This window comes from Chromatiales bacterium 21-64-14, assembly GCA_002255365.1.
GTDB lineage: Bacteria > Pseudomonadota > Gammaproteobacteria > 21-64-14 > 21-64-14 > 21-64-14.
This window is the reverse complement of sequence record NCBI01000001.1, coordinates 171818-287160: the sequence shown is the minus strand read 5'-3', so window position 1 is coordinate 287160 and position 115343 is coordinate 171818. Positions and strand designations below refer to the sequence as shown.

Sequence of the window (115343 nt, the reverse complement as noted above, 5' to 3'; positions counted from 1 at the left end):
GCCTTCCGGGGGTCGGCCGGAAGACCGCGGAGCGGTTGATCATGGAAATGAAGGACCGGCTCGCGACTTGGCATGTCCCGCTGAGCGCCGCGGGCGAGGAGGCACGATCCGCCACTGGCGCGGGAGTTGCCGCGCCAGCGGCGGAGGCGGTGAGCGCCCTGGTGACCCTGGGCTACAAGCCCCAGGAGGCGAGCCGCATGGTACGCGAGTTGAACACGGCCGATCTGGCCAGCGAAGAGATCATCCGTCGCGCCTTGCAGGCGGCGGCCAAATGAGCCGGGGAGATTCGGTGTGCCGGGACATCGCGGAGCCGTTGGTCGATGAGTAAAGGCGGGAGCCGTTGCGCCCTGCTCGTGTGGGGCTGGATCTGGCTGGCGGGGCCGAGCCAGGCGGCTACCTATCCGTTGCCGCCGCCGGGTGATTCAGTGATCGGCCGGTTGCAGTGGGTTGCGGCCCGGCACGAAGATACCCTGCTGGACATTGCGCGCCGCTTCGACCTTGGTTACGACGAATTGCGTTTGGCGAACCCCGGTGTTGACCCATGGCTGCCGGGGGCCGGGACGCGGGTGCTGTTGCCGACGCGCTATGTTTTGCCGCCGGGTCCACGTCGGGGGATCGTCCTCAATGTCCCGGAGATGCGCCTCTATTACTATCCGCCGGTGCGCCGCGGTGGTTCGGCGGTGGTCATCACCTATCCGGTGGGTATCGGGCGGGACGGATGGCAGACCCCCGTGGGGTTGACGCGGGTGGTGGATAAGATCCGCCACCCGGCTTGGTATCCGCCCGCCTCCATTCGCAAAGAGCATGCCGAGAACGGCACCCCTCTGCCGAGGTATGTTCCTCCCGGGCCGGACAATCCGCTGGGCCAGTTCGCCCTGCAACTGGGGGTGCCCGGCTATCTGATCCATGGTACCGATCATCCCTATGGGGTTGGGATGCAGGTGAGCCACGGTTGTGTGCGGCTCTATCCGGAGGACATCCAGTCGCTGTTCAACGGTGTGCCGGTGGGTACTCCGGTCCGCTTGGTCCACGAGCTCTACAAGGTCGGGTGGCAAGGGGGGCGGCTGTATCTCGAGGCGCACCCGCCCGTGACACCACAGGGCAAGGCGGCGGTTCGAGACCTCACGCCGGCGGTGCGGTTGGTGGTCGATGCCACCCGCGGGCACCCGGGTTACGCGGTGGACTGGGCGCGGATGCAACACCTGATCCTGGAACCCGAGGGGATCCCGGTGCCAGTGGGGATACACGATCCGGGCATCGCGGAGACGCGGGCCGCGGCGCTCCCGCTCGCGGCGGGTGATACATCGTCCGCGACCGCCGTACCCGTGGCGCTGGAAAAAGATCGCCCCGCGGGTGCGGGGCGATAGAACACTGGATGCCTGATCGTCGCGGAACGCGACGCGGGCGGTTACTTGTACATTGACTTCTTGAACATCCGGTTGATCTTCTCGTTGGTGTCTGCAATCGCCTTCTTGTTCGCTTCCGACTGCTGCAGCGCCTCGTCGGCCTTCTGATTGGCTTGGTCCGCCGAGCTCTTGGCGGCCTGGGCCGTGCTCTGGGCATCCTGGGCTGTACCCTTCACCGCGTTCAGCTGATCGGTAGTGGCACAGCCGCCGGCAAGCCCTATGACCAGCGCCAGGGCAGCGAGTTTGGCTGGAGTCCCCAACAAATTACGCATGACGGTATCTCCTTCTGGGGGGGTGGGGGGGTAGTACGGATACAACGGGGCGCAGTATACCGGATTTCGAGGCCCGGTTCTCAAGGTGTTTCGGTGGCGATTCCCCGGGTGGCTCAGCGCACTACCACCGTTGTCCCGATGTGGACCCAAGGGGACAGCGTGTCGATCTGGCGGTTGGTCAGGGCAATGCACCCGCGGGTCCAATTGAGATGCCGATGGATCCAGGGATTGGCGTCGCCGAGTCCGTGGATGCCCAGGTCGCCACCCAGCGGGGTATCCTGGGGGGGGTGGTCCTGGTCGCGCACACCGCGCAGGATCCGGCGCAGGGTGTCCGGGCCGATCAAGTTGTGGTCGAAGGCGCGCCATGCGTAGGTCGGATTGGGATAATCGAGGCCGAAGAACCGATGGAACGGGCTGTGGTTGTTGATCCAGGCGATATGGAAGGTGCCCAGGGGGGTGGCATCGTCGTCCCGCACACGCAGCCGGGTTACGCCGCCGCGCCCGATGGCGATATCGCCGAAACGGACCCTGACCCGTCCATCCTGGATCACGGATAGGGTGGCGGAATGGGTGTCCACCAGCAACCACGGCTGACCCTGAGCCCGGAGCTGTACCGGGCCCGCTATGGCCACGAGCAGAAGACACAACCGCAACAGCTTCATTCGACGGGGGTTCCTTCGATAGTTGGGACATGCCCGGTACGGCGCAGATAGCGGCCGGGGCGACCTTATGCAATAGGGTAAAACGAGAACCAAGTCACGTAAACGGGTCGCGTTTCCGAGGCATAAACTGACCGGGCCCGATCCGTCGCCGCGGTTTTGTCCGGTCGACAGTCCGTAGTGTAGAGTCCACCCCGGCGGGCCCCGTGATTTTTGTCCGTCCAGGGTATCATAGGCGCAGCGCGGGATACGGGTGAGGCCGATGATCGAATCCGACCGATTGGTAAATCCCCGCACCACCGGGGATGAGGAGGCGGTGGAGCGCAGCGTGCGGCCCCGGACCCTCGGTGAATACATGGGGCAGGCCCCGGTGCGTGAACAGATGGAGATCTTCATCCGCGCCGCACGGGAGCGCGGCGAGGCCCTGGATCATGTGCTGATCTTCGGTCCGCCCGGTCTCGGCAAGACCACCCTTGCCCATGTGATCGCCAACGAACTGGGGGCAGGTCTGCGGCATACCTCCGGACCGGTTCTGGAGCGGCCCGGCGATTTGGCGGCGCTGCTGACCAACCTGGAGCCCCGGGATGTGCTGTTCGTGGATGAGATCCACCGCCTGAGCCCGGTGGTGGAGGAGATCCTCTATCCGGCGATGGAGGATTACCAGTTGGACATCCTCATCGGCGAAGGGCCGGCGGCGCGATCCATCAAGCTTGATCTGCCGCCGTTCACCCTGGTCGGGGCGACCACCCGGGCCGGGTTGTTGACCTCCCCGCTGCGGGATCGCTTTGGTATCGTGCAGCGGCTGGAGTTCTACAGCACCGAGGAACTCACGGCGATCATAGCGCGTTCCGGGACTATTCTCGGGGTTGAGATCGCGGCCGACGGCGCGGCGGAGATCGCGCGCCGCGCCCGAGGTACGCCGCGGATCGCCAACCGGCTGTTGCGCCGGGTCCGTGACTACGCCCAGGTCAAGGCCGATGGGCGCATCAGCGCCGCGGTGGCCGCCCAGGCGATGGAGATGCTGAAGGTGGATATCAACGGGTTCGACGTGATGGATCGTAAGCTGCTGCGTACCGTGATCGACAAATTCGATGGCGGTCCGGTCGGAGTCGACAACCTGGCGGCCGCCATCGGCGAGGAGCGGGACACCATCGAGGATGTGGTCGAACCGTTCCTGATTCAGCAGGGCTACATGATGCGCACTTCGCGCGGGCGGGTCGCTACCCGCAGCGCCTACCTGCACTTCGGGATCACGCCCCCGGCGCAGGTGCTCGCGGCCCGCCCGGACGCGATGGACTTGTTCGCGGACGCTACGGACGAAGCACAGGACTGAACGCAGGCACGCCCCCGCGTGAGCCGGACCGGCTGGGGCAGCATCGGGTTGGTGGCAAGTCCAAGCGCAGGGAGCGGATGTGGTGTTGGTCTATCCTCCAAAATCGTTTCTGAAGCTGATCCTGATCGGCTTCGTGTTCATCACCCTCCCGCTGATTATCGCCTTGGTCTTGGCGGCTATCGACGTGGAGAAGCTTGCGGACCAAAGTCAACACGCGATCTACCAAGCGGTACGGATCACTCAGTACAGCCGTGCGCTGGTGGAGCAGATCCCAGAGATGGAACGCAGTGCGCGCCAGTCCATGGTGTTGGACGACCCGACACTTTTCAAGGGCTATGCCGAACGCCACAAGAAGTTTCAGGAGACCGCCCGGAGCCTGGCCCAGCTACCGTTGGGCGACCCCCAGAAGGCGCAACTCTCCGCCCTGATGGTCCGGGAGAGTCGCCTCTTTTCCGGTATCCAGACCCACGCATTCCGGAACCAGGGCAGTGAGAGCCAGGTGGCCGGCGAATTCACCGCGCTGGCGGATCTCGCGCGGACCATTCTGCTGGAAAGCAGCCGGTTGATCGACCATGAGGTCGATATTCTGCAACGTGAGGCGACGCAGGCTAGGGGTTTGTTTCTGTGGGCCGCCGTGGCTTTCGTTCCTGCGGCGGTGATCTTTGCGGTGGTATTTGCAATCCTGATCTCAAAGCCGATCCGCCAGATCGATCAAGCGATCCGGCGGCTGGGAGACGGGGAGTTCGGAGTGGCCGTGGAGGTTGGAGGTCCGCAGGATCTTCGCTACCTGGGCCAACGTCTGGATTGGCTGCGCGAGCGCTTGGTGGAGCTGGAAGGAGAGAAAAACCGATTTGTCCGCAACGTGTCCCACGAACTCAAGACGCCGCTGACCGCGATCCGTGAGAGCGCGGAGCTGCTGAATGACGAGGTGGTCGGGGAGCTCAACGGTGCACAGCGGGACATCATAGGGATACTGCGTGACAACAGCCTATCCCTGCAGCGCTTGATTGAGAGCCTGCTCACCTTTGGTCTTGTGCACCTGCGCCAGCCAGCCTTGAGCCTGCGGCCTGTGGACCTGCCCCGGATCATCGGTCAGGTGGCCAATAACCACAAGCCGGCCATGCTCGCAAAGGCCATCCGTTTAGTGACGGAGCTCGACACGGTTCAGGTGCAGGGCGATGAAGACAAGCTGCGAACCATCGTTGACAATGTAGTGTCGAACGCGGTCAAGTACTCACCCGCCGAAGGTGTGATTCATATAGGCTTGACCTGCTCCGGAGACGCGGCGGTTCTGGATGTCATCGACGGTGGGCCCGGGGTCGAGCCGGGAGACTGGACGCGGGTATTCGATGCGTTCTACCAGGGGCGCGCTGCCCATGATGGGCGTATCAAGGGTACCGGGCTGGGCCTGGCGATCGCGCGGGAGTGCGTCATGGCCCATGGTGGAGCGATCCACTTGGTGGAGTGCCCCGCGGGGGGCGCGCACTTTCGCGTGACGATTCCCATATGTCAGAAACAGGATGCAGCATGAGGCACAGTGTCGTTGGGCTGTTACTTCTGGCGGCGGTGTGCGGCCCACTGATCGGTGGTTGCAGCGCGATCGGTGGTCTGTACGGTCACGGGACCGGTTCCGCGTGGGCCGCGATCCCGGGCACCAGCGACCGAGGCGCCGACTCGGTGGCGGAGCTGCTGGCCTATGTCGAGGAATTGCAGCAGATGTCCCCTCAGCAACTCGATGTGGAATTTCACAGCGCCAAGGAACGCTTTGTCCGCACGCCGGATGGATCGAGCCGGCTTCGTCTGGTGGTCCTGTTGACCTTGCCCGATGCCCCGTTCCATGATGATGATCGTGCGATCGGCTTACTGAACGGGTACCTGGATGCGCCTGCGGGGGAACCGGCGGCGATGCGGAACTTCGCCGCTTTCCTGCGGCGTATGATCAAGCGGCACCAGGCGGAGGCGGCGAACCTCAGCGCGGAACAACAGCGCAGCGACCTTCTTCAGCGGAAGATAGATGAAATCAAGAGTATCGAAAAGAGTATCAATGACCGTGGCAAACCGTCGGTTCCGGAGTTGAAATGACTACTGAGGGCGCCAGGATACTGGTGGTGGACGACGATGCCGATCTTCTGCGCCTGTTGTCGATCCGGCTGCAGTCGGTGGGTTATCAGGTGACGATCGCGGAGAGCGCGGAGCAGGCCCTGGCGTCCCTCGAGGTGGCTCGGCCGCAGGTGGTCATCACCGATCTGAGGATGGACGGGATGGACGGGCTCGCACTGTTCGACGCGGTCCACGGCAAGAACCCCGCGCTGCCCGTTATTATCCTGACGGCCCACGGGTCGATTCCCGAGGCGGTAGCGGCCCCAAGGCGCTCGAGTTGTCCGGCTACGGCGGAATGGGCGTGGAAGGCGCAGCGGATAACGCCTGGCGCCGAGCCATCATAACCCGCAGCCCGCTGGTGGAGGATCTGCTGACGCAGGCCCGCATGGTCGCGGACAGCGACGCCAGTGTGTGCATCTACGGTGATAGCGGGACTGGAAAAGAGTTGTTGGCGCGTGCGATCCACGGCGCGAGCCCGCGCCGTTCAATGCCGTTCGTAGCCGTCAACTGCAGTGCGATCCCGGATACCTTGCTCGAATCCGAACTCTTTGGGCACGCCAAGGGTGCCTTCACCGGCGCGACCCGCGATCACCAAGGCTTGTTCAAAGCCGCACATCGGGGCACCCTGCTGCTGGACGAAATCGGCGACATGCCCTTGGCCTTGCAGGCTAAGCTGCTGCGGGTGTTGCAGGAGCGACAGGTGCGCCCGGTAGGATCCACCGAGACGATTCCGGTGGATGTGCGGGTGATTTCCGCGACGCACCGGGATCTGCGCAAGGAGATGGCTGAGTGCAACTTCCGCGAGGATCTCTATTACCGATTGAACGTCGTCTCCCTGGAGATCCCCCCTCTCGCCGCGCGGCGCGAGGATATCCCGCTGCTCGCCGCACATTTTCTCAAGACGCTTTCCGAGAAATACAAGAAAAAGGCCCACAGTTTCTCACCGGAGGCGATCGAAACCCTGGTGGCGGCCCCCTGGCCGGGCAACGTCCGTCAGTTGTTGAATGTGGTGGAACAGTGCGTCGCCCTGTCCGCGACCCCGGTGATCTCGGCGCCCTTGGTCCAGAAGGCCTTGCGGGAGGATCCCACCGAACTGCCCTCGTTTGTGGATGCCCGTAACCAGTTCGAACGCGAATACCTCGCACGGTTGCTTAAGATCACCAGCGGGAACGTGAGCCAGGCGGCACGGCTGGCCCGTCGTAACCGCACCGAGTTCTATCGGCTCCTGCATCGCCACCGGCTGGATCCTGCGGAGTTCAAACCCGCCCGTTGATCGCCCCGATTTTGTCGCCCATAGGCGACGGATAAACATCATGGTTTTCAATGGACTAAACCTTAAAGCTCGCTTACCTGTCGGGTTGAAGCGACGATTACGGGCCGGATGGGCCCCCGATTATGTAGGTACTTCACTGATTATGCTTAGGTTATTTCTCCTGGTACAAACCTTGCTTTGACCCTTCCGTGACGCGGCCCTATGCCGCGCATGGCCCCCGGGAGACCGGGGTCGCTGAGCGGTTCTTCCGTAGCGTCCTCAGGAGTAAGCCACGATGAAATGGGGAATGTGGGTTGTATTGCCGATGGTGTTGGGTGCCGGTTCGGCGCTGGCTGTTCAGCCGGTGCCAGCATCGGGAACTTACGCGGATTCCACCCTGGAGCAGCCGTCCCAGGCTCAGGATCCCCAAGATCAGGTGGCACCCCAAGAGCAGACAGCTCCCGAAGCTGGGCACGGAGCCGAGCAGGAGCCCGATCAATCTGGGCCGGTGAGCACAGGCGACGGGGACGGCGAAGGACAGGAATAAATCCGGGCCACTCGGAATGGAATCCGGATCGACAGGGACGTACAGGTCCCGCCCGCGGCGCGCGGCAGCCGCCGCGGGTGGGATGGTCCAGGGCATGTCTCCGCAACTGAGGAGCGTTATGAAATGGCAATTAAACGGGCAGTAGCCGTAGCGATGATATCCGTTCTCCCCTTGGTCCTATCCGGATGTGGGGACCACGGCGGCAGTGGGTCGACCGCGCCGGAAGAAGGTTCCGCTGGCGGCGCGCCCTCCAGCGATGCACCCGCGGCACGGACTCAGGTGCCCGCAACGCTGCCGAGTCTTCCCCCGCAGCAGCCGGGTTCCGGCGCCACGCCGGCGCCCACCAGCCCTCAAGCTCAGCCCGGCTCCTCGCCAGCCAACAATCCTTAGTGGCGGTTTCGTGACGCGACCGGGCTCGGGCGCCACCCCGGTCAGGCGCGTCCCGGGACGCGGATCCTGCGGTGCACAGCCCCAGGCGGGTGAGACGTGGTCATCTCCGTGCGGTCCAGCCCGTGATAGCACAGGAATCCCTTGCCGGCAGTGCCCTGGAGCCGTACAGTAAGCGGTGTTTTATGGCCGTCCTGTCGACTCACTCCTAGCCGTGCGTGACACTGAACTGTCCAGTTCCGCGAGCATGTTCGTCTGGCCGGTGCGGGTCTACTACGAAGATACCGACGCTGGTGGTGTCGTATACTACGCCAACTATCTGAAGTTTCTGGAGCGGGCGCGCACGGAGTGGCTACGCAGCCTTGGGTTCGAGCAGGATAGGCTCAGAGAGCAGGAAGGAATCATCTTCGCGGTGCGCTCCATCCAAGTGGAATTTCACAAGCCGGCTCGTTTCAACGAGCGTCTCGGCGTGACGGTGCAGCCGCTACGGTGCAAGCCCGCCAGTATCCTGCTGGCACAGAGTGTGCTGCAGGGTGCGGCGCAACGCCTGTTGTGCCGTGGCACCGTCAAGATCGCATGTCTGAACGCTGATTCCTTCATTCCCCGCGCGCTACCGCGTCGTTTGGTTGCGGAGATTCCCAGTGACTAGCGATCTTTCCATCTTCCATCTGGTAATGGGTGCAAGCCTGTTGGTGAAGGCGGTACTCCTGGCGCTGCTGTTGGCCTCGATGTTTTCCTGGACCGTGATCCTGCAGAAACGCAAGATCCTGAAACGCGCTCGGGTGGCCGCGGACGCGTTCGAAGATCGATTCTGGTCCGGCAGCGACCTGGGCGCGATCTACCAGCAACTCGGGCGCCGCAGCCACGAACTTACCGGTATGGAGCGCATATTTGAGGCCGGTTTCAAGGAATTTGTCCGGCTGCGCAAACAGGCGGGGGCGGAATCGCGCGCAGTAGTGGAGGGCGCCCAGCGCGCCATGCGCGTAGTCCTGTCCCGCGAGGTGGATGAACTGGAAACGCACCTCCCGTTCCTCGCGACCGTGGGTTCCACCAGTCCCTATGTCGGGTTGTTCGGCACGGTCTGGGGTATTATGAACTCCTTCCAGGCCCTGGGCGGGGTTCAGCAGGCCACCATTGCCCATGTGGCCCCTGGCATCTCCGAGGCCCTGGTGGCGACCGCCATGGGCCTGTTCGCCGCCATCCCTGCGGTGATCGCCTACAACCGTTATTCCACCGCGTTGGATCGGCTGGTCAACCGCTACGACAACTTCATGGAAGAGTTCTCCACCATACTCCAGCGCCATGCACTGAGCCCGCGCCCCGAGGTGCCGGCCCGCGCCCCGGGCATTACCCAGGCGGCGGAACAGGCGTAGGGAAACCCGTTGCCCGAAGGGCCCGATTGCCGATGACCCAATCCCACAGGCGGCGTAGAAGGTTGATGTCCGACATCAACGTCGTGCCGTATATCGACGTGATGCTGGTGCTGCTGGTGATCTTCATGATCACCGCACCGCTGCTCACCCAAGGGGTGAAGGTCGACCTGCCCCAGGCGGCCGCACAGGCCTTGCCCCCCGACGCGAAGGAACCCCTGGTGGTGACGGTGGACGCACAGGGGCAGTACTTTCTGAACGTCGGCGATTATCCGGATAAGCCGGTCACGGTGGAGACCCTGGTCAACCGGGTCGCTGCGGTCCTCAAGTTCCGTCCCGGCACGAAGGTGATGATGCGTGCCGACGCGCACGTGGACTACGGCAAGGTGGTTACCGCCATGGCCCTTCTACAGGACGCGGGGGTCCCCAGTGTCGGGCTGGTGACCGAGCCGCCCCCCGCGCGCTGAGCATGTGGCAGGCGCTGCGCAAAGATCCTGGTTCGCTGGTGGGTGCCGTGTTGATCCACGGACTCCTGCTCGGGCTGCTGGTCGTCAGTCTGCAGCACGTCGCCCGGATTCAGCCGGCGGGTACCGTGGGGCCGAAAGTGATCCAGGCCGTCGCGGTGGATTCCGCTACGGTCAACCGGGAAGTCGAACGCCTGCAGAAGGCCGACAAGGCAAAGGCCGCCCAACGTCAGCGGCTGGAGGCCGAGGCGCGCGCGCTTAAGAAGCAGCGCGACGCGGAAGCCCGGCGGGTCGAGGCCTTGAAGCACCAGCGTGCGGTCGAGGAACGGCAACGCAAGGCGGACGCCGCCAAGCTCAAGATTCAGCAGCAGGCCGAGGCGCAGCGGCTGGCGAAGCTCAAGCAGCAGGCCCTCGAGTTGCAGAAAAAGAAGGAACAGGAGCAGCAACGCTTGGCGCAGCTCCAAGCTCAGCGCAAGAAACAGGAAGCGGAGAAACAGCGTGCCGCCGCTGAGGCCCGTAAGCGTCAGCAGGCAGCCGAGAAGGCGTTGCAAGCCCAAGTAGCCGCGGAACAGCACCAAGTCCAAGCGGCACAGGCGCGCCAGGTGCAGAGCACGGTCGACCACTATGTGCAGATCATCCAGAATCAGGTGGAACGTAACTGGCTACGCCCCCCGGGCTCCGCGTCGGGTTTGTCCTGTACCGTGGAGGTTCAGTTGATCCCGAGTGGCGACGTGGTGGGCGTGCGGATCGCGCAGAGTAGCGGCGACCCGGTGTTCGACCGCTCCGTGGAGACCGCGGTACGCAAGGCGTCGCCGCTGCCCTTGCCGCCCGATTCCACACTCTTCAACCAATTTCGGGATCTGACTTTTGTATTCAGCCCGGAACAGCAGGGAGCCGCGCCTTGACCTCACTGTCTCGTGTCCTTTCGGCGGCGCTGCTGCTGATGTGTGCGCTTCCGGCCTGGGGTGGGCTTACGATCCAGATCACCCGCGGGGCCCAAGGGGCGGTTCCCATCGCTGTGGTCCCGTTTGCCTGGAGCGGCACGGCACCCGCACCGCCTCAGGACATCAGCGCGATCGTCAGCGCGGATCTGGCCCGCAGCGGCCGCTTCGAGCCTTTGGCCAGCGCGAATCTGATCGCCCACCCCACTACGCCATCCCAGGTCAACCTGCAAAGCTGGCGGGTGCTCGGGGTGAACAACCTTGTGATCGGGCAGGTGCAGGCGCTCGCCAACGGTCAGTTCCAGGTGGAGTTCTATCTCTACGACGTGTATCAGTCCCAGCCCCAGTCCCAACTGCTGGGGCAGCGTTTCACGGTAAGCGCCGCCAAGTTGCGCGATACCGCTCACCATATCAGCGACCTGATCTACCAACAGTTGACCGGCGAGCGTGGTGCCTTCGACACCCGGATCGCCTATGTCACCGTATCCGGGCCCCTCAAGTCCCGGCAATACGCACTGCAGGTGGCGGACTCCGACGGCTACAATGCGCGGACCATACTGCGTTCGTCCCAACCGCTGATGTCCCCCGCCTGGTCGCCGGACGGGACCCACCTTGCGTATGTATCGTTCGAGAGCGGGCGGCCGCAGATCTTCAGCCAGGATTTGGCCACCGGCGCGCGGCGGGTGCTTACGTCCTTCTCGGGGATCAATGGGGCGCCCGCCTGGTCCCCGGACGGGCGCCAGCTTGCGGTCACCCTGTCCCGCAACGGCAACCCCGACATCTACGTGTTGGACCTGGCCTCCGGCCGGGTGCGGCGCGTCACGCACAATCCCGCGATCGATACCGAGGCTGCCTGGTCACCCGACGGACGCGAGCTGGTGTTTACCTCGGATCGCGGCGGTTCCCCGCAGATCTACCGGATTCCGGCGCAGGGGGGCGAGGCCCGCCGGGTTACCTTTGAGGGCAACTACAACGCGCGTGCATCTTTCTCGCCGGATGGCACACGCATCGCTATGGTGCACCGCGAGCAGGGCAAGTACCGGATCGCGGTGCTCGATCTGAAGACGGGTGTGCTCCAGGTGGTGAGCGATGGGAGCATGGATGAGTCCCCTAGTTTCGCCCCCAACGGGCGTATGATTCTGTACTCGACGGAGTATCATAATCGGCGGGTCTTGGCGACGGTTACCGTCGACGGCCATGCAGGTCAGCGGTTGGTGTCCCAGGAGGGCGACGTTCAGGAGCCGGCATGGGCTCCGTATGCTGCCCGTTAGTACCGGTGGGAGGCGGAGGGGGCCCGATCCCGACCGAGGCATGTGTATTTCGATTCTGTTTTTGAGCATCCAAACTTAGGAGAAGGGTAATGCGCAAGACGATGACGACGCTGCTGATGGGGGTAGTGGCCGCCGTGTTTCTGACCGCCTGCGCGAGCACGGGTGGTTCTGGAGGCCAGGAAGGAGCGGGTGCGGCGGGTGGTGCGGGCGGCGCTGCAAGTGGCGCGGAGGCGTATCCCGCGGGCGGCTCCGGCGGTGTGCAGGGTCAGGGTCTGGCGGGGCAGGCCGGACTGATGGCCAAGCGCACCATATATTTCGCTTTCGACAAGAGCACTGTAAAGCCAGAATACCGGGATATCATCGCGGCCCATGCGGCTTACCTGTCGGCCCACCCGAAGCTCACGGTGACCCTGGAGGGTAACACCGACGAGCGGGGCAGCCGCGAATATAATATTGGTCTGGGCGAGCGCCGCGCTGAAGCGGTGAAGCAGATGCTGCTGGTGCAAGGGGTCGCGGCCAACCAGGTCCACACCATCAGCTATGGAGAGGAACGCCCGGTATGCACCGCCCATGACGAGTCCTGCTGGCGATTGAACCGCCGGGTGGACATCGTTTATTCGGGGCAGTGATCTCATGCCCGGACGGATCCCGCGACGCTTGGGGATAGTCACAGCGGCGCTGGGCATCGCGGTGGTCACGGGGTTCGGCTCCGTGGCCACCGCCCAGTCCCAGAATCAACTGTCCCTGGGACAGCGGGTACAACGTTTGGAGCGGATCGTCAACGGCCCGGGCTTGGTCGATCTATTGAGCCAGGTCCAGACGCTGCAGCAACAGGTGCAGCAGATCAACGGACGTCAGGAGGAACTGGGCCACCAGTTGGATGATCTGCAACGGCGCCAGCGGGACCTCTACTTGGACATCGACCGGCGCCTGCGGCAGCTCGAGGTGAAGGCCGGAGTGGTGGCGCCGGGGTCGACCCTGGTACCGGGCCCGGGCACGGCGTCCGGCGCCGCCGTCGGTGCTGCGGGAGCTGCGGGAGCTGCCGGTGCCGTGGGTGCCGTGGGTGCCACTGGTGCCACTGGTGCCACTGGTGCTGTGGGTGCTACGGGCGCCACAGGTACTGCGTCGGGCACGACCTCTGTGCCCGGCACCGCGGCGGCGGCCCCCCAGGCGACGAGCGCTGTCAGCGCCGGCTCCGATGGTGTGGCGACACTACAGATGCAGTCCCAGTATGAGAACGCCCTCGCGCTGCTGCGGGAGGGGAAATACCCGGAGGCGGACCAGGCGTTCCGCGCGTTTCTGGCCGCCCATCCGGATAGCAGTTACGCCGACAACGCCGAGTACTGGTTGGGGGAGGCGAACTACGTCCGGGGTCGTTACGATCCCGCATTACAGGCGTTCCGCAAGGTGGCGCAGCGGTATCCCAAGAGCCCCAAGGTTCCCGATGCGCTGCTCAAGGTCGGCTACATCCAGTACGACCTCAAGCAGTGGAAGGAAGCGCGGGAAGTATTGACCGGGATACGGAGCCGCTACCCGGATAGCACCGCGGCGCGTCTCGCCGGACAGCGGCTGGAACGAATGCGCCAGGAGGGGCATTGAGCGACGCCACTACCGGGGCGGGGCTGAAACCGGTAGTGTAGGAGTTCGCCATGGCGGCTGAGGTCCTCGAACGGGGTGCGGCGCGCACCGCGCCGGGCCTGCGCATCACTGAAATCTTCTTCTCCCTCCAGGGGGAAACACGCACCGTGGGTTGGCCCACTGTGTTTGTCCGCTTGACAGGTTGCCCCCTGCGTTGCCACTACTGTGACACCGCCTATGCCTTCCGTGGCGGACGTTGGATGGCGCTGGAGGGGGTACTCCAGGAGGTGGCCGGCTACCGCCCGCGTTACGTGACGGTGACCGGGGGGGAACCCCTGGCGCAACGCGCCTGCCGGCCGCTGCTGGAGGGTTTGTGCGATGCGGGTTACGAAGTCTCTCTGGAGACCAGTGGGGCGTTGCCGGTGACGTCCCTGGATCCGCGCGTCGTCAAGGTATTGGATCTCAAGACCCCGGGCTCCGGCGAATGTCACCGTAACCGCTATGCCAATCTGACGCTCCTCACAGAGCAGGACCACGTGAAGTTCGTGCTCTGCGACCGGGGGGACTACGAATGGGCACGGGGGCAGGTGGAGTATCATCGCCTCGCGGGGCGTTGCGAGGTGCTGTTTTCTCCCAGCCACGGCGCATTGGCCCCGGGCCTGCTGGCAGACTGGATCCTGGCGGACCGGCTGCCGGTCCGTCTCCAGATCCAACTCCATAAATACCTCTGGGGAGACGTGCCGGGCCGGTAACCGGCCACCTGGCCGCCACGCGTGAAACACTACACCACCATGTCGGAGTGGCCATGACCGTTGCGCGTGGGGATTCATCGTCAGGGGGCGGGCGTCCGGCGGTGGTGCTGCTGTCAGGGGGTCTGGATTCCGCCACGACCTTGGCCCTCGCCCGCGAGCAGGGCTACTCGTGCCATGCCCTGAGCCTGGATTATGGCCAGCGTCAGGTGGCGGAACTGGAGGCGGCGCAGCGGGTGGCTCACTCCCTGGGGGCCACCAGCCACAAGGTCATCCGGATCGATCTGGGAGCGATCGGGGGGTCGGCGCTGACGGATCCCGGGATCCCAGTTCCCGAATCCCCCGGAGAAGGGATCCCGGTCACTTACGTTCCGGCCCGCAATACGATTTTTCTGGCCCTTGCCCTGGGGTGGGCGGAGGTCCTGGGGGGCTTGGACCTGTTCATCGGGGTCAACGCGGTGGACTATTCCGGCTATCCGGACTGTCGACCGGAGTACATCGCGGCCTTCGAGGCCCTGGCCCGGCTCGCCACTCGTGCCGGTGTCGAAGGCGGCCAGTTTCGGGTCCGTGCGCCCCTGATTCAGTGGTCCAAGGCAGAGATCATCCGTGCGGGGTTGCGCCTTGGGGTGGACTACGGGCTCACGGTCTCCTGCTATTCTGCTGATACCCAGGGCCGTGCCTGTGGTGTCTGCGACGCCTGCCGATTCCGGGCCACAGGCTTTCGGGCCGCCGGAGTGCCGGACCCCACCCCATACCAGAGCCGCTGAAGCGGGGCCTAGCCGCTGGAACCGGCGGATTCCACCGGGGGTTCGGTGGATTCCGGCTCCCGCACGGCGTGGATCCTGACCCCCACGGGCCCGGGTATCGTTGGATAGGCTGGGGCACGACCGGGCCGACCTTGAGTCCGTGGACGGATGTGCGGGAACGGGCGGGAAATAATCGCCCCCCCAATAGCGTCCTTAAGGTGCGTCGGGTTCCACAATTCACCCCAGGTTGCCGCCAGGAGACACCATGGACCACCTTTCCATTACACATCAGGTATTGCTCGCCGTTTTTCTGATCGCCGCGGTGATGGGTGCGGTGGCCTACAAGACCAATTTCTGCACCATGGGCGCGGTTTCCGACTGGGTCAACATGAACGACCGGGGGCGTCTGGGCGCGTGGCTGTTCGCCATCGTGCTCGCGATTGTCGGGGTGCTGATCCTGGAAGGCGTCGGGGTCGCCAAGTTCAATTCCACCCTGCCGCCTTACCGCACCGCGAACTTCGCAGTCCTGCGCTACATAGTTGGCGGCTTCTTGTTCGGCATCGGGATGACCCTGGGCAGCGGGTGCAGCTTCCGCACCATGGTGCGCGCCGGGGCCGGCAACGTGAAATCCGTGATGGTGCTCGTGATGATCGGCATCTTTTCCTATCTGATGACCCAGACCGTGTTCTATGAAAAGCTTTTCTACGGCTGGGTGAGCGCTACCACCGTGGATCTGGCGGCACGGGGAATCCCGAACCAGGATCTCGGGCAGATCGTGGGGGGCGTATTGAGGGTAGGGCACGGGGGCGCGCTGGAGACTTGGATTGGGGCACTGGTGGCCCTCGTGCTGCTGGTGGTGATATTGCGCTGGGCGGATTTTCGCAGCCGCTTCGACAACATCCTCAGCGGTGCGGTCGTGGGCTTGGGGGTGGTGGCTGCATGGTATGTCACCGCCGGGCCTATGGGCCGCGCTTGGCAGGACGCCGTGGCGTTCATGGACATGCCGCCCAAGGGCGTAGGTGCACAATCTTTCACCTTTGTGAATCCCACCGGCGAAACTCTGGCCTATCTGATGCATCCGGGGAATACTCGACTGGTCACTTTCGGTGTGATCGCCCTGGCGGGGGTGGTGGCCGGATCGCTGGTCTATTCAGTGGTCACCCGGAAGTTCCGCCTGGAGTGGTTCCACTCGGTAACTGACTTTGTCCGTCACATGATCGGCGGGGCGCTGATGGGGATCGGTGGCGTGCTCGGCATGGGGTGCACCATTGGCCAGGGCGTTACCGGCGTATCCACCCTCGCGCTGGGGTCGATCCTGGCTTTCCTGTCGATTATTTTTGGCAGCGCGCTGACCATGAAGGTCGAGTACTACCGTTTGGTCTACGAGCAGGAGGCCAGCTTCCTGGCGGCGCTGCTGAGTTCGCTGGTGGACCTGCGCCTGCTGCCCCGTAGTTTGCGCCGGCTGGAAGCGATTTGAGGCCCCATCCGCTTCGCTGCCGGTGATCCGCCGGCAGCGGCCTCGAACCTGACCGCGCCCCACGGTCCGTTGGACCATGGGGCGGTTTTACCCCCGCCGTTTACCTCAACCGGTAGGCCTCCTCCCATTCATGCGGGCATTTGATCCCGGTGCTGGCGCACCGAGGTCTGCATTCAGGAAATTACCAGCCCGGCCGATACATCGCGTTGACGGGATGTTGTGTCCGTTGCGCCCGGTTGGGGACCCCACGCAAGTGGCCACGGCGCTGGTCCATGGACGGTTCCATACACACGACCGCAGCTATACAGGTGGTCCATGGATCCACAAGCCCTGGCCCTGGCGCACCGGGTCATCTGGATCGGCTTCGTGCTGGCCACGGTGTTTGGGGCCGTGGCAGCACGCACTGATTTCTGCGCCCTCGGTGCGGTCTACGACGCCCTGAAGCTCAAGCGTTGGGGGCGCATGCGCGCCTATTTTCTGGCCATCGCTATCGCGGTGATCGGCGCCAACCTCCTGGACCTTTCCGGCACTGTGGACTTGGCACGCTCGATCTACCCGGTGGCCCAACTGCACTGGTTGTCTAACCTGGTAGGAGGCCTGCTGTTCGGGATCGGGATGGTCTACGCGATGGGTTGCGCCCACCGCAGCCTGGTACGCGTGGGAGGCGGTAGCCTGCGGGCCCTGGTGATCCTCCTGGTCATGGGCATCTCCGGGTACATGACGCTGCGGGGTTTGTTCGGACAATGGCGTGTGAGCTACCTGGACCCGGTGTCCATTGACCTCACTCAGTATGGAATCGGAGGCCAGGATCTAGCCTCCCTGTTTGCCGGGACCCTCGGTTTTGACCACTATCAGCTGCAGGCGTTGTTCACCGTGATCGTTGCGGGGGGCTTCCTCTTCTTTGTCTTCCGGGACCGGAATTTCGTTCGGGATTCCAGGAATATGCTCGGGGGTGTCGGCGTGGGCCTGCTGGTGGTGGCGGCCTGGTACGTGACCGGCCACTTGGCCTTCTATAATGATGGCCTGGAGACGCATTACCTGACCGGCGGCGCTGGGCACCCGGGTTCCTACACGTTTGTGGCGCCGGTCGCCCGTACCCTGGAATGGCTGATGCTCTATACCGACGCGTCCATGAAGATCAGCTTCGGCATCGTGAGTGCGCTGGGGGTGGTGTTCGGTTCGTTTCTGTGGTCCCAGTACTCCCGGACCTTCCGCTGGGAAGGGTTCAGGAGTGTGGCAGATCTTCGCAACGCCCTGCTGGCCGGTGTATTCATGGGCTTCGGAGGCGTGACAGGTATGGGCTGCACCATCGGCCAGGGGATCACCGGCGTTTCTACACTGGCCGTGGGATCCATGATCACCTTGGCCGGCATCCTGCTGGGCGCGGTCCTGATGTACCGGGTGCCCGTGTGGTGGGCCGTATACCGGATGAACCGTGAAGACCTTTGGGAGGACGTACTCACCCTGATGAAGCGGTGAACGGCGCCAGGCACCGCGGCGGTGTCCGGGGCCCAGGAACCGGCATTGCCCCCGGCGGAAGGTCGGTGAGAAACACTACACTGGACGCCAGCACCGCCCGCGGCCGCACTCCAGCCCATCGCCAGGGTCGGACGCCCGGTCCGGAGGTAGGTCTTCCCTAGGCCCGGCCGCCCCCCGGTGGACGGTGTGCGTCCCAAACGTCCGGGCGCTTGCCATTGCCTCCTGGAACCGTATCATGGCACCCTCTTCGTTAGCGGGCCGTTAGCTCAGCTGGTAGAGCACCGGACTTTTAATCCGTGTGTCGCAGGTTCGAACCCTGCACGGCCCACCAGTTTCCGGTCACTGCGGTTGCCTTGGGTTTACGTCGCGTATCCGTGGTTGCCGGTGATGTTTTTCAGCTTGGGTTGATCCACTCCCTTCACGTCGATGACTTTCTGGTCCTTCATGTACTCGCTTACCACTTCCCAGATCGCCTGACCCTCCAGCGGCCGGGTGACGTTGGCCCACCCGGCGACGCTGTATTTGCGATGGGCATCGATGGGTTTCCCGTCCAGTTCCATGTCGGAAATCCGGTGCCCGATGTCGGCCGTGGGGTCCATCGTATAGTGCATGCCTCCGACCCGGATCATGTCGCCGCCCTGTTGGTAATATGGATCCCGGTTGAAGAGATTGTCGGCGATGTCCTCAAGGATCCCCTTGATCTGAGTGCCAGTGAAAAGATTGCGTGTCACCACTGGATAGGTGATCGCCGTCTGTGACAACAGCTGTTCCATGGTGACGGTCTCCCCTGGCAGGACCGAAATTCCCCAACGGAAGCCTGGGGAGAACGCGATCTGCGTCGATTTTACGGTCCGCAGCGCGTCACAGATGACCTGGTCGAAGGTTCCGTTGAAGTTGCCGCGCCGGTAGAGGAGATCGTGGGTCGTGGCCAGGGGCTCGTTCAGCTTGGCCTCGTAGGGGGCGCGTACCTTCTCGATGTAGGCACTCATCGCGGGGTCCGCGGGCAACAGGTTGGAAAACACCGGTAGGAGCTTGAACTGGTACCCCTGCACCCGGCCATTGCGCACATCCAGATCGAGCACGCCCAGGAATTTCCCGTTGGAACCGGCGTTGATCACCAGGGTTTTCCCACCCGCGTTTCCGACCTCCACCGCCCGTGGCACCGCATCGTGGGTGTGCCCGCCCATGATGGCGTCGATGCCGCGGATCCGGCTCGCCAGTTTGAGGTCCACGTCCATGCCGTTGTGGGACAGCAGAATGACCGCTTGTGCCCCTTTCCCACGCGCTTGGTTGACCATCTTTTGCATCCGGTCTTCGCGGATGCCAAAACGCCAGTCCGGGATCATGTAGCGCGGGTTGGCGATTGGCGTGAAGGGGAAAGCCTGGCCGATGATCGCTACCGGCACGCCATTCATTTCCCGGATGATGTAGGGCTCGAACACCGCATCGCCCCACTGGTTGTCTACGATGTTTTGGGCCAAGAAGTGGATCTTACCCTTCAGCTGCTTGTCCACGATCTCCTTGACCCGGTCGGCGCCGTAGGTGAATTCCCAGTGGCCGGTCGTAACATCCACGCCGAGTTGGAGCTGTGCGCCCACCATGTCCTGCCCGCGGGTCCATAGCGAGGTGGCGGACCCTTGCCACGTGTCACCGCCGTCCAACAACAGCGCCCCGGGGCGTTGGGCGCGCAAACGCTTGACGAGGGTTGCCAGATGGGCAAACCCGCCCAGGGCGCCGTACTTGTGGGCTGCCGCTACGAAATCCAGATAGGTGTAGGCATGGGCGTTACGGGACCCGGACGGTACCCCGTAGTATTTGAGGAACCACTCGCCGACCAGGTGTGGGGGGTGGTTCTTCATGGTACCCACACCGAGATTGACGTTGGGTTCACGGAAATACACCGGTAGCAACTGGGCGTGACAGTCGGTGAAGTGCAGCACTGACACGTTTCCGAACGGACGGAGTTCGTAGGGATCCGTGGGATCCTTGGAGAGCAGTCCACCTGGTCGGCCGGGACTTCCGCAACCACTCAGAGGTATGCCCGCGGCGCTCGCGATGGCCAGCAGCCGCAGAAACTCTCGGCGTGACAGATGCATGGTGGGTCTCCCGGTGTTGGGTTTTGAACCGCGGGTGCTTGGGCCCCGCGGCGTGAATTCAGCCGAAGTAGACGCCTGACTGGGTGGAATTCTTCCCTATCTATAGTGGCCGTAGGCAATGCAACTAGGCCAGGCAGGGACCCGGCCCGCCGCAGCGGGCCGGGTTCGACTAGGCAGGGCCTACGGTCTGGCACCAGGGCCTGCGATCGGCAGGCCGTTGCTCAAGTAAGTCAGAAAGTATTCCAGATCGCGGTATTCCCGGCTTTGCAAGGGAAACGGCTTGGCCCGAACCTGCTTGTTGCATCCGACGAATCGCCGTTGCAGCGTGCCCATGTCGCCCCACTTAGTGCGGTAGGTCGGCCAATGAGTGGCCTGACCCAGCGCGGGACTCAGGACATTGGTGCGCAACCTTCTCCCAGCGTTCTCCACATGGCAGCCCGCGCAACTGAAGTTCAGCTGGCCGCGGCGCGCATAGTAGAATTCCTTGCCGCGCTCGTAGGCCGCCAGGGCCCGGGGGTCATCGCTCGGCACAGTGATGTGCACCTTCTTACCCTTGCTCGTCTCTTCCAGGTACGTGAGGATGTAGGCGAGGTCCCCTTTGCCGTAGGCCAGGGGCTTCTCTCCGTTGGCCTCCCGGCACCAGTTCAGCACCAGGGCGAGGGTAACCACCTCGCCACGCGCGCGGTCCCAGCGTGGGTAGTGGTTCGCGATCCCGATACCCCGGTTAGGCAGGCACTGGGCATAGGTTTTCCCGTTCTTGAAAGGCGTGTTGAACAGCTGCTTTCCTTGCTGGATGTACGGCAAATATGGTGGAAAGACCTTGATCTGCTCCCAGTTCTCCCGGAGGGTCGGGTCGATGGCATAGGTGCCGTTGTCGTAGTCGGAGAGCTTCAGGCCGGGGAACCGTTGCTGAAAGAATTCCACCAACGCCTTGCGGTCATGTTCCGGACCGGCCTGGGCCAGTGCCGGCACCGCTCCCAACACTGCCAAGACGGCGACCAGTGCCAGCCGTGTCACAAAGCCGCCGGATACGGATGTTGTCACCTGCTGCATCATAGGCCCCCAGTTGCTAATCCTTCGGTCCGAAATTCTGGATCGTGTTCTGCAGCGTGTCGCTCTCGCCCTTGTTGTCGACCCAGCTGATCTTCAGGGTATCCTGCGGTTTCACTCCCTTGATATTGAATGAGAGGTACGGGTTCTTCGCAATGGCGATGCTCCAGTCGGCGGTCAGCACCGTCTTGCCGTTGATATCACAGGTCACCGTCTTGATGAAATGCGCCGGGATTATTTTCCCGGTTGCCTTGTTCTTTACCAGACCCGTATCCATGGGGTGACGGATCAGCATGCGGACGACCGTCTTGTCCCCTTCGCTATTCGTTCTAACCATAATCGTTCCCATCTCTGGATTCCTCTATAGTATGTTCAGTATGTTCGCGTTTCGATGTCGGGCCGTGGCTGATGACGATCAGCCGCCGCAGCCCCCGATGGTGACCTTGACCTGCTTCTTGTGGCTGTATAGCTTGCCGTTCGCCTTGACCACGGCAATCACGTCGGCGGTCTTTCCCATCTTGAGGCGCATGGCGATGTCCGGCTCCACGTTTTCACTGAACGTGTACGTGGCGCTGAGAGGATGGGGATTCTTGGACGCCAATACGCTGATGGATTGCACACCGGTGAGCGTCGTGGAGACCTTTACGGGGACCGACGCGCCGTTGTCGGCGATGGTCGGCGCCTCGATGGTGACGTTGCTGCTCGTGGCAGGCGTCGCGCCACCGAACAGGGACTTCATCGCCACGCCCACGGTGTCGGCGTCGAAGGCCGAAGCGGGCCAAGCCGCCGCCAGGACCATGCGCGGGACCATGGTACCGGCGCATGCGGCGGCGCCCGCCGTCAACACACCCCTCAGGAAGACTCTGCGTTTCATGCTATTCACGTTCGTGTTACCTCCAAGTTTAAAGGTGTTGATTCGAAATCCCCTTTACAAAGACTGAATGAAGGCCGCAACCTCGTCGATTTCTTTGCCGGTTAGGATCTTGTTACGGCCGAAGGGGGGCATGACGGTGGTTGGGTGGTTGACGGTCGCATCCCAGATCTGCGCACGCAATTTTGCGATGTCCGGATAGCGCTGCTTCATATTGACCAGTGGTGGTCCGATGTTGCCCGGATACTCGCCGCCCGCGATGACGTGACAGGCCAGGCAGTTACCCTTCTGACGGTCGAAGGCGAGCTTCTTGCCCGCGGCGATCATGGCACTTTCCCGGGTCCCGGCGCCGTAGGCCGTCGGCGGGGCGAGCCCGAGTACGAGTCCACTGGCCAGCACGGCTGCGAAACCCGCCACTGCGATCCATGGGGTGTTGCCCGCCCGTTGTGTCATACCCATGATGGTCATGCGTTTTTTGTCTCCATGCGGTTGCGAACACAGCTATCCGCCCGCCCGGCACCGGCGTGGGCGGTACCCGGGCGCGGAAAAGCCAGTTACCTATACCTTGATGTAGATCCAGCCTTCCTGGAGGCGGGACACGATCTCCTGCACCGCGGTGGGTCCGACCCGCGTATCGGGAATGAGATGCACGGGAGCCCCGCGCATACGGGTCAGGCGATCAATGGTATTGCGGCAGGCGAGGAAGGAAAGATTAGGATATTTTCGCATGAGTTCCTCCACCTGCGCCTTGAAAGGCGACATGTCCGCGCGCAGCAGGTTGACGCCACCGGCGTTGGTGACCACTTCCACCTGGAGCCGGTTGCGCGGATACAGGTTCATCAGTTCCTGGACATCGTTGAGGGCCAGTTGCATGCGGCGCGGATCCGATGACGCGATGTGGAGCAGGATCCTGTGCATGCCGGTCCCGGCAAGGGACTTTTGTCCCACGCGGGACGCCATGAACGCGCCGTTACCGTTCGCCAGCCGCCCGAGGAACGCCTGGTCGCCGGAAACCGCATGCGGCGTCGTATGCAGCGCCCAGCCCAATAGCCCACCCAGTACCACAAGAAAGCCTGCCGCAACGCCCCGCACCAGAGGGTGCGATCTGCGTGTCGCGGCCTGCAAGTGCTTCGGCTTTGCCGGATCCCGATAGGCGTGTTGGACCATCGCACGCAGCCGGCTCAACTCGCAGATCCGTTCGGTCACGGACCGGTGCCGGTTCATTGCGTCGAATACCTCGCCGCGCTCTTCAGGATCGAGTTGATCGTCCATGAACGCGTTGAGGGTGTCGTCCGATAGGGCTTGGGCATCCAAGTCGATCGTTGAACTCATGGCACGCTCCTTAGCTTGGCGCGCGGGGCTTGTTCTGTTTCCGAAGGCGCCAAGTCCAGCAGATACTGTTTGAGGGCCCGCCGGGCCCGGGACAGTCGGCTCATGACCGTCCCGATGGGAATCTCGAGGATTTGCGCCACCTCGATATAGGAAAATCCTTCCAGGTCCACCAGCGTCAGGACCTGGCGCTGTGCCAGGGGCAGTTCCGCGACTGCTTGGCGCACCCGGGTGACCACCTCGTGCTGGCCGTGTTCGTGCTCCGGGGTGACATCGTGGAAGTACACGATGTCGTCCACGTCCACCGTGGCGCGGGAACGCCGGAAATGATCCCGCCAGCAGTTTGCGAGGATGCTGAACAGCCACGTGTTCATGGCCTTGGGGTCGCGTAATTGGCCGCTGTTTTTCAAGGCCTTGGCCAGGGTCTCCTGGACCAGGTCGTCGGAGAGGTGGGGATCGTGGCTCCAGGCATAGGCCAAGCGGTACAGCCGGTCCCGGCTCGATTCCAACTGGGAGCGGAATTCCCGCGAATGGCAGAGCAGCGTGAGCAGGTTCATTATGGTTTGTAGCCTCCTTCCTCTCCCTGAAAGACGCGCCGCCTTGCGGGCTTATTCCGCGTCTGTTACTGCCGATCCTAGCGAATTTCGTGCCAACCTGACACCTTTCGTAAAATTAGAAAATGCTAAAATATTAATATATTGAATGTTCGGTATTTTTTCGTGCGGAATGAAATAAATTCTGTTGTCGACCCGTCTTTTCAGCTCCGAGGACAGTTGACTTGAAGGAATCCCGAATCCGGGCGGTCGGGGGCGGGGCGGGGGTTCCCACCGTCCTTGGCAGGGTGGGTGCAACGTAAAAAATGGGTAGCGATCGACCGGGTAATCACGGCGTTCAGCCGAACCAAGTGGAGGAAGCGATGCGTAAACCTTATTTTCTTGCGGTAATGTGGGCGGCGGCCCTGGCGATGGTGCTGGGCTCGCCGGTCGGGATGGCGGATGCCAAGCCCTTCGCGCGGGCCAAGATCGCGCTGCAGTTGAGCAATGGTGGTGGCCCGGCGCAGACCCTGGTACTCAATGTGGCCCACAACCTGGTCAAACACTACGGTGCGGATCAGGTGGCCATCGAGATCGTCGCCTTTGGGCCAGGGCTGCGCTTGCTGCTGGCCAACAACGTCAACAAGGGCCGGATCGCCGGGCTCGCGGCGGATGGCGTGCGCTTCAGCGCGTGTGACAACACCTATGCGAAATTCACCAAGACCCTGGGGTATGCGCCCAAGCTCAATCCCCATGCGGTGCATGTCTCGGCGGGGGTGGTACGGCTCTACGAGCTGGCGCACGAGGGCTACACCATCATCAAGCCGTGATAGGGGCCGCGGGTTTTCTGAGTAAAGTGATCACAATTGGGGGTCTTTAAGGACCCGGTCCGCATAAACACGATACGAAGTTGAGGAGGCGAAAAACATGAAACGGAAGATGCGTCGCATCACGGTTGCGCTGGCCCTGGCCGGGGCCACGTCGCTGAGCCTGCCAGCCCACGCGAGCAACTGGCTTATGTTGCAGGGCACGCAGCCGCCGGGGGTTACGGCGCGCGCGCAGTTCTGGGGGTTTGTCCAGCCCGGTTACGGTTGGACTGGAGGGCGCGAGTTGTCCGGTCTCAAGGGCGCCGTGGCGGGGCTGAACGGGACGCGCCCGAACTTCAACAACATCGGGCCTGACCAGACTTCCAGCAATACTTTCTATATCCGCCGCGCGCGGATCGGGGTGCGTGGCTCGGCGACTCCGCTGAGCAACGACATCGACTACTTCTTCCTCGCGGAATTCGGCGACAACGCGTTGTCCGCAACCCGGGGTTACCATCCGGTGATCACCGACGCCTCCGTGACCTTCAATCAGCTGGACAAATTCGTGCGCTTCCGCTTGGGGTTGTTCAAGATCCCGGGCGACGCGGAAGAGGGGCTGATGGGCATTCCCAATCTGCCCTACGTGAACTTCACCAACGTCACCAACCAGCTCTTATTGGAGCGGTTCGTGAGCGCAGACACGGTTACAGGAACCTGTTGGAATAGTGCGGTGGGCGGGCCAGGAGCCTGTGGCCCGGGGGGTAACGGTGCCCCGGTGGCGACCGACGGCGTCTATTCGAACGTCAACGGCCTCGGCGCGTTCCGCGACACCGGCCTGATGGCATTCAACGCGTTCCGCTTCGGGCCCTGGGAATACACCTACGGCGTGATGGTCAGCAACGGTGCCCAGATCGACCGGCAGGACAGCAACAACAACAAGGATGTCAATGGGCGCCTGCAGGTCTCCTACGTTTTTGGGGACAGCAAGGGGCCACATCGCAGTGACGTGAGTGGCTGGGTCTGGTACCAGAACGGAGACCGCGACTTCAACGGGCAGTCCTACCACCGCACCCGCGAGGGCTTCGGCGGGATGGTTCGCACCGGCTTCATGCGGCCCGGGGCGATTCGTGCGAGTGCCGAATACATGTTCGGCAAGGGCATGATCTACGCCGGCTCGCCGTTCACCAGCCTCAACGGGGTGAAGCAACCGGCGACGATGTTCCCGGGCTTCAACAACGGAGGCCGGGGCTTCTACGGCGAGGGTGCGGTGTTCGTCACGCGTAATATTCAGCTCGAGGGTCGTTACGATCAGTACGATCGGCTCTTCAACGATCCGATCAACGAGCGCATGTTCCGCACCTGGACGTTCGGGCTCCAGTACTTCATCAATCCCAAGACGCGGGTGACCTTCAACTACGCCATCAACACGCTGTCGGTGCAGAATCCGGGCGCCTTCCCCACGACCGGCCCGGGACCGGCGCAGTTGAGCAACGCCGAGGCGATAGCCCATTCGTTCGATAACCGCCTGGACCTGCAGGTCACCCTCATTTTCTGAGGGACCGGCGGTCCGGCGCCACTCCCGCCGAGTTTATCGGCGGGAGGTACGATCCAGCCGCCGGCGATCTTCGGATCGGCGGCGGCCGGAGCCCAGGAGGGCATGGATGCCCATTGTGCCCCCCCATTTGGCGGGGCGTGTTTGTGAAACTTCGTACGACTCCTCCTTCTTCGGGGCGCCTCTGGTGCCCCTTTTTTTCGCCACGGCCAGTGGGCTCACCGCTTTTTGTCTTTTGCCTCCTGCTTCAGCTGCACGAGACGGGCCTGAATACGCTGGATCTGGAACGGACCGGTGGCCGCCTCCAGGGCTTGGCCGAGCTGTTGGATGGCGGGTTGCACCTGGCCGTTCAGGTAATAGAACTGGGCCTGAAATTCGTGGGATTCGCTGATGAACCCGCCCTGGTTCGCGGCCCGCGCCAGGAGGCTGTAGAGCATCGGGTCCGGCTGTCCGTTGCGCAAATAGGCCAGCAGCAGGTCGCGGGCCTGGCGGGCCTGCCCTCCCTGAAGCAGGGCATTGCCGTACTCGATGGTGAGGGGGTAGTAGTCGGGGTATAGCCGGGCGGCGTAGGCGTAGGTCTTCAGAGCCGCTTGGGTGTGGTCGCCGGCGAGTTGTGTCTTGCCCTTGGCCATGAGCAATTCGACCCGGTCCGGATCCTCACGCAACAGGGCGTCTAATTCCCGGACCGCGGCGTCGTAGTGCCCGGCCCGTTGCAGGGCGATCGCATGTCCGTAGTGCGCCGCTTCGGCCATCTCATACTGACCCGCCGCGATACGGCGCCGAAAGCGCCGTGCGGTCTCCCAGGGGTCCTGGGAGACCAGGGCCTCCAGACGGGCCCGCGCCAGGTAGTACACCAGGCGATTGCGGTAGCGGTGGGGCGGATACTGGGCGGCGCGCGCACGGGCGTCCGCGATCCGGTCCACGGTGACCGGGTGATCGAGGAGAAACGGCGGGAGCTGCGGGCCCTGATAGCGGGTTGCTTGGGCCAGACGCCGGAAGAAGTCCCCCATTGCGGACGGGTCGAATCCGGAGCGCGCCAGGATTCCGATGCCGATGCGATCCGCCTCCTCTTCATCGGCCCGGGTGAAGTTGATCTGGTGCTGGATTGCGCCGGCCTGGGAGGCCGCGATGGCGGCGGTGCCCATCTCCGGATTCTGGGTGGCGAGCAGGATCGCTGCCAGCAGGGCGGCGGCGGTCGGGATACTGAGCCGCCGCGCGTCCGCCAGCCCCCGCGCCATGTGATGTTGGGTGATGTGGGCGATCTCGTGGGACAGTACCGAGGCGAGTTCGCTCTCCGACTGCGTCGTGAGCAACAACCCGCTGTCGACGCCGATGAATCCGCCGGGCACGGCGAAGGCATTGATAACCGGGTCGTCGATCAGGAAGAACGTAAACGGTTGTCCGGCGTCGTCGCTGTTGGACACCAACCGGGCGCCCAGGGAGTTGAGGTATTCGTTGAGCAGCGGGTCGTCCATGATAGGCAGCTGCTGGCGTGCCTGGCGCATGAACTCCTGGCCTAGTTCACGCTCCTGGTGGGGGGTGATGGCAGTGGCGGAGGGGTCTCCCATGTCGGGCAGGTCGGTGCCGGCCACCGCGGTCAGTGTCCAGAGCATGGCGAGGAGGCCGGTCAGGAGCCGGCACGCCGGCACGGATGACCTCATGATCTTTGACCCTCATCGGCATCGCGGGCGGGCACCCGCCCGCGCTCCGGATCGGAGCGGCCGGGCGTGCTTTGGCGTCCGGCCGACATATAGCGGGTATATCGTCTAAGATGCCGCCGGCTTGCGGTTGTTCAGCACTGCCCCGCGCGCGCTGACGACGCAACGGGCCGGTTGTCCGAGGGCGGCTTATTTGCCGGAAGCGGGCGAGGACGAATACAGCGTCAGGGACGAGCGGTCCTTCCAGGCCCGCTCGTCCAGCAAGGCGGCCGGAACCGCAAAGCGCTGGGATTTGGGGACCGGTGTGGTCCGAACGATTTTGACCACATTAGCGTAGGGGATTTTGTGCAGGGATCCGTCCCGATCCGTCATTCGCGCCACCATGAACTCCGCATAGAGCCGGTATATGTAGAAATTCGCGGGCCGAAGCCTGCCGGTCTCCGGGTCGCGCACGGTCAATGCATAGCGGGTATCCACGGCAAAGTCTTTTTTTTCCAAACCACACCTCCTTTAAGGTATTTCTAAGGTAAGGCGGTCGGGCGCCCGAAACGTGTCGGACCGATGCATGGGTGAATAGCACATTTGGGCAAGACTGAGCAACAAGGGCGCGCGGCCTAGGCGGGGTTCCCTTGCCAATATTTAGCAATATTTAATATACTAATGCATTGGCGCTGGCAAGGGGCGCGGGCGGTACCGGAGAGATGATGGCAGCACACGACACTTCAGTCCCAGGCGCGATATTGCGTTCTCGGGTTGCTTCGCCTATAAAGTTGCAGGTTGAAGGGGGTCTGGTAACCCGTGACTCCTGAACAAGGTTTCACCTCCAACGGAGACGAGCCATGGCCGGTTTTGATCAGGAGCTGGATGCGACGGGCCTACAGTGTCCACTGCCGATCCTGCGGGCGAAGAAGGCATTGTCAGGGATGCAAAGTGGGCAAGTCCTGCACATCCGCGCCACGGATCCCGGCACCCTCAAGGATTTTGAGGCCTTCGCCCAGCAGACCGGGAACGAGTTGCTGGAATCCCGGGAAGACGGTGGCCAGTACCGGTTCCTGATCAAGAAATCGTGAATCGCCCCCGCGCCTGGTGGGGCATGTGCTGGCCTGTCCCGGCTGGCGTGGCCTTGTGCGAATAGGATCACTACGGCATAATAGTTGACAACTAAACTCGGGTATTGGCCCGACAGGCTCGCGAATCGCTCCCCTTAGCCGTGGGGCGACCCCTGCGGGCCGTGGCGCAAAGGCGAGGTCAGTCCATGGCAAGCTACGCGGAAATGCAGCAGATCTTCGACGATATCCGCAGCGACTTTCGTTATGACCATGAGTTGAACGGCTGTCTGAACTGCGGTATCTGCACGGCGACATGTCCCTCGGCGCATTTCTATGACTACAGCCCGCGCGAGATCGTGCAGCTGCTGTGGACCGAGAATGTCGAGCAGGTCTATGACGTCATGCAGGAGAAGATCTGGGCATGCGCTCAGTGTATGACCTGCGCCGCGCGCTGTCCGTTCAAGAATTCCCCGGGCGGGCTGGTGGCGATCATGCGCGAAGTGGCGATCAAGCATGGCATGCAGTCGGCCAAGGACGTACTGCGTCCGTTCGGCCGGGTCATGCTCAAGCTCATCACCACGGGTAACCAGCTCTCGCCGGACATGATCCAGCCCGACCACTTTCCGGACTGGGGTCCGAACATCCAGAAGGTCGAAGGTGACCTCAAGATCTTACGCAAGGCGATCCCGGTGAAAACCCTGCAGACCGTGGACACCGCGTGGGAGGTTTCGCTCAAGACCTCCGTGGAGATGTACACCATCTGGGAAATGACCGGTGTCCTGAAGTCCCTGGAGATGATGGACGAGAACCTCTTCGACGTCATCGAGGACTTCATCGACGAGAAGAAGGAAGACTACGAGGACTGGCTTGAGGAGCAGGGTGACGACTAACGGCGTGCCGGGTGACCGGCAACGACAGGGTTTGAGCGGTCGGAACCGCGCAAACGGGTATACGGGTATATGAGTGCGATAGCGGGTCGGCAGCCCGCGGCCACTGGGATTATTTCCGAATGGCCGAGCGCGCGCGGCGGATCCCGCGAAATTCCTTCAGGAGGTGCATGATGAAACCCACCGATAACACGCCTGGCAATCACAACATGACCGCAGACGGTGCGGGTCCCGGGGCCATGAAACCCGGCTTTCACAACACCGATGGTCAGGGCATCGCGGGTCACGGCTCCTTCTTCCAGCAGGCGGACCTGTCTCGTGAGGAGGCGGTAAAGGCCACCGACTGGGTCCGCAAGCACGTCGATCGCCGCACGGTGGATCTCGGCGACCGGATGGATGACATTCGCGAGCACATGTGGGAGTTGGAGCGCGAGGGTGAAATCATCGTCCATCGCATCACCGATGTGCATAAGCCGGCCACCGTCAAGACGCTGTTCGGCTGGGAGAAGAAGATCCCGACCAATCAGCTCTGGCATCACAAGTCCTGTGGGCAGTGCGGCAATATCCCCGGATATCCAACCTCGTTGCTTTGGGTCATGAACAACCTGGGGATGGTGCCCGGCAAGGATTATTTGGACGAGACCGACCAGACTTCCTGCACCGCCTGGAACTACCACGGTTCTGGCATCGGCAATGTGGAATCCCTGGCCGCTGTGTTTCTGCGCAACTTCCATCAGGCCTATGTTTCCGGCAAGCAGCACGGCTTCGAGGCCGGCCACTTCTTTCCGCTGGTCCATTGCGGCACTTCGTTCGGAAACTACAAGGAAATCCGTAAATACCTGATCGAATCCGCGGAACTGCGCGAGAAGGTCAAAAAGATCCTCGGTAAACTTGGCCGCCTGGTCGATGGGAAGCTGGTCATCCCGGAGGAGATCGTGCATTACTCCGAGTGGGTGCATGTGATGCGCAACCGCATCGCGTCCGAGTTGCAGAAAATCGATGTCTCCAACATCCGGACCACGACCCACGTGGCGTGTCACTACTACAAGATGGTGCATGAAGACGCGGTCTACGACCCTGACGTGCTGGGGGGCAATCGCACCGCGATTATCACTTCCCTTTCTCAGGCACTCGGCGCCCAGGTGATCGACTATTCCACCTGGTACGACTGCTGTGGCTTCGGGTTCCGGCACATCATCTCCGAGCGTGAGTTCACCCGTTCCTTCACCATGGACCGCAAGATCAAGGTCGCCAGGCAAGAGGCGAACGCGGACGTCTTGTTGGCCAATGACACGGGTTGCGTGACCACCATGGACAAGAACCAGTGGATCGGGAAGTCCCACGAGCAGAACTACTCCGTCCCGATCATGGCGGATATCCAGTTCGCAGCCCTGGCTTGTGGCGCCGATCCGTTCAAGATCGTGCAGCTGCAGTGGCACGCCTCGCCTTGCGAAGATCTGGTGGAGAAGATGGGCATCAGCTGGGATTCCGCCAAGGCGCGCTTTCAGGAGTATCTCAAGGAAGTCGAGCAGGGCAACATCGACTATCTGTACAACCCCGAACTGGCGTACGGAGGCGCGAAATAATGCAAGGCTCGGATACCGGAACCGTACTCGTCGTAGGTGCCGGCCCCGCGGGTCTGTCCGCGGCGGCCAGCGTGGCCGCCGCGGGTCATCAGGCGGTGGTGGTTGAGAAGGAGGACGTGCTCGGTGGCGCGCCCATCCTGTCGGGCTACGCGAAGCTGGTGCCGTCCGGCGAATGGGCCAAGGACGCCATCGGCCGCATGGTTACCCGGGTCGAGCAGGACCCGGGCGTCACCGTGTTCAAAGGGGCCAAGGTATCCAGGTTGGAAGGCGAGGCAGGCAACTTCACGGCGACGCTCAGCAACGGCGAGCAGGTCAACGCGGGGTCCGTGATCCTGACCACGGGATTCACTCATTTCGACAGCATCAACAAGCCGGAATGGGGTTTCGGGACCTACGAGGACGTGGTGACTACCACGCAGATGGAACAGATGGTCGGTGGCGGCAAGATCTTCTGCCCCTCGGACGGGCGCGTGCCGGAACGGGTGGCGATCCTGTTGTGCGTGGGCTCCCGCGACCGTCAGATCGGTCGCGAGTGGTGTTCGAAGATCTGCTGTACCGTGTCCGCAAATTTGGCGATGGAGATCAAAGAACTGTCTCCGACCACGGATGTGTTCATCTACTACATGGACATCCGCACCTACGGCCTCTACGAGGACAAGTTCTATTGGAAGTCCCAGGAGGAATTCAAGACGAAGTACGTTAAGGCGCGTATCGCCGAGGTGACCGCCTCCGGGGATGGCCGCCTGCTGGTCAAGGGCGAGGATACCCTGGTCAAACGGCCTATCGTAATCCCCTTCGATCTGGTGGTGCATGCAATCGGCATGGATCCGAACGAAGACAACGGCGAGATCTCCAAGGTATTCGGCATCGGTCTCGAGAAACACGGGTTTGTCGAGCGCGCCGAGTTCTATACCAACACCTGCGGGACCACCCGTCGCGGCATCTATGCTGCGGGCTCCTGCTACGGTCCGGAGACCATCGATGACTCCATTTCCCAAGGACATGCTGCCGCGATGCGCTCGGTAGCCGACCTCCATGCTCTGGTTCGGAAGAAAGCCGGCTGAAGCCGGTAACGCTGTCCGGGATCTGATTCAGCCGGCCAAGATGGCCGTCGAGTTGGACCGCAAGATCTGTTCCCGGAAGCTGGCGCAGCTTCAGGAGGAGATCGCGGCGCAGGCGCAGAGTGCCGAATCCACGGATGATCGGGATCCGGGCTTGGCCCCGTTTGTCGAGTCGCTGAGCCGCAAACACGAATTGTTCGAGCGTGTGTTGGCAGAGACGGCGCTGGACGCCCTGGATGATGCGGCGTTCGCGGCCCTGCTGGAGACGGTCTTCACGGCGCGGCGCCGCTTGCCGCCGGCGCTGGTCGGTTTCGAGCATGATCGCCTGCTGTCGGCGATCCGAGATCTGCTCTATGGCGCAGGGCCGCTGGTGGAGCGCATGCAGGCCTTTGTGGACGCGCTGCCGGCCGACAGCGGGAAGGCGCGCCGCGCCGCGTGGGATCTGGGTGCCGAGATGTTGCATTTCCGCGACCCGGAGCGATACCCGCTGATGGCCCGGTGGGTTTGGGACTTGAGCACTATGTCCGGCGGGTTGCGGGAGTTCATACGCGGCAATGATACGATGCGCGATATCCCGCTGGACGCGCGGCCCGAGACCTTTGAGGGCGCACGGCTCCAGCTCGCGGAATTTCTGGCGGAGGAAGGCTTTTATCGGGATGTGCCGTACCTCGTGGATCTGTTGCTGGCCAAGGCCTACGCGGACTACGTACAGCAGATGGCGAAGGGTGTCGGCGTATTCGCCGCGGAACTCGGGGCGCGGAACGATCCCATGGAATTCGTGACCAAGATGCTGGGGATTGATCCGCACCGTCGTCGCGGGCAATCCAGGATCAGGGTGCCCACGGTGCATTGACCGTGGCCCGCGGCCGGTGTGGTGGCGGGTGACGGATCCTTCGACGGAGAAGAACATGGCAATTCACGAGAAGTCGCTGATCGAGTCCGACCGGATCATGGAGCACGAGTCGCTCGTGGTCGATGGGGTGGACGTTTCGGGGCATTGGAACACCATGATCAAGCCCCGGTATATAGCCGACTACGATGATGACTTCGAGAAAATCATACAAAGCTACGGCGGCGGAGAGAACGTGCACCGCTGCTGGCAGTGCGGCTCGTGCACCAATTCGTGCACCGTCTACGCGCTAAATACGGATTTCAACCCTCGGTATTGGATCTACCTGACGCGCCTCGGGCTCAAGGAAGAGCTGATCAAGGACAAGGACATCATCTGGCAATGTGTCTCCTGCAACAAATGCACGAGCATCTGTCCGAAGGATGTGCGGCCAGAGGGCGTCATGAAGGCGCTGGCCCATTGGCTAGAAGATGAGGGACATACTGAAACCAGCCCCTCGCATGTCTTCGACGATGAGTTCTGGGCGCAGGTTGAAAAGACCGGGCGTATCGAAGACGCACACGTCATCATGAATTTCTTCAAAAAGACCAAGCAGCCGCTGCTCCAGCCGTGGCTGACAGCCTTTACGACTCGCATGATCAAACATCTCCCGTTCGCACACCTGATCCGCATGGGCCTGAATTTCGTGTTTACCCCCAGAACCAAGTCTTGGGGGCGGACCGGCAAGGTTCTGCGCGACTACGTCGAAGGGGAGAAGGTGGCCGCTCGCCAACGCAGACAGCAGATCAAGGAGGCGGCATAAAATGGCTAAGGTCGCATATTACCCCGGTTGCGCCCTGGAAGGTTCAGGGGGGCCGTATGACCGTTCCACGCGGGCGCTGGTCAAGGCCCTGGGCCTGGAGATGGTCAACCTCCGGGACTACAGTTGCTGTGGCGCGATGGAGGTCAAGAACGTCCATCCGATGTTGCAGACCTACCTGTCGGCCCGGAACCTGGCCATCGCCAGTGAGCAGATGGGATTGGACGCCGTGATGGCGCCTTGCAACGGGTGTTACCACAACCTCAAAAAGGCGGAGTTCGAACTTGCAACGTCCGACAAGGCCATGCAGACCGTACAGGAGCTGGCCCAGAAGGCCGATGACCCGGTGTACAAGGGCGATGTCCGCACCCTGCACCTGCTCGAGTGGCTGATGGAGGAACTCGGCCCCGAGGGGATCAAGCAGCGGCTCACCAAGAGCCTGAACGGCATCAAGATCGCGAATTATTACGGTTGCATGTACACGCGCCCGCGCCAGATCTTTCCGGAAAAGGATCAGGGACCGGGGTCGGAATCCAGCTATCAGCCGCACTTCATGGACGATCTGCTCGCCGCGTCCGGCGCGGTGAACGTGGACTACCCGTTGAAGACCGCATGTTGTGGGGGCGCCCACACCTTGTCTGACGCCGATACCTCGACACAGCTGGTACTCAACCTCCTGCAGTCCGCCGAGGATTCCGGCGCCGAGGTCATTGCCACTGAGTGCCCAACCTGCCACTCGGGTCTGGAGATGCACCAGGTGCGGGCGGAGAAGGAGTTCGGCATCAAGACGCAGGTGAAGGTGCTGTATTTCACGCAGTTGCTGGGCCTTGCCATGGGGCTCTCGCCAAGAAAACTCGGCATCCACGAGAACGTCAGTGACTCCATCGATTTCCTGAAGGAGAAGGGAATTATCGGATGAAACGCGGTCCGCAGTCCGGGCGTCGCTTCAATCCCCGGCCGCGATTTCCACGGCGTGGCGCACAATAGCGCCATGGACTGTAACGGCTGCGAGTTTCACCCCGAGCTCTACTATGACGGCGAGTTCCAGATTTGGGTGCGCCGCGAGTCGGATGGGACGCTGACGATCGGTATGACGGACCTGTCCCAGGCCATCGCGGGGAAGATTCTGCATCTGCGGGTGCGGCGCCCCGGGACCAAACGCCCCACCGGAAAACCGGTTGCAACTGTGGAGAGTGGCAAATGGGCGGGTCCGATCCCTAATCTCTTCGATTGCGTGATTGTGGCGGGTAATCAGATGGCCCTCGACAATCCCGCGTTGCTTAATCAGGATCCCTACAATGCCTGGGTCGCGCGCGTGATGCCCGCCTACGGAACCGATGCGGCGCTCGCGTCTTTCCTCACTGGGGATTCCGCCCGGGAAGGTTACTGCGCACGGGCGCGCCGGGAGGACATCCACTGTCGCTAACCGGCACCCGGTGTCGCCCGCCGTGGCATACCGGTCCTTAGGCGGGATTCAGACCGAGTCATGACCATGGAAAACAACCAGTATATCGCGGACGACGGCGACAAGGTCGTGGTCATCATCATGACTAGCGGCCCGAGTTCCCCGCAACGTTGCGCCACGCCGTTTTACCTGGGCTCCCTTCTGGCCGCCATGGACGCGGAGGTTCATGTCTTCTTCACCATGGAGGGGGTCCGACTGATGGAGAAAGGTGTCGGTGAGCAGTTGGCGGCGATGGAGGGGGGCAAGCGGATCATCGATTTCGTGCGTGATGCCAAGCGGGCCGGGGTCAAGCTCCATGTTTGCCAACCCGCGCTGCCGGGGTATAAAATCGACGAAAATCTCGACTTGATCGACGAAGTGGACTACATTTCCAAGGCGAGTACCCTCGCGGACCTGATTCTGTCGTGTGACAAGGTGTTTTCCTTTTAAGACGAACTTTGTGTCGCGCTGCTCCGGCTGGGGCTGCTTTTTCCGGACTGCAATCCTTTTAGGAGGCGAAGATGGGTACCGTGCGTGGGTGTAACTTTCCAGAAGACCTGTACTACAACGTCGAAAACAATGTGTGGGGTCGTCTTGAAGGCGACGGAATGGTGACCATTGGGTTGACCGCCTACGCTGCGTCCCTGGCGGGGCAGATCGTTTCCTATACCCCCAAGAAGGTGGGGAAAGAGGTGAAAAAGGACAAGTCCTGTGCCACCGTTGAATCCGGGAAATGGGTGGGACCTGCGAAGATGCCGGTGACGGGCGAGGTGGTGGCCACCAACGACGCGGTTGCCGCAAAGCCCGGCCTGATCAACGAAGATCCGTACGGCGGCGGTTGGCTCGTGAAAATCAAGCCGAGCGACTGGGCGGGCGAATCGGGCGACCTGAAGACTGGCGCCGACGCCTTGGCGGCGTTTGAAGCCAAGATGGAGTCCGAGGGGTTCGGCGGCTGCTGACCGCCGCGCCGGACAGCAGGACCTCATGGGCAGCCGGGCGCACCTGCGGTGCGCTCTGACGAGAGGCCGTGGACATGACCGACTGGCACGAGACGGTGCGGCGCGTGGAGGCCTTGGAAGATCTGCCGCTGGATCATGAATTGATCCAGCACATGCAGGATTTTCATGGATCGAACGCCCATCGCGGCGGAACCGTCCATTTCTATACGCCGACGTTCAAGAGCTTCCAGACCACCGAACTCTCGGGTTGCGGTAAGAGCGCTTGGCCTGCCATCTCCATTACCGGCGGGGACTGCAAGCTGCAGTGCGACCACTGCAAGGCGAAGATCCTTGATCCGATGATACCTGCGCGCACGCCCGATGCCTTGTGGCGGACCGTCAACGAACTGATCGCGGACGGTGCGCGAGGCATGCTCCTCACGGGTGGTTCCAATCATCGCAACGAAGTGGAATACGGAGACTATTATCCGACGATCCGCAGGATAAAGGACGAATTCCCGGGTTTCAAGATCGCGCTTCATACCGCGCTGGTGGACGAGGACATCGCCCTGTGCATGGAGCAGTCTGGCATCGATGCCGCTATGATGGACGTGATCGGCGCGCAGGAGACCATTACCAACGTCTATCATCTGCGCCGTTCGGTGGACGACTTCGAGCGCACCCTGGAGACACTCGTGGCCAGCCGGATGAAGGTGGTGCCACACATCGTGATCGGGCTCCATTACGGGAAACTCCTGGGTGAATGGAACGCCCTCGAGATGGTCAAACGCCACTTGCCGGATGCGCTCGTACTCGTGGTGGTCATGCCCTTCTACGCCCCCGTGAAACGACCTTTTGTGACCCCGGATGGGCATGACGTCGGCCGTTTCTTCCTGGATGCCCGCCGCACCTTGCCCGAGCTTTCTCTGCTGTTGGGTTGTGCGCGTCCGCCGGGAGTCACCAAGGTCCAGATCGATACTTATGCGGTGTTGGCAGGTCTCGACGGGATCGCGCATCCGTCGGATGGCAGCGTGGAGCTGGCGGCGCGTCTCGAGCGCCGCGTTCGGGTCACCCCGGCGTGCTGTTCCATCGTCGTGGGCGACGAGGTGATGGCCCTGGATGAGTCCAACCCGGGGCTGGAAGTGGATCTGGAGACGATCCTGGCTCAGGAGCGGACCCGACGCCGAGCGGCATCGGGTCTTGGTGGCATCCCGGTGGTTGCCAGGGCCACGGACGCAGGCGGGTCCTGCCGCCCATGAACGCCCGTTCCGCCGCGGTCTGGCGGGTGATCGACACCGGGCTGCGCAGTCCCGCGGAAAACATCAGTCTCAATCGCGCCTTGCTCGAATCCCATCAGGCCCGGCACAGCCCTCATACACTGCGCTTTTTGCGTTTTACCCCCGCCGCTCTGGTCGGCTTCCATCAGAGTGTCCGGCAGGAGTTGCGCGAAGACTATTGTCGCCAGAACGGTATCGCCGTCCAGCGCCGGATCACGGGCGGGGGGGCCATCTATTTCGATGAGACGCAGATAGGTTGGGAGCTGTATCTGGACAAGCGGGCGGTGGGTTCGGCGGACATGCAGTCGATCGCGGGCCGGATCTGCGAGGCGGCCGCACGGGGTATCAGCCGGCTGGGCGTGGACGCGCGTTTTCGGCCGCGCAACGATATCGAAGTGGGTGGACGCAAGGTATCTGGTACCGGCGGAGCCTTCGACGGGGACTCTCTGCTGTATCAGGGGACCCTGCTCATTGATTTCGATGTGGAACGGATGTTGCGGGTATTACGCATCCCGGCGGAGAAGCTTTCGGACAAGGCGGTACGCTCCGCGCGTGAGCGCGTGGCGAACCTGAAGGAACTGCTCGGAAACGCGCCGCCACTGGATGAGGTGCAGCGCTGCATGGTCGATGCATTCGCCGAGGAGTTTGGGATATCCTTCGAGCCGGCGGCGGAGCTCAGCGCTTGCGAGCAGGAGAAATACCTTGAGGCGCTAGCGGAGATCGACACGCCGGAGTGGGTCTATCAGCACGATCGGCCGGTCTCCGAGCTTCCGATTCGGGAAGGAATCTACCGGTGTCGGGGCGGACTGCTGCGCGCTTCGGTACGCATCGATGTCGGTCGCGGACGGATCAAAGAGGTATGGTTGACCGGCGATTTCTTCGTCAGTCCACGGCGGATGGTACCGGATCTGGAAGCGGCACTGCGGGACATTCCTGTGGCGCAGTTGCCGGAACGGGTGAGCGCATTCTTTGCCCGGCATCCAGTGGAGATGCTGAGCCTGGATCCGGAGGATTTTACAGCGGTGATCACCAGTGCGCTGGACACGGAACCCGTGGCCGAGACCACGCCTGCCGGTTAGTAGCGAGGACGGCCGCTGGGTCGTGATGATGCGAGGTTGCGGCGGCCTATGGAAACGGTGGACGTACTGGTGGTGGGTCTGGGCCCCGCGGGCGGCAGCGCCGCCCGGTGTGCCGCTGCCCGCGGATTGCGTGTGCTGGGCGTGGAACGTAATCGGCGGATCGGTGTACCGGTACAGTGCGCGGAATTCATTCCGGCGCCCATGGCCCGGTATGCGTCCGCCGCGGGTGTGCGGGTTCAGTCCATCACAGGCATGAAGAGCGCCCTTCCGTCCGGGGCCCGGCTGGCAACGGCGTTCCCGGGCATCATGATTGACCGCGCCCGCTTTGACCAGTCTATCGCGCAGCGTGCCCGGGAGGCAGGAGCGGTACTTTGGGAAGCAACCCGGCTCGTCGGACTTGACCCCACGCAACGCTTGGCGCGGTTGCAGCGTAATGGGTTGGAGGTCGAGGTCCGGTACCGGCTGCTGGTCGCGGCCGACGGCCCCCACTCCACGGTGGGCCGCAATCTCGGTCTACCGGCCTTGGAGGTGGTGCATACGCGCCAGTACACCGTCCCCCTCCGAGGCCCGTACGCCGACACCGATATCTGGCTTTCGGACGCATACCCCGGGGGCTACGGCTGGTTGTTCCCGAAAGGCGCGGTGGCGAACCTGGGACTCGGCGCCGATCGGGCGTTGGCAGACGCGGATCTCAAGACACCGTTGGATCGACTCCACCGGCAGTTGGTCGACACCGGAATCGTCGGCCCGATGGTACTCCAACGCACCGGCGGCGCGATCCCGGTGGGCGGCTTGCGCCGGCGTCTGGTGGAGGGTAGGGTGGTGTTCGTCGGCGATGCCGCGGGGCTCACTCACCCCATTTCAGGCGCGGGAATCGCCGCCGCGGTAGTCTCCGGAGAGCGCGCCGGGGAAGCCGCCGCAGCATGCCTGGGCGCGGACTCCTTCGGCGCCCTTGCCGATTTCGAAGAAGACGTCCGGGATCAGTACGAAGGCACCATCTGCCGGGCTTTGGAGCGGCGTGCGTTCCTAAACCGGCACTGGCATACGCCGGCGGCCCACGATGACCATGTGCTGCGCCGCGGATGGATCGCGTTTGACGAGTATTTTGCGGAGCAGGTTGCCGGTGTCACATGATAGCCAGTGGCCCGACACTCAATCAGGAGGATCGATATGAGCGCCAGCGCTGATACGGTAGTTGCACCGCTGCAATTTTACCGGCCCAACTACCACGTCAAGACGCCGGAGATGCGCTCGCCGGAGTATGTGCAGCTCTCTACGGCGGCGGCTATTACCATTGGCTTGGTCCCAGGCACTATGCATCGGACTGCCTGTACCCATTGCCTCAATCTGCTGGTGACCTATCCGGAGGGCTGCCGGGCGAATTGCAGCTATTGCGGCTTGGCGCGCCATCGGGAGGAATCCCGCGATTACGCAGACCGTAATTTTATACGCGTAGATTGGCCCACAGCGCGTTACGATGAGATCATCGAGCGTGTCCGTCGTGACGACGACCGGGGCCAGTTTGAACGCATGTGCATTTCAATGATTACCCACCCGAATTCAGATTACGATACCTTGGTCCTGCTCAAGCGCTGGGTGCGCGAGGTGCCGCGGATCCCAGTGTCCATACTTTCCAACCCGACCACGATGAAGTATGAGGATCTCAAGACCCTACATCAGGAAGGCGCCGATATCTTCACCGTGGCATTGGATGCTGCGACGCCCGCGATCTTCGAGCGGACCCGCGGCAAGACGGTGGACAGTCCACACACCTGGAAGAAGTACTGGCAGGCTATCGAGTGGGCCGCGGAGATCTTCGGACCCGAGAAGTTCGGGATCCATCTAATTGGGGGTATGGGCGAGACCGAAGAGGAAATCCTCCAGGTGGTCCAGCGGATCCGGGATATGGGCGGACACAACCACATGTTCGGATTTTTCCCGGAGCAGGGCTCCATGATGGAGGACTGGGATCCGGTTCCCAGGGACCAGTGGCGCAGGGTTCAATTGGCCCGATTCATCATCGACTATGCCGGTGGCCGGATCGGCGATATGCGTTTCAACGAAGCGGGTCAAGTCGTGGATTTTGGCCTTGATAGCGCGGAACTGGACTCCCTTATCGCCTCCGGCAAGCCGTTCCAGACCTCTGGTTGTCCCGGTAAGTCCGACGAGGAAGTCTCCGCTTGCAACCGCCCTTACGGTGACTCCAGCCCCAGTGATATCCGCTCCTTCCCGTTCGCGTTGGATGGCCATGACGTGGAGATCGTACGGCGCCAGATGCAGGGAATAGCGGTGGGCACCCTGGGCCCGGACACCGACTAGAGCCTATCGCAAAATGCATCTCCGTCGGCCCTGCGACGTTGCGGTTTCCCGGGGCCGGGCTGGGCAGTAGTTCCCGGAGATTGCGTACGCAACGGAGTTCAGGCGCTCTCGCGTCGCCTAGGCTTGCACGGAGTTGTCTGGGGCTACGCGCCGGGGTAGGATGGCGTTCCTGATCGTCGCCCCGGTCGAGTGTAAACGCGCAAACAGGCATCCGCCGGCGGTTGACCTACGAATAAGACTATGTGCGTGCGCATCTGAATGACGAACTGCCCGCCGATCCGCTCGGTCCTCGCTTGGCTCTCGGGCTCCCTACTGTTCCCACTGCTGCTCACCGGTTGTTCCATGGGTCAGATCGTGGCGCGTGGCGCCGAGCCGATCCTGGCGGGAGGTCTAGCCTCCATGTACCAGGAAACCGATCTGCAACTTGCCCGGGACGCCATGCCTGCGCAGCTCAAACTCATGGAGGCGCTACTCCATGAAGACCCCAGGAACCGGAAGCTGCTGCTCTATACCGCGCAGGGTTTCTATGGCTATGCCTTCGGCTTCGTGGAGGATCAGAATCCGCGGCGAGCATCCGGGCTCTACCATCGCTGTTTCCGCTACGCGCTCACGGCCCTGCGCGGGGAAGGGCTCGGCCTGGATCCGCAACGGGCGCAGCAGCAAACGGTCGCGGCCGCCGTTGCGCGCTTGGGCCCCTCCGCGGTGCCGGCGCTGTTCTGGACCGCCTCGTGTTGGGCGAAGTGGATCGATATGAACCGGGATCGTCCGGCGCGGGTTGCGGAGTTGGGCCGCGTCGTGGTCCTGATGCGCAGGGTGCGGGAGCTCGACGAGGGATTTTTTTATGGCGGTGCGGACCTGTTCTTCGGCGTCTATTATAGCAGTCGACCGCCGATGCTGGGCGGGGACTACGCAAAGGCTCGGGAGTATTTCGCGCGGGCCAACAAGATCTCCGGCGGAAGTTTCTATCTGACGGATGTCCTATATGCTCAGTACTTGGCGCGGCAAACCCTAGACCAGCAGGCCTTTGAGCAGCGCCTGCGCGGCGTGCTGGCGCGCTCGCCGGACCGGTACCCGAAGATTGCGCTCTTGAACCTCATCGCTCAGGCCAAGGCCCGTTTCCTCCTGGCACACGAAAAGGAATATTTCTGATGTCCCGGCTGGCATGGCTGATTGTTGGTTTGTCGATCTGGAGCAGCGCGGTTGCCCAGGAACCGTACGTGCTCAAGTTCGCCACCCTGGCGCCCCGGGGCTCAAGCTGGATGAACGTGCTGTCGACCTGGGCGGATACGGTGCGCGCCAAGAGCGACGGACGCCTGATCGTCAAGCTCTATCCGGGCGGGGTTGCCGGCGACGAGTCAGACGTCCTGCTCAAGATGCGGTTCGGGCAGATTCAGGGCGCGGCGTTTACTGGCCATGGCATCGGGGAGATTTATTTTCCCGCCCGGGTCATGGAGATCCCGTTCCTGTTTCGTAGCTACGACGAGATCGACTATGTGCGCGCCCGGCTGATGCCGGAGTTCCGTGCGGGGTTCCGGCGTAACGGTTTCGAACTGGTCGGCTGGGCCGAAGTGGGTCCAGTGCGACTGTTTTCGAAGTACCCGATCCGGTCTTTCGACGACATGAAGAATTTGCGTATCTGGCTTTGGCAGGGCGACCCGTTGGCACAAGCGTTCTTTTCCGCGTCGGGGCTATCGCCGATCCCATTGTCCATCACCGAGGTCTATACGAGCCTGTCCACGGGACTGATCAACACCGTCTATGCTCCGGCGTTGGGCGCGATTGCGATGCAATGGTTTACCAAGACCCAATATGTGACCGACTTCCCCATGGCGGACGCCATTGGCGCGTTGGTGGTCCAGCGGCAGTTCTTCGACCGCCTGCCTGCCGATCTTCAGGCGCTGCTGTTGCAGACGGGAGGCATCGCGGGCCGTGAGTTGATCAAGGTCAGCCGTACGGACAACCGAAAGAGCCTGCAGGTATTGCGTAAGTATGGGCTGAAGTTTGTTTTGCCCTGGAAGCAGGTGAACCATCAGCAGTTTTACACATTGCGGGACCGGGTGGTGCAGTTGCTTGAAAAACGCGGCCTCCTCCCGGTGGCGTTGGTGGATCAGGTGCAGGCGGATCTCAGCCGTTACCGGGCGCGGCATAAAACAACCGGGCAGGATCCGAACGGCGGGTTCGGAATATCATCGGCCGTCACATCGCCGGCCCGGTGACCGGCGCCGTGGATGCCTGACGCGTCTGTGGCGCTTCCCGATCCGGCTTGGCACCGTCGCCCCGGAACGTAGAGGTGAACTTGCCGATGCTAAAGCTGGAGCGCATGCTGGCGCGCGTCGAGGCCACGGTAGCGGTTGGCTGTCTTGCAGCGATGGTCATCCTGTCCTTTGCGCAGATACTCGCGCGGAACCTATTCAATACCGGGCTCCCCGGGACGGACATTCTGCTCCGTTACTTGGTGCTCGTGGTTGCGTTCTTCGGTGCGATCCTGGCGGTGCGTGAACAGCGCCATATCCGGCTCGACGTGCTGAGTACTCTGATGCCCTTATCTTGGCGGCATCACCTCCAGATATTTTTCCACGGGGTCTCCGCTGTTGTGTGCGGGGCGCTGGGCTGGGCGGCGGTGCGGTACTGGCGGGAGGAATGGCATTACGCGATGCCGGGAGACCGCTGGACGGCGGCGCTGTCGGTGGTCCTCCCCGTCAGCCTCGCCCTTCTGAGCTTCCATTTCCTGCTGCGGGCATGGATCGAGGCGCGCGGCCTCGACTCCGATCCATGAACGTCGCAATAACCCTGCTTCTCATCGCCGCTGCCCTTCTTGGCCTACCGCTGTTCGTAGTCCTGGGCGCCTTGGGATTGGTGGCGAGTTGGCGCTCCGGGGTGGATCCGGCGGTGCTGATCGTCGAGATGCACAGCTTGGCTGCCTCCGCGAACCTGGTGGCCATCCCGTTATTCACTCTGGTGGGATCGGTGCTTGCGGCGGGTGGGGCACCGCAGCGCTTGGTGCGCGTGTTCAACGCGGTCCTGGGTTGGATGCCCGGGGGCCTGGCGATCGTGGCGCTGAGCTCTTGCGCCTTCTTTACGGCGTTTTCGGGCGCCTCCGGCGTGACCATCCTCGCCCTGGGGGGGTTGTTGTACCCGATCCTCACCACGGGCCGTTACCCCGAACGATTTTCCCTTGGATTAGTGACTTCATCCGGATCTCTTGGACTCCTGTTCATGCCCAGCCTGCCGCTGCTCCTGTACGGGATCGTCGCGAAGGTCGGGATCGATGACCTGTTCAAGGCGGGTGTCGTTCCGGGGCTGCTGTTGATGGTGCTGCTCGGCGGCTACAGCATGGTGACCGGGCGCCGGGCACAAGTGCCCCGGCAGGAATTCTCGGTTCGCGAGCTGCGGATGGCAGCGCGCGAGGGGATCTGGGACCTGATGCTGCCGATCGGGATCCTGGTCGGGATTTTTAGGGGGTATGTAACGGTCACCGAAGCCGCCTCGTGCGCGGCGGCTTATGTGCTCTTCGTGGAGATCGTGGTCCACAGGACCCTGAAGTTCGACCGGCACCTGCTGACCACCTTCCGCGAGGCCGCGGTGCTCGTGGGCAGCATTCTCATCATCCTGAGCGTGGCGATGGGCCTGACCAATCTCCTGGTTAATGCCCAGATCCCGGCCAAGGTCTTGTCTTACGTCGAGCACGTGGTCCACAGCCCACTGCAGTTCCTGTTGCTGCTCAATCTCATGCTGCTGGTGGTAGGCGCCATTATGGACGTCTTTTCCGCCATCATGGTGGTGGTGCCGCTGATCCTGCCGTTGGCCCTGCGCTTCGGCGTAGATCCGGTGCACCTGGGGATCATTTTTCTCGCCAACCTGGAGATCGGTTATTCCACGCCACCGGTTGGCCTGAACCTGTTCATCGCCAGCCAGCGCTTCGACAAGCCGGTATTCACGCTGTTTCGTTCCACCTTGCCATTCCTGGCGATCATGATCGTGTGGCTTGCGGTGCTGACCTATGTGCCCGCGCTGTCCCTGTGGTGGCGAGGCCTGTGAGTCGGGGCGTCCGGGGGGGCAGCCAGTGTCCGATTCCCCCTGGGGCCCGCCGCCGCTAGGGGGCACAGTGACCGTGGCGGCTTCGGATCCGTGCGGGGACAGCTGGTACGAGCGGGGCCTGATACGAATGGGATGTTTCCGTGTCTGGGGTGATTGAGCGGCGGTGCAACGGGTGTTTGGCGCGCCGGACCACAAAAGAAGAAACCCCGGCCTAGGCCGGGGTTTCGGTATTGCGGGTTGAACGGGGTGGGGGTCAGGCGCCCTTGGCCGCGTCCTCCAACGCCTTTTCGATGGAACCCGGCGCGCACATGATGCTCATGAAGCTGTTGTCGCCCATCATGCTGAGGTCCGGGAAGTTGATCGCGATACGGAATTTCGCTCCCAAGGCGTATACGTGATCGCCGGCTACCAGGATGCCGTAGGGCAGATGCCCGGTGGATTTGGTGTTGTGGAAGTCGATCTTGGCCATGATGTACTGATCGCCGCTGCATGCGTTGTCGCTGGGGCCGGAGAGCGCGACGCCGAACAGCGTTTCATCTTTCCCGGGTACCGCTACTTCGTAGACCTTGCTGACCCCGCCCTTGTGTGCGGCCAAGCCGGCGTTTACTGCGTTGACGGCCTCTTGGTAGCTGCCGTATTTGGCGAGCGTATCGGGGTCGGTGAAGTACGGCATCAGGAACTTGTAATGATAGTCCCGCAGGTCGGAAGCGGTGAGGCCGTTCTGCGAGCCGTACGCCTTCTGCGCGCCTAGGGCCTTGCCCAACTGAGCGCTCACGTCCGCCAAGTCGCTCTTCAAACGGTATGCGTTGGCCATGTAGGTCGGATTGGTGTACGCCACCTGGACTTGGGTGGTCCCGTTGTTGGTCACCTTGGTCACAGTGACCCGTTGCACGATGGCGTAGCCACCGAACTTGGTCTCGGCCGCGGCCTTCTTGAGGGCGTCGTTGGTTACGCCAATGACCTCCGCCGACACGACCTCTCCGTTGGAGAACTTCGCGTCAGTGTACGGCGCGTAGCTGCCCACGATATCAAAGCCGTTGGCGGTGAGTTTCTGTTTGACCTGCGTCACCACCTGCGCCATGTCGCCGTTGGCGGTATAGGCCAGTTCGAAGGGTTTCAACCGTTCTGCAGCCGACGCTTGACTCGCCCCGAAGATCAGCAGCAGGGCCGAGATAAAGAGCGCTTTCGTATGAACCGATGCCATTCTCATTGTTGTCTCCTCCATTGCACACGCTCATTAGTAATAACGCCATCCCGGTCGTGGGATGGTTTCTAAGCTTTTGTAATGACAGGGTCGGCGACCGTCCCCGTGCGGGAAAAGTATCACAGAACCGGGGCGTGGCAAAGGGATTCCCTGCACCCTCTGAGTAGCCGGCAGACGGGAGATCGGGTCCTCGCCGGCGCACCGTAGTCGGCCCTGGTCCCGGGGTGGTCGCGTGCCATTAATAGGTTGTTTATTATTGTGAATTCGACTTATTCCCCAGGTCCATCGGCGCTGCAAACGTGCGTCAGAACGCCCAGTTCACTTGGCCGCTGAGCAGGTTGACCTCGGAACTATAGGAGCCAGTGAGCGTGTGTCCCAGGGAGTCCGTATGGTTGATCGAGGTGTTGCTGACAAACAGATGCGCGTACGCGAGTTCGATGGTGACTCGCGGGCTATAGTGATAGCTGGCGCCCACCGCCACCCAGCGCCGGGTCGCGTCGGGGATCCGGGGCGTGCGCAGTTGCGGGCTTTGGATTGGCGTCTGGTCGTAGGCGATACCGGTGCGCAGGGTCAGTGCGTCGCTGTAGCGATAGTTCGCCCCCACGGAGTAGCGCCAGGTGTTTTGCCACTGTTCCGGCTGTACCGTTGGACCCTGTGCGCCCGTATCGTATTGCACCACGAGGTTGTCGAACCGGGCCCAATGGGTCCAGGTGGCGTCGGCCATTACCGCCCACTCGCGATTGATTGTGTGGAACACGCTGGCGGAAACGGTTTCCGGGAGGGTTACCTCCGCCGTGGCGGGGCTGTTCACAAACAAGCCATTGGCCGTGAACAAGCCTGGCATGCCGGAAAATTCGGCGTTGCCACTCAGGGTCTGGTGGACCTTGGAGCGGTAGTGCAGGCCCAGTCGCGTGTCCGGGGTGAGGGCGTACAAGACTCCCAGGTTGTAACCGAGTGCCCAGTTGTTTCCCGACACCCGCGCGAAGCCGTCGGTCCCGGGGCTCCCGGGGTTGGCCAGACCGAACGCAGCGCAGGTTCCCGCGGGGAATTTCCCCTGCGCCTGGAGGCCCAGGCAGATGGCCGAGTTATCCACCGCATTAGTGAGCGTGGCGTCCGCATACATGACGTCGAGCCCGGCCCCAATGGACAACCGGTCGGTGGCTTGAAACGCGACGGCCGGGTTGATATTGATCGTGGTCAGCTCCGTTTTCACGGCTTGGTAACGGCCTTTCCAACTCTCGGGGTAATCGGTGCGCAGCCCAAACGGTGCGTTGATCCCCAACCCGACCCGCCACCGGTGGTCTGCCAGCGCGCTCTCCAGATATAGGTTGGGCACGACCCCGATCAGCGCTGCGTCACCACCGTTGCCGCCAGTAATCGGAAGCCCGCCGAACGCGGGGCTGTTGGCGGCGGTGCCGCTGAATTCCGCGCTCGGGGAGATCACGTGGGTTCCGAATACCACCTGGTGGTCCGGCAGGAAGGTCATGCCGGCGGGATTGAAGAAGATGGTGCTGGCGTCCTGGGCGCTGGCCGCGGCGCCGGCGAAGGCGTTGCCCATGCCGCTGCCGCTCTGTTCAGTAATGGCGAAGCCCGAGGCCTGGACCGGGCCGGCGGAGAGGCACCCCAGGGCGACCAGACAGGAGACGATACGGGTGCTGCGGATGGGCATCGGGCATCCTCCATGGGCAGGCGGCGTATCCGCCGGTTAGCGGGGCCGGGCGCAAACGGAATCCCCCCGCCCGGACCGTTACAGGCTTATCATGGTTACTACTAGTATATCAGGCCGGTATGGGGCCAGGTGATGCCTGTCAATCTCCCGCCGCAATGGTGGTTTTCTTCTCCCCGGGTATGGACGACAATGGGTCTCCTCCTCGTTTTCACGGTGGAACCACGCCCATGAAGTCTCTCAAGGTTACCAACCTGGGTGAAATCCGGAACGAACTGAACAAGTACAAGAAGGGCAAGAAGTTCGACATCTGGCAGTTCAACCAAGTGGCGCGTCTCGCCTGGTTGGGCAAATTGACCCTGCAGCCCCTGGATAGTGAGGACGCGGAGTGCAAGGCCTATCTGGCCTATGTGGCATACCCGGACGAACTGGCGGCCCACTTTCTGGAGCCCGATGAGGATCTGATGGGACACATGCACATCGTCGATGGCGACCAGGCGGCCGCGTTGGCCAAGGTCATCGAACAGGGCGTGCGCGAGCGGGCCGCGCTTTACCAGGAGCTTCGTCAGCGGGACTTCTACTTCGGGCATTTCTTCGCGCAGGATACCCCGGACGGCTCGCCGCCCGGGGAGGAGTGACGCCAGCGCGCCATGGATGCCCGCTGGATTCGCCTGGACGGGGTCACGCCACCGGAACTCTACGCCTGCTGTCAGGCGCTCGGGGACCAGTCTCCCACTCACGTCCGCCCGGTGGTGCTGTGGGCACGCTGCGATCGGGCCCACGTGTCGCTGGGTGCCAGCCAGGATCCCGCGCTGGAGTTGGACCTGGCGGCGTGCCGCGCCCGGGAGGTGGCGGTGGAACGCCGCCCCCTGGGTGGGGGTGCCGTCCTGGTGGATCCGGATCAGTGGTGTTTCGTGTTCGTTGTGCCGCGCCTCCGGGGCGCCGGCCAGCGGGGGCGGTTCTTCGACCAGTGCCTGGCCCCTGCGACGGCGACCCTGCGATCCTTCGGTATACCCGCTGAGCGTGCCGGCGTCGGAGACGTGTGGGTAGCGGGGCGTAAGATCCTGGGTAGCGGCGCCGCTACCCTCCAGGGTGCCGAAGTGTTTGGGGCGAGTTTCCTGCTGCGCTTCCCGCGTGCGGCGTTCGCGGCGCTGATCCGGGTTCCGAACGATGGCTTCCGAGGCTGGCTGCGGGACGAATTGGATGCGGGCATGACTGACTGGGCCACCCACGCCCCGCTACCGGACGCCGGCGAGCTGGAGGCGCGGTTCCGTGGCCACGTCACCAAGCACTTGGGTTGGCGGCTGACGCCCGGAGCGCTCACTGCGGTGGAACGGGCTGCGCTCCCGGAGGCCCGCATGGAGCTGGCGGAGCCCCACGGCGCTGGCGGTCGCCGGCGGGTCGTGGACGGGATCAAGATCCGCCATGGGGTTTACCTGCTGGAGCGGGACTTCGGGACCCTCGGCCGGGTCCGGCTGGTGTTGCGGGACGGTCTCATCGTTCGGCTTCGGGTATGGTCCGAAGGCGTGGCAGAAGAGGCGTCCGGGCAGGAATTGCGCGGCGCCTGGGCCCCAGGGCGCGGGGCGGTGGCCTGGGGCTCGCTGCGGGGTGTGGGCGCAGTGGAGCCGCTGGCCGAACGGATCGAGGAGATGGCGGTGCGAACCCTGGACCAGGAGCACGGATGACGGGACCCACGGTGGACGACCGCTTGCGGCGCCGTTTCCTGGTCATGACCCAGGACGACGAATTATTGACGGCCTTCCAGGCGGTCGTGCCCGCCGGCTGGGAGATGGTGCTGATTACGGATCTGGAGGCGGTGGGCGACTGGAACGCGGTGTTGCTCTACCGCTTTCTTCTGTTGGACTTGGACGAGGTGGATGCCTTCGATCCCCTGGATGTGATCCGGGAACTGCGTCTCCGGCACCAGATCAATACCCCAGTGTTCTGTTTCGGCGGCGACGAGGACGTCCGGGATGAAATGCGGTTGTCCCGGGCCGACCGGTTCTTCGACCGGGATGAGATCCTGGCCATGTTGCCACGGTTCCTGGAGCAATACCGTTGGGGCGGGGATTCCGCCTGACGCCCCTGGAGACGGTTTCCCGGCCCGCCGTAGCCCCCCGGTGGCCTCGGTTCCCGCCCTCCCGCCCTGATTTCCCCCGCCCTTTAAAGATTATTCCGTCCTGGCCGATCTATTAGTGGCTTGATCTGCAAGTGCATTGTCTTACCTAAAGGAGAAGGGCAATGGAATTCGATCCCGTTACGGTCGTCATCACGATCGCGATTGCTACCATGTTGTACTGCATGTGGATGGTGGTCTCCTTGAAGAGCCAGATCCCCGGCGGCGTGGTCGGAAGCAAGTGGAATATCGTCATTCTGCTGGTGGCGATGTTCACCGTCGGCTATATGGCCCTGCCGTTTTTCAACCGGATCCCGGACCAGATCCTGCGCATGATCGTCTCATTCGTATTCCTCGGTGGTGCCATCTACGTCACCATCACGGTAAAGTTGATCTACACGATCATCCAGGAACTGACCGAGTAAGCGGACCACATTCGGAGCCCGACGCGATACCATGGATATCAAAACCACCTTCGTCAAGACGACTAAGGGCAAGGACGAAATCGAGCGTCGTAGCGCAGGCTTGGCGTTTAAGCAGCGCCGGGTCCTGATCCTCGTGGACGGCAAATCGACGGTTGCAGACCTTCAGTCGAAGAGTGCCGGGATGGCGGATCTCGCCGACGTCCTGGAGGAACTGCTCCACGCCGGGTACGTGGAGCCGGTGGGGGGGGGCGCCGGCGCGGTGGTATCCGCGCCGATTCAGTCTCCGGCGGCACGCGCCGACCCTGGGGATTCGGCTGCGAGCGGGGCCGCCACGCCGGGCGCGGCGGCGAAGAAGGACCGCTTGATTCAGGTGGCCACGGAGATTCTGGGTGCCGATGGCGACAAGGTCATCAAAAAGTTGCGCGCGGCCCCCGATACCGACGAGGGTCTACGCAGTTGCCTGGACGCCTGTCGCAAGGTTATCCGACTGACGGTGGACGAGGCCAAGGCCGACGAGCTGTACCTGCGGGGGCGACAGACGCTCTCCTGAGGCCTGACCCCCGCGGTTGCCCACGACGCTGGGTTACCCGATCCAGTGGTGTTCGTTCACGTCCAGCCGGATCTCGCGCCGCCGGGTCTCGTCGCCCTGGGTGATGGTCAGGGTGCCGATACGGGTGCCTGGCGTGTCGAACCGGAAACGGCAGTCGAACATCCCCGGCAATGGGATCCGGGTCTCGCACAGGGTCCGGTCTTCCGCTTCGAACTGCACATCCACGGTACCGCTTCCATCCAGGAAGGCCTGTACCCGGAACTCCTGGTCGGGGGTTCGACGGTAGAACTCCGGGTCCCGGTTCAGGTGATACTGGACGTTGTTCAATTTGATCTGCTTTACCAGCGGTTGCATGGTCTGGTTCCTGTGCGGCCATTATTGCGTGGTTCGCCGATTATATTAGCGGGGCATGATATAGTCACGTCCGGTACCATTTAGCTACGCCACCGTTCCTCGACGCGCGGGAATCGGCGCGTCGGTGGACGCTCGCCCGGTTTCCCTGACCGGGCCGGTGGGAAGCCCAACCAGGACCTTACCGCCGTGAAACGATTGCTGGACCGGATCCGGGGTGTGGAACAGGACGCGGTGCGCGCGCCGCAGGCCGGAGACGCCCCGTTCTATCTGCCCCAGGCGAACGAGGTGGCCTTGTTCTCTGCCGCCTACGCGCAGCGCCTTCCCGTCATGCTCAAGGGCCCCACTGGGTGTGGCAAGACCCGTTTCCTGGAACACATGGCCCATCGCCTGGGACGGCCGCTGGTCACCGTCGCCTGCCACGAGGATCTGACCAGTTCGGACCTGGTGGGGCGCTTTCTGTTGGAAGGAGATGCCACGGTCTGGCAGGACGGCCCCCTGACCCGCGCGGTGAAGGAAGGCGCCATCTGCTACCTGGATGAGGTGGTGGAAGCGCGCACCGACACCACCGTGGTCATTCACCCGCTCACGGATCATCGGCGCCAGTTGCCCCTCGAGAAGAAGAGCCAGATGATCGAAGCGCATGCGGACTTCATGCTGGTGATTTCCTACAACCCCGGTTATCAGACCGTGCTCAAAGACCTCAAGCCCTCGACCAAACAGCGTTTCGTGGGCATCCGGTTCGACTATCCCGCGGAGGAACTGGAGCGTGAGATCGTGGCGCGGGAGGTCGGCGATCTGGACCCGGGCCTGGTCCAGTCCCTGGTGGCGGCCGGGCGCAGCGCCCGGCGGCTCAAGGATCACGGCCTGGAGGAGGCCACTTCCACGCGCTCCCTGGTGTACGCGGCGCAACTCATCCAGGCCGGCCTGCCGCCCTTGGATGCATGCCGCGCCGCCATGGTCCACCCCTTGACCGATGACCCGGAACTGGCGGCGGCACTGGAGGAGATCTTCGCCGCCCAGTTCCCTGCGGACCGGGCCGATGGGTCTACCGCGCCTTCCGCATAGCGCGGCGGGTCCCGGTCCGCGTCCGGCGCGCCCATGACGGCGGCCCCGCCGACCGGGGTGCAGGCCGCCATCGCCCAGGTGTTGGCGGATCTCGAGACCATCAGTTTCGTGGCCCACCGCGCGGCCCACGCGGGACTCCCGGAAGTGCAAGCGCTCGGCCCGGAAGCGGCGCTGCGCTGGCTGGAGACCGGGCGCGAGTTGTTCCTGCGGGACCGGGCCGCGGGCAAGGCGTTCCTGCACGCCGGCCCCGGCCTGATCCGCGCACTCGGCAGCCTTGATCCGTGGTTGGCCCAGGTGTCTGCGCTGGCCGTCCATCGGGATGCCGGGAGCGCGGTGGAGGGTTTCCTTTCCCAGGTGGCGCAGGTCTGTGCCGCCTGGGGCCGCGACGGGGAGACGCGCTGGTTTGAGGCCGGGCGCCCGTGGCTGGCGCGGGATCCGGTCGCCGCCGGGCGTTATTTTTCGAGCCCGTTTCTGGCCCTCGCGGGGGGCCGCGGACCGGACGGGGTGGAGGCCCTGCTGGCGCCCGCGCAACCCCGGGACGGGGCGGCGGCGCTACCGCTGGATCTCTATCTGAGTGCGGCCCTGGACCTCCGCGAGGCGGTGGGCCTGACGGCCCTGGCCCACTGGGCGCGGCGCGGCGCCGATGTGTTGCGCGCCACGCGCCAGCGCGGAGAGGCCTACTTCCGGCTGGAAAGTCCGGAGAGCGTTGATACCCTCCTGGAGGCCATGCCGGGCTTCTCCACGCGGCGCCGCGGTCGCCTGTTGCAACTGTTGCTGATCGCCTGGCTCGATGGTCCGCTGGTCCTGGAGGAAGGTCCCTGGCGGCCGGGGAAGGGGCGCGCGGCGGTGGCGACCGACGGGGAACGGTTGCGGCTTCCCGCCCAGTTTCCGGACCAGGAGACGGCGATTCTCGCGGTGCTGCATGGCGCCGGTCATCTGCGCTTCGGGACCTATGCACCCGACGCCGCGCAGGCGCTGAGCCTGGCGGCGGGGATCGGGTACCACACCGCCGCGGGCGCGCCGGAGGCCCACGCCGTTTGGGAGGCCCTGTTCCCGGCCGGCGACGCGGCCGGCATCCGCCACGCCCTGCTATTCGACCTTTGCGAGGACCTGCGGGTGGACGCGCGCCTCGCGCGGTGCATCCCCGGTTATCTCTCCCGCGTAGCCCGCCTGGCCACCGCCGCGCCCCGGCCCGCCGGCGCCGCGGGCCCCTACCACGACTTCACGCGCGCCGCCGTGCGCGGCGCGTCGGGTCAGGCACCGCTCGATCCCCGGCTCGGTCCGCTGGTCGAGCCCGGTGCCCGCCCGCTGGACGCGTTGCGGATCGCCGCCGAACTCACCACCGACCCCGGCTTTCCGCCGCTCCAGGCCGCGGCGCGGGCGGCGGCCTATCTCCCGGGGCGCGGGCCCAACGCGCCCGATCCCGGTGACCCGCGCGACGCACGGGCCGCGCCCGCGTCCGGCGCGCGGCCGGAGGTGTCGGAACCGGGCGCGGCGGCAGCACCCCGGAAACGGTGCCGGGAGGCACGGGAGAAGCCGCCCGTGGCCCGGGCGGAGCTGGACCGGCAGGTTGCCGCCCAGCGGGCGTTGGGGGGCAGCGGCGGCGCGGGATTCGGCATACCCGCACCGGCGCGGTCCACGGGGCCGGGGGTGGCACGGACCACAGATCGCCTGGGGGTGGCGTACCCGGAGTGGGACTACCAGGCACGGGCCTACCGGGAGGACTGGGCCTGGGTCCAGGAGAAGTCCCTGGAGGGGCGGGATCCGGAGCGTGCCGCACGCCTGTGGGCGGATTCCACCCGCCTGCGCCGCCGCCTGCGCCGTGCCCTGCAGCGCCAGCGCCCGCGCCGGCTCGCGCCCCTGCGCCGTCAGCGCGACGGGGACGAATTGGACCTGGAGGCGACCGTGGGCTACGTGAGCGAGAAGCGCGCCGGCTGGTCGCCCCGCCCCGATGTATACCGGCGCCGGGCCCCGCGCCAGCGCGACACGGCGGTGCTGCTGCTGGCGGATCTGTCCACGTCCATCATGGCCCAGGTGCAAGGCGGCCGCGGCAAGGTGGTGGACCGCCTGCGCGCCGCGTTGCTGGTGTTCGCCGACGCCCTGGAAGAGGTTGGGGATCCCTACGCGATCCGCGGCTTCGCCTCCAAGTATCATGACGGCGTGGAGTATTACCGCATCAAGGACTTCGGCCGGCGGCTCGACGCCGATACCCGCGCCGCCATTGCCGACCTGTGGGGCCGGCTGGCGAGTCGGATGGGCGCGGCGATCCGCCACGCGGTCACCGAATTGCGCAGTGCGCCGGCCGATCGGCGCTTGTTGCTGATCCTCTCCGATGGACGCCCCGCGGACTACGATGACGGGGGCGACCTGCGCTACTTGCACCAGGACACGCGCATGGCCATGAAGGAGGCGATGGACGCGGGCGTGCATCCGTTCTGCGTGACCCTGGATCCCGCCGGGCGCGAGTACCTGCCGGCGATCTTCGGCCCCCAGCACTATCTGGTGCTGGACCATGTGGACGATCTGCCGGCGCGGTTGCCGGAGATCTATCTGCGGCTGCGGCGCTAACGCCATGCCCGGAACCGGTCGAGGGATGACACCCGCCGCCATGGATCCCGGCGCCCCGCCGGCCGCGGCGCCCACCCGGCGCGCGGTATTCATCGGCGCGCGGCGTTACCGCGGCGCCAGCTACGGGGATCACCACCCGCTCGCGATCCCGCGCGTGTCCCTCACCCTGGACCTGATTCGCAGCTATGATGCCCTGCGCGCGGCGGAATATCTGGAATCGCGCTGCGCCACCGAGGCCGAACTGCTGGGGTTCCATACCCCGGACTACATCGCTGCCATGCGGCGTTGCGAGGCACTCGGCAAGGTCCCGAACGCCTATCGCCAGCGGCACAACATCGGCAACTACGAGAATCCCTATTTTCCGGGCTTTTTCCACACCCCCGCCACTGCTGCCGGCGGTAGCGTCCAGGGTGCCGAGCAGCTCATCGCCGGGCGTATCGCGTTCAATCCCGCCGGCGGCATGCACCACGCACGCGCCGATCAGGCACGCGGCTTCTGTTTCTTCAACGACCCGGTGCTGGCGATCCAGCGGCTGCGCCGCGAAGGGATGCGAGTGTTGTACGTGGATATCGACGCGCATCACGGCGATGGCGTGGAGGCCGCCTTCCACGGGGATGCGGGGGTGGCCACCCTGTCCCTGCACATGGATACCGCCTACGCCTATCCGTTCACCGGCGGCGGGATCCGGGACTGGGGCGGTGGCCGCGCGGTCAACCTGCCGTTGCCGCGGTCGACCAACGACAGCGAGTACCGGCGCGCCTTCGAGACCCTGTGGAGGGCGGCGCTCGAATCGTTCCGGCCCGACGCCGTGACGCTGCAGGCGGGTACCGATATCCTGTTCCCGGACCCGTTGGGAAAATTCCGGATTTCCACCGCGCTGTTTCTGGAGCTGGTGGAAACCCTGGTGCTGGATGCCCCCGCCCATCCGGACGGCACGCCGCGACTGCTGGCACTGGGCGGGGGCGGTTACCATCCGCTGGCGCTGGCGCGCTGCTGGACCGGGGTATGGGCGGTGCTGTCCGGGCGCCGGCTGCCCGAGGCCTTGCCCGCCGCCGGTGCCGCGCTGTTGCGTGAGGTGGACTGGGACCTGGACGAGGATGCGGAATATTACGACACGCTGTTCACCCACCGGGTGGATGCCCCGCGCAACGGACCGGTGCGCCGCGAGGTGGTTGCGGCTCTGGACACGCTGCTGGCCGAACATCCCCTGTTCCATGACCGCCGGCGTCGCTGAACCCACGGCGCACGCGCCGGTCCCCGATCGGCGGCCCCGATGACCCGGGACCGGCATGATGCTGCGGGACGCCCGGCGCTCATTGCCGGATTCGCCACGCCACCCGCCACCCAGGCCTACGCCCAGGGCGTGGCAGGGCAGACTGCCGACGGTCACTTCAGCGACTTCACCCGCCAACGGATCCGCCTGAGTTCCATTGGCGTCGGCACCTTCCCGGGTGCCGCTACCCCCGATACCGATCAGCGCGTCGCGGAGATAGTTAGCCGCGCCCTGTGCCAAGGACTCAACGTGATCGACTGCGCGGCCCACTACCGGTACGGGCGCGCCCTCCCCGCCGTCGGGGCCGGACTACGGGAGGCCATGGCCGCCGGGGTATCTCGGGAGGCGGTGTTTCTGATCTCCAAGGGCGGTTTCTTGACCTACGATGGCGGTCGCCCCGCAGACCCCGAGGCGTGGTTCGAGCAACACATCACGGCGGCCGGGCTCGGCAGCCGGGAAGACTTGGCAAAGGGCGCGCATCTGTTGAGTCCCGCCTATATCGACTACCAGATCGAGCGATCCCGGGTCGAGATGGGAGTCGAGACCCTGGACGCGTTTCTGGTGGACCAGCCTGAGGTGCACATCCCCGAGATCGGCAAGGAACATCTCAACCGCAAGCTAGTGGGGGTGTTCACCCAGCTGGAGCGGGCGGTGCAGGAACGGCGCATCCGTTACTACGGCATTTCCACCTATGACGGGTTCCGGGTGGAGACCGACGACGCGCGGTTCCAATCTATCCCGGCGCTGCTCGGCCTGGCGGAACGGGCGGCCCGGGAGGCGACTGGGCAGGAACGCGCCCGCCACCACTTCAAGCTGGTGCAACTGCCGTTCAACCAAGTGATGCTGGAAGGCTTCACCCGCTTCAACTGTGCCACCGGTGCGGGCAACGTGGCTGCCACTCTTCAGGCTTGTCACCAGCTGAACGTGTATGTCATGGCCAGCCACACGATGTTGAAGGGACACTTGGCGCGCGAGTCCCTGGACGTGGTGTCCCGTTCCCTGGCGGGTCTCGCCAATCCCGCCCAGCGCGCCCTGCAATTCAATCGCTCGACGCCGGGCCTGGGCACCACCCTGGTGGGGATCAGTGATCCGGCGCATCTGGACGACGCCCTGGCGGTGGCGAAGATTGCCCCTGTGGAACGCAAGGCATATCTGTCCATGTACCAGCGGGCGGAGTGACCGGCCTGGTCTCCCGCATCGGAACCGTTGTCGTTCCGGTGTCCCGCCCGCCACTGCCGTCGCGTCACGCCCGGTGCTCGCCAAATGGCGGGAAATACAGGCTAAAGTTTACGCTCTGACCGGTCGCTACCTTTACCGGAACCGGCAGCCTCGTAGGCTGTTTCTGCAATCCAACCTCCAGGAAACACGGGTGGCATTCCCATGAAGAAGAGCATTTTGCGCAGGCTGTTTGTTTTCTTCCTGGCATTTGGCATCAGCAGTGGACTGATCTTCTCGGTGGTGACGCACTTCTTCGTGGAATGGCGCCCGGGGATGCGCCTCTGGTTTGTCGGCGCGTGCGCCGCGATGGGAGTCCTGCTTGCGTTCGTAAACTATGGGTTGGTCCATGTAGTGTTGGTGCGCAAGCTGCGGGAGTTGTCCGACGCTGCCAACGCCATCAGTGGGGGCGACGTACGCCGGCGCTGCGCGATCCAGAGTCACGACGTGATCGGTGACATCGTAGACAGCTTCAACCGCATGGGCGAGAACCTGCGCAATGTGATCGGGCAGATCCTGAACTCCACGGCGCAGCTGGCCTCCGCCACTGAGCAGATGTCGGTGATCGTGGAACACGCGGGAGAGGGCGTCAAACGCCAGCAGCACGAGACCGACCAAGTGGCCACTGCCATCAACGAGATGTCCGCCACCGCCCAGGAGGTAGCGCGCAACGCCGCCCAGGCCGCCCAGGCCGCGCAGCAGGCGGACAGCGAGACCAACAGCGGCAAACTGGTGGCCACCGAAGCGATCGGCGCCATCGACGCCCTGGCCACCGCGGTGGGTGAAGCCTCCGGCGTGATCCATCAGTTGGAGAGCGAGAGCGGCAGCATAGGCGTGGTACTGGACGTCATCCGCGGGATCGCGGAGCAGACCAATCTGCTGGCGCTGAACGCGGCCATCGAGGCGGCGCGTGCCGGAGAACAGGGCCGGGGCTTCGCCGTGGTGGCGGACGAGGTGCGTACCCTGGCGAGCCGTACCCAGAAGTCCACTCAAGAGATCCAAGAGATGATCGAGCGGCTGCAGGCCGGTGCCGGCAACGCCGTGCAGGTCATGGATCAGGCCGGTGGGCTGGCCAAGTCCGGGGTCGATCAGGTGGAGAAGGCGGCCGAGTCCCTGGCCTCTATTGCCAGCGCCGTGCGCACCATCAATGACATGAACACCCAGATTGCCAGTGCCGCGGAGGAACAGAGCGCGGTGACCGAGGAGATCAACCGCAACGTGGTCACCATCAGCCAGATCAGCACCGAGACCGCCGATGGGGCGCGCCAGACCGCTACCGCCAGCCAACAACTCGCACGCCTTGCCGCGGAACTGCAGGACTTGGTGTCCCACTTCAAGATGTGACATGGCCGGGCCGGGTGTGCACTCGGCCCGGCGCGGTTGCATCGCCGTATCCCGGTACTGAGTTTGCGCCCCGTATGGCGGGCGTGAGCGCGGGGCTTTCTGTTATTCTAGCGACGGGTCTGGGGTGCCTGCTTATGAACCGTGCGCTGATCCCATTGCTCCTGTTCCTGGTGACGATTACCGGCGCCGCATCCGCAGCGTCTATTCCCGCGTTCCCGTTTCCCATTGGTCAAGCGGTGTCCCGCGCCATCCCGAGGGAGCGGGTGCTGGAGGGCGTGGTGGAGGCGGCACAGCGTTCTACGGTCTCCGCCCAGACCGCCGGCCGGATCCAGGAGATCGATTTCGACGTCAACGATTTCGTGCCCAAGGGGGCGGTGCTGATGCGGCTGAGCAGCGCTGAGCAGCAGGCGCGGCTGGATCGCGCCAGGGCGGCGTTGGAAGAGGCCACGGCGCGTGCCAAACAGGCCGAAGCCGACTACCGGCGCGTGGCCGGGGTATTCGCGCAGAAGCTGGTAGCGCGGGCCGCGATGGATCGGGCCACTGCCCGGCGCGCCGCGGCCCGCGCGCGGTCGCAGGCGGCGCGCTCCGGGGTGGAACAGGCCCAGGAACAGTTGGCGTACACCGTGGTCCGGGCGCCCTACAGCGGGATCGTGGTGCAGCGGGAGGTGGAGGTCGGGGAGAGCGTGCGACCCGGCACGCCCCTGATGACGGGCCTGTCTCTTGAGAACCTGCGGGTGCGGGTGGATGTGCCGCAGACGCTGGCCGCCCAGGTGCGTGCGCTGGGCCGCGCACGGGTGATGATCTCCGGGCCGCCGCCCGTCACTCTGGACGGTAGTGGTGTCACGGTGTTCCCCTATGCCGATCCGGTGACCCACACCTTTCGGGTCCGGGTTCAGCTTCCGCCGGGACAGAACGGCCTCTATCCCGGGATGTTCGTCAAGGTCGCGTTTCCGTTGGGTGAGGAACAGGCGCTGCTGATTCCGGAGCAGGCGGTGGTGCACCGCAGCGAGGTGACCGCGGTGTATACCGTGGAGCACGGGCGCGTGGCGCTGCGTCAGGTGCGCCTCGGCAACCGGCTGGCGGATGGGTCGGTAGAGGTGCTTGCGGGGCTCGACGCCGGGACGCGGATCGCGCTGGACCCGGTGGCCGCCGGCGTCTATCTGAAGGCCCAGGCCGCGCTGTGAGCGAGCGGCTGGGGGTCGCCGGGCGCATCGCCCGCAAGTTTCAGGATGCCCAGATCACGCCGCTGCTGGCACTGGCGGGCCTGTTGTTGGGGGTGTTCGCAATCCTGGTGACACCCAGGGAGGAAGATCCCCAGATCAACGTCACCTTTGCCAACGTCTTTATCCCGTTTCCCGGCGCGACGGCCTCGGAGGTGGAGCGCCTGGTCACCACCCCGGCCGAGCAGGTGCTCTCCGAGATCCGCGGGATCAAGCACGTCTACTCCGTGTCGCGCCCGGGCATGTCTACGCTTACCGTGGAGTTCCGGGTGGGAGAGGCGCGCACCCGCGCCATCGTCCGCCTCTACAACCAGATCTACTCCCACAGCGACTGGCTGCCCGCCAACCTCGGCGTGGGACAGCCCGTCATCAAGCCCATGGGCATCGATGACGTTCCCATCGTCACCCTCACCCTCTGGACCCGGGATGCGCAGCGTGGCGGGTACGAACTCGAACAGGTGTCCCATGCCCTGGAGACGGAACTCAAGCGGGTGCGCGGGACCCGGGACATCTACACGGTGGGAGGCCCCGGCCATGTGGTGGAGGTCTTGCTCGACCCCCAGCGTATGGCCGGCTACGGAATCGCCATGGACGACCTGCGCACGGCGTTGCAGGCTGCCAACACGTCCCGCGATGCCGGTGCCCTGGTGCGCGACAACCAGGAGATCCCGGTCCAGGCCGGAGCGTTCCTGGTGAGCCCGCGCGAAGTGGGTTCCCTGGTGGTGGGTCTCCACCACGGAGCGCCGGTGTATCTGCGCGACGTGGCGACGATCCGCGCGGGACCCGATCAGCCACACCAGTACGTGTGGTTCGCGACCGGCCCAAGTGCCGCGGCCAAGGCGATCCCGGCGCGCGGGGAGTTTCCCGCCGTGACCCTGGCGGTGGCCAAGCAGCCCGGGGCCAACGCGGTGGTGGTGGCCGACCAGGTGATCCGGCGGTTCCACCAGCTCCAGGGGCTGTTCGTCCCCGCGGGCGTGCATGCAACCGTGACCCGGGACTATGGCGTGACCGCCAACGACAAGGCGCAGACGCTGATCCACAAGCTGATCTTTGCTACCACGGTGGTGGTAGTCCTGGTGCTGTTGACCTTGGGCTGGCGCGCGGCGGCCATCGTAGGCAGCGCGGTGATCGTGACGCTCGCGCTGACGCTGTTCGCGTCCTGGGCCTGGGGTTTCACCCTGAACCGCGTGTCATTGTTCGCGCTCATCTTTTCCATCGGGATCCTGGTGGACGACGCCATCGTGGTGGTGGAAAACATCCACCGCCATCAACAGCTCGGTGGCCAGTCGCTGGCGCTCGCGATCCCGCAGGCCGTGGACGAAGTGGGCGGGCCCACCATCCTCGCGACGTTTACCGTGATTGCCGCCCTGTTGCCCATGGCCTTTGTGACCGGCCTGATGGGACCCTACATGAGTCCGATCCCGATCAACGCCAGCATCGGGATGCTGATCTCGTTGGCGGTGGCATTCGTGGTGACCCCGTGGCTGGCGCGCCGGTTTCTGGCCCATGCCCCGTCGGCGGTCCACGCGGGCGACGACCGGGTGCTGCGTTGGTTTGAAAAGGTTGTGGGGCCGTTTTTGCGCGGTGCGGCGGGCGCGCGCCGGCGCTGGATGTTGATGGCGGTCCTGATGTTGCTGATCCTCAGCTCGGTCGCGCTGGTGCTGGTCAAGGCCGTGGTGCTCAAGATGCTGCCCTTCGACAACAAGTCGGAATTCCAGGTGGTGGTGGACATGCCCGCGGGCACCGCTTTGGAACAGACCGCGCATGTGCTCGGGGAGCTTGCGGCCTATATCCGCACCGTGCCGGAAGTGACCGACTGCGAGGTCTACGTCGGTACCGCCGCCCCGATTAATTTCAACGGGCTGCTGCGCCAATACTACCTGCGGCGCGGCGCCGACGTGGGGGATATCCAGGTCAATCTGGTGGACAAGCATCAGCGCAAGCGCATGAGCCACACCATCGCGGTCGCGGTACGTGGCCCCCTGGATGCCATTGCGCGCCGCTACGGCGCCAACATCAAGATCGTCGAGGTCCCCCCCGGGCCGCCGGTGCTTGCGCCCCTGGTGGCGGAGATCTACGGGTTGGACTATGACGGGCAGATCAAGGTGGCGAAGCAGGTGCGGCACGTCTTCGAAACGACCCCGGGCATCGTGGACGTGGACGACAGCGTCGTGCGGCGCGCACCCCGGCTCATCCTGCACGTGGACCGCCAGAAGGCGGCGCTGTTGGGGGTGGACCAGCGCGCGGTGACCGCGGCGGTGGCGGCCGCCCTGGGGGGGCAGGACGTGGGCTATCTGCACGGAAGCGGCGTTAAGTATCCGGTCCCGATCCGTCTTGAGTTGCCGATCGCCGACAAGCAGGCACTCTATCCCGCGCTGGACCTGGACGTGCGCAGCCGCAACGGTGCGTTAATTCCGCTCTCAGAGTTTGTCCGAGTCGAGCACGCGCGGCGTCAACACTACATCTACCACAAGGATCTGTTGCCGGTGGTGTACGTGGTGGGGGACATGGCCGGAAAGCTTGACAGCCCCCTCTACGGAATGTTCGAGATGTATCGGCGGCTGGAGCATGAGCGGGTCGCCGATCATCAGCCGCTGCGCCAATATCTGATCCACGCGCCCGAAAATCCCTATAACTACAGCCTCAAATGGGGTGGCGAGTGGCAGATCACCTACGCGACCTTCCGTGACATGGGGATCGCCTACTCCGTGGGACTGGTTCTCATCTACCTGCTGGTGGTGGCGCAGTTCGGGTCCTATCTGGTGCCGCTGGTGATCATGGCGCCGATCCCGTTGACGGTGATCGGCGTCTTGCCCGGCCATGCCCTGCTGGGGGCCCAGTTCACTGCCACTTCGATGATCGGCATGATTGCCCTCGCCGGGATCATCGTGCGCAATTCGATCCTGCTCGTGGACTTCATCAACGAGCGCGTGCGTGAGGGTATGGAGTTCGAGGCCGCAGTGATCCGTTCCGGCGCGGTGCGCGCGCGTCCCATCATCCTGACCGGGTTGGCCGCGATGCTGGGTTCTACCTTCATCTTGGACGACCCGATTTTCCGTGGTCTGGCTATCTCGTTGATCTTCGGCATCCTGGTCTCGACGCTGCTGACCCTGCTGGTAATCCCGGTACTCTATTACTGGGCGCGCTACCGCAAGATCGTGCCCGCCGACGGGCCACACGCCGGGGCGGCTGCTTGAGGAGAGCGCCCGCACAATGTCCCGGGCCCCTCAGTCGCCGGGGTTCTCCTCACGCCGACGCCGCGTCCCGCGGTGCCGGGACAGCTCCCGCAGCATGCGTTCCTGTTCGCGAAACGAGGGTGCCCGCGAGTGGTCGCCGTCAGGCGCGCTGTGGGCGCCCGGCTGATGGCCGGCCCGTTCAGCCTCCTTTCCGCGCACGTACTCATCGAGGTAGGCCTCCTTCGGGACGCGGCCTTGGTAACCGGCGGGCGGTGTTGCCCCGGCCCCTAGGTAGAGTTCCATGCGCAGGCGTTTGTTCACGGACGTAATGCGCCGGTCGATCCAGAACAGATCGAACAGCGCGAGGCCCACCGCGGGCAGCACGCCGATGGACGCATTCCACGGCCCCAGGGCCAGGGCGAGGATCAGACTCAGTGCGGTGAGCGCCATGAAGGTGATGCTGCCGTAGCGCTCCTCCAGATACAGGCGGTGCGCACCCAGCGGGAACAGGATCCAGAGCAGGTAGGCGGTGCGCCGGCGTTTCAGGCGCCGGGCGAGACGGACGTTGAGGGATTGGAGCCCGGCGCCTTCCAGATCGATCGATTTCCAGGTCCCGCGTCCCATGCCGGCCGTCATCCGTGTCAGGAGTGGATAGGATAGACCACGGGAGCGTGGACCGATAGGCGGCCGTGGCGCCCGGAAAGCACGGGAAATCCGTGGGATTGCGCGCGTGCCGGCTTTGCCGCGCAGGGGATTACTGCTACGATGGTATACCTGTCCGGGTAGGCGTCGTTCCTTTAGCTCACCCGCATGAATGATGCGGGTTAAATGTTCATCCGATGACCGTGCCGCCCCGGCGCGCTGTGCTCCGGTGAGGTATCGGTGGACCCTATGGCCGATCGCAGACTGCAAGTCTTTCATACCGTCGCGCGCCTGCTGAGTTTCACCAAGGCGGCTGAGGCCTTGCATATGACCCAGCCGGCGGTGACTTTCCAGGTGCGCCAACTCGAAGAACATTTCAATACCCGGCTGTTCGACCGTACTCACAACCGGATCAGCCTTACGGAAACGGGGCTACGGGTCTACGAGCACGCCGACCGTATCTTTCAACTCTACGGCGAGATGGAAAACGCGGTGCGCGAGATGACCGGCGAGGTGAGCGGCGTGCTTCTGATCGGCGCCAGCACCACCATCGCCGAGTACATGCTGCCCTCGCTGCTCGGAGGGTTTAAGTCCGAGTATCCAGACGTCAATATCCACCTCAAGGTCTCCAATACTGAGGGGATCGTATCCATGGTGGAGAACAACGCCATCGACCTCGGGGTGGTGGAGGCGCCGGTCTCCAACAAGAATCTGGTGGTCGAGGTCTGCCGCATGGATCAGTTGGTGGTTATCGTGCCGACGAACCATCCGCTGGCAGACCGCGAATCGGTGCGCAGCGAGGAGCTGCTCGAATACCCCTATATATGCCGCGAGGAGGGATCGGGTACCCGGGAAGTGATCGAAGAGTATTTGGGCTCGGTACAATTGAGCGGCAACGATCTCAAGGTTTGTATGGAACTGGGCAGCCCCGAGGCGGTCAAGCGCGCGGTGGAGGTGGGCATGGGAATCTCGGTACTGTCGCGGGCCACGGTTCTCAAGGAGCTCAAACTCGGTACCTTGGCGGCGGTCAACCTGGACCCACCCTTGGAGCGTCCGTTCTCGTTCGTGCATCAGAAGCAAAAATTCCGCCTGCGGGTCATGGACGAGTTGCTCGCCTTTGCACGGGACTACTGCAAGGCGCACCGCGACGGCGCGCTGACCTGACCGGGAGCGGCACGCCCATGCAGCACTTCTGTGTAGTCCAGCATACCTACTCCGAATTCCTCGGGTTGATCGAAAAGCAGCTCGAGAAGCGCAACATCGGATTCAGCTATTTTCGCCCGTTCGTAGGCCAGGCGGTTCCCGGCAGCGCGGTGCAATACGATGCGCTGTTTCTCCTGGCCGGCGCGTGGCCGATCACTGACACCGAGCACTGTCCCTGGGTCAGCGAGGAGCTGGATTTGATCAAGATCTTCCAGAAGGTCGGACGTCCCGTGGTCGGGATCGGCTTCGGCGCCCTGGAGGTTGCCGCCGCCGCCGGCGCCGAATCCTCGGACGCGCCGTTTCACACGGCCTGCTGGACCACCGCACACATGACCGCGGCCGGGCGGGGCGATGCCTTGGCCGAGGCCGTGGACGGGCGACGGGTCCTGGCGATGTACAATGGATCGGCGCGCCTCCCCGCGGGCGTGGATCCACTGGTGGTGGACGACGCCGGGAACTGGCTGGCGATCCGGCCCGATCCGTTGACCTATGGGATGCTGTTCCGCCCGGAGGTCAAGCCCGGGATGCTGGAGGATATCCTCATGGAGGCCAAGCGGCAGGCACCGGACAATATGGGGGATCTCATCGCGACCGCGCGACAGGAGTGGAACGAGACGCAACGGACCACGGATCAAGTGATAGTCGCCCTGGTGAACGAGCTGTCGCTGATGCGGGAGAGACACAAACCGCCGGTGTTCAGCCTGAAGATCGAAAACTGAAGCTCCATGTCCGACGACGGCAGGACCCTGCAGGAGATCTTCGAGTCCCTGGATGAGCCGGGACGGGACGCGCTGCTGGCGTTTGCTGAGTTCCTGCGGGCGCGCGGCGCGGGCGTCCTGAGCCCTGGTGTGCCCACTGCGCCGCTGGAACCAGCGCCGCAACCCGGTCCGGCCGTGGAACCGATGCCGATACCGCGCCCCGAAAACGAGGCGGTGGTCGCAGCGGTCAAGCGGCTGCGTCAGACCTACCCGATGTTGGACCGGAGCAAGATGCTCAACGAAGTGTATGCGCTGATGAACCTACACATGTTGCAGAGGCGTCCGGCCGACGAGGTCATCGACGAGCTGGAGGGAGTATTTGCGCAGTATTATCGGGCGTGGGCTGCGAGTGCCGACGAACCGCGATGATCGCCGTGCTCAACGGCTGGGTCCGTAAATATTTCTCCGACCCCCAGGCGGTATTCCTCGCGATCCTGCTGGCCGCCGGGTTCGCGGTTGTGGTCGGCATGGGGTATATGCTGGCGCCGGTGCTGGCCAGCATCGTCATCGCCTATCTCCTGGAAGGGATCGTGGGCGCCCTGCAGCGTCGCCATGTGCCGCGGCTGGTGGGTGTCATCGCGGTGCAGATCCTGTTCCTGGGGTTTTTATTAATCCTGATCTTCGGACTTATTCCTCTTCTGTACCAGCAGCTCACGCAACTGGTCCACGAGTTCCCGCACATGATCGCGCGGGGTCAGAAGGCCTTGCTGCACCTCCCGGAACGGTATCCGGAATTCTTTACGACCCAGCAGGTGCAAGATTTGATCGTCGCCGTACGTGCTGAGATCGGCTCCCTTGGGCAGCATGTCGTGTCCATGTCCCTGGCGTCCGTATTCAGCGTTATCGCGTTGCTGGTGTATCTGATTCTGGTGCCGTTACTGGTGTTCTTTTTCCTGAAAGACAAGGCCCGTATCCTTGCCTGGACGGCCGATTGCCTGCCTCAGGAGCGCAGTCTGCTACAGCAAGTCTGGGGCGACGTGAACGCACAGATCGGCAACTACGTACGTGGGAAGTTCGTGGAGATCCTGATCGTATGGGCGGCGACCGCGGCTACCCTGGCCATCCTGGGTTTGAAGTACGCGATGCTGCTCGGCGCCCTGGTGGGATTCTCGGTGCTCGTCCCCTATATCGGCGCGGTGGTGGTCACCATTCCCGTGGCCCTCGTGGCATTCTCTCAATGGGGCCTGACCAGCGAGTTCGCCTACGTGATGGTGGCCTACGGAATCGTCCAGGCCCTGGATGGCAACGTACTGGTACCGCTGATGTTCTCCGAGGTGGTGAATCTCCATCCGATCGCCATCATCGTCGCGGTGCTGGTGTTCGGCGGTGTATGGGGATTCTGGGGGGTGTTCTTTGCCATTCCCCTGGCAACCCTGGTGGAGGCAGTGATGCGCGCCTGGCCGCGGAATCCGCCGCCGGTAGCGGCACCAGCGCCCGCGCCCCCGGAGGGTGGGTTGGTTTGACCGGGAACAGCCCGTATTCTCGGCGCAGGCGATAAGGAACTGCGCGGGCCAGCGGCAGCATGTCGTCGGCCGTGAGCATACCGTTCCGGGCGACCCTGCAACTATCCGCGGCTACTTGCCTAATTCGTGGGCATTGGCGGGCGACTTGCCCCGCTGATGGTGGTCTATCTGATCGCGCGCCCGGAGCTGCGCGCGATCACGGCCGTCGGCCTCCGCGGCGCGTGTGTGGGGTCGGACCCGATCAAAGTGCCTCGGAGGCGAAGTCGGCCAGCCGCGAGCGTTCCCCGCGCAACAGGGTGATGTGGCCACTGTGGGGCCACGCCCGGAACCGGTCCACCACGTAGGTAAGTCCCGACGTGGTCTCGGTGAGGTACGGGGTGTCGATCTGCGCCACGTTCCCGAGGCAGATGAACTTGGTGCCGGGACCGGCGCGCGTGATGAGGGTCTTCATCTGCTTGGAGGTCAGATTCTGCGCCTCGTCGACGATGACGTACTTGTTGAGGAAGGTGCGCCCGCGCATGAAGCTCATGGAGCGGATCTTGATGCGGTTGCGCAGCAGGTCGTTGGTCGCCGCCCGCCCCCAGTCCCCGGCGGTATCGGTCTTGGTAAGCACCTCCAGGTTGTCCATGAGCGCACCCATCCACGGCGTCATTTTCTCTTCCTCGGTGCCGGGCAAGAAGCCGATGTCCTCGCCCACCGGAACCGTGACCCGGGTCATGATGATCTCCCGGTAACGGTTGTCCTCCAACGTCTGGGCGAGTCCGGCGGCGAGCGCCAGCAGGGTCTTGCCGGTACCGGCGGCGCCGAGCAGGGTAACGAAGTCGATGCCCGGATCCATCAGCAGGTTGAGGGCGAAATTCTGCTCGCGATTGCGCGCGTGTATGCCCCAGACTGTGTTTCTGGCACCGCGGTAGTCGTGCGCCAGCTCCAACACCGCCGTCTCTTCCACGCAGCTGCGTACCAACGTCTCGAAGGGTCGGTCGCCTTCCATGTACAGGCTTTGGTTGGGGTACCATGAGGCGATCAGCGGGCCGCGCACCCGATAAAACGTGCGGCCTTCCTCCTGCCAGGACTCCATCTCCTTGCCGTGTTGCTCCCAGAAATCCCCAGGCAGCTGCGCGGCGCCGGTGTACAACAGGCTGACGTCATCCAGGACCCGGTCTTCGTAGTAGTCCTCGGCGTGGATTCCCACCACCGCGGCTTTGATACGCAGGTTGATGTCTTTGGAGACCAGCGTCACCCGGCGGTCCGGATGGTCCTTCTGCAGGGCCAGCGCGGTGCCCAGGATGGCGTTGTCGGGCCGGCTGCCGGGCAATCCCTCGGGGAGCAGAGTCGGCAACGCCCGGGTCTGGAAGAACAGCCGGCCACCGCCGTGCGCAGTGGCGCCGCCGTTTCCGGGGGTGGGCAGCGGTATGCCCAGGTCGATCTGCTGTTTGCTGGCGTCGCGCATCAGGTCGTCCAGAAAACGGCTGGCCTGACGCACGTTGCGGGCCACTTCCGAGAGTCCCTTCTTGGCGGCATCCAGTTCCTCCAGGACTACCATCGGAAGGTAGAGGTCATGTTCCTGGAACCGGAAAATCGCGGCTGGGTCGTGCATCAGCACGTTGGTGTCCAGCACGAACAGCCGTTTCCCACGGTTTCGGGCGCTCATGACGGGGCCTGTGCGCGAGCGGCGTAGCGGCAGGGGCGCGAGACCTGCGGGGGCCGGCGCGTCGCGGGTGTGCGGGGCACGGGACTATCCAAGGTCCTTGAGCGCCTCCAGCACATCTTCGGCATGGCCGTCCACCTTCACCTTGCGCCACTCGCGGCGCAGGATGCCGTTGGAGTCGATCAGAAAGGTGCTGCGTTCCACACCCTCGACCGTTTTGCCGTACATGTTTTTGGGCCGGATCACGTCGAATTGCCGGCAGAGTTTTTCGTCCCCGTCCGACAACAGTGCAAATGGAAAATCATACTGGCTGCGGAACTTTTCATGGGACTGGACAGTGTCGCGGGAGATGCCCAGGACCACGGCCCCCGCGGCCGTGTAGCGCGGGTGGAGGTCCCGGAAGTCCTGTCCTTCCCGGGTGCATCCCGGGGTATTGTCTTTGGGATAGAAATACAGCACCACCGTCCGGCCCTTGAGCGCGGAGAGCCGGATCGTTTCGCCCCCGGTAGCGGACAGTTCGAAGTCCGCCACCTTCCCGCCGATCGTGACTTTGCTCATGCATCCCTCCCGGTTGATTGATTCCGCCCATGCGTCATACGCGTTGGCACTCAGCCCTTGTAGGGTTCCATGATGGCGTCCAGATTGAGGGCGTCGCAGAAATCCATGAACTCCTCCCGCAGCGCGGCGATCTGGATGGACGACGGGATGCTGATCATCAGATGGACCGAGAACATCGGGGCGCCGGTATGGGCCGCAGCGTAGCTGGCGGTGGTCAATTCCTGGATGTTGATGTCCCGTGATGAGAAGAATTCCGCCAGATTGTGCACGATGCCGGGATGGTCGATGCACACGACTTCCACGGTATAGGGGAGGAGCGCGTCGCGCGGCGGCCGCGGTTCGGTGCGTTTGGAAATGATCGTCATGCTCAGGCGCTCGCCGAGCCCCGCGAGGGCGCCTTCGAGTTTGGCGATTGTGTTCCAGTTGCCCGACACCAGCAGGATCAGCGCGAATTCCCCTCCGAGCACCGTCATCCGGCTGTCCTCCACGTTGCAGCCGCAATTGAGGATCGCGAGCGAGAGCTCGTTGACGATGCCCGGGCGGTCTCCTCCCAGCGCGGAGATGACGAGGAAGTTGTTCATGGCCATAGGCGTACCACTGGCGCGCGGCGCCGTTGCGGGGTCCAGAGCGGTTTGCGCCGGCCCGTGGATGCGGTTTGGGCGCCGCCGGTGGCCCGGTTAGTCATCGAGCAGCACCGCGCGCAGCCGTGCGGCGGCGTCTTCCGGGCTGACCGTGTTCACGAACAGTCCGGAGCCCAGTTCGAAGCCGGTGGGAATGCTGGTCCGTGGGCAGATCTCCAGGTGCCAGTGGTAGCTTGCGTCGCAGTCATTGTACTCCTCGCCCCGCGGCAGGGAATGGAGGAAGTAGTTGTACTGTACGCCACCCACCACCGCTTCCAGCCGGCCCATAGTCCGGCGCAGCACTCGGGCTAGATCGTGGAGGTCCGCGTCGTCCAGGGCCGTGTAGTCGCTCTGGTGCTCCAACGGCAGGATGTGAACCTCCCACTCGAAGCGGCTCGCGAACGGTTTGATGGCGATGAAGCGCTCGCCGCGTTCCACCACGTATTGGCCGACGCTGATGCGCCGCCGGATCGCGCCTGATGCGCGGTCGTAGATGGTGGCCTCAAAGGTCAGTGCCTCGTCGATCAGCGAGCAGAAGATGCATTGGTGCTGTTTCTGATGGTAGCGGTGGCTGTTTACCACCTCGTTGTGCACGTTCTCGGGCACCACGGGCATTGCGATCACCTGGCTGTGGGTGTGCGCAATGCTGGCGCCCGCCGCCGGCCCGAAGTTCTTGAACACCAGCACGTAACGCAGCCGCGGGTTGGTCGCGTACAACTCTGACATCCGGTCCCGGTAGGCCTGGAAGACGAGGGACAGATGGGTGTCGTCCATCTCGTGGATGGCGATTCCATGGGCGGAGTGGTCGATCAGGACCTCGTGGCGGCCATAGCCGTCGATGGCCTGCTGCAGGCCGAAGATCAAATTGCCGCCGGTGCTGTCGTGGCCGAGCACCGGATAGAGGTTTTCCACGACACGCACCTCCCAGCGGCCCTCCGCTGGGTAGGCGGCGATGGTCGGTGGGGTCATGGACTCGTTGCCGGTGCAGAACGGACATCGGTCTACATGGGCGCGCGCGTCGCGGGGCGCCTTCTCCTCCTCCTGGCGCGGGCGTACCGCCCGCGCGGTGGCGACCAGCACGGATTCACTGGGGACCACGGGGTTGATGCGGATTTCTCTTACGGGCTGGACTGCGGGCTGGACTGGTTCGCTCATGGGACTCCGTTCGGGGACGCGTCAGGTTTCCCGAAGGATACCTCAGGCGCATCTACTGGGACAGGCACCTGCCGGGGCGCGGTAGGCAGGCAGGCGGGCTTCCGGGCCGCAGCTCCGGCATCGGGGCGCGGGACCAGACTGGTTGCCTAGGGACGAACGAAGTCGGTGGGACGTCGGCTTGTAACCGCCATCTCCCCCCATTACTATGGCCCATTCGTTTTTTCGAGGCCTCGGGGCTTCAGGAGTACCAGTATGTTCCACGGTAGCATGGTGGCCCTGGTTACGCCCATGCGCAGCGACGGCGCGTTGGATGACGAGGCCCTGGCCCGCCTGGTGGAATTCCATGTCGAAAACGGCACTGATGCCATCGTGGCGGTCGGGACTACCGGCGAGTCGGCCACCCTGGACACCGATGAACATTGCCACGTGATCCGGCGTGTGGTGGCGTTATCCCGAGGCCGGGTTCCGGTGATCGCCGGCACCGGTTCGAATTCCACCCGCGAGGCCATCGAATTGACCGCTTGTGCCCTGCGGGCGGGCGCGGACGCGGCACTGCTGGTGACACCGTATTACAACAAGCCGACCCAGGAAGGGCTGTTCCGCCACTACAAGGCGGTGGCAGAGGCGGTACCGATGCCGCAGATTCTGTACAACGTCCCGGGTCGCACCGCCTGCGACCTGCTTCCCGAGACCGTGGCGCGCCTGTCGGTGGTTTCCAATATCGTCGGAATCAAGGAAGCGACCGGTGACGTGGCCCGGGGCCGCGAGATCCTGGAGCGCTGCAGCGGGCGCATGGACCTCTACAGTGGCGACGACGCCACGGCCATGGAGTTGATGCTTGCCGGCGCCCAAGGGGTGATCTCGGTGACGGCGAACGTTGCACCGCGGGCCATGCGCCAGCTCTGCGACGCCGCCGCCGCCGGCAGCCGTGCCGAAGCGGCGTCGATCAATGCACGCCTGGACGCCCTGCACCAGCAGTTGTTCGTGGAGGCCAACCCGATTCCCGTCAAATGGGCATTGTATGAAATGGGCATGATTGCGCCGGGCATCCGTCTGCCGATGACCGTGCTCTCGGAGCGTTATCACGAACCGGTGCGTCAGGCCATGAAACAGGCGGGGGTGTTGTGAAAACCATCATTGTGGATGACCGTCCCGCGCCGCATGCCTGCGCCGCCGTGCGGTTCGCTATGCTTGCGGCACTCGTCCTGTTGGTGGGCGGCTGTGCCTCCATGCACACGCTATTCCCAGGGCTCGCTCCCCAGTACAAGGGAAGCAAGGTCGAGCGGCCCCTGGATGTGCCCCCGGATCTGACGGCGCTTCCCGATGATACCGCCACGCAGATCCCCGGCGCTGTGCCCGCCGCGCAAACCCCGGGTGGGCCTGCTTCCGGCCCGGGGTCACAGGGAGCTTCCTCCCAGGTGGCGCCGCCGATTCCGGGGATCCGGGTGGTCCGCGACGGTAGCGAACGCTGGCTGGTGATCGACCTGCCCCCGGACCAGGTATGGCCCCGGGTGCGGGCGTTCTGGCTGGAGAACGGATTCGTGCTGGAGGAACAGGATCCGCGGGTTGGGACCATGCAGACCAACTGGCGCGAGAACCGGACCATGATTCCCGAGGATCCGATTCGCCGGTTGATCACCCGGATCCTGCCTTCGGTATATTCGGCCCCCACGCGGGATCAATACCGGGTGCGCGTCGAGGCCGGTACGGCGCCGGGTACCACCGATCTTTATTTGTCCCAACGTGGTGTCAAGCAAGTGGCCCAAGGGGACGGCTTCATCTGGGAGGCGCGCGCGCCGGACCCCGACCAGGAGGCCACCATGCTGCGCCGCCTGATGGTGTTCCTGGGCGTCCATAAGGCCCGCGCCCAGGCCCTGGTAGCCGGCGCTCACGAGCCACCGCCCCGCGCGGAACTGATCCGGGGTTCGGACGGGGACCTTTCCCTGCGTATCAGCGAGCCCTTCGACCGCGCGTGGCAGCGCACCGGCATCGCCCTGGACCGCGTAGGTTTTCTGGTCCAGGCCCAGAACCGTGCCAAAGGGGTCTATTATGTGCGCTATGACGACCCCTTGAAGGACCAGGAGAAGCGCAGCCTGTTGGGACGGTTGTTCGGCAGCAAGCAGTCGAATAGTGACCGCTATTGGGTCCGATTGCAGCAGCAGCCCACCGGTCAGGATACCCGGGTAGTGGTGTTGAGCAACGGCGGCAAGCCCAACAATTCCAAGACTGCCCAGCGGATCCTCACGGTTTTGCAGGAGCAGCTCCGTTAGCGGGCACGATGCGCGGTGCGCGGGACCGGCGACCGGCCCCGTCCGTCGGCGCGCGACGTTGGACCGGATCCGGCCGCGGAGGGAGTAGGTGCGGTTCGCCTCTCTGGGCAGCGGCAGTCGTGGCAATGCCACCGTAGTGGAGCAGGGGAGCACCCGAATCCTGGTGGATTGCGGGTTCTCGGTGGCCGAGACGGAGCGCCGGATGGCGCGTCTCGGATGCCATCCCCGGGGTCTCAGTGCGATCCTGGTCACCCACGAACACGGCGATCACCTGCGGGGTGTGGCGGGGCTGTCGCGGCGCTACGGGACTCCGGTATGGGCCACTGCCGGTACCAGCGGCTTTCTTCGCGGCTCCGGGCACCGGCTTGAGCTGTTCACCGCCCTGGACACCTTCGCCGTCGGGGACCTCCAGATCCAACCGTTCGCGGTACCCCATGACGCCCGGGAGCCCTGCCAGTTCGTGATCGGGGACGGCGGGCGGCGCCTCGGCATCCTGACCGATACCGGCAGCACCACGCCCCATATCCAGGCCATGTTGGACCGCTGCGACGGGCTGCTGCTGGAGTGCAACCACGACTTGGACCTGTTGGCACATGGACCTTATTCCGCGGCCCTCAAGGCGCGGGTGGCGGGCCGTCACGGGCATCTGAGCAATGATCAGGCGGCGCAACTGCTCGCCGGGCTGGACGGATCCCGCCTCCAGCACCTGGTGGCCGCCCACCTGAGCGAGCAGAACAACCATCCGGATCGGGCGCGTGCCGCCCTGGCCGGGGTCCTGGGCTGTGACCCGGGGTGGATCGAGGTCGCGGATCAGGCCGCGGGCCTGGATTGGCGGACGCTGGTGTGATGGGGGTCGGCCGCGGCGCGCCCGGCACCGGGCCGCTGGTGCCGTCTCGCGCCATCCAGTATGATCCGCAACCCTCGATCCTCTCCGTCGCGCAGGCGCCCCGCGATGCTGCAGTTACCCGGTAGCCCAGCCCTTTCCCCTTTTCGCGTCGATAAATTGACGGATCAGATCCGGCGCGAAGTACCCGACCTCCGCACGCTGTACGCCGGGTTCGTCCACTTCGTGGATCTGGAGCGGCGGCTGGGGGTGGACGAACGCCGCCTGCTGGAGCGCCTGTTGGCCTACGGTCCAGAACGCCCGCGGGAACCACCGCAGGGCCAGCTCCAACTGGTGGTGCCGCGCCTCGGCACCCTGTCCCCTTGGTCGAGCAAGGCCACCGACATCGCGCGCAACTGCGGCCTGGGGTCCGTGCGCCGCCTGGAGCGGGGGATCGCCTATTACTTGATGCGGAACGCCGGACGGCCTTTGGATGAGGCGGCGTTGGAGCGCGTGCGCCCGGTGCTCCACGACCGCATGACCCAGACGGTACTCTCCTGCCTGGAGGACGCGGAGGGTCTGTTCGTGCAGGCCGCGCCGGCGCCGTTGCGTACCGTGGACGTGACCGGGGGCGGGCGTCCCGCCCTGGACCTCGCCAACCGCGAGTTGGGGCTCGCGCTGTCGGCCGACGAGGTGGAGTACCTGGCGGAGCACTTCGGTGCCGTGGGCCGCAATCCTACCGACGTGGAATTGATGATGTTCGCGCAGGCCAACTCGGAACACTGCCGCCACAAGATCTTCAATGCCGACTGGATCATCGACGGCCACCGCCAGGAAAAATCCCTGTTCGCCATGATTCGCAACACCCATCGGGTCAGTCCCGCCGGAGTGCTGTCCGCCTACCGCGACAACGCGGCGGTGATCGAAGGTTACCGCGCGCGGCGGTTTTTCGCCGATCCCCGGAGCGGGCGCTACGATGGGGTGGAGGAGCCGGCGCACATCATGGTGAAGGTAGAGACCCACAACCACCCCACCGCCATTTCCCCGCTGCCGGGCGCGGCCACCGGCGTGGGAGGGGAAATCCGCGACGAAGGAGCCACGGGGCGTGGCGCCCGGCCAAAGGCCGGTCTCGCCGGGTTTTCCGTGTCCAACCTGCGCATCCCGGGTTTTGTCCAGCCCTGGGAGGGTGATTTCGGCCGGCCGGGGCGCATCGTCTCCGCCTTGGGGATCATGCTGGAGGCCCCGATCGGCGCGGCGCGCTTCAACAACGAGTTCGGGCGGCCGAATCTGGTGGGTTATTTCCGCACCTTCGAGGAATCGGTGCCGGGGCCCGAAGGCGCGGAGGTGCGCGGTTACCACAAGCCCATCATGGTGGCAGGTGGCCTCGGCAATATCCGCGCCGGACATGTGCACAAGGGTGTGCTGCCCCCGGGCTCCCTGGTGGCGGTCATCGGGGGGCCCGCCATGCTGATCGGTCTCGGGGGCGGGGCGGCCTCGTCGGTGACGGCCGGTACCAGCAGCGAGGATTTGGATTTCGCGTCGGTACAGCGGGACAACGCGGAGATGCAACGCCGCTGTCAGGAGGTCATCGACCGGTGTTGGGCGATGGGCGAGGAGAGTCCGATCCTCTCCATCCACGACGTGGGTGCCGGCGGGCTGTCCAACGCGGTGCCGGAGCTGGTCCATGACAGCGAGCGCGGCGGGCGTTTCGAGTTGCGTTCGATCCCCAGCGCGGACCCGGGGATGTCCCCCATGGAAATCTGGTGCAACGAGGCCCAAGAGCGTTACGTGCTGGCCATCGCACCGGACCGGCTGGAAGCGTTCCAGGCGCTGTGCGAGCGGGAACGCTGCCCCTGGGCGATGATCGGCGCGGCCACTGCGGAACCGCGTCTGATGCTGGGCGACGCGCTGTCCGGTGTCGGCGCCGTGGATCTGCCCCTCGATGTGCTGCTTGGCAAGCCGCCGAAGATGCTGCGCGAGGTTCATCGCCGTCCGTTTCACAAGCCGGGGTTCGATCCCGCGGGAGTGGACGTGAACGAGGCTGCGCTGCGGGTGTTGCGGCTGCCGGCGGTGGCCAGCAAGGGATTTCTGATCACCATCGGCGATCGCACCGTGGGTGGGTTCACCGCGCGCGATCCGATGGTGGGGCCCTGGCAGGTCCCGGTGGCGGACGTGGCCGTTACCCTGGCGGACTATGACGGGTACCACGGCGAGGCTATGGCCATGGGCGAACGCGCCCCTGTGGCACTGGTGCACGCGGCGGCATCCGGACGCCTCGCGGTGGGCGAGGCGATCACCAACATCGCGGCGGCGCGTATCCGCCGCCTGCAGGACGTGCGCTTGTCCGCCAACTGGATGGCCGCCGCAGGCCACCCCGGGGAAGACGCCGCGCTCTATGAGACGGTGCGGGCGCTGGGCGAGGACCTGTGTCCGGCCCTGGGCATCGCGATCCCGGTGGGCAAGGACTCCCTATCCATGAAGACCGTATGGCGCGACGCCGACGGCGAACATGCAGTCACCGCGCCGCTGTCGGTGATCATTTCGGCCTTCGCTCCAGTCGTGGACGCGCGCCGCAGCCTCACGCCCCAACTCACCCCAGGCGCGGACAGCGTGTTGATCCTGGTGGACCTGGGCAAAGGCCGCAACCGCCTGGCGGGCTCGGCCCTGGCCCAGGTGTACCGGCAGGTGGGACAGCATGCGCCGGACCTGGAGGATCCCCGGGCACTGGCGGCGTTCTTCGAGGCGGTGCAGGATCTCAACGAATCCGGTCTGGTGCTGGCCTATCACGACCGTTCCGACGGTGGCCTGTTCGTGACCCTGTGCGAGATGGCGTTCGCGGGCCACTGCGGCGTAACTGTCAGCGTGGATGGGCTCGGTACCGACCCGGTCGCGACCCTGTTCGCCGAGGAACTGGGGGCGGTGCTGCAGGTGCGCGGCGCCGACCAGGCAGCGGTATTGGAGCGTTTGCGCGGCGCCGGCCTGGTCCGTTGCAGCCACGTATTGGGCGCCCCCAACGCGGATGACCGGGTGGTGATCCGCGCGGCCGGGCGTACCCTGTTGGACGCGCCGCGTGCCGATCTGCAGCAGGTCTGGAACGAGACCAGCTACCGGATGCAGGCGTTGCGGGATAATCCAGACTGCGCCCATGAGGAGTTCGAGGTCCGCGCGCGGGGGGCGGATCCGGGCCTTAACCCCAGCTTGTCCTTCGACCCGGCGTTGGATGTGGCGGCGCCGTTCGTGGGCCGCGGCGCGCGACCCAAGGTGGCGATCCTTCGGGAGCAGGGGGTGAACGGTCACGTGGAGATGGCGGCCGCGTTCCAGCGCGCCGGCTTCGATTCCTACGACGTACACATGAGCGATCTGTTGGCCGGGCGCCGCAGCCTCATGGATTTCCACGGTCTCGCGGCCTGCGGCGGGTTCTCCTATGGCGATGTCCTGGGGGCCGGCGCGGGTTGGGCCAAGACGATCCTGTTCAACCCCCGGGTACGGGAGGACTGCGCGGCATTTTTCCAGGACGAGACGCGTTTCGCCTTGGGGGTATGCAACGGGTGCCAGATGTTGGCCAACCTGCGCGAGCTGATTCCCGGCGCCGAAGATTGGCCGCACTTCGTGGGTAACACCTCGGAGCAGTTTGAGGCGCGTCTGAGCCTGGTGGAAGTGCTACCGTCGCCCTCTTTGTTCTTCGCGGGCATGGCGGGTTCGCGCTTGCTGGTGCCGGTGGCCCATGGCGAAGGGCGCGCCGAGTTCCGTTCCGGCGCGGATGCCGAACGGTTGCTGGCCCAGCAGCGCGTGGCCCTGCGTTTCGTGGATCACACCGGCACCGCGGCGCAGCGTTATCCGGACAATCCGAACGGTTCCCCACTTGGAATCACCGGTCTTACCACCGCGAATGGGCGGGTGACGATCCTAATGCCCCATCCGGAACGGGTGTTCCGCACCGTTCAGCATTCCTGGCACCCGCCCCACTGGGGTCCGGACGGGCCGTGGCTGCGGATGTTCCGCAACGCCCGCGTCTGGGTGGACTGAGCCTTACTCTATGCGCCCCGTGGCCGGGTTTAGGCCCGGAGCCCTGTGCGTCCCGCCCAATCCCGCGCGAACTGCCAGGCTACACGGCCGCTGCGCGAGCCGCGTGTCAGCGCCCATTGCAGGGCGGCGCGAAGCACCGCTTCCCGGTCCGGGACTGGGGTCTTCATCCGTTTCAGCCAGTGGAATACGATCTCCAGGTAACGTTCCTGGGAGAACGGATGAAACGCGAGCCATAATCCGAAGCGTTCCGAGAGCGAGATCTTTTCCTCTACGCCTTCGCCGTGGTGGATCTCCTGTTCGACGAGCCGTGTCTCCAGGTTCTCCTGAATGGTCTCGGGCAACAGGTGACGCCGGTTGGAAGTGGCGTAGAGCAGCACGTTGTCCGGCAGCGCGCTGACGGCGCCTTCCAGTACCGCCTTGAGCGCGCGGTAGCCGGCGTCGCCGGCGGCGAAGGACAGATCATCGGCGAATACGACAAAGCGTTCCGGCCGCGGTTCCAGCAGTGGCAGGAGGTCCGGCAGATCGAGCAGATGCTCCTTGTTCACCTGTATCAGGCGCAGGCCGTCGCTCCGGAAACGGGTGAGGAGTGCCTTGATCAGGGACGATTTACCGGTGCCACGGGCACCCCAGAGCAGCACATTGTTGGCCGGAAGTCCGGCCAGGAACTGGCGCGTGTTGCGCACCAGGTCCGCCTTCTGATCGTCGATGCCGTGCAGGTCCGCGAGCCGGATCCGGTGCGGATGCGGGACCCCCTCCAGGAAGCCGCGCGCGCCCACCCGGCGCCAGCGGAACGCAGCGGCGCGACGCCAGTCGGCTTGCGCGGGCGGAGTGGGAAACCAGTGTTCGGCCCGCTCCAGGATCCGTTCCACCCGATCCAGCAGTTCGTGGTAGTCTGCCATGGTAGGTCCTACAGTCCGATACGATATTCCCCGACCCGGCGCCACAGGATAATGGATTGTGCCGCTGGGGACTATCGACCACATAGGCCCGCTGCGGGCCGATGCAGCGATCTTATCGCCTAGGGGCCGCACGCGTGGCCCCGGTCGAAGGCACGCCCGGGAGGTGGTGTGGACGGCGAGTCACTCTGCGCGGGAAGGTGTTCCGCCCACTGGCGGTTCGCGGTGGTGTTGCGTCTGCTGTTGACGGCACTGCTGCTGCAGGCGTCCGTCGCGGTTGCGCAAGAGACCGTGGAGTCCCGTGAACGGCGGGTCTACCGTCTGGCGGTATTCCCATACCTCTCGCCGTTGCGTCTGGAACCCCTGTTCGCGCCGATGGCCGCGGAGTTCAGGCGGGTCCTGGGCCGCGAGGTGCGCTTGGTTACTCGCTCCAGCGACGCGCGGTTCCGTGCCGCCCTGGACCGGGAGGCGTTCGCGGTGGTCTTTGTTCAGCCCTTCGATTATGTGTGGCTGGCGGACCGTTTGGGATACCGTCCGCTGGCGCGTTCGGCACGGGATCTCGAGGCCCTGTTCGTGGTGCGTGCCGAGGCCAGTGCATCTGGTCTGCGCGACTTCCGGGGGCAGGTCATCGCGTTCCCACCCGCGGCCAGCGCGGTCACTCGGCTCGCACTGGCTGCGTTGCGGCAAGTGGGCTTGCAACCGCAACGCGATTTTCAGCCCCGATACGACTCGACTCATTGGGCCTGCATGCGCTCATTGATGGCAGGTTGGGCGCGCGCCTGCGTGACCGCCGCGTCGCCGCTCGATTTGTACCGGGATCACGCGCGCCACCCGGTGCGGGTAATTTTCCGTTCGCCCTCGATTCCGGGGCCGCTGTTCGCGGCGCATCCCCGAGTGAGTCTCCAGGAACGCGCGCGCTTGCGTGCGGAGATTGTCTCCTGGGGTCGGTCGGAGCCCGGCCGGCGGATCCTGACCGGCGGGCGGTTTCCCGGATTCGTGCCCGCCGCGGATTCGGACTATGAATCCGTACGCCGCTTCCCGGGTGACCTGCACGGTGGGGGGTAACTCCCGTGTCGCTACGCTACCGGATCGCCCTCACCATCTTCGTGCTGGAGCTCACCATGATGGCGGTGGTGCTGTGGCAGAGCCTCAACCTGTTTCTGGAAGAAAGCCGCCTGCAGTTGGTGACCACGGACCAAGTGATCGTCGACGTACTGGGCGGGTTTGCGCACACCGCGCTGATCACGGAAGAGTACGCCGGCCTCCAGCCCTATCTGGAGCGTGCCGGAAGCGACCCGCATATCCATACGGTACTGCTCGCTGACGAAGCTGGTCGGATCATCGCCGCCAGCGATGCCGAACGCATCGGGGGGCAGCTCGGTACCGTGGTGGGCGCCGCGGGCCGATACTGGCGGCGTTTGCCGATCCGCAATGCAGCCGGGCCGCTCGGGACCCTGGCGGTGGAATTCTCCCGGGACGCATTTCACGACGCCTACCGGCAGGCGTTGCGCAGGGGCATAGTGCTGGCGGGGGCTGGCATGTTCGCGATCGCCCTGGTGGGCTTGGCCATGGGGTATCTGCTCACCCGGCGTCTGGGGCGTTTGGTGGTGGTGGCAGGTCGGTTGGGTGCCGGGCAGCGCTCGGTCCGGGCCGGTCTGACCGGTCGCGACGAAGTGGCGCGCCTGGGACGGGTGTTCGACACAATGGTGCAACGCATCGAGGACAGCCAGACGGCCCTGGAGCGGACCAATCAGGCGCTTGAGGCGCGGGTGCAGGAGCGGACCCGGGAGTTGGTCAAGGCGGTTCGGGACATGGAATCTTTCTCCTATTCGGTGTCCCATGACCTGCGTTCGCCGCTACGCGCCATCGACGGATATTGCCGGGTGCTGGCGGAGGATTATGGCCAACACCTGGACCCGACCGCACGGGATTACCTCGGACGCATCCGGGCCGCGAGCCGGAGGATGGGAGAGCGGATCGATGATCTGCTGCTGCTGGCGCGCTTGTCCCGGGAGCCCATGCGCCGTGAGGCGGTGGATCTCGCGGTGTTCGCACACGAGGTACTTTTGCAGTTCCCCGACTCTCTTGGGGGTCCGCCGCCGCAGACGGTTGTTCCCGAGACCCTGCCGGCCTACGGCGATCCGCGGCTGCTGCGGGTCCTGCTGGAACAGTTGTTGGGCAATGCCTGGAAATACACCCGGGAAAGCGCGGCGCCGCGCGTCGAATTGGGCGTGATCCTCCGGGGCGCGGACCGGGTCTGCTTCGTGCGCGACAACGGGATCGGCTTCGACATGGTTCAGGCGGGCACGCTGTTTGAGCCGTTCCGCCGGCTCCACGGCGCTCCATACCCGGGTACCGGGATAGGGCTTGCGATCGCCCGACGCATCATCGAACGCCATGGTGGCCGGATCTGGGCAGAAGGCGAACCGGGGCGGGGTGCGACCTTCTGCTTCGTGCTGCCGGCGGCCCCGTCCGCTATCATTGATGACGCCCCGGTGCCCCCGGTCGCCTGAGCCTTGCGGCGCCGCTTCAGCCCGCTCCCGGGGTCCGCATCCAGAATGCCAGGACGATATACGCGATGTACAGGGCGCCGTTTACCAGCAGGTGCCAGACGCGCAGGTCACCACGGCCGACACGCCAACGCAACCAAAGCCCGGCCAGCAGGGCGATGCCCACGGCGCCCAGCACCTCGCGCTGGGGCACCCATGGGGTCAGGGTGATGCCCAACGCGGTGAGTAGAGACCCCTGGAACACCATCGCCCCGGTGATGTTGCCGAACGCCAGGGTGTCCTTGCCGCGGCGAACCCACAGCACGCTGTTGACCTTTTCCGGGAGCTCGGTCGCGATGGGGACGATCACCAGGGACAGCAGCAGTGCGGAAATCCCCAAGGCTTCGGATATCCGTTCGACCCCATAGATGAATCCCTTTGCCCCGCCCACCAGCAGCCCCAAGCCCAGTGCCAATTGCGCCAGGATTACCGCCAGATTCTCCGGCAAACCGATGCGTGCCAGCAGCACCGGCGCGTGGGCCTCGGTTGCGTGCCCCCTTTCCACCAGCGCGCTGGAGGCGCGCAGCGTCAGCAGCAGGTACACGAAGTAGCTGGTTACCAGGATGATGGCGATGCTCACGCGAAGGGCCGCGGCCTGCGGCGGCACGAACAATGCCGCTCCGGCGACGGAGAACACCATAAGGAAGAAGTTCAGGTCCCGGGTCAGCCCACTGGGCTCGGGCCGGAACGCCCCGTGGATTCCGCGGCGCCTGAGGGTGGTCAGCGCCAGCAGGGACAGTGAAAGGGTGGAGAGCATGAGCGGCGCGCCGAGGATCGCGCCCACGCCGATCTCGTGGTTCACGCGCACATTGGCAGTCCCCGCAAACACCGCCAGCAGGGGGACCGTGGTCTCCGGTAGGGCGGTGCCCACCGCCGCGAACACCGAGCCGGTCATCCCCTCGGAGATGCCGAGCCGTTGGCCCAGGTGTTCGAGCGCGTTGGTGAATACTTCCGCTGCCACCAGGATCACCAGCAGCGAGATAAGCAAGTCCAGATAGGCGAACATCGGCGTTTCCGAATCCGGTTGGGGGTCCTGCCGCGGTTCCGCGCCGAACGGCGGGGTCCCCAGCTGCGCGCGCGGGATCGGGCAGACTCCCGCGGTGTATCCTGAATCGTGCTGTCCGATGGGTCTTACGTAAGCGTCATTCGGCTTAAGCCAGTTTCCGGTAGCGGATCCGGTGCGGCTGTGTCACGTCGGCACCCAAGCGCGCCTTGCGGTCTTCTTCGTAGTCGGTGTAGTTGCCCTCGAACCACACCACCTGGCTGTCGCCTTCGAAGGCCAGAGTGTGGGTGCTGATCCGGTCCAGAAACCAGCGGTCGTGGGAGATCACCATGACGCAGCCCGGAAACGCCAGTAACGCCTCTTCCAGGGCGCGCAGGGTCTCCACATCCAGATCGTTGGTGGGCTCGTCCAGGAGCAGCAAATTGCCCCCACTGCGCAGCAGCTTTGCCAGGTGGACCCGGTTGCGTTCGCCACCGGAGAGGTCGCCAATGCGCTTCTGCTGGTCGGATCCCTTAAAGTTGAAGTGTCCTACGTAGGCTCGGGAGGGCAGCTCGAACTTGCCGACGGTGATGATGTCCTGGCCGTCCGCGACCTCTTCCCAGACCGTCTTGGTGTCGTCCAGGGCGTCACGGGTCTGGTCCACATAGGCGAGCTGCACCGTTTCACCGACCCGGATGTTGCCGGCATCCGGCTGGTCCTGGCCGACGATCATGCGGAACAAGGTGGTCTTGCCGGCCCCGTTGGGTCCGACGATGCCCACGATTCCGCCGGGGGGCAGGTGGAAACTCAGGTCCTCGATCAGCAAACGGTCGCCGTAACCTTTGCGCACCTGTTGCGCCTCGATCACCAGGTCGCCGAGGCGTGGCCCCGGCGGGATGTAGATCTCCCGGACTTCGTTGCGTTTCTGAAACTCCTGGGATGCCAGCTCCTCGTAGCGTTTGAGGCGCGCGCGGCTCTTGGCATGGCGTCCCTTGGGGTTGGAGCGCACCCATTCCAGCTCCGCCTCGAGGCTCTTGCGGTGCGCGCTCTGCTGGCGCTCCTCCTGGGCCAGGCGCGCATCCTTCTGTTCCAGCCAGGAGGAGTAGTTGCCTTCCCAAGGGATCCCATGACCGCGGTCCAGCTCCAGGATCCAGCCCGCGACGTTGTCGAGAAAGTAGCGGTCATGGGTGACCGCTACCACGGTGCCCGCGTATTCCCCCAGGAACCGCTCCAGCCAAGCGACGGATTCCGCGTCCAGGTGGTTGGTGGGTTCGTCCAGCAACAGCATGTCCGGGCCGGAGAGCAGCAGGCGGCACAGCGCCACCCGGCGCCGTTCGCCGCCGGACAGGCGGGTCACATCCGCGTCCCAGGGCGGCAGGCGCAGCGCATCGGCGGCGATCTCCAGCCGGCGCTCCAGCTCCCAGGCCCCGGCGGCCTCGATGGCGTCCTGCAGCTGCGCCTGCTCGGCCAGCAACTGGTTCATTTCTTGCTCTTCCATCGGCTCGGCGAAGCGCATGCTGATGGCGTTGAATCGGTCCAGCAGCGCCTTCAGTTCGCGCACCCCGTCTTCCACGTTGCCGCGTACGTCCTTGTCCGGATCGAGCTGGGGCTCCTGGGGGAGGTAGCCGATGCGGATGCCCGGCTGCGGGCGGGCTTCGCCCAGGTGTTCCGGGTCCACGCCCGCCATGATTCGCAACACGGTGGATTTCCCGGATCCGTTGAGGCCCAGCACGCCGATCTTCGCCCCGGGGAAGAACGACAGGGAAATATCCTTGAGGATCTCGCGTTTCGGCGGGACCACTTTGCCCACGCCGTTCATGGTGTAGATGTACTGCGCCATTGCTGATGTTCCGCAGAGTGGGTTGCCTAGGAGCCGGTCCGAGTCATCATGAAGGTGGTTGGCCGTTCCCGCGGTGTATGCGCGCGCTGTGGAATCGACCCAGCCCGTCCGCGCGGCCGTAAACCTCGCCATCCTCCGCGCCCCTTCATGAAAAACACAGGCGACTGTTTGGAGCCGGATCGCCCTGGGCGGGCCATTATCGTCGAATCGACGCGGCCACGCCACCGGGCGGGCAGCGTGGCGCACTGAACCGCCGGGGATCCGGCGGGCGATGAGAGGACCGAGACGACGGTGTGGCAGAGTCCGGTGCGGTTTCCGGATGCGCACCGCGCAGCGTACGAAGCGTAACCGCGGGATCCATGGTGTTTTTTCGGCATGAAAATTGCTGCACTATGGCGTTGCTGCATGCCCGCGAAGGACGGTAGACCTGGGTCGGTTTGATGCCGTGCGCGGGCCGGCATTGGCGGGTGGCGACGGTCTACTGGCGCCAATGGAACGGAGACCATGGATGATCTGACGTATGGGGAACGGTTACGCGCGGTGATCGCCGGGCTCTCGGAGCTGTTCGCCGGGGGCCTGCCCGAGGTACGGCCGCTGCGCCAAGCGCTCCAGGGGGTGACGGATGCTGTAGGTGCCGAGTACGGCGTACTTGACCTGCGGAACGAGTTGGGACAGGAGTGGTTTGTGGCCACCGGGTTCGGGCACCAGCGCCCCGCCACCATCCGCGCCCTGCTTCAGCGGGCCGGTGCCGCTGGGGCGGACCGGCCCATGGATGAGGCGGATGTCGCCGTCGCGTCGGATCGCCGCCCCCCGCGCCGCGCCGCGGCTGCGGATCTTAGCGCGTTGCGCAACTTCCTGGTGCTGCCGGTCGGTACCCCCGGGGTGGTTCATGGCACCCTTTACCTCTGCAATAAACGCAACGGCGCGCCGTTCACCTCCGGCGATGCACAGTTTGCGCGGCACTTCGCCGCGGTTCTGGGCGGGTTTGGGCTGACGCAATCGGGTCGGGGGGCCCGCAACGACCTGGATCGGATCCTTCAGGAGAGCGTGGAAACCGTATTTTCCCGCTCCGGGGAGGCGTTTTTCCAGGCCCTGGTCCTGCACTTGGTCGAGGTGCTGGATGTGGAACTCGCCATGATCAGCGAGGTTCGGCGCGCGGACCCGGATCAGATCCACACTTTGGCCGTCAGCCACCGTGGACGGCTGCTGGAGAACTTCACCTATTCCCTGCACAAGACGCCCTGCGAGGAGGTAGTGGGTCGCAGCGCCTGTTATTACCCCACCGGCGTCCGGCAGCGCTACCCCGACGATGCGATGCTGGCGGAACTGGGTATCGACAGCTATCTGGGGATCCCCCTGTTCGACCACGGGGGCGGCGCGCTGGGCCTGCTCGTAGTGGCGGATACCAAGCCGCTGCCGGCGCCGTCGTGGGGCCAGTCGCTGGTGCGGATCTTCGCCGTGCGTGCCGCCATGGAACTGGAGCGGGATTGGGCGCGCCGTGCCCTGCGCACCAGTGAGGAGCGGCTGGATGCGGTGGTGTCCCGGGCGCCCATCGTCCTGTTCGGCATCGACCGCAACGGGATTTTCACCTTGTCCGAGGGTAAGGGTCTGGAACGCCTGGGTCTGGCCCCGGGCGAGGTGGTGGGACGCAGCATCTACGAGCTGTACGGGGACAACCCCGAGACCCTGGATCAGTTCCACCGCGCCTTGTCGGGTGAGGTCGTGAACGCCGTGGCCCGCGCGGGCGACGCATCCTTCGATGTCTGGTGGCATCCGCTGCGGGATGCCGCGGGCGCGGTCAGCGGTGTGATCGGCGTGGCCACCGACGCCACGGACCGGCGCAAGGCGGCGGAGCGGCTCGACCATCTCGCCCACTACGATCATCTGACAGGCCTGCCGAACCGTTTATTGTTCGCCGCGCGCCTGGAGCAGGCCATGGCAGAGGCGCAGGGCAGCGAGCGGCTGGTGGGTCTGCTGTTCCTGGACCTGGACCGGTTCAAGCAGATCAACGACACCCTGAGCCACGAGTTTGGAGATTTTCTCCTCAAGGCGGTGGCCGACCGGCTCCAGTCCGTCCTGCGGCCCGGCGCCACCCTGGCGCGGCTGGGGGGGGATGAGTTCGGCATCATTTTGCCGGGTGTGCGTCATATCGACTCGGTGACCGGCACCGCCTACACCCTGCTGGACCTGTTCAGCAGCCCGTTTTCGGTGGGTGGGCGCGAGGCGTTCATCACCGCGAGTATCGGCATTACGGTCTACCCGTTCGACGACCGTGACATAGATGGTATGCTGAAGAATGCCGATACCGCGATGTATCACGCCAAGGAACATGGCCGCAATACCTACCGGCTGTACACGGCGGAACTGCGCACCCGCGTGGCGCGCCGCATGTCGCTGGAGACGAGCCTGCGCCATGCCCTGGAGCGGGCGGAATTTCTGCTCTATTACCAGCCCCAAGTGGATCTGGGAACCGGGGCGATCAGTGGCGCCGAGGCGCTGATCCGCTGGCAGAACCCCGAGGCGGGGTTGGTCGCGCCGGGGGATTTCATTCCCGTCGCGGAGGACACCGGCCTGATCGTCCCCATCGGGGAGTGGGTATTGCGCGAGGCTTGCCGTCAGGCCCGGGCGTGGCGGGACGCGGGGCTTCCACCCATCACGGTGACGGTAAACCTGTCGGCGCGGCAACTCCGCCAGCGCAACCTGACCAGTACGTTCCACCACGTGCTGGAAGAGACCGGACTGAATCCGGCCGATCTCGGCCTGGAGCTGACTGAAAGCCTGCTGATGGAAAACGTCGAGCAGAATATCCGAGTGATGCAGGCCCTGCACGAGACCGGTGTAAAATTTTCCATCGATGACTTTGGGACCGGTTACTCGTCGCTGAGTTACCTGAACCGCTTTCCGCTTCAGACCCTGAAGATCGACCGTTCGTTCGTGCAGGAGGTATGCACCCACGCGGGGCACGCCGCCATCGCCCGCGCCATCATCGGGCTCGCCCATTCCCTGGAACTCGAAGTCATTGCGGAGGGCGTGGAGACCCGTCAGCAAATCGGTTTCCTGTGTGCCAACGGATGTGATGGGATCCAGGGGTATTACTTTAGTCGACCGGTTCCCGCGCCGGATCTCGCGGCGATGCTGCGCGACGCCCGCTGCCTTGACCCCGCCGACCGCCGGGCTGCGTTTGCCGCCCCCGATGGGGGCAGGGGTGAGGTCCCGGATTGAACTCCGGCGTATCCGGTTCCGCCAACCCGCGCATATGCTTCCCCATGAATGGACCAACCGCGGTGCGAACCGCGGCTTCCCGGTCGCAGCGGTGATGGTGTTCCGTTTTCGCGTCAACGCCAGCTGCGACGATGGATCTGACCAAGCGGACGACACCTTTCCATCACGCGGCCGCGCACCTGATTGGCGAGCCTGTATCGGTGCGGTTGCAATGTAGCGTAGTGCATGATCAAATCCCGACTCGGGACTTAAATACACATGGAGGTCGTGCGCAGCTCGGAGATTATAAACAAGAACAAACCAAGAGCTTGGGCAAGCCGGACGTACGCGATGCCAATTCCGCACAACGCACCGGAAGTGAAGCCGGTTGCCAGTGACCACCCAGGAGATTCCCCGCAGGTCGGGGACCGGATCATTCAGTATCTGGAACAACTGGGCGTCGAGTATGTATTTGGCGTCCCCGGCGGCGCCATCGAGCCCCTCTACAACGCACTGGCCCGCAGCGCCCGCCGCGGCGGGCCGCGCGCGGTGGTGGCCCGCCACGAGACCGGCGCCGCGTTCATGGCGGACGGCTATGCCCGGGAGACCGGGCGGCTCGGGGTGTGTTGCGCCACCACCGGTCCCGGCGCCACCAACCTGATCACCGGGGTCTGCGCCGCCTACGAGAACGAGATCCCCCTGCTCGTTCTCACCGCCCAGACACCCTTGCATACCTTTGGACGCGCGGCGTTCCAGGAATCATCCTGTACCGGCGTGGACACGGTGTCCATGTTCCGCCACTGTACGCGGTACAACTCCCTTGTTTCCCATCCGGTTCAATTGGAACACAAGCTTGTGGCCGCGGTGCTCGCGGCGCACCGAAGGCCGCGGGGGCCGGTCCACTTAAGCATCCCGCTGGATGTACTGCGCAGCCCGGCGACGGCCGCGCGGCCCCTGCCCGATCTTCCCGCGCTGCTGAGAGCGCCACGTTCCGTGGATTTGGCCGCGCTCGACCTGCTCTATGGGGAAGTTACCCGCGCCCACCGTATGGTGTTTGTCGTCGGGCAAGGATGCGGCGCAGCGGTGGGAACGATATTGGAACTTGCCCTCCTGCTGGATGTGCCGGTGGTTACGACGCCCGATGGCAAGGGTCTCGTGAGTCCCTATCACCCGCAATTCCGTGGCGTGTTTGGATTCGCGGGCCACGCCAGTGCAACGGAGGTCCTGACGGGTCCGGGGGTGGGCCGGGTCCTGGCCATCGGCACCTCCCTCGGCGAGTGGACCACTGGCGCTTGGGATCAGGAGGCCTTACTCAACGGGCGCCTGATCCACATCGACGATACCCCGGAGCATTTTGCGCGCTCGCCCATGGCAGTCCTGCACGTGGAAGGTGATATCGCCGCTTTGTTCGAACGCCTGCTGGCGCGTGTAGCCCATCAACACCAAGGCGCCACCGATCCCTGGATGCGGCCGGATTCATTTCACCCTGTTGTCCTTCAGGACCGCCACGAGCCGCACCTGTTGCCGCTGGGGCAGGGTATCAGCCCGCACGGGTTCGTGATGGACGACGCGCCCAAGTGCATGGACGAACGCAGCCCGATCAAACCCCAGCGCCTGATGCGCGATCTGGCACAACGGTTCCCCCCGGCCACCCGGTTTCTCGCCGACACCGGGAACAGCGTACCTTGGGCGGTGCATTACCTGCATCCGATGGACCGGCGCATGGCCGGCCAGCGCTCCGCGCAGGGCGGGTTTTTCCGCGTGTGCATGGAGTTCGCGCCCATGGGGTGGGCCATCGGAGCAGCCGTCGGCACCGCCCTGGGGCGGCCGGGTGTGCCGGTCGTGTGCATTACAGGCGACGGCAGCCTGCTGATGAACGGTCAGGAACTGACGGTCGCGGTCGCGGAACGGCTGCCGGTAGTGTTCGTGGTGCTCAACGACGGCGCCTTGGGGATGGTCAAGCACGGCCAGCGCTTGAGCGGAGCCGAGGCGGTTGGCTATGAACTGCCGCCGGTGGATTTCTGTGCCATGGCCCGGGCGATGGGTGCCGCGGCGCACACTATCCGTTTACCGCGGGACCTGAGTGGGATCGACGTGGACGAAGCGTGCCGGCGCCATGGCCCGACGGTACTCGATGTGCACGTGGACCCCGATGAGATTCCCCCCATACATACCCGAATGAAGGTGCTGAGGTCTGCCCGATGAGCCAGCCGCGCGAGGTTATCCACACCAGCATCTGGCAAGAGGAGCCGGAACCCGATAACCCCTTCGCAGCGGCGGTGTGTTACTGCCGCGGGTACGACGTATACGGCGATATTCTGGGCCGTGGAAGCTGGCCCGAGTACCTTTATTTGTTGTTCCATGGTGAACGCCCGGACCAGACGCTAACGCGGCTGTTGGAGGGCCTGGCGGTGGCCCTGGCGAACCCGGGGCCGCGCGATCATAGCGTACGCGCCGCCATGAACGGCGGCGCCGGCGGGTCTACCGCGGCGTCCTGCCTCATGGCCGCGCTGGCGGTGGGGGCCGGCCAATTGGGCGGTGCGCATGAGGTGTATCGGGCGATGGAGGGCTGGGTGGCCTGCGGACGGAATCTCGACGCCTGGCGCGAGCGGCTGCGCAGTCCGCCGCGCGAAGATCGCGCCGACATCTGGTCGCCGCCGGAGCACCCGCCGGGATTCGATCCCCACGGCGCGAGTTGTGCAACTCCGGTGCGTCAGACCCTGGCGTATCTGGCGGATCAGAGTCCCGGCGGCGCACTGCCGTGGCTCCAGGCGCAGCGTGCCGCCCTGGAGGCCGCCGCGGATTGTCCACTCGCTATGACTGGGGTCGCCGCCGCGGCGTTGATCGATCTGGGTCTCGATCCGCCCGCGGGCGAGATGCTGTTCCTGCTGCTGCGGCTGCCTGGTGCCGCGGTCCACGCACTGGAACAGGTGGAAGCGGGCTGGCGGAAATATCCGTTCTTCCGCGATGCCGTGATACTGGCGGACGATGCGGACCCGGGGTACCGGCGCGAGGAGGATCCATGAAGGGGCCGCGGGAACTGCTGGAGAACGAGGATCACCTGGTTACCCGCATGGGTGCATGGTTCCCCGGAGAACGCACGGTCTTCCGCGGCAAGGATCTGCACCGGGACTTCGGCGACGCCGATTGGATGGCGCTGTACGTATACGCCATTACCGGGCGCCGATTCAGCGGGGTACAACTGGAGCTGATGAACACCATGTGGGTATTCACCAGCTATCCGGATCCCCGTTTATGGAACAACCGGGTCGCGGCGCTTGCCGGCTCCGCACGGAGTACCGGGGCGTTGGCGCTGAGCGCGGCCCTGGCGGTGTCCGAGGCCACGGTGTACGGAAGACGTCCAGACATCCGTACCCTGAATTTTCTGCAACGCATAAAGAGCGGTTTGGATCGTGGGGAGTCGCTCCCGAAACTGGTGCAAGCGGAGTTGGCGCGATATCGGGCCTTGCCCGGATATGGACGACCCGTGGTGCGCAGCGACGAGCGGCTCGATCACCTGATGCGCCGGGCGGAGGCGCTGGGTCTGAATCGCGGGCCATATGTGACCCTAGCCTTCGACATAGGGCGATACCTGCGCGCTTCCCGGCGCCGTTTGCAGATGAACTATGCGGTACTGACGGCCGCATTTTGTGCCGATTTTGGGTTTACGGCGCGTGAGTTTTACCTGTTCGCGTTTGGCGCCTTTCTGGCTGGCATGATTCCGTGCTGGATCGAGGCCGCGGAGCGGCCTGAGGGTACCTTCCTGCCGCTGTCTTGCCGGCGGATTGCCTTTGATGGACCAGGGCGCCGGCGTTGGGACGATGGGCCGGTGGGGGGAACGCACGCCGCGACGGGTCCGCTCGGAACTGTGAGCACAGACGCTTCATAAGGTAAAGTTTCCGGTGCTGCGGCCGACCCGTTTGATGGCCTGAGGAATGGCCAGGGAGGGGGGTATGCGGTCGATCGTCGCGCTTACGTTCGTTGTGCTGCTGGTTGCCGTGACGCCGAGGACGGACGCTCAGGGACTGGATGAGGGCGATCTCTCCCAGGCCTACGGGGGAGCCGAATTCGTCAGCATCGCCACCGGGACGCGTCAACCCCTGTCCCGTGCCCCGGCGGTGGCCAGCGTCATCACCGCGCGGGATATCCGCGACATGGGGGCCACGGACCTCGATCAGGTCCTGGAGACTGTCCCTGGGGTGCATGTCGCCGTGTCCGGTGCGGGATATAACCCGATCTATGTCATCCGGGGTATTTCTTCCGAGTTCAATCCTGAAGTCCTGGTACTGGTCAATGGGGTTCCGATTACCAGTCTGTTCCTGGGGAACCGGAGTCAAGTCTGGGGTGGGATGCCGGTGGAGGACATCTCGCGTATCGAGGTGATCCGGGGCCCGGGCTCCGCTCTCTACGGCGCTGACGCCTTCGCGGGCGTCATCAACATCATCACCAAGACGGCGGACGAGATCGACGGCACCAAGACCGGGGTGCGCGTCGGCAGTTTCGATACCTACGGAGGTTGGCTCCTGCATGGGGGCGAGTATCGCGGTGTCAAGGTTGCCTTCTCATTGGAAACCAGCACTACCGATGGTTTCCGGAAGACCGTTGAACAAGACGCCCAAACCGGGCTAGACCGGCTGTTCAGTACGCATGCTTCCCTTGCACCGGGCCCGGTGAACACGGGCCGCAAGGCACTCGATGTCCGGCTTGATCTGTCCCGAGGTCACTGGCGTCTCCGGAGCGGGTACCAGGGGCGCTTCGATGTCGGTACCGGCGTGGGAGCGGCATCTGCGCTGGACCCGACCGGCAGCGGAATTGGACATCGGTTCAATGCCGATCTTACCTACCATACCGTGAATTTTCGGCCGGACTGGGATCTTAAGGGGCAGGTCAGCTACTTCGACGTGGCAACGAAGACGAATCTGGTCCTGTTTCCGCCGGGGGCTTTTAATACGCTTTCCCCTGGGGGATTCCCCAACGGCGTGATCGGTAATCCCGACGTGTTCGAGCGCGACTTCCGCCTGGACCTGTCCGCGTTCTACACTGGGCTGCGGGATCACCGCATCCGGATCGGGAGCGGGGGCTTGTATGGCGACATGTACCAGACCCGCGAGACCAAGAATTACTTCCTAGGCCTGTCCGGCATCCCCGCTCCCTTGGGGGGGCTCGTGGACGTGTCGAACACCGCTCCATTCATACGGCCCCATCACCGTACCGACACCTACGTCTTTATCCAGGACGAATGGTCCTTCGTCCGGGACTGGTATCTGACGGCGGGGGTGCGCTACGACAACTACTCCGACTTCGGTTCCACCACCAACCCGCGGCTGGCGCTGGTCTGGCAGGCGCGCTACAACCTGACCACCAAGCTCCTGTTTGGGCGGGCGTTCCGTGCCCCGTCCTTTGCCGAGCAGTACAACATCAACAACCCGGTCGCGCTCGGCAACCCGAACCTAAAACCGGAGACTATTAATAGTTTTGAGCTGGCCTTCGATTACCGTCCCACGCCGGCTCTGAGAACCGGACTCAATCTGTTCCGTTATAAGATGAATGACATCATCCGCTTCGTGGCCGATCCGGCGCCCGCCACCAGTGCGACGGCGCAGAACAGTGGCAGCCAGACCGGATACGGGCTGGAGGCCGAGTTCACCTGGGACGCCACGCGCAGCTTCCAACTGCGGGGCAACTACGCCTTCCAGCGTTCCACCGACGACCGTACCCATACCACCGCCGGGAACGCGCCGCAGAGCCAGGCCTATCTGCGCGGGGACTGGAAGTTCGCCCCGCAGTGGTCCCTGGACACCCAGGCGATCTGGATCGGCGTCCGGCGCCGGGTGGCAGGGGACAATCGGCCGCCGGTGGGGGCCTATCTGCTGGTGGATACCACGGCCCGCTATCGCGTGGGTGGCACCGGCCTGCAATTCGCCGCTTCTATACACAACCTGTTCGATCGTCAGGCGAAGGAGCCCAGTCCGGCGCCCGGCCTCATTCCCAACGATTTTCCCCTCCCGGGCCGGAATTTCTATGTGGAGGCCCGCTATGACTTCTGATGCCGGAGGCGGGGCGTTTGGGCGGGTTAGCGGTGCGTTGGGAAACGGCGGGTCATGCGGGGCAGGGATGCGACGCGGTATTTTCCCAACACACCCGTGTATGGAGTATGGAGCAAGCCGTGGGGCAGTGCCGCGGCGCAGCGGGTTGGGGAAGGCCGGGGCTGACCTTTCCCGACATCCTGTGAGGCACCTGCGGGCCGTGGACCGGCGCGCGCCGATACCCAGGTGCCGGGCCCGCTACCTGGGGGTGGCGGAGGTGAAGCACGGACCTGGCGGCTGATCACACCATGGCGGGGACGCGACGCAACGCCGGGTTCGGACGACGGTGGCCGCGGGGGCTCGCGGCGCGGTTCCTCGGCCTTTGCCTGCTGCTCGGGTGCGGGGCCACCGCGGCCGCCGATACCACGGTCGCTGTGCTGTATCCGGATATTCCGGAGCCCTACCGGGGGGTGTTTACCCAGATCATCAACGGCATCGAGAGCGTTCCAGCCGTCACTGCGCAGGGCTACGCCATCGGCGCGGAGGTCACGCCCGAGCAGGTGATTGCGCAGGTCCGGGCAAGCCGGCCGCAGGTGGTGATCGCCCTCGGACGCCGTGGGCTTTCAGTCGCCCAGTCTTGGGGCGGAGGAGTTCCGGTGATCGCCGGGGCGGTGCTGATCTCCCCCGATTCCGCGGCGTCCCCCATGGACGGAATCAGCCTGGTGCCGGATCCCGACCTGCTGTTTTCCCGCCTGAAGGAACTCGCCCCCCAGATCCTCCGGGTCGCGGTGGTCTACAATCCTAAGCATAACGCTTGGTTGATCCGCCGCGCTCGCCAAGCCGCCCGGACCCATGGCCTGGAGCTGGTGGGCATCGAAGCAACTGATCTTCGGACCGCCGTGCAGGCCTACCGGACGCTGTTTCGTAGCGCGGATGCGAGCCGTGTGGCCCTCTGGCTCCCACCGGACTCCACTACGGTAGATCCGCGCGCTGTCCTGCCCCTGGTACTCCAGGATGCCTGGGACAAGGGGATGGCGGTATTTTCCAGCAATCCATCCTACGTGCAGCGCGGCGTGCTGTTCGCCCTGTATCCGGACAACGTGGCCATGGGACGCAGCCTGGCGGACATGGCGATCCAGGCCCGTGCCGGTTGGCCCGATGGGCGTCCGGGGATCCGTTTTCTGCGCGATCTGCTGATCGCCGTGAACGTGCGTACCGCGGACCATCTGGGTTTGTCTTTCACGGCGCGCCAAGTGCGCGGTTTCAACTTGATCTTCCCGGCCTCGCAGTAACCGGTGGTGGACTGACCATGGGCGCGTTGGACCGACTGTTTCCGCCTCACCAGGGATTTCTACGCCAGCTGTCCCTCACCTTCACGATGGGGATCGTCTGCTTGGCCCTGGTCACGTCCGTGGCCATCTCCTGGTCCGCGAGCCGCAAGATCCGCGTCACGCTGCTGGAACAGGGCCGGCAGGTCACGGAAAACTTCGCGCGCCAGAGCGTGCTGGCGCTGCTCTATTCCAGTGGAGAAAACGCGCGGGATTCGGCCGCTGCCACGCTTGCTTTTCCCGGTGTGCGCCGGGTCGAAGTCTACGATCTCGACCACAACGCGATCCTCAACCAGGGCGTCGGGGGCGTGTGGGCGCCCCGGGCCGTGGATCAGTGGCCGCGTCAGGGTGCGGCGCTGGTGCATGAGGGCAAGGACAGCTGGGGTTTTTCCGCGCCCGTGTTCGCCGGCGGGTCCGGCACCTCTGCAAAATCCCCGTTCGATCTGCATCCGTCCGGTCCGCAGCTCGTCGGCTTCGTCTATGTTTCCATGAGCAAGGCGACGCTTCATGACATGCAGCGCGGGATCTTCCTCGACAACATCACCATTTCGTTCCTGTTGGCGGCTGTCCTTTTGTTCCTGCTGCGGATCATAACAGCGCGGATTACCGGGCCCATCGGCCGGTTGTCGCAGATCATGAAGCAGGCAGAACTCGGGGCGACCGAGATCCGCGCGCCGCTCCACGGGCCGAAGGACATCCTGGAGATGTCCAAGGCCTTCAACAAGATGATGGTGGTTCTGGAGGAACGCAACGCCGATCTACGTAGCCAGAAGGTGATGTTGGAACAGCGCGTGGAGGAGCGTCGCCGCGCGGAACTGGCGTTGCAGTTCCAGATCGAGGCGCAGCAGCTGGTGAGCACCATGTCGGCACATTTCATCAGCGCCAACGCGAACGGGATCGGTGCCGAGGTCGCGCGCGGTCTGCAGGCAGTGGCGGACTTCTATGAAATGGATCGGGCCTACCTGTTCTTATTTTCCGACGACGGTGAGCGCGCGCGCCGGGACCGCGAATGGTGCTCGGAAGGGGTCACCCCCCTGGGTGAGGCGCTCGAGGACCTCGGCGTGCGCGACGCGGGGTGGTTGATCGAGCGGATCCGTCGCAGGGAGCTCGTTGATGTCCGCAGCCTGGAGCAGGCCCCGCAGGACATCGGCGCTTGGGGAGAGGCCCTGCGCGCCCAGGGGGTGCGCTCCTGTGTCTGTATCCCGATGGTCTATGGCGAAACCGTCTCCGGATTCATCGGCTTCGACTCGATGCACGATGAGCGGCCGTGGGGGGAGGTGGATCTGGCGCTGCTCCGACTGGTGGCGGAGATCTTGGTCAACGCCTTGGAACGGGTGCGCACTGAGCGCGCGCTGCACCGGGCGAAGGAGTCCGCGGAGGCAGCGAATCGCGCGAAGAGTGAATTTCTTGCCAACATGAGCCATGAGATCCGCACGCCGATGAATGGCGTGCTCGGGATGCTGAGCCTGCTTCGGGAGACCACGCTCTCGTCCGAGCAACGGGAGTACGCGGACGTGGCCCACAAGTCGGGCGATTCGCTCCTGGCGCTCCTGAACGACATCCTGGATTTCTCCAAGATCGAGGCGCACAAATTGCGTCTGGAAAGCATCGATTTCGACGTGCGCCCGATCCTGGAGGATGCCGTTGAACTATTCTCGGAGCGTGCTCACGCCAAGGGCCTGCAGCTCGCGGGCATCGTTTCCGCCCCGGTGCCCTGGACGCTGCGTGGCGATCCGACACGCCTGCGGCAGGTGCTCACCAACCTGATCGGCAACGCCGTTAAATTCACGGAGCACGGCGCGGTCGCGGTGCGGGCGGAATTCCTGAGTGAGACGGAGACCGGTGTGTGTCTGCGCTTCTCGGTCAAGGATACCGGGATCGGGATCCCGCCGGAGGCCCAGCGTTCGGTGTTCGAGCTCTTTTCGCAGGCGGATACCTCGACTACGCGGCGCTACGGGGGGACCGGACTGGGTCTGGCTATCTGCAAGGAGCTCGTTACCCGGATGGGTGGCGAGATCGGCGTGGAATCGTTGCCTGCCCAAGGAAGCACGTTCTGGTTCACGGTGGACCTGCCGGTGGCGGAACGCAGCGGCCCGCTGCCGCATGGGCTCGCGGGCCGCAAAGCCTTGGTGGTGGCCGGGGACGACCTGAGCCGGGAGGCGCTATGTCATCATCTGCGGACGCTGTCCTTGGACTTCGATTGCGAGCCCAGCGGATACGACGCCGTGGATCGGCTGCGAGAGGCGGCGGAGGGGCCTGCGCCCTACCATATAGTCTTCGTGGATGGATCGGTCCCGGGGATGGAGAACCTGGACTTCCCCAACGCGGTGCGCAACGACCAGACCCTGGCGGATCTCCCGATGCTGCTGATGGTCCCCCTGGGCCAGAGGGGGGATACCGCGGCGGTCCGGGCCGCGGGGATCGACGGATATGTCACCAAGCCGTTGCGGTACGGGCAACTGGTCCAACGCGTCACAGAGGTGCTGGAGGTCCAAACAGGGCCGGTGGGTAGCGCTCACGGCCTGCGGGAACCAGTTGAACGCTATGCAGGCGCGCGGATCCTGGTGGTGGAGGACAACGCGGTCAATCAGCAGGTGGCGGTTGGCATGCTCAAGCGACTGGGTTGCGGTGCCGATACGGTCGCTAATGGCCGGGAAGCTCTCCAGGCATTGGAGGCCCGGCGCTATGACCTGGTCCTCATGGATTGTCAGATGCCGGAGATGGACGGCTACGAGGCCACCGCTGAGATCCGGCGCCGCGGCGACGCGGGCGGCCGGGTGCCCATCGTCGCCATGACCGCCTATACCCTGAAGGGTGACCGGGACCGATGCTTTGCCGTCGGGATGGATGACTATCTGTCCAAACCGCTGCGTCTGGATTCCCTGCGTGCGGTACTGGTCCGCTGGCTGCCGCCGTGCGGGGCCCTGTCGGGGGATTCTTCCGTGGCGTTGGTGGGCGCCGAATACGCAGGGGGTGTCACCATGCCGCTCGCGGACCTCGCATGTGTCGATGAGAAACAGTTCGGTGAATTGCGCGACCTGTTGGGAGAGGAGACCACATCCTGTGTCATGATGTTCCTGAGCGACGCCGTCCGGCGCGTGGAGGACCTGAAGCGGGCGGCGGCGGACGGTGATTCCCCGACCGTGTTCGCGCAGGCCCACAGCCTCAAGGGCAGCGCTTCCAACATGGGCGCGGTCAGGTTGACGGCTATTTGCCGCGACCTGCAACGGATGGGCCAAACCCGGAATCTGGCCGGGGCTGCCGAGTTGACCACTCAGTTGGAGCGGGAATTGGCCGCAGTGCGCAAGGTTCTGCAGGCGGAACTGGCACTGGAGGGGCCCTGATGTCCGCGCCTCACGATCACAGCGAGCCGTTGATCCTGGTGGTGGATGACGACCAGGCCACGCGGCTCATGCTGCGTCGCGCCTTGGAGCGGGACGGATATCGGGTGGAGGAGGCGGTCGACGGGGGTCAAGCCCTAGAGATCTTTGATCGGAGCCACCCGGACCTGGTGCTCATGGATGCCGTGATGCCCGGCATCGATGGGTTTACCGCGTGCGCCAAATTGCGCAGTCTCCCAGGCGGAGATCTGACGCCGGTCCTGATCATTACCGGCCTGGATGACGAGGAATCGGTCAACCGCGCGTTCGAGAGCGGGGCCAGCGATTACGTCCACAAGCCGATCCGTTGGGCGGTACTGCGCCAACGGGTGCGGCGCATGCTGACCGAGAGCCGCGCGGAGAAACGCGTCAACCATCTGGCCTACCACGATCCGCTTACCGATCTTCCCAACCGCCAGCGGTTTGCGGATCAACTCGAACAGAGCACCGACCTGGCGCGCCGCAGGGGCCAGCCACTCGCGCTGCTGTTTTTGGACCTCGACCGCTTCAAGCTCATCAACGACAGCCTGGGGCACGGCGCCGGAGATCTCCTCCTCCAGTCCGTCGCCCAGCGGCTTACCGCGTGTGTGCGCAAGGGCGACATCGTCGGGCGCCTCGGCGGTGACGAGTTCACCGTGATCGTGGAGGGAGTGGCGTCCGCCCAGGAAGCGGCGCTGATCGCCCAGAAGGTGCTGGTCGTGCTCGCTGAGCCATTTATGTTGGATAGCCGCGAGGTCTTCGTCACGGCGAGCATCGGCATCGCCCTATACCCGTTCGACGGGGGGGACCATGGGACTTTGCTGAAGAACGCCGATGTTGCGATGTACCGGGCCAAGGACTATGGGCGCAACAACTATCAGTTCTACACCGCCGAGATGAGCGCCCGCGCCATGGAGCGCCTGGAGCTGGAGAACGACCTGCGGCGCGCCCTGGAGCGCAACGAATTCCTGCTCCACTACCAGCCCCAGGTACACCTGGCATCCGGCGAGATCATTGGGCTGGAAGCGCTGATCCGCTGGCACCATCCAGATCTGGGGATGGTGCCGCCGGCGGACTTTATTCAACCGGCCGAGGAGACCGGACTGATTGTGCCGATCGGCGAATGGGTGCTATTCAGTGCATGCCAACAGGCCCGGGCGTGGCAGGATGCGGGGCACCAGCGGGTCCGGGTTGCTGTCAATCTGTCCGGGCGCCAGCTCAAGCAGCGCGACCTGGTGGACACCGTGCGTGGCGTGCTGTCCGATACCGGGCTGGACCCGAAGTGGCTGGAGCTGGAACTTACCGAAAGCAGCATCATGCAGAACGATAAACTGACGCGGTCCACGCTATGGGAGCTGCACGATATGGGCGTGCGGTTGTCCATCGACGATTTCGGAACCGGGTACTCCAGCTTGAGCTATCTGAAGCGTTTCCCCATCGATACGCTGAAGATCGATCGGTCCTTTGTCCGTGACATCACCACTGACCCCGACGACGCGGCCATCGCCACGGCGATCATCGCCATGGCCCACAACCTGAAGCTTGATGTGGTAGCGGAAGGCGTGGAGACCGTGGAGCAGCGGCAGTTTCTGCAGGACCGCGGTTGCGACGCCATCCAGGGCTACCTGGTGAGTCGACCGGTCCCGGCGGCGATGCTCGACCAGATGTTGGCACCCAAGGTCGTGCAGTCCTCCGACAAGGTCGGCTGACTCCCCTTCCATCAGCCCGGTTCCGTTGCCGTATACTTTCGTGGTTGCGGCCATGCGCCGCGCCGCTCTCACCCGATACCGATGACACCTGACCACCCATCCGATGTTCAGGTCTACCTGGGCGCCGAATTGGCCGGCTATGGCTTTGGCCACGGCCACCCCTTTGGCCATGACCGCATGGAGGCGTTCCAGATCGAGTTGGAACGCCGTGGCTTGTTGCGCCGGGTGCAGGTGCGTGCTCCACACCTGGCTTCCGCCCAGGCCTTGGAGCGGTTCCACACCCGCGATTACCTGGAGCGGGTGCGAGCCCAGTCCCGGGCGGGAACCGGATTTTTGGACCACGGGGATACGCCGGCGTTTCCTGGTGTATTTGAGGCCGCCGCCTTCGTGGTGGGCACTACCTTGGAGGCGGTGCGAGCCATCCTTGCCGGTGAATGCCGCTGCGCGTTCAGTCCTATCGCCGGGCTTCATCACGCGCGCCGCGACGCCGCCGCCGGGTTCTGCGTGTTCAATGACTGCGGGGTGGCGATCGAGACCCTGCGCGCCGTTTACGGGATACGCCGTGTGGCTTACGTTGACATCGATGCCCATCACGCCGACGGGGTCTTCTACGCGTTCGAGGAGGACCCGGACCTCATTTTCGTGGATCTCCATGAGGACGGGCGGTGTCTATACCCGGGGACCGGACACGCCGAGGAGACCGGCCGCGGACCCGCCCGCGGTACCAAGCTCAACTTGCCGATGCGTCCAGGCGCGGGTGATCAGGACTTTCTCGCCGCCTGGGAACAGGCGGAAGCGTTTCTGACGGAAGGACGGCCGGATTTTATCCTGCTACAGTGCGGGGCGGACAGCATGGCCGGCGACCCCATTACGCACCTGTGCTATTCCCCGGCGGCCCACGCGCATGCGGCGCGCCGGGTGCGCGCACTTGCACAGACCCATTGCCAAGGCCGGGTGCTGGCCATGGGGGGTGGTGGCTACGACCGGGAGAACCTGGCGGCGGCCTGGAGCGCGGTGGTGGAGGTCCTTCTGGAGCCGGGTTGACCGCATCCTTCCGTGGGCCAACGTAGCCGGATACATGCATCGGCTCCGCAAATCGGGTATCCTGGCCCGGCTTTCCGCCCGCCTGGGACCGCCGCCGGTCCTGTTATCCGGTCGGGGCTTCCTGGACACCCGCTGTTTCCCACCCGCCAACCGGGGGAGGATCATGTTTCCCAAGTCGATGCAGATTGCCGGGTTCGATGATGCGCTTTGGCAGGCTATGCAAGGTGAAGTGCGCCGCCAAGAAGACCATATCGAACTGATCGCCTCCGAAAACTATGCGAGCCCGCGCGTGCTGCAGGCACAGGGTTCGGTGCTGACCAACAAGTACGCCGAGGGCTACCCCGCCCGGCGTTACTACGGCGGCTGCGAGTTCGTCGACGTGGCCGAACAACTGGCCATCGACCGGGCGAAGCAGCTGTTTGGCGCCGATTACGCCAACGTCCAGCCGCACTCCGGTTCCCAGGCGAACGCGGCGGTGTACATGGCCCTGCTGGACCCCGGCGACACTCTGCTCGGCATGAGCCTCGCCCACGGCGGGCACCTTACCCACGGGGCGAAAGTGAACTTCTCCGGGCGGATCTACCGGGCGGTCCAATACGGCCTGAACACCGATACCGGCGAGATCGACTACGACCAGGTCCAGCAGCTGGCCCGCGAGCACCGCCCGAAGATGATCGTCGCCGGTTTCTCCGCGTATTCACGGGTGGTGGATTGGCAGCGCTTCCGCGTCATCGCCGACGAGGTGGGAGCCTGGCTGTTCGTGGATATGGCCCACCCCGCCGGGCTGATCGCCGCCGGGGTCTATCCGAGCCCGGTGCAGATCGCCGATGTGACGACCACCACCACCCACAAGACCCTGCGCGGGCCCCGCGGCGGCCTGATCTTGGCGCGCGCCAACCCGGACGTCGAGAAGAAACTCAGTTCGCTGGTGTTTCCGGGGACGCAGGGCGGACCGTTGATGCATGTCATCGCCGCCAAGGCGGTCGCATTTCTGGAGGCGCTGCAACCGGAATTCAAGGAATATCAGCGCCAGGTCCTCGCCAATGCCCGGGCCATGGCCACGGCGATCATAGACCGGGGTTATCGGGTGGTATCGGGCGGGACCGACAACCACCTGTTCCTGCTCGACCTGATCGAACGCGGCATCACTGGCAAGGCCGCGGACGCCGCCCTCGGGCGCGCCCATATTACGGTGAACAAGAACGCGGTCCCCAACGATCCCCAGTCGCCTTTTGTCACCAGTGGCATCCGCATCGGCACGCCGGCCGTGACGACCCGCGGTTTTACGCGGGACGATGTGACAGCGCTTGCCGGCTGGATCTGCGATGTGCTGGACGACGTGGAGAACGAGGCCACCATCGAGCGGGTCCAGGGCCAAGTGCTGGAGATCTGTCGGCGGCGCCCGGTCTACGAACACGAGTGGGGCGCGGCGTAACCCAGCGGGGTGCGGCGTGGACCACATCGCGGCCATCGGGTGTCGGCACCAGGTTCTAGTTCGGTCCCGATGGGGCGGGTGCCTGTGATGCCGGACCGCCGATAGGGGCTATACCATGCGTTGTCCATCCTGTGGTTCCGAGGACACGCGGGTCATCGACTCGCGGCTCGCCAACGAGGGCTGCCAGGTGCGCCGTCGCCGGGAGTGCGTCACCTGCAGCGAGCGCTTCACGACCTATGAAAGCGCGGAGTTGGTGTTGCCGAGGGTGGTGAAGCGGGAGGGGAGCCGGGAGGCGTTCGCGGAGGACAAGCTGCGCAACGGAATCCTGCGCGCGCTGGAAAAGCGTCCGGTAGATACTGAACGGATCGAAGCCGCGATCAACCATATCAAACAGAAATTGCGGGCCACCGGTGAGCGCGAGGTGATCTCGCAGCAGATCGGCGCGTGGGTCATGGACGAGTTGCGCGACCTGGACCAGGTGGCCTATGTGCGCTTCGCGTCGGTGTATCGGAGCTTCCAGGATGTCAACGCGTTCCGGGAGGAAATCGAGCGTCTGGAGCGCGAACTGCCTCCTGAACTGCGCCGCAACCAGCTCCCCTTGCTCCCGGAGGACGGCGAGTGAGGCCGATGTGGCACCTGCCCACGCACGGTTCTTGCGCGGTCCGGTGCGGGTCCAGGGCGCGCCGCTGATGTTTTCCGCCGTGGAATACGGGTACATGGCGCGGGCCTTGGAATTGGCGGCGCTCGGCCTGTATACCACGGATCCGAATCCCCGGGTCGGTTGCGTGTTGGTGCGCGATGGCTGCGTCGTGGGGGAGGGCTGGCACCGCCGTGCCGGGGAACCCCACGCGGAAGTGCGCGCGCTCCGGGCGGCCGGCGCCGATGCGCGTGGCGCGAGTGCTTATGTCACCTTGGAGCCCTGTTGTCACCTGGGTCGAACGCCGCCCTGCACCGATGCGCTGGTAGAAGCGGGTGTCGCCGCGGTCGTGGCTGCCATGACCGATCCCAATCCGCGCGTGGCGGGCCGGGGCGTGGAGCGCTTGCGCGCCGCCGGTATCACGGTGCGGACCGGGCTGCTGGAGGATCGAGCGCGGGCCCTGAATCCCGGTTTCGCGCGCCGCATGGAGTCCGGCCGTCCATTCGTACGTTTCAAGTCGGCCATGAGTCTGGACGGGCGCACCGCGCTGGCTTCCGGGTTCAGCCAGTGGATCACCGGCGCAGCGGCACGGGCGGATGTGCAGCGGCTACGGGCGCGTAGTTCCGCGATCATGGTCGGTGTGGATACCGCGCTCGCGGATGACCCTTCCCTGACCGTGCGCCTCACGCCGGTGGAGCTAGGTCTGGAACCGGATCTCCCGAGTCCGCAACCCCTGCGGGTAGTGGTGGATTCCCGCCTGCGTCTCCCGCCGGCGGCACGTATGATAGGATTGCCGGGCCGGACGCTGGTGGCGACGGTGACCGACCAGGGTGCCGCCGGCAGTGCCCTGGCGCAGCGGGGCGTGGAACTGGTGGCGCTCCCCGGGGGCGACGGGCGGGTGGACTTGGCGGCGCTGTTGACCTTCCTGGGTCGCCGGGAGATCAACGAAGTCCTGTTGGAGGGCGGCAGCGTCCTCGGTGGTGCGATGCTGCGGGCTGGGCTGGTGGACGAGTTCGTCCTCTACTTGGCACCCCATCTGCTGGGGGACGCGGGGCGCGGGTTGGTTCACCTGCCCGGACTCCAGTCCATGGATGAGCGCATAGGCCTCGAGATCCTTGACGTGCGTGCGGTGGGACGCGACTGGCGGATCGTCGCGCGGCCGGGCGTGGCCCCGTCCTAGGCTCTGGTCGGACTTAGCGGTTCGTCGCGCGGGCGCAGCGACGTCCGGCGACCGGTGAGAACAGCACGCCACGTACGCGTGCCGGGCGGGGGCCGGTCGGGGCTGGCCCACGTGAGGATCGTCGACACCCGATGTTTACCGGAATCATAGAGGCCGTCGGCACGGTAGCCGCGCTGGAGACTTGTGGGGCGGACGCCCGGCTGCGGGTGGCCACCGGCGCGTTGGACCTCGCGGACGTGGCAGTGGGAGACAGCGTCGCGGTGAGCGGTGTCTGCCTCACCGCCGTGGCCTTGTCGGGCGACGGGTTCTGGGCCGATGTGTCCGGGGAGACCCGCGCGCGCACTGTGCTCGCGGATCTGGATGTGGGGACACCGGTGAATCTGGAGAAGGCGCTGTTGCCCACCACGCGCCTGGGCGGACACTTGGTGAGCGGACACGTGGATGGAATTGGTGAGATACTCGCGCGCCGCGCCGACGCGCGTTCGGTACGGTTCCGCATCCGCGCTCCCGGGACTCTGGCCCGTTACATCGCCGCCCAAGGTTCGGTATGCGTGGACGGCGTGAGCCTGACCGTCACTGAGGTCCACGGCGCGGAGTTCGGCGTCAACGTGGTGCCCCATACCCTGGAGCAGACCACCTGTGCGGGTTTCCGTCCCGGCCGACGGGTGAATCTGGAGGTGGATCTGATTGCTCGTTACCTGGAGCGGCTGCTGTTGGGCGATGCGGCCGCCGCGACCGGTGGCGTTACTCATGAACTGTTGGCGCGTCACGGCTTTCTGAATTCGCAGTCCTGAACGTACCCGGCCCGGCCGATTTTGGAACGTAACGACCCCATGGAACTGAACACCATTCCAGAGATCATCGAGGACCTCCGCCAGGGACGGATGGCCATCATCATGGACGACGAGGACCGGGAGAACGAGGGCGACTTGGTCATGGCCGCCGCACAGGTCACTGCCGAGCACATCAACTTCATGGCGCGCTACGGCCGGGGGTTGATCTGCCTGCCGCTGACCCGGGATCGCTGTCAGCAACTGCGCCTGCCGCTCATGGTATCCGCCAACGAATCCAAGTATCCCACCAACTTCACGGTGTCCATCGAAGCCGCAGCGGGGGTTACCACCGGAATATCTGCGGCCGACCGGGCCGTCACCGTGCGCGTCGCGGTGGCGCCGGATGCCCAGCCCGAGGACTTGGTATCTCCGGGCCACATATTTCCCATCATGGCGCAACCGGGCGGCGTATTGACACGCGCCGGACATACCGAGGCGGGCTGTGATCTCGCACGGCTTGCGGGCCTGGAACCGGCCGCGGTGATCGTCGAGATCCTCAACGAGGATGGCACCATGGCACGGCGGCCGCAGCTGGAGGTATTCGCGCGGCAGCACGGGCTTAAGATCGGCACCATCGCGGACCTGATCCGCTACCGGATCGCCCACGAAAAGACTGTGCAACGGGTCGCCGAGTGTGACCTGCCCACCGAGTTCGGCGCGTTCCGGCTGGTGAGCTATCAGGACCCGGTGGACGGCCAGATCCACTTCGCCCTGGTCCGGGGCGAAGTGGATCCGCAGCAACCGGTCCTGGTCCGCGTTCAGGTTTTCGATACCCTGGCTGACGTGCTTGGCGCCCTGCACGGCAGCGGGTGGACTCTGCGCAGCGCCCTGGCCCGGGTGGCGCGGGAGGATAGCGGGGTGGTGCTGCTGTTGCGCCAGGGGGAGGATTCCCGGGAGCTGATCCGGCGCGTGCGCAACTGCCAATTGGAAGGCAATGCCGAACCGCCGGTCGCGGCCGGCTCTGAACTGCGCACCCTGGGGCTCGGGGCCCGGATTCTCAGCGATCTCGGCGTGCGGCGCATGCGGGTGTTGAGCAAGCCCAAGAAGGTTCACGGCCTCTCGGGGTTTGGGTTGGAGGTCGTGGAGTACGTGGACTGAGCAGTACCCACCGCGCCGAGTCCATTTGAAGCCGGTCAATCCCCCGTGTAGCATGGGCCGCACCGGCCCTAGGGGACGGCGGAAACATCATCCGGGCCGGTTTCAGGGGCCCGCAAACAGCAAGCCGGGATCGCAGCAACATGTCGAAGAATATCCGAAACACCAGTGGCGAGCTTGTCATCCGCGACGCGCGCTTCGCGCTCGTCGCTGCCCGCTTCAACGGCTTCATCGTGGAGAAGCTGGTGGAAGGCGCGGTGGACACCCTGCTGCGCCACGGGGCGGCGGAAAAGGATCTGGAGTTGATCCATGTTCCGGGCGCCTTCGAGATCCCGATGGTGGTGAAGCAACTGGCCGCGGCGCGCAAGTGTGATGCGGTGGTGGCCCTTGGTTGCGTGATTCGCGGGGCGACCCCGCACTTTGACTATGTGGCCGGTGAATGTGCCAAGGGGCTTGCGGCGGTGGCGATGGAGCATCAGATCCCCGTGGGGTTCGGCGTACTGACCGTCGACAATATCGAACAGGCCATTGAGCGTGCCGGTACCAAGGCGGGTAACAAGGGCGTGGACGCCGCGCTCTCGGTGATCGAGATGGTCAACCTGTTGCGGCAACTCGGCCACTGAGCCGGCATGGCCGCGGGCGGGTCAGCGGGCGGAAGTGTCTACCAAGCCCGCAGCTGGGCGCGCCGGCGTGTGGTCCAGGCCTTGTACCAGTGGGAGATGACCGGCCAGGACGTCTCCGATATCGATGCCCAGTTCCGCGTCGGTCAGGACATGAGTCGTGCCGACCTAGCCTACTTCGAGGAACTCCTGCACCAGGTTCCCGCGCATCTGGACGATCTACAGGCGCGCCTCGCGCCGTTCCTCGATCGTCCGTTCGCGGGCCTGGATCCGATTGAGCGCGTAATCCTGCTGATCGGCGGCTATGAACTGGGCTACCGTCTCGACGTACCCTGCCGTGTCGCGATCAATGAGGCGGTGGCCCTTGCCCGGATCTACGGCGCGGAGGAAGGCCACAAGTTCGTCAACGGTGTGCTCGACCGGATGGCGCAGCAATTGCGTGCCGTGGAGATGACCGGGGAGGAGTGAGCGGCGGTTCCCGCGGTCCGCCCCACTGTGAACGTCATGCCCCTGGGCGAATTCGAACTCATCCGCAGGTTCTTTGCCCCCGCGGCGGGACACCGGCCCGACGTTGCCCTGGGCATCGGGGACGACGCCGCGGTGCTGCGGGTCCCGGCGGGTGTCGAGCTCGCCGTCACCACCGACACGCTGGTAGCGGGCATCCACTTTCCCCCGGATACCGCGCCGGACGCTATCGGGCACAAGAGCCTTGCCGTCAGCCTGAGTGACCTCGCCGCCATGGGCGCAGAACCGGCCTGGGCGACGCTGGCACTCACCGTGCCGGGCGTCGACGCGACGTGGTTGGCGGCGTTTGCCCGCGGCCTGTCGGCCTTGGCCAGCGCCCACGGTGTGGCGCTGGTGGGAGGGGACACTACCCGCGGCCCCTTGAGTATCACGATGCAGGCGTTGGGGTTCCTTCCCGCGGGCCGGGCGTTGCGGCGCAGCGGCGCGCGTCCTGGCGACGATCTCTACGTCACCGGTACGCTGGGGGATGCGGGCCTCGCCCTGGCGGGCCTGCAGGGCCGGCGTATCGTGCCGGAGGATGCTCTGCAGGCGTTGCGCCGGCGCCTGGACACCCCGCAACCGCGAGTGGCGGAGGGCTTGGCACTGCGCGATCTGGCGGTGGCCGCCATTGACGTATCCGATGGGCTGCTGGGCGACGTCGGGCACTTGGCGCGCGCGAGCGGGGTGGGTGTGACGATCCAGGTCGACGGGTTACCGGTATCCGATCTGTACCGGGTGCACATGGGTGCCGAGTGTCCCTGGGACTTGGCCCTTACCGCCGGGGACGACTACGAGTTGTGTTTCGCCGCGCCCGCGGCGCAGGCGCATGCGGTGGCGGAGCGCTTCGCCGCCCTGCGTACCTCTGTGACCCGGATCGGGTCCGTGTACTCGGGGTCCGGTGTGCGTTGCCAGCGGCGCGATGGCAGCGCCTACACGCCTGGCGGTACCGGCTACGACCACTTCGCGGGGCCGGTTTCTTGATGACGGCCAACGCCGGGCGGATTCCCGCGTGCGGGGGCGGGGCCTGATGCGCGATACGGCGGCAGGCAGACCGGCGGTTCCGCCACGGCTGTTGCGACGGCCGGTCCCGTTCTTGGCGCTGGGGTTCGGCGCTGGTCTGTCGCCCTACGCGCCGGGTACCGCGGGGACGCTGGTGGCGGTTCCGCTCTACTGGGGGCTTGCGCTGTTCCCGGGCACCGTCTATGCGGCGGTGGTCACGGTGATGTTCGCAGTGGGCATCTGGCTCTGCCACCGCGCCGCTGTAGAACTGGGCGTGGCCGATCATCCGGCCATCGTGTGGGACGAGATCGTCGGTTTTCTGGTGACCATGATCCCGGTACCGCGCACCTGGTTCTGGGTGGTGGCGGGTTTTGCCCTGTTCCGGCTCTTCGATATCGTCAAACCCTGGCCGATCCGTTGGTTGGACCGCAACGTCCCGGGGGGCTTCGGGATCATGGTGGACGACCTGCTGGCGGGAGCCTATGGCGCGGCGGTCCTGTGGATCCTGGCTCGGGCAGGGGTGGCATAGCGCGCATCCCGCACGGCGCCGGATGGGCGCATCCGGCGACCACAGTCGGGTAGCGTTGTTCCCGGGGGTTCATCGCTGGATACCCGGCGTGTATGATAAACGCGCCCGCGGCGCGGTTGTTGTGTACCGCTCCGGACGGGGCCGTCGCCTGATGTCCATACGGACGGGGGCGGGTGACGGCCGCCCCTCCCGATCCTGATTTTTGATCCGTTTATTTCGGCAGGACCCGATCGCGATGAGTAATCCCGAAAACGGTACGATCCTGGCCGCCATCGATGGATCGCAGAATTCCCTGGTGGCCGCAGGGGTCGGCGCGCGCATCGCGCGGCTGCTCGGGGCGCATCTCGGCCTGATCTACGTGCTCGACGTCCCGGCCTTGAGCTTCTGGGTCGGGGTGGAGACACGCATGAAGGATGACATCCGCCGTCAGGCAGAGGCCACCTTGGCGGAAATCTCCCAAAAAATTAGCGTGATCTGCGACGTAGTCCCGGAATTTTATATCGTGGAGGGCATGCCCGAGGAGGAGATCCTCAAGGTAGTGAACGGCGATCGCCAGATCCTCATGGTGGTGGCTGGGCGGCGCGGCATCGCCAGCGAGAAGAAGTCCCAGTTGCGGCTGCGCCGTTCCAGTGGGCGCCTGGGCGCCAAGCTCGCGGAGATTCTTCCGGTGCCGGTGATGTTGGTTCCACCCGATGTTCCGCTTTCCCATATTTGCAGCGCCATGGCGGAGTTCCGGATGGAAACGCCCGGTGCTGAGTAGCCGGCGTATGGCGATCCGCTGAGTACGCAACGGTCCGGGAACTCGAATCGTATGGAAATCTTTCTTCCAATTGCCCACATGGATGTCAACCTGTGGGTGATCCTTATGTTCGGTGGTGCGGTCGGGCTGCTGTCGGGGCTGGTCGGAGTCGGCGGCGGGTTTTTGATCACGCCGTTGCTGATCTTCATCGGTGTTCCGCCTATCGTCGCGGTTGCTACCGGCGCCGCGCAGATCGTGGGCACGTCGGCGGCGGGCAGCTATGCCCACTGGCGTCTCGGGAACATCGATTTCAAGATCGGGATCTTCCTGCTGTTGGGTAGCTGGACTGGCGGCAGTGTCGGGGTGTTCGTTGCCCGGGCCCTTCATCAGCGCGGTGACTTCGGCAATATCGTCATCTTCCTCTACGTGGTGTTGCTCGGCATCGTGGGCATCTCCATGCTGATCGAATCCCTGCGTGCGGTGTGGGGCGGGCCCGCGGCGTTGGCGAGTGGTCCCAGTGAACCGCGTTTGGGCGCACGTCTCGCCGCGTTGATGGCCCGCCTTCCGGCACAAACCGATTTTCCAGTCTCGGCGTTGCGCACCTCTTTGCTGGTTCCGTTGCTGTTGGGCGCGGCGGTGGGCGTATTGACTTCGCTCATGGGGGTCGGTGGCGGGTTCATCATGGTGCCGGTGATGATCTATCTGTTGAAGATGCCGACCAAGGTGGTGGTGGGTACTTCGCTGTTCCAACTGCTGTTCACCACAGCGGTGGTCAGCGCCTTGCAGGCCGGGGTCAATCATGCGGTGGACCCGTTCCTGGCCCTGATCCTGATCCTGGGATCCGCGCTGGGGACCCAATGGGGTATCCGCCTCGGTGTGCGTATGCCGCCCGAACGGCTGCGGTTGGTGCTGGCGTTGGTGGTGGTGGCAGTCACGCTGAAGATGCTGGCGGACATCCTGATTCCACCCAAGGATCTCTATATGCTCGCTGTGGTCTCTGGATGAAGCGCGCTTGGCTACTGTTGGCCGGACTCGTGGCCCTGCCGGCCCATGCCGCGCCGGTGGGTGAGGGTGGGCTCGTAACTCAGCTCGCAACGGACCACGTGGACATCACTGCGCGCTTCACCGGCCAGGAGATCCTGATCTTCGGCGCTCTCTCCCGGCGCGGGGATGTGATCGTGAGGTTGCGCGCTCCGGACCAGGTGGTCGCGCTGTCCCGCAAGGCCAAGTTCGGTCCGTTCTGGCTCAACAGCGGAAAGCTTGATGTGGACGCGGCCCCCGGCTTGCTCTATGTGCTCGCTTCCGCCCCCGTGAAGAAGTTACTCGACGTCCGTACCCGGGAGCGCTACGGGCTGACCCTGGAACATGCGGTAGCCAAGCTGCGGATCGCGCACGTGCCGGAGGGCATGGAAGACTGGCGTGATGCCCTGCTTCAGCTCAAGAAACAGGACCACTATTACCTCCAGGACGGTCATGCGGTCACCCTGGTGAGTGACCGCTTGTTCTTCACCCGGGTGGACCTGCCCGCCAAGATTCCCCTGGGGGTGTATCGTTTGGATATCTACTTGGTGCGCGGCGGCCGGATCGTGGGGCACCAGAGCCGGACCCTGGAGGTGCGGCAGGTGCGTCTCGAACGCTGGGTGTCGGATGTGGCCCATGGCTACCCGTGGACCTTCGGGGTGCTGTTCACCGTCCTTGCCATGGGTCTCGGCCTGGCCCTGGGGATCGTGCTGCGTCGGGACGGCGACTCTTGACCGGAGCTTGACGGGGCCGTCCCGGGCATTTTTTAGTTCGTTGCGCGGCGGGTCTCCTGGCTTGCTCGTTTTCCCAGTACCGGCGTACCCGAAAGTGACCCGCCGTATCCCTGCATCGCCTGGTAGACGGTTTCCCAACCACATTCTGACGCGGATTCCTCACCGGAGTGCGTCGCGGGCCGCCAGCGATCCCAGCCGGGCCCCGAGGGGCAAGCCGAGCTGCATGTCACCCCACCCCTTATCGGGAATTTTCCCAGCCGTTTAAGTCCCGCGGGCCCGCGGTCGAAATACCCGGATATGTATAAGAGGACCGTGGCCTCCCTGCTGCTCGCGCTACCCTTCTGTCTGGTGAGCGTTCCTGCCTGGGCGGTGCATAGCCTGACGGTGTTGGGCCTGTTTGAAAACAAAGCGGTGCTGAAGATCGATGGGCGGCAGCGAGTGCTCTCGGCGGGCGAGACCAGTCCCGAGGGGGTCAAACTGATCCGCGCGGACAGCCAGGCGGCGGTGTTGGAAATCGATGGCCAGCGCCGCTCCTACCCACTCGGCACTTCCGTCAGCAATACCTTCGCCCGCTCCCCCGCCGGTCCGACGGTGCGGATCTGGCAGGATTCCGGGGGCATGTATGCCACGGTGGGCAGCATCAACGGTCTGCCGGTGGATTTTCTCGTGGATACCGGTTCAACCTCCGTGGCCATGAATGCCGCCGAAGCACGGTACCTTGGGATCGACTTTCGGGTGGTGGGGACGCCCACCATGGTGCATACCGCCTCCGGCGTTGCCCGGGCTTGGCATCTGACACTGGATAAAGTGCAGGTTGGCGGGATCGAACTGACCGGCGTGAGCGCGGTGGTGCTGGATGGCGCGCACCCCGAACGGGCGCTGCTGGGCATGTCGTTTCTGGGCCGGCTGGACATGAGCCGGAAGAACGGGGCCTTGGTGTTGCACAAGCCCTACTGAGCGTCTTTCGGAGTAGTGCGCCGATGGCGCACGCCCTTGCTTCAGCGCCGCGGCTGCTGCGCGGGTTCGTCCTGGGTCTTGTCCCGCTCGATCATGGCGTAGGCGGAATGGTTGTGGATGGACTCGAAGTTCTCCGATTCCACTATGTAGGCCTCGATCCGTTCGTCATGATTGAGCCGCACCGCCACGTCCCGCACCATATCCTCCACGAACTTCGGGTTGTTGTAGGCTCGTTCGGTCACGTACTTCTCGTCCGGGCGTTTCAGCAGTCCGTAGAGTTCGCAGGATGCCTCCTGTTCCACCAGGTCGATCAACTCCTCGATCCAGATGAAACCGCGGGTGCGCGCCATGACCGTTACGTGGGAGCGTTGATTGTGAGCCCCGTAGTCCGAGATCTCCTTGGAACAGGGACATAGGCTGGTCACCGGCACCACCACGCGGATGTGCGTATGGACGGCCCGATCATGGATCTCGCCGATCAGACTCACGTCGTAGTCCATAAGGCTATGCACCTTGGTCACCGGCGCGGCCTTGGTTACGAAGTAGGGAAAACGCATCTCGATGTGGCCGGATTCGGCTTCCAGCACGGTGGTCATCTCGCGCAGCATGTCTTTGAAGGACTGCACGCTGATCTCGCGTTCATGATGATTGAGGATCTCCACGAATCGGGACATATGCGTGCCCTTGAAGTCGTGGGGCAGGTTCACGTACATGTTGAACGTGGCGATGGTGTTCTGCTCGCCTTCGGAGCGATCTTTGACCCGGACCGGGTGACGGATCTCCTTGATTCCTACCTTGTTGATTGGAATGCGGCGCGTGTCGACGCTGTTCTGGACATCCGCGATGGGCGCGGTTGGCTGCGGTGCTGGTATCGTCGCTTTCATCGTCTATCGCTCCTCGGCGTAGCGCACGCACGCACGGTCGGTTTCCCACAGGGTGACCGCGCTGACGCGGACCCGCCCGTCGTTGAGCTTCCCGGAGAGTCCTTGGTAGAACCACGCTGCCAAGTTTTCCGCCGTCGGGTTGATCCGATCGAAGGGCTCGATCTCGTTCAGATACCGATGGTCCAACTGGTCGGACAACTCCCGTGCCGCGCCCTTGATGATCTTGAAGTCCACACCCATACCCATGTCGTCCAGCCCCGTGGCTTCCACCTCCACCTCTAGTTTCCAGTTGTGGCCGTGCATACGGGCACAGGCCCCAGGATAACCTTGCAAGGTGTGGGCGGACGCGAAGTCCGTCAGGATCCTGAGAGTGTAGGGTGCCGCCATGGAGTAGTTGACAAAATCAGTAAGATATTAATCGACTGCGGGCGGTTTGGCAATGCCCGCCTGCCAGGAAGTCTTCCACCGACTGGCGGATGCCGTCCGCGTCCAGGCCGCAATGGGTCAGTTGTTGCTCGCGGCTGGCGTGATCCAGGAACCGGTCTGGCAGCCCCAGGTGCACCACCGGGACCGTAATCCCGTGCGCGGCGAGACACTCGCTGACCGCGGCGCCAGCGCCGCCGGCCACCACGTTGTCCTCGGCGGTCACCAGGACCTCGTGGGCCGCCGCGAGCCGCAGAATCAGATCGGTATCCAGGGGTTTCACGAACCGCATGTTGGCCACCGTGGCGTCCAGGGCCTCGGCGGCATCTAGGCACGGCGCCAGCAGGGCCCCGAAGGCCAACAGGGCGACCCGGTGGCCGTCTCGGCGCACCTCACCCCGACCCAGGACCAAGGGTTCCAAGGTCGGCGCGATGGGTACCCCAGGACCCTGGCCGCGGGGGTAGCGTACCGCCGCCGGACCCGCGTGTAGAAATCCGGTCGTGAGCATACGCCGGCATTCGTCTTCGTCCGCCGGTGCCATGACCACCAAGTTCGGAATGCAGCGCAGGTAAGTGAGGTCGAAGCTACCCGCGTGGGTGGCCCCGTCGGGTCCTACCAAGCCGGCCCGGTCGATAGCAAACAGGACCGGTAGGTTCTGGATCGCCACGTCATGGATCAACTGGTCGTAGGCCCGTTGCAGGAACGTGGAATAGATGGCCACCACCGGCTTCATGTCGTCGCAGGCCAGCCCCGCCGCCAGCGTTACCGCGTGCTGCTCTGCGATTCCCACGTCGAAGTAGCGACCCGGGAACCGATCCGAAAATTCCACCAGGCCCGAACCCTCGCGCATCGCCGGTGTGATGCCCACCAACGACGGATCCTGGGCGGCCATGTCGCACAGCCACTGGCCGAACACCTGCGTATAGCTTGGGCCTTTGGGCGCACTCTTCGGGATTGCCCCGGTCTCCGGATCGAAGGTCGCGACGCCGTGGTAGGCCAGGGGGTCGCGCTCGGCCGGTGCGTAGCCCTTACCCTTGCGGGTGACCACGTGCAACAGGCGTGGGCCTTCGAGGTCGCGCAGGTTTTTCAGTGTGCGCACCAGGGCCGGCAGGTCGTGGCCGTCGATCGGGCCGATGTAATTGAAGCCCAGCTCCTCAAACAGGGTGCCCGGGACGACCATCCCCTTCATGTGCTCCTCGGCACGGCGCGCAAACTCCCATACCGG

Annotated in this window: 105 protein-coding genes, 1 tRNA gene and 2 pseudogenes (2 of these 108 running past the window's edge); 83 read left to right on the top strand and 25 right to left on the bottom strand. The window is 64.7% G+C overall.

Annotation, left to right across the window (positions count from 1 at the left end; all coding sequences use genetic code 11):
* Window positions 1-275, top strand: the 3' portion of a protein-coding gene (locus B7Z66_01300; GenBank protein ID OYV78217.1) for a Holliday junction branch migration protein RuvA. 334 nt of this gene lie to the left of the window's left edge; the window shows 275 of its 609 coding nt (coding positions 335-609); its start codon lies beyond the left edge, outside the window; it ends in the stop codon at window positions 273-275.
* Window positions 276-320: 45 nt separating this feature from the next.
* Complete coding sequence (locus B7Z66_01295; protein ID OYV78216.1) at window positions 321-1367, top strand: hypothetical protein; 1047 nt, start codon at window positions 321-323, stop codon at window positions 1365-1367.
* 41 nt (window positions 1368-1408) lie between these two features.
* On the opposite strand, the gene B7Z66_01290 is transcribed toward B7Z66_01295, so the two are convergent.
* Window positions 1409-1678, bottom strand: a complete 270-nt coding sequence (locus B7Z66_01290) for a hypothetical protein (protein OYV78215.1) — start codon at window positions 1676-1678, stop codon at window positions 1409-1411.
* 113 nt (window positions 1679-1791) lie between these two features.
* Window positions 1792-2340, bottom strand: coding sequence for a hypothetical protein (locus B7Z66_01285; GenBank protein OYV78214.1), 549 nt, complete (start codon window positions 2338-2340; stop codon window positions 1792-1794).
* 262 nt (window positions 2341-2602) lie between these two features.
* On the opposite strand from B7Z66_01285, the gene B7Z66_01280 reads away from it, so the two are divergent.
* The 17 genes and pseudogenes from B7Z66_01280 to B7Z66_01200 all read left to right on the top strand — a co-directional run bounded on the left by B7Z66_01280 (window position 2603) and on the right by B7Z66_01200 (window position 18362).
* Complete coding sequence (locus B7Z66_01280) at window positions 2603-3670, top strand: Holliday junction branch migration DNA helicase RuvB (protein ID OYV78387.1); 1068 nt, start codon at window positions 2603-2605, stop codon at window positions 3668-3670.
* 79 nt (window positions 3671-3749) lie between these two features.
* Window positions 3750-5201, top strand: coding sequence for a hypothetical protein (locus B7Z66_01275; GenBank protein ID OYV78213.1), 1452 nt, complete (start codon window positions 3750-3752; stop codon window positions 5199-5201).
* Complete coding sequence (locus tag B7Z66_01270; protein OYV78212.1) at window positions 5198-5752, top strand: hypothetical protein; 555 nt, start codon at window positions 5198-5200, stop codon at window positions 5750-5752. Before B7Z66_01275 ends, B7Z66_01270 begins: the two co-directional genes overlap by 4 nt.
* Window positions 5749-7043, top strand: a pseudogene (locus B7Z66_01265) (two-component system response regulator GlrR). The gene B7Z66_01270 and the pseudogene B7Z66_01265 overlap by 4 nt, the downstream one beginning before the upstream one ends.
* Window positions 7044-7317: 274 nt before the next feature.
* Window positions 7318-7569 (top strand): hypothetical protein, encoded by a 252-nt coding sequence (locus tag B7Z66_01260; GenBank protein ID OYV78211.1) that lies wholly within the window; start codon window positions 7318-7320, stop codon window positions 7567-7569.
* Window positions 7570-8203: 634 nt separating this feature from the next.
* Complete coding sequence (locus B7Z66_01255; GenBank protein ID OYV78210.1) at window positions 8204-8605, top strand: tol-pal system-associated acyl-CoA thioesterase; 402 nt, start codon at window positions 8204-8206, stop codon at window positions 8603-8605.
* On the top strand, window positions 8598-9329 hold the full coding sequence (locus tag B7Z66_01250) for a protein TolQ (GenBank protein OYV78209.1): 732 nt from the start codon (window positions 8598-8600) through the stop codon (window positions 9327-9329). The genes B7Z66_01255 and B7Z66_01250 overlap by 8 nt, the downstream gene beginning before the upstream one ends.
* 65 nt (window positions 9330-9394) lie before the next feature.
* Window positions 9395-9793: a protein TolR gene (locus B7Z66_01245; protein ID OYV78208.1), complete on the top strand. Its 399-nt coding sequence runs from the start codon at window positions 9395-9397 to the stop codon at window positions 9791-9793.
* A gap of 2 nt (window positions 9794-9795) precedes the next feature.
* Window positions 9796-10695, top strand: a complete 900-nt coding sequence (locus B7Z66_01240) for a protein TolA (protein OYV78207.1) — start codon at window positions 9796-9798, stop codon at window positions 10693-10695.
* Window positions 10696-10733: 38 nt separating this feature from the next.
* A complete protein-coding gene (locus B7Z66_01235) occupies window positions 10734-12002 on the top strand; it encodes a Tol-Pal system beta propeller repeat protein TolB (GenBank protein ID OYV78386.1) in 1269 nt (422 codons plus the stop codon).
* A 101-nt stretch (window positions 12003-12103) separates the two neighbouring features.
* On the top strand, window positions 12104-12631 hold the full coding sequence (locus tag B7Z66_01230) for a peptidoglycan-associated lipoprotein (protein ID OYV78385.1): 528 nt from the start codon (window positions 12104-12106) through the stop codon (window positions 12629-12631).
* Between the two features lie 4 nt (window positions 12632-12635).
* Entirely contained in the window at window positions 12636-13601 is a 966-nt protein-coding gene (locus B7Z66_01225) for a tol-pal system protein YbgF (protein ID OYV78206.1), read from the top strand.
* A 50-nt stretch (window positions 13602-13651) separates the two neighbouring features.
* Window positions 13652-14332: a 7-carboxy-7-deazaguanine synthase QueE gene (locus tag B7Z66_01220; protein ID OYV78205.1), complete on the top strand. Its 681-nt coding sequence runs from the start codon at window positions 13652-13654 to the stop codon at window positions 14330-14332.
* 53 nt (window positions 14333-14385) lie between these two features.
* Entirely contained in the window at window positions 14386-15096 is a 711-nt protein-coding gene (locus B7Z66_01215; GenBank protein ID OYV78204.1) for a 7-cyano-7-deazaguanine synthase QueC, read from the top strand.
* A 244-nt stretch (window positions 15097-15340) separates the two neighbouring features.
* On the top strand, window positions 15341-16552 hold the full coding sequence (locus tag B7Z66_01210) for a hypothetical protein (GenBank protein ID OYV78203.1): 1212 nt from the start codon (window positions 15341-15343) through the stop codon (window positions 16550-16552).
* Between the two features lie 315 nt (window positions 16553-16867).
* A complete protein-coding gene (locus B7Z66_01205; protein ID OYV78202.1) occupies window positions 16868-18031 on the top strand; it encodes a hypothetical protein in 1164 nt (387 codons plus the stop codon).
* A gap of 255 nt (window positions 18032-18286) precedes the next feature.
* Window positions 18287-18362: transfer RNA gene (locus tag B7Z66_01200), tRNA-Lys, on the top strand.
* A gap of 28 nt (window positions 18363-18390) precedes the next feature.
* Here the strand turns inward: B7Z66_01200 and B7Z66_01195 are convergent.
* The 7 genes from B7Z66_01195 to B7Z66_01165 form a co-directional block, all read right to left on the bottom strand.
* Window positions 18391-20121, bottom strand: a complete 1731-nt coding sequence (locus B7Z66_01195) for a thiosulfohydrolase SoxB (protein ID OYV78384.1) — start codon at window positions 20119-20121, stop codon at window positions 18391-18393.
* 186 nt (window positions 20122-20307) lie between these two features.
* Window positions 20308-21183 (bottom strand): sulfur oxidation c-type cytochrome SoxA, encoded by an 876-nt coding sequence (locus B7Z66_01190; protein ID OYV78201.1) that lies wholly within the window; start codon window positions 21181-21183, stop codon window positions 20308-20310.
* Between the two features lie 13 nt (window positions 21184-21196).
* Complete coding sequence (locus B7Z66_01185) at window positions 21197-21526, bottom strand: thiosulfate oxidation carrier complex protein SoxZ (GenBank protein ID OYV78200.1); 330 nt, start codon at window positions 21524-21526, stop codon at window positions 21197-21199.
* Between the two features lie 66 nt (window positions 21527-21592).
* A complete protein-coding gene (locus tag B7Z66_01180; GenBank protein ID OYV78199.1) occupies window positions 21593-22051 on the bottom strand; it encodes a thiosulfate oxidation carrier protein SoxY in 459 nt (152 codons plus the stop codon).
* Between the two features lie 54 nt (window positions 22052-22105).
* On the bottom strand, window positions 22106-22501 hold the full coding sequence (locus B7Z66_01175) for a sulfur oxidation c-type cytochrome SoxX (GenBank protein ID OYV78383.1): 396 nt from the start codon (window positions 22499-22501) through the stop codon (window positions 22106-22108).
* Between the two features lie 105 nt (window positions 22502-22606).
* Entirely contained in the window at window positions 22607-23380 is a 774-nt protein-coding gene (locus B7Z66_01170; GenBank protein OYV78198.1) for a hypothetical protein, read from the bottom strand.
* The gene (locus B7Z66_01165) at window positions 23377-23934 is read right to left on the bottom strand and encodes an RNA polymerase subunit sigma-24 (GenBank protein ID OYV78197.1); all 558 of its coding nucleotides are present in this window, start codon (window positions 23932-23934) and stop codon (window positions 23377-23379) included. Before B7Z66_01165 ends, B7Z66_01170 begins: the two co-directional genes overlap by 4 nt.
* A gap of 359 nt (window positions 23935-24293) precedes the next feature.
* Between B7Z66_01165 and B7Z66_01160 the strand changes: the two genes are divergently transcribed.
* Together B7Z66_01160 and B7Z66_01155 are read left to right on the top strand one after the other, a co-directional pair.
* A complete protein-coding gene (locus B7Z66_01160; GenBank protein ID OYV78196.1) occupies window positions 24294-24740 on the top strand; it encodes a hypothetical protein in 447 nt (148 codons plus the stop codon).
* Window positions 24741-24837: 97 nt separating this feature from the next.
* Window positions 24838-26271 (top strand): hypothetical protein, encoded by a 1434-nt coding sequence (locus B7Z66_01155; protein ID OYV78195.1) that lies wholly within the window; start codon window positions 24838-24840, stop codon window positions 26269-26271.
* A 215-nt stretch (window positions 26272-26486) separates the two neighbouring features.
* On the opposite strand, the gene B7Z66_01150 is transcribed toward B7Z66_01155, so the two are convergent.
* Both B7Z66_01150 and B7Z66_01145 read right to left on the bottom strand, forming a co-directional pair.
* Entirely contained in the window at window positions 26487-27929 is a 1443-nt protein-coding gene (locus B7Z66_01150) for a hypothetical protein (protein OYV78194.1), read from the bottom strand.
* A 186-nt stretch (window positions 27930-28115) separates the two neighbouring features.
* Complete coding sequence (locus tag B7Z66_01145; GenBank protein OYV78193.1) at window positions 28116-28424, bottom strand: hypothetical protein; 309 nt, start codon at window positions 28422-28424, stop codon at window positions 28116-28118.
* A gap of 341 nt (window positions 28425-28765) precedes the next feature.
* Between B7Z66_01145 and B7Z66_01140 the strand changes: the two genes are divergently transcribed.
* From B7Z66_01140 to B7Z66_01055, 18 genes are all read left to right on the top strand, one after another.
* Window positions 28766-28996 (top strand): SirA family protein, encoded by a 231-nt coding sequence (locus B7Z66_01140; protein ID OYV78192.1) that lies wholly within the window; start codon window positions 28766-28768, stop codon window positions 28994-28996.
* Window positions 28997-29199: 203 nt separating this feature from the next.
* On the top strand, window positions 29200-29865 hold the full coding sequence (locus tag B7Z66_01135) for a heterodisulfide reductase subunit C (protein ID OYV78382.1): 666 nt from the start codon (window positions 29200-29202) through the stop codon (window positions 29863-29865).
* Window positions 29866-30035: 170 nt separating this feature from the next.
* Window positions 30036-31448, top strand: a complete 1413-nt coding sequence (locus tag B7Z66_01130) for a heterodisulfide reductase subunit B (protein ID OYV78191.1) — start codon at window positions 30036-30038, stop codon at window positions 31446-31448.
* Window positions 31448-32512 (top strand): pyridine nucleotide-disulfide oxidoreductase, encoded by a 1065-nt coding sequence (locus tag B7Z66_01125; protein OYV78190.1) that lies wholly within the window; start codon window positions 31448-31450, stop codon window positions 32510-32512. Before B7Z66_01130 ends, B7Z66_01125 begins: the two co-directional genes overlap by 1 nt.
* Window positions 32484-33362, top strand: a complete 879-nt coding sequence (locus B7Z66_01120; GenBank protein OYV78189.1) for a hypothetical protein — start codon at window positions 32484-32486, stop codon at window positions 33360-33362. Before B7Z66_01125 ends, B7Z66_01120 begins: the two co-directional genes overlap by 29 nt.
* A 55-nt stretch (window positions 33363-33417) precedes the next feature.
* Window positions 33418-34161 (top strand): heterodisulfide reductase subunit C, encoded by a 744-nt coding sequence (locus tag B7Z66_01115; protein OYV78188.1) that lies wholly within the window; start codon window positions 33418-33420, stop codon window positions 34159-34161.
* Window position 34162: 1 nt separating this feature from the next.
* Complete coding sequence (locus B7Z66_01110) at window positions 34163-35077, top strand: disulfide reductase (protein ID OYV78187.1); 915 nt, start codon at window positions 34163-34165, stop codon at window positions 35075-35077.
* Between the two features lie 72 nt (window positions 35078-35149).
* Window positions 35150-35584, top strand: coding sequence for a glycine cleavage system protein H (locus B7Z66_01105; protein ID OYV78186.1), 435 nt, complete (start codon window positions 35150-35152; stop codon window positions 35582-35584).
* A gap of 66 nt (window positions 35585-35650) precedes the next feature.
* Window positions 35651-36052, top strand: a complete 402-nt coding sequence (locus tag B7Z66_01100; GenBank protein OYV78381.1) for a sulfur reduction protein DsrE — start codon at window positions 35651-35653, stop codon at window positions 36050-36052.
* A gap of 71 nt (window positions 36053-36123) precedes the next feature.
* Window positions 36124-36561, top strand: a complete 438-nt coding sequence (locus B7Z66_01095; protein ID OYV78185.1) for a glycine cleavage system protein H — start codon at window positions 36124-36126, stop codon at window positions 36559-36561.
* Between the two features lie 74 nt (window positions 36562-36635).
* On the top strand, window positions 36636-37799 hold the full coding sequence (locus B7Z66_01090; protein ID OYV78184.1) for a radical SAM protein: 1164 nt from the start codon (window positions 36636-36638) through the stop codon (window positions 37797-37799).
* Window positions 37796-38896, top strand: coding sequence for a lipoate--protein ligase (locus B7Z66_01085; protein OYV78183.1), 1101 nt, complete (start codon window positions 37796-37798; stop codon window positions 38894-38896). Before B7Z66_01090 ends, B7Z66_01085 begins: the two co-directional genes overlap by 4 nt.
* A gap of 48 nt (window positions 38897-38944) precedes the next feature.
* On the top strand, window positions 38945-40030 hold the full coding sequence (locus B7Z66_01080; protein ID OYV78182.1) for a geranylgeranyl reductase: 1086 nt from the start codon (window positions 38945-38947) through the stop codon (window positions 40028-40030).
* Between the two features lie 36 nt (window positions 40031-40066).
* On the top strand, window positions 40067-41215 hold the full coding sequence (locus B7Z66_01075) for a radical SAM protein (GenBank protein OYV78181.1): 1149 nt from the start codon (window positions 40067-40069) through the stop codon (window positions 41213-41215).
* A gap of 258 nt (window positions 41216-41473) precedes the next feature.
* Entirely contained in the window at window positions 41474-42364 is an 891-nt protein-coding gene (locus tag B7Z66_01070; protein OYV78180.1) for a hypothetical protein, read from the top strand.
* Window positions 42364-43431, top strand: coding sequence for a hypothetical protein (locus B7Z66_01065; protein OYV78179.1), 1068 nt, complete (start codon window positions 42364-42366; stop codon window positions 43429-43431). Before B7Z66_01070 ends, B7Z66_01065 begins: the two co-directional genes overlap by 1 nt.
* A gap of 74 nt (window positions 43432-43505) precedes the next feature.
* On the top strand, window positions 43506-43991 hold the full coding sequence (locus B7Z66_01060) for a hypothetical protein (protein ID OYV78178.1): 486 nt from the start codon (window positions 43506-43508) through the stop codon (window positions 43989-43991).
* Entirely contained in the window at window positions 43988-45253 is a 1266-nt protein-coding gene (locus tag B7Z66_01055) for a C4-dicarboxylate ABC transporter (GenBank protein OYV78177.1), read from the top strand. Before B7Z66_01060 ends, B7Z66_01055 begins: the two co-directional genes overlap by 4 nt.
* Window positions 45254-45506: 253 nt before the next feature.
* On the opposite strand, the gene B7Z66_01050 is transcribed toward B7Z66_01055, so the two are convergent.
* Window positions 45507-46457, bottom strand: a complete 951-nt coding sequence (locus tag B7Z66_01050; GenBank protein ID OYV78176.1) for a hypothetical protein — start codon at window positions 46455-46457, stop codon at window positions 45507-45509.
* Window positions 46458-46761: 304 nt separating this feature from the next.
* Window positions 46762-48126: a hypothetical protein gene (locus B7Z66_01045; protein ID OYV78175.1), complete on the bottom strand. Its 1365-nt coding sequence runs from the start codon at window positions 48124-48126 to the stop codon at window positions 46762-46764.
* A 227-nt stretch (window positions 48127-48353) separates the two neighbouring features.
* Between B7Z66_01045 and B7Z66_01040 the strand changes: the two genes are divergently transcribed.
* The 5 genes from B7Z66_01040 to B7Z66_01020 all read left to right on the top strand — a co-directional run bounded on the left by B7Z66_01040 (window position 48354) and on the right by B7Z66_01020 (window position 51214).
* Window positions 48354-48761 carry a hypothetical protein gene (locus tag B7Z66_01040; GenBank protein ID OYV78174.1) on the top strand — a complete coding sequence of 136 codons (408 nt, stop codon included), beginning with the start codon at window positions 48354-48356 and terminating at the stop codon, window positions 48759-48761.
* Window positions 48762-48773: 12 nt separating this feature from the next.
* Complete coding sequence (locus B7Z66_01035; protein ID OYV78173.1) at window positions 48774-49808, top strand: hypothetical protein; 1035 nt, start codon at window positions 48774-48776, stop codon at window positions 49806-49808.
* Complete coding sequence (locus B7Z66_01030) at window positions 49805-50203, top strand: hypothetical protein (GenBank protein ID OYV78172.1); 399 nt, start codon at window positions 49805-49807, stop codon at window positions 50201-50203. The genes B7Z66_01035 and B7Z66_01030 overlap by 4 nt, the downstream gene beginning before the upstream one ends.
* Before the next feature lie 161 nt (window positions 50204-50364).
* Window positions 50365-50664, top strand: coding sequence for a hypothetical protein (locus B7Z66_01025; GenBank protein OYV78171.1), 300 nt, complete (start codon window positions 50365-50367; stop codon window positions 50662-50664).
* A gap of 31 nt (window positions 50665-50695) precedes the next feature.
* Window positions 50696-51214, top strand: a complete 519-nt coding sequence (locus tag B7Z66_01020) for a hypothetical protein (protein OYV78170.1) — start codon at window positions 50696-50698, stop codon at window positions 51212-51214.
* Window positions 51215-51247: 33 nt separating this feature from the next.
* Here B7Z66_01020 and B7Z66_01015 read toward each other — a convergent pair whose 3' ends face one another.
* Complete coding sequence (locus B7Z66_01015) at window positions 51248-51568, bottom strand: hypothetical protein (GenBank protein ID OYV78169.1); 321 nt, start codon at window positions 51566-51568, stop codon at window positions 51248-51250.
* A gap of 186 nt (window positions 51569-51754) precedes the next feature.
* On the opposite strand from B7Z66_01015, the gene B7Z66_01010 reads away from it, so the two are divergent.
* The 7 genes from B7Z66_01010 to B7Z66_00980 all read left to right on the top strand — a co-directional run bounded on the left by B7Z66_01010 (window position 51755) and on the right by B7Z66_00980 (window position 63450).
* Window positions 51755-52633, top strand: a complete 879-nt coding sequence (locus B7Z66_01010) for an AAA family ATPase (protein OYV78168.1) — start codon at window positions 51755-51757, stop codon at window positions 52631-52633.
* 33 nt (window positions 52634-52666) lie between these two features.
* On the top strand, window positions 52667-55201 hold the full coding sequence (locus tag B7Z66_01005) for a hypothetical protein (protein OYV78167.1): 2535 nt from the start codon (window positions 52667-52669) through the stop codon (window positions 55199-55201).
* 25 nt (window positions 55202-55226) lie between these two features.
* Window positions 55227-56435, top strand: a complete 1209-nt coding sequence (locus B7Z66_01000; GenBank protein OYV78166.1) for an acetoin utilization protein AcuC — start codon at window positions 55227-55229, stop codon at window positions 56433-56435.
* Between the two features lie 39 nt (window positions 56436-56474).
* Entirely contained in the window at window positions 56475-57653 is a 1179-nt protein-coding gene (locus B7Z66_00995; protein OYV78165.1) for an oxidoreductase, read from the top strand.
* Between the two features lie 201 nt (window positions 57654-57854).
* The gene (locus B7Z66_00990) at window positions 57855-59033 is read left to right on the top strand and encodes a hypothetical protein (GenBank protein ID OYV78164.1); all 1179 of its coding nucleotides are present in this window, start codon (window positions 57855-57857) and stop codon (window positions 59031-59033) included.
* Window positions 59034-59167: 134 nt separating this feature from the next.
* Complete coding sequence (locus B7Z66_00985; GenBank protein ID OYV78163.1) at window positions 59168-60217, top strand: efflux transporter periplasmic adaptor subunit; 1050 nt, start codon at window positions 59168-59170, stop codon at window positions 60215-60217.
* Complete coding sequence (locus B7Z66_00980) at window positions 60214-63450, top strand: multidrug transporter AcrB (GenBank protein OYV78162.1); 3237 nt, start codon at window positions 60214-60216, stop codon at window positions 63448-63450. Before B7Z66_00985 ends, B7Z66_00980 begins: the two co-directional genes overlap by 4 nt.
* A 30-nt stretch (window positions 63451-63480) precedes the next feature.
* On the opposite strand, the gene B7Z66_00975 is transcribed toward B7Z66_00980, so the two are convergent.
* Window positions 63481-64053 (bottom strand): hypothetical protein, encoded by a 573-nt coding sequence (locus tag B7Z66_00975; GenBank protein ID OYV78161.1) that lies wholly within the window; start codon window positions 64051-64053, stop codon window positions 63481-63483.
* A gap of 267 nt (window positions 64054-64320) precedes the next feature.
* On the opposite strand from B7Z66_00975, the gene B7Z66_00970 reads away from it, so the two are divergent.
* Genes B7Z66_00970 through B7Z66_00955 form a run of 4 tightly spaced genes read left to right on the top strand, consistent with a single transcriptional unit; the run spans window position 64321 to window position 67495 of the window.
* On the top strand, window positions 64321-65235 hold the full coding sequence (locus B7Z66_00970) for a LysR family transcriptional regulator (protein OYV78160.1): 915 nt from the start codon (window positions 64321-64323) through the stop codon (window positions 65233-65235).
* 17 nt (window positions 65236-65252) lie between these two features.
* Window positions 65253-65993 carry a GMP synthase gene (locus B7Z66_00965; protein ID OYV78159.1) on the top strand — a complete coding sequence of 247 codons (741 nt, stop codon included), beginning with the start codon at window positions 65253-65255 and terminating at the stop codon, window positions 65991-65993.
* A gap of 6 nt (window positions 65994-65999) precedes the next feature.
* Window positions 66000-66401, top strand: a complete 402-nt coding sequence (locus B7Z66_00960; GenBank protein OYV78158.1) for a hypothetical protein — start codon at window positions 66000-66002, stop codon at window positions 66399-66401.
* Window positions 66398-67495, top strand: a complete 1098-nt coding sequence (locus tag B7Z66_00955) for an AI-2E family transporter (GenBank protein ID OYV78157.1) — start codon at window positions 66398-66400, stop codon at window positions 67493-67495. Before B7Z66_00960 ends, B7Z66_00955 begins: the two co-directional genes overlap by 4 nt.
* A 241-nt stretch (window positions 67496-67736) precedes the next feature.
* On the opposite strand, the gene B7Z66_00950 is transcribed toward B7Z66_00955, so the two are convergent.
* The 4 genes from B7Z66_00950 to B7Z66_00935 form a co-directional block, all read right to left on the bottom strand.
* Entirely contained in the window at window positions 67737-69146 is a 1410-nt protein-coding gene (locus B7Z66_00950; GenBank protein ID OYV78156.1) for a phosphate starvation-inducible protein PhoH, read from the bottom strand.
* A gap of 84 nt (window positions 69147-69230) precedes the next feature.
* Entirely contained in the window at window positions 69231-69701 is a 471-nt protein-coding gene (locus tag B7Z66_00945; GenBank protein OYV78155.1) for a peroxiredoxin, read from the bottom strand.
* 50 nt (window positions 69702-69751) lie between these two features.
* Window positions 69752-70288 carry a glycine cleavage system protein R gene (locus B7Z66_00940; GenBank protein ID OYV78154.1) on the bottom strand — a complete coding sequence of 179 codons (537 nt, stop codon included), beginning with the start codon at window positions 70286-70288 and terminating at the stop codon, window positions 69752-69754.
* Between the two features lie 90 nt (window positions 70289-70378).
* Window positions 70379-71476, bottom strand: coding sequence for a galactose-1-phosphate uridylyltransferase (locus tag B7Z66_00935; GenBank protein OYV78153.1), 1098 nt, complete (start codon window positions 71474-71476; stop codon window positions 70379-70381).
* Between the two features lie 252 nt (window positions 71477-71728).
* Here B7Z66_00935 and B7Z66_00930 point away from each other — a divergent pair, with 252 nt between their 5' ends.
* From B7Z66_00930 to B7Z66_00915, 4 genes are all read left to right on the top strand, one after another.
* Window positions 71729-72604 carry a 4-hydroxy-tetrahydrodipicolinate synthase gene (locus B7Z66_00930; protein OYV78152.1) on the top strand — a complete coding sequence of 292 codons (876 nt, stop codon included), beginning with the start codon at window positions 71729-71731 and terminating at the stop codon, window positions 72602-72604.
* On the top strand, window positions 72601-73746 hold the full coding sequence (locus tag B7Z66_00925) for a hypothetical protein (GenBank protein ID OYV78151.1): 1146 nt from the start codon (window positions 72601-72603) through the stop codon (window positions 73744-73746). Before B7Z66_00930 ends, B7Z66_00925 begins: the two co-directional genes overlap by 4 nt.
* An 88-nt stretch (window positions 73747-73834) precedes the next feature.
* Window positions 73835-74593: an MBL fold metallo-hydrolase gene (locus B7Z66_00920; protein ID OYV78150.1), complete on the top strand. Its 759-nt coding sequence runs from the start codon at window positions 73835-73837 to the stop codon at window positions 74591-74593.
* A 105-nt stretch (window positions 74594-74698) separates the two neighbouring features.
* Window positions 74699-78595, top strand: a complete 3897-nt coding sequence (locus tag B7Z66_00915) for a phosphoribosylformylglycinamidine synthase (GenBank protein OYV78149.1) — start codon at window positions 74699-74701, stop codon at window positions 78593-78595.
* A 29-nt stretch (window positions 78596-78624) separates the two neighbouring features.
* On the opposite strand, the gene B7Z66_00910 is transcribed toward B7Z66_00915, so the two are convergent.
* The gene (locus B7Z66_00910; GenBank protein OYV78148.1) at window positions 78625-79494 is read right to left on the bottom strand and encodes an AAA family ATPase; all 870 of its coding nucleotides are present in this window, start codon (window positions 79492-79494) and stop codon (window positions 78625-78627) included.
* 168 nt (window positions 79495-79662) lie between these two features.
* Between B7Z66_00910 and B7Z66_00905 the strand changes: the two genes are divergently transcribed.
* Together B7Z66_00905 and B7Z66_00900 are read left to right on the top strand one after the other, a co-directional pair.
* The gene (locus B7Z66_00905; GenBank protein OYV78147.1) at window positions 79663-80556 is read left to right on the top strand and encodes a hypothetical protein; all 894 of its coding nucleotides are present in this window, start codon (window positions 79663-79665) and stop codon (window positions 80554-80556) included.
* Between the two features lie 5 nt (window positions 80557-80561).
* Window positions 80562-82004 carry a hypothetical protein gene (locus B7Z66_00900; protein ID OYV78146.1) on the top strand — a complete coding sequence of 481 codons (1443 nt, stop codon included), beginning with the start codon at window positions 80562-80564 and terminating at the stop codon, window positions 82002-82004.
* Between the two features lie 16 nt (window positions 82005-82020).
* On the opposite strand, the gene B7Z66_00895 is transcribed toward B7Z66_00900, so the two are convergent.
* Together B7Z66_00895 and B7Z66_00890 are read right to left on the bottom strand one after the other, a co-directional pair.
* Window positions 82021-83046: a sodium:proton exchanger gene (locus B7Z66_00895; GenBank protein OYV78145.1), complete on the bottom strand. Its 1026-nt coding sequence runs from the start codon at window positions 83044-83046 to the stop codon at window positions 82021-82023.
* Window positions 83047-83191: 145 nt separating this feature from the next.
* On the bottom strand, window positions 83192-84862 hold the full coding sequence (locus tag B7Z66_00890) for an energy-dependent translational throttle protein EttA (GenBank protein ID OYV78144.1): 1671 nt from the start codon (window positions 84860-84862) through the stop codon (window positions 83192-83194).
* A gap of 504 nt (window positions 84863-85366) precedes the next feature.
* Here B7Z66_00890 and B7Z66_00885 point away from each other — a divergent pair.
* From B7Z66_00885 to B7Z66_00780, 22 genes and pseudogenes are all read left to right on the top strand, one after another.
* Complete coding sequence (locus B7Z66_00885) at window positions 85367-88084, top strand: hypothetical protein (protein ID OYV78143.1); 2718 nt, start codon at window positions 85367-85369, stop codon at window positions 88082-88084.
* A gap of 330 nt (window positions 88085-88414) precedes the next feature.
* Window positions 88415-90268, top strand: coding sequence for an acetolactate synthase (locus B7Z66_00880; GenBank protein OYV78142.1), 1854 nt, complete (start codon window positions 88415-88417; stop codon window positions 90266-90268).
* Window positions 90265-91089, top strand: coding sequence for a citryl-CoA lyase (locus B7Z66_00875; protein OYV78141.1), 825 nt, complete (start codon window positions 90265-90267; stop codon window positions 91087-91089). Before B7Z66_00880 ends, B7Z66_00875 begins: the two co-directional genes overlap by 4 nt.
* Window positions 91086-91880 (top strand): annotated as a pseudogene (locus B7Z66_00870) (hypothetical protein). The gene B7Z66_00875 and the pseudogene B7Z66_00870 overlap by 4 nt, the downstream one beginning before the upstream one ends.
* A gap of 136 nt (window positions 91881-92016) precedes the next feature.
* A complete protein-coding gene (locus B7Z66_00865) occupies window positions 92017-94110 on the top strand; it encodes a ligand-gated channel (protein OYV78140.1) in 2094 nt (697 codons plus the stop codon).
* 287 nt (window positions 94111-94397) lie between these two features.
* The gene (locus tag B7Z66_00860) at window positions 94398-95381 is read left to right on the top strand and encodes a hypothetical protein (protein OYV78139.1); all 984 of its coding nucleotides are present in this window, start codon (window positions 94398-94400) and stop codon (window positions 95379-95381) included.
* A 17-nt stretch (window positions 95382-95398) separates the two neighbouring features.
* Window positions 95399-98761, top strand: a complete 3363-nt coding sequence (locus B7Z66_00855) for a hypothetical protein (protein ID OYV78138.1) — start codon at window positions 95399-95401, stop codon at window positions 98759-98761.
* The gene (locus B7Z66_00850) at window positions 98761-100485 is read left to right on the top strand and encodes a hypothetical protein (GenBank protein OYV78137.1); all 1725 of its coding nucleotides are present in this window, start codon (window positions 98761-98763) and stop codon (window positions 100483-100485) included. Before B7Z66_00855 ends, B7Z66_00850 begins: the two co-directional genes overlap by 1 nt.
* A gap of 81 nt (window positions 100486-100566) precedes the next feature.
* Window positions 100567-101529, top strand: coding sequence for an acetoin utilization protein AcuC (locus B7Z66_00845; GenBank protein OYV78136.1), 963 nt, complete (start codon window positions 100567-100569; stop codon window positions 101527-101529).
* Window positions 101530-101692: 163 nt separating this feature from the next.
* The gene (gene glyA, locus B7Z66_00840) at window positions 101693-102964 is read left to right on the top strand and encodes a serine hydroxymethyltransferase (protein ID OYV78380.1); all 1272 of its coding nucleotides are present in this window, start codon (window positions 101693-101695) and stop codon (window positions 102962-102964) included.
* Window positions 102965-103079: 115 nt separating this feature from the next.
* Entirely contained in the window at window positions 103080-103586 is a 507-nt protein-coding gene (locus B7Z66_00835; protein ID OYV78135.1) for a transcriptional regulator NrdR, read from the top strand.
* Between the two features lie 94 nt (window positions 103587-103680).
* Window positions 103681-104781 carry a riboflavin biosynthesis protein RibD gene (locus B7Z66_00830; protein ID OYV78379.1) on the top strand — a complete coding sequence of 367 codons (1101 nt, stop codon included), beginning with the start codon at window positions 103681-103683 and terminating at the stop codon, window positions 104779-104781.
* A gap of 131 nt (window positions 104782-104912) precedes the next feature.
* A complete protein-coding gene (locus B7Z66_00825) occupies window positions 104913-105575 on the top strand; it encodes a riboflavin synthase (protein OYV78134.1) in 663 nt (220 codons plus the stop codon).
* Window positions 105576-105614: 39 nt separating this feature from the next.
* Window positions 105615-106712: a 3,4-dihydroxy-2-butanone-4-phosphate synthase gene (locus B7Z66_00820; protein ID OYV78133.1), complete on the top strand. Its 1098-nt coding sequence runs from the start codon at window positions 105615-105617 to the stop codon at window positions 106710-106712.
* 140 nt (window positions 106713-106852) lie between these two features.
* The gene (locus B7Z66_00815) at window positions 106853-107332 is read left to right on the top strand and encodes a 6,7-dimethyl-8-ribityllumazine synthase (protein ID OYV78132.1); all 480 of its coding nucleotides are present in this window, start codon (window positions 106853-106855) and stop codon (window positions 107330-107332) included.
* 6 nt (window positions 107333-107338) lie between these two features.
* On the top strand, window positions 107339-107797 hold the full coding sequence (locus tag B7Z66_00810; GenBank protein OYV78131.1) for a hypothetical protein: 459 nt from the start codon (window positions 107339-107341) through the stop codon (window positions 107795-107797).
* Between the two features lie 42 nt (window positions 107798-107839).
* Complete coding sequence (locus tag B7Z66_00805; GenBank protein ID OYV78378.1) at window positions 107840-108814, top strand: thiamine-phosphate kinase; 975 nt, start codon at window positions 107840-107842, stop codon at window positions 108812-108814.
* 46 nt (window positions 108815-108860) lie between these two features.
* On the top strand, window positions 108861-109361 hold the full coding sequence (locus tag B7Z66_00800) for a phosphatidylglycerophosphatase A (GenBank protein OYV78130.1): 501 nt from the start codon (window positions 108861-108863) through the stop codon (window positions 109359-109361).
* A 235-nt stretch (window positions 109362-109596) separates the two neighbouring features.
* A complete protein-coding gene (locus tag B7Z66_00795) occupies window positions 109597-110121 on the top strand; it encodes a hypothetical protein (protein ID OYV78129.1) in 525 nt (174 codons plus the stop codon).
* Between the two features lie 51 nt (window positions 110122-110172).
* Window positions 110173-111105: a permease gene (locus tag B7Z66_00790; protein ID OYV78128.1), complete on the top strand. Its 933-nt coding sequence runs from the start codon at window positions 110173-110175 to the stop codon at window positions 111103-111105.
* On the top strand, window positions 111102-111854 hold the full coding sequence (locus B7Z66_00785) for a hypothetical protein (GenBank protein ID OYV78127.1): 753 nt from the start codon (window positions 111102-111104) through the stop codon (window positions 111852-111854). Before B7Z66_00790 ends, B7Z66_00785 begins: the two co-directional genes overlap by 4 nt.
* A gap of 297 nt (window positions 111855-112151) precedes the next feature.
* The gene (locus B7Z66_00780) at window positions 112152-112811 is read left to right on the top strand and encodes a hypothetical protein (protein ID OYV78126.1); all 660 of its coding nucleotides are present in this window, start codon (window positions 112152-112154) and stop codon (window positions 112809-112811) included.
* 41 nt (window positions 112812-112852) lie between these two features.
* Here the strand turns inward: B7Z66_00780 and B7Z66_00775 are convergent, their stop codons facing one another.
* The 3 genes in view from B7Z66_00775 to B7Z66_00765 are tightly spaced (at most 16 nt apart) and all read right to left on the bottom strand, a layout consistent with a single transcriptional unit that may run on beyond the window.
* Window positions 112853-113695, bottom strand: coding sequence for a GTP cyclohydrolase I FolE2 (locus B7Z66_00775; protein OYV78125.1), 843 nt, complete (start codon window positions 113693-113695; stop codon window positions 112853-112855).
* A 3-nt stretch (window positions 113696-113698) separates the two neighbouring features.
* The gene (locus B7Z66_00770; protein OYV78124.1) at window positions 113699-114082 is read right to left on the bottom strand and encodes a 6-carboxytetrahydropterin synthase QueD; all 384 of its coding nucleotides are present in this window, start codon (window positions 114080-114082) and stop codon (window positions 113699-113701) included.
* Window positions 114083-114098: 16 nt separating this feature from the next.
* Window positions 114099-115343, bottom strand: partial view of a 1-deoxy-D-xylulose-5-phosphate synthase gene (locus B7Z66_00765; protein OYV78123.1) — the 3' portion only. The gene runs 657 nt beyond the window's last position; the window shows 1245 of its 1902 coding nt (coding positions 658-1902); its start codon lies beyond the right edge, outside the window — the gene reads right to left on this strand; its stop codon occupies window positions 114099-114101.

Bases quoted from the DNA above. Each gene is read 5' to 3' on its own strand.
- B7Z66_01235 (OYV78386.1), top strand. From the start codon at position 10,734: ATGTGTGCGCTTCCGGCCTGGGGTGGGCTTACGATCCAGATCACCCGC.
- B7Z66_01260 (OYV78211.1), top strand. From the start codon at position 7,318: ATGAAATGGGGAATGTGGGTTGTATTGCCGATGGTGTTGGGTGCCGGT.
- B7Z66_00820 (OYV78133.1), top strand. From the start codon at position 105,615: ATGGAACTGAACACCATTCCAGAGATCATCGAGGACCTCCGCCAGGGA.
- B7Z66_01160 (OYV78196.1), top strand. From the start codon at position 24,294: ATGCGTAAACCTTATTTTCTTGCGGTAATGTGGGCGGCGGCCCTGGCG.
- glyA (OYV78380.1), top strand. From the start codon at position 101,693: ATGTTTCCCAAGTCGATGCAGATTGCCGGGTTCGATGATGCGCTTTGG.
- B7Z66_01105 (OYV78186.1), top strand. From the start codon at position 35,150: ATGGACTGTAACGGCTGCGAGTTTCACCCCGAGCTCTACTATGACGGC.
- B7Z66_00785 (OYV78127.1), top strand. From the start codon at position 111,102: ATGAAGCGCGCTTGGCTACTGTTGGCCGGACTCGTGGCCCTGCCGGCC.
- B7Z66_00855 (OYV78138.1), top strand. From the start codon at position 95,399: ATGGGCGCGTTGGACCGACTGTTTCCGCCTCACCAGGGATTTCTACGC.
- B7Z66_01090 (OYV78184.1), top strand. From the start codon at position 36,636: ATGACCGACTGGCACGAGACGGTGCGGCGCGTGGAGGCCTTGGAAGAT.
- B7Z66_01085 (OYV78183.1), top strand. From the start codon at position 37,796: ATGAACGCCCGTTCCGCCGCGGTCTGGCGGGTGATCGACACCGGGCTG.
- B7Z66_00860 (OYV78139.1), top strand. From the start codon at position 94,398: ATGGCGGGGACGCGACGCAACGCCGGGTTCGGACGACGGTGGCCGCGG.
- B7Z66_01055 (OYV78177.1), top strand. From the start codon at position 43,988: ATGAACGTCGCAATAACCCTGCTTCTCATCGCCGCTGCCCTTCTTGGC.
- B7Z66_00930 (OYV78152.1), top strand. From the start codon at position 71,729: ATGTTCCACGGTAGCATGGTGGCCCTGGTTACGCCCATGCGCAGCGAC.
- B7Z66_01175 (OYV78383.1), bottom strand. From the start codon at position 22,501: ATGACACAACGGGCGGGCAACACCCCATGGATCGCAGTGGCGGGTTTC.
- B7Z66_01040 (OYV78174.1), top strand. From the start codon at position 48,354: ATGAAGTCTCTCAAGGTTACCAACCTGGGTGAAATCCGGAACGAACTG.
- B7Z66_01070 (OYV78180.1), top strand. From the start codon at position 41,474: ATGACGAACTGCCCGCCGATCCGCTCGGTCCTCGCTTGGCTCTCGGGC.
- B7Z66_00915 (OYV78149.1), top strand. From the start codon at position 74,699: ATGCTGCAGTTACCCGGTAGCCCAGCCCTTTCCCCTTTTCGCGTCGAT.
- B7Z66_01110 (OYV78187.1), top strand. From the start codon at position 34,163: ATGGCTAAGGTCGCATATTACCCCGGTTGCGCCCTGGAAGGTTCAGGG.
- B7Z66_00935 (OYV78153.1), bottom strand. From the start codon at position 71,476: ATGAGCGAACCAGTCCAGCCCGCAGTCCAGCCCGTAAGAGAAATCCGC.
- B7Z66_00830 (OYV78379.1), top strand. From the start codon at position 103,681: ATGGCGCGGGCCTTGGAATTGGCGGCGCTCGGCCTGTATACCACGGAT.
- B7Z66_00865 (OYV78140.1), top strand. From the start codon at position 92,017: ATGCGGTCGATCGTCGCGCTTACGTTCGTTGTGCTGCTGGTTGCCGTG.
- B7Z66_01075 (OYV78181.1), top strand. From the start codon at position 40,067: ATGAGCGCCAGCGCTGATACGGTAGTTGCACCGCTGCAATTTTACCGG.
- B7Z66_01185 (OYV78200.1), bottom strand. From the start codon at position 21,526: ATGGGAACGATTATGGTTAGAACGAATAGCGAAGGGGACAAGACGGTC.
- B7Z66_01230 (OYV78385.1), top strand. From the start codon at position 12,104: ATGACGACGCTGCTGATGGGGGTAGTGGCCGCCGTGTTTCTGACCGCC.
- B7Z66_00815 (OYV78132.1), top strand. From the start codon at position 106,853: ATGTCGAAGAATATCCGAAACACCAGTGGCGAGCTTGTCATCCGCGAC.
- B7Z66_00955 (OYV78157.1), top strand. From the start codon at position 66,398: ATGATCGCCGTGCTCAACGGCTGGGTCCGTAAATATTTCTCCGACCCC.
- B7Z66_01095 (OYV78185.1), top strand. From the start codon at position 36,124: ATGGGTACCGTGCGTGGGTGTAACTTTCCAGAAGACCTGTACTACAAC.
- B7Z66_00970 (OYV78160.1), top strand. From the start codon at position 64,321: ATGGCCGATCGCAGACTGCAAGTCTTTCATACCGTCGCGCGCCTGCTG.
- B7Z66_01170 (OYV78198.1), bottom strand. From the start codon at position 23,380: ATGAGTTCAACGATCGACTTGGATGCCCAAGCCCTATCGGACGACACC.
- B7Z66_00795 (OYV78129.1), top strand. From the start codon at position 109,597: ATGAGTAATCCCGAAAACGGTACGATCCTGGCCGCCATCGATGGATCG.
- B7Z66_01130 (OYV78191.1), top strand. From the start codon at position 30,036: ATGAAACCCACCGATAACACGCCTGGCAATCACAACATGACCGCAGAC.
- B7Z66_00975 (OYV78161.1), bottom strand. From the start codon at position 64,053: ATGGGACGCGGGACCTGGAAATCGATCGATCTGGAAGGCGCCGGGCTC.
- B7Z66_01285 (OYV78214.1), bottom strand. From the start codon at position 2,340: ATGAAGCTGTTGCGGTTGTGTCTTCTGCTCGTGGCCATAGCGGGCCCG.
- B7Z66_00995 (OYV78165.1), top strand. From the start codon at position 56,475: ATGACCCGGGACCGGCATGATGCTGCGGGACGCCCGGCGCTCATTGCC.
- B7Z66_00780 (OYV78126.1), top strand. From the start codon at position 112,152: ATGTATAAGAGGACCGTGGCCTCCCTGCTGCTCGCGCTACCCTTCTGT.
- B7Z66_01210 (OYV78203.1), top strand. From the start codon at position 15,341: ATGGACCACCTTTCCATTACACATCAGGTATTGCTCGCCGTTTTTCTG.
- B7Z66_00945 (OYV78155.1), bottom strand. From the start codon at position 69,701: ATGAGCAAAGTCACGATCGGCGGGAAGGTGGCGGACTTCGAACTGTCC.
- B7Z66_00810 (OYV78131.1), top strand. From the start codon at position 107,339: ATGGCCGCGGGCGGGTCAGCGGGCGGAAGTGTCTACCAAGCCCGCAGC.
- B7Z66_01050 (OYV78176.1), bottom strand. From the start codon at position 46,457: ATGGCATCGGTTCATACGAAAGCGCTCTTTATCTCGGCCCTGCTGCTG.
- B7Z66_01220 (OYV78205.1), top strand. From the start codon at position 13,652: ATGGCGGCTGAGGTCCTCGAACGGGGTGCGGCGCGCACCGCGCCGGGC.
- B7Z66_01015 (OYV78169.1), bottom strand. From the start codon at position 51,568: ATGCAACCGCTGGTAAAGCAGATCAAATTGAACAACGTCCAGTATCAC.
- B7Z66_00890 (OYV78144.1), bottom strand. From the start codon at position 84,862: ATGGCGCAGTACATCTACACCATGAACGGCGTGGGCAAAGTGGTCCCG.
- B7Z66_01295 (OYV78216.1), top strand. From the start codon at position 321: ATGAGTAAAGGCGGGAGCCGTTGCGCCCTGCTCGTGTGGGGCTGGATC.
- B7Z66_01100 (OYV78381.1), top strand. From the start codon at position 35,651: ATGGAAAACAACCAGTATATCGCGGACGACGGCGACAAGGTCGTGGTC.
- B7Z66_01215 (OYV78204.1), top strand. From the start codon at position 14,386: ATGACCGTTGCGCGTGGGGATTCATCGTCAGGGGGCGGGCGTCCGGCG.
- B7Z66_01190 (OYV78201.1), bottom strand. From the start codon at position 21,183: ATGATGCAGCAGGTGACAACATCCGTATCCGGCGGCTTTGTGACACGG.
- B7Z66_00960 (OYV78158.1), top strand. From the start codon at position 66,000: ATGTCCGACGACGGCAGGACCCTGCAGGAGATCTTCGAGTCCCTGGAT.
- B7Z66_00775 (OYV78125.1), bottom strand. From the start codon at position 113,695: ATGAAAGCGACGATACCAGCACCGCAGCCAACCGCGCCCATCGCGGAT.
- B7Z66_01000 (OYV78166.1), top strand. From the start codon at position 55,227: ATGACACCCGCCGCCATGGATCCCGGCGCCCCGCCGGCCGCGGCGCCC.
- B7Z66_01120 (OYV78189.1), top strand. From the start codon at position 32,484: ATGCTCTGGTTCGGAAGAAAGCCGGCTGAAGCCGGTAACGCTGTCCGG.
- B7Z66_00790 (OYV78128.1), top strand. From the start codon at position 110,173: ATGGAAATCTTTCTTCCAATTGCCCACATGGATGTCAACCTGTGGGTG.
- B7Z66_01005 (OYV78167.1), top strand. From the start codon at position 52,667: ATGACGGCGGCCCCGCCGACCGGGGTGCAGGCCGCCATCGCCCAGGTG.
- B7Z66_01140 (OYV78192.1), top strand. From the start codon at position 28,766: ATGGCCGGTTTTGATCAGGAGCTGGATGCGACGGGCCTACAGTGTCCA.
- B7Z66_01225 (OYV78206.1), top strand. From the start codon at position 12,636: ATGCCCGGACGGATCCCGCGACGCTTGGGGATAGTCACAGCGGCGCTG.
- B7Z66_01245 (OYV78208.1), top strand. From the start codon at position 9,395: ATGTCCGACATCAACGTCGTGCCGTATATCGACGTGATGCTGGTGCTG.
- B7Z66_01165 (OYV78197.1), bottom strand. From the start codon at position 23,934: ATGAACCTGCTCACGCTGCTCTGCCATTCGCGGGAATTCCGCTCCCAG.
- B7Z66_00850 (OYV78137.1), top strand. From the start codon at position 98,761: ATGTCCGCGCCTCACGATCACAGCGAGCCGTTGATCCTGGTGGTGGAT.
- B7Z66_01255 (OYV78210.1), top strand. From the start codon at position 8,204: ATGTTCGTCTGGCCGGTGCGGGTCTACTACGAAGATACCGACGCTGGT.
- B7Z66_00885 (OYV78143.1), top strand. From the start codon at position 85,367: ATGGATGATCTGACGTATGGGGAACGGTTACGCGCGGTGATCGCCGGG.
- B7Z66_01270 (OYV78212.1), top strand. From the start codon at position 5,198: ATGAGGCACAGTGTCGTTGGGCTGTTACTTCTGGCGGCGGTGTGCGGC.
- B7Z66_00770 (OYV78124.1), bottom strand. From the start codon at position 114,082: ATGGCGGCACCCTACACTCTCAGGATCCTGACGGACTTCGCGTCCGCC.
- B7Z66_00990 (OYV78164.1), top strand. From the start codon at position 57,855: ATGAAGAAGAGCATTTTGCGCAGGCTGTTTGTTTTCTTCCTGGCATTT.
- B7Z66_01290 (OYV78215.1), bottom strand. From the start codon at position 1,678: ATGCGTAATTTGTTGGGGACTCCAGCCAAACTCGCTGCCCTGGCGCTG.
- B7Z66_01030 (OYV78172.1), top strand. From the start codon at position 49,805: ATGACGGGACCCACGGTGGACGACCGCTTGCGGCGCCGTTTCCTGGTC.
- B7Z66_00800 (OYV78130.1), top strand. From the start codon at position 108,861: ATGCGCGATACGGCGGCAGGCAGACCGGCGGTTCCGCCACGGCTGTTG.
- B7Z66_00965 (OYV78159.1), top strand. From the start codon at position 65,253: ATGCAGCACTTCTGTGTAGTCCAGCATACCTACTCCGAATTCCTCGGG.
- B7Z66_01025 (OYV78171.1), top strand. From the start codon at position 50,365: ATGGAATTCGATCCCGTTACGGTCGTCATCACGATCGCGATTGCTACC.
- B7Z66_00835 (OYV78135.1), top strand. From the start codon at position 103,080: ATGCGTTGTCCATCCTGTGGTTCCGAGGACACGCGGGTCATCGACTCG.
- B7Z66_01065 (OYV78179.1), top strand. From the start codon at position 42,364: ATGTCCCGGCTGGCATGGCTGATTGTTGGTTTGTCGATCTGGAGCAGC.
- B7Z66_01150 (OYV78194.1), bottom strand. From the start codon at position 27,929: ATGAGGTCATCCGTGCCGGCGTGCCGGCTCCTGACCGGCCTCCTCGCC.
- B7Z66_00875 (OYV78141.1), top strand. From the start codon at position 90,265: ATGAGCCAGCCGCGCGAGGTTATCCACACCAGCATCTGGCAAGAGGAG.
- B7Z66_00825 (OYV78134.1), top strand. From the start codon at position 104,913: ATGTTTACCGGAATCATAGAGGCCGTCGGCACGGTAGCCGCGCTGGAG.
- B7Z66_01020 (OYV78170.1), top strand. From the start codon at position 50,696: ATGGATATCAAAACCACCTTCGTCAAGACGACTAAGGGCAAGGACGAA.
- B7Z66_01045 (OYV78175.1), bottom strand. From the start codon at position 48,126: ATGCCCATCCGCAGCACCCGTATCGTCTCCTGTCTGGTCGCCCTGGGG.
- B7Z66_01035 (OYV78173.1), top strand. From the start codon at position 48,774: ATGGATGCCCGCTGGATTCGCCTGGACGGGGTCACGCCACCGGAACTC.
- B7Z66_01080 (OYV78182.1), top strand. From the start codon at position 38,945: ATGGAAACGGTGGACGTACTGGTGGTGGGTCTGGGCCCCGCGGGCGGC.
- B7Z66_01125 (OYV78190.1), top strand. From the start codon at position 31,448: ATGCAAGGCTCGGATACCGGAACCGTACTCGTCGTAGGTGCCGGCCCC.
- B7Z66_01205 (OYV78202.1), top strand. From the start codon at position 16,868: ATGGATCCACAAGCCCTGGCCCTGGCGCACCGGGTCATCTGGATCGGC.
- B7Z66_00950 (OYV78156.1), bottom strand. From the start codon at position 69,146: ATGAGCGCCCGAAACCGTGGGAAACGGCTGTTCGTGCTGGACACCAAC.
- B7Z66_01115 (OYV78188.1), top strand. From the start codon at position 33,418: ATGGCAATTCACGAGAAGTCGCTGATCGAGTCCGACCGGATCATGGAG.
- B7Z66_01240 (OYV78207.1), top strand. From the start codon at position 9,796: ATGTGGCAGGCGCTGCGCAAAGATCCTGGTTCGCTGGTGGGTGCCGTG.
- B7Z66_00910 (OYV78148.1), bottom strand. From the start codon at position 79,494: ATGGCAGACTACCACGAACTGCTGGATCGGGTGGAACGGATCCTGGAG.
- B7Z66_00985 (OYV78163.1), top strand. From the start codon at position 59,168: ATGAACCGTGCGCTGATCCCATTGCTCCTGTTCCTGGTGACGATTACC.
- B7Z66_01155 (OYV78195.1), top strand. From the start codon at position 24,838: ATGAAACGGAAGATGCGTCGCATCACGGTTGCGCTGGCCCTGGCCGGG.
- B7Z66_01180 (OYV78199.1), bottom strand. From the start codon at position 22,051: ATGAAACGCAGAGTCTTCCTGAGGGGTGTGTTGACGGCGGGCGCCGCC.
- B7Z66_00940 (OYV78154.1), bottom strand. From the start codon at position 70,288: ATGGCCATGAACAACTTCCTCGTCATCTCCGCGCTGGGAGGAGACCGC.
- B7Z66_00880 (OYV78142.1), top strand. From the start codon at position 88,415: ATGCCAATTCCGCACAACGCACCGGAAGTGAAGCCGGTTGCCAGTGAC.
- B7Z66_00845 (OYV78136.1), top strand. From the start codon at position 100,567: ATGACACCTGACCACCCATCCGATGTTCAGGTCTACCTGGGCGCCGAA.
- B7Z66_01135 (OYV78382.1), top strand. From the start codon at position 29,200: ATGCAGCAGATCTTCGACGATATCCGCAGCGACTTTCGTTATGACCAT.
- B7Z66_00895 (OYV78145.1), bottom strand. From the start codon at position 83,046: ATGTTCGCCTATCTGGACTTGCTTATCTCGCTGCTGGTGATCCTGGTG.